At 37.8% G+C, this 115,343-nt stretch carries 103 protein-coding genes and 2 pseudogenes (2 of these 105 running past the window's edge); 66 read left to right on the top strand and 39 right to left on the bottom strand.

The features are described from left to right. The 3 genes in view from proP to NBG71_RS17905 are tightly spaced (at most 39 nt apart) and all read left to right on the top strand, a layout consistent with a single transcriptional unit that may run on beyond the window. Window positions 1–944: the 3' portion of a glycine betaine/L-proline transporter ProP gene (proP, locus tag NBG71_RS17915; RefSeq protein ID WP_075672982.1), read on the top strand. It extends 559 nt beyond the left edge of the window; the window shows 944 of its 1,503 coding nt (coding positions 560–1,503); the start codon falls outside the window, past its left edge; the stop codon is at window positions 942–944. 10 nt (window positions 945–954) lie between these two features. Continuing rightward, complete coding sequence (phrB, locus tag NBG71_RS17910) at window positions 955–2,385, top strand: deoxyribodipyrimidine photo-lyase (protein WP_159363714.1); 1,431 nt, start codon at window positions 955–957, stop codon at window positions 2,383–2,385. Window positions 2,386–2,424: 39 nt separating this feature from the next. After that, window positions 2,425–3,402, top strand: coding sequence for a glycosyltransferase (locus NBG71_RS17905; protein WP_099659462.1), 978 nt, complete (start codon window positions 2,425–2,427; stop codon window positions 3,400–3,402). Window positions 3,403–3,463: 61 nt separating this feature from the next. Here the strand turns inward: NBG71_RS17905 and ppc are convergent, their stop codons facing one another. The 3 genes from ppc to metB form a co-directional block, all read right to left on the bottom strand. Then, the gene (gene ppc, locus NBG71_RS17900) at window positions 3,464–6,100 is read right to left on the bottom strand and encodes a phosphoenolpyruvate carboxylase (RefSeq protein ID WP_075672985.1); all 2,637 of its coding nucleotides are present in this window, start codon (window positions 6,098–6,100) and stop codon (window positions 3,464–3,466) included. A 921-nt stretch (window positions 6,101–7,021) separates the two neighbouring features. Continuing rightward, entirely contained in the window at window positions 7,022–9,460 is a 2,439-nt protein-coding gene (locus tag NBG71_RS17895) for a bifunctional aspartate kinase/homoserine dehydrogenase II (protein ID WP_075672986.1), read from the bottom strand. A 9-nt stretch (window positions 9,461–9,469) separates the two neighbouring features. Beyond that, window positions 9,470–10,630: a cystathionine gamma-synthase gene (gene metB / locus NBG71_RS17890; RefSeq protein WP_075672987.1), complete on the bottom strand. Its 1,161-nt coding sequence runs from the start codon at window positions 10,628–10,630 to the stop codon at window positions 9,470–9,472. Between the two features lie 282 nt (window positions 10,631–10,912). On the opposite strand from metB, the gene metJ reads away from it, so the two are divergent. Continuing rightward, window positions 10,913–11,230, top strand: a complete 318-nt coding sequence (metJ, locus tag NBG71_RS17885) for a met regulon transcriptional regulator MetJ (protein WP_006534139.1) — start codon at window positions 10,913–10,915, stop codon at window positions 11,228–11,230. A gap of 134 nt (window positions 11,231–11,364) precedes the next feature. On the opposite strand, the gene rpmE is transcribed toward metJ, so the two are convergent. Further along, entirely contained in the window at window positions 11,365–11,577 is a 213-nt protein-coding gene (gene rpmE, locus NBG71_RS17880) for a 50S ribosomal protein L31 (protein WP_006534140.1), read from the bottom strand. 203 nt (window positions 11,578–11,780) lie between these two features. Here rpmE and priA point away from each other — a divergent pair, with 203 nt between their 5' ends. The 7 genes from priA (at window position 11,781) to rraA (ending at window position 19,802) form a co-directional block, all read left to right on the top strand. Further along, the gene (gene priA, locus NBG71_RS17875; RefSeq protein ID WP_075672988.1) at window positions 11,781–13,982 is read left to right on the top strand and encodes a primosomal protein N'; all 2,202 of its coding nucleotides are present in this window, start codon (window positions 11,781–11,783) and stop codon (window positions 13,980–13,982) included. 306 nt (window positions 13,983–14,288) lie between these two features. Beyond that, window positions 14,289–15,320 (top strand): DNA-binding transcriptional regulator CytR, encoded by a 1,032-nt coding sequence (gene cytR / locus NBG71_RS17870; protein WP_072064648.1) that lies wholly within the window; start codon window positions 14,289–14,291, stop codon window positions 15,318–15,320. Window positions 15,321–15,390: 70 nt separating this feature from the next. After that, window positions 15,391–16,182 (top strand): SPOR domain-containing protein, encoded by a 792-nt coding sequence (locus tag NBG71_RS17865; RefSeq protein WP_250917065.1) that lies wholly within the window; start codon window positions 15,391–15,393, stop codon window positions 16,180–16,182. 114 nt (window positions 16,183–16,296) lie between these two features. Then, the gene (gene hslV / locus NBG71_RS17860; protein ID WP_006534149.1) at window positions 16,297–16,827 is read left to right on the top strand and encodes an ATP-dependent protease subunit HslV; all 531 of its coding nucleotides are present in this window, start codon (window positions 16,297–16,299) and stop codon (window positions 16,825–16,827) included. Between the two features lie 12 nt (window positions 16,828–16,839). Then, window positions 16,840–18,174, top strand: coding sequence for an ATP-dependent protease ATPase subunit HslU (gene hslU / locus NBG71_RS17855; RefSeq protein WP_075672990.1), 1,335 nt, complete (start codon window positions 16,840–16,842; stop codon window positions 18,172–18,174). A 97-nt stretch (window positions 18,175–18,271) separates the two neighbouring features. Further along, entirely contained in the window at window positions 18,272–19,189 is a 918-nt protein-coding gene (locus tag NBG71_RS17850) for a 1,4-dihydroxy-2-naphthoate polyprenyltransferase (RefSeq protein ID WP_075672991.1), read from the top strand. Between the two features lie 109 nt (window positions 19,190–19,298). After that, the gene (gene rraA / locus NBG71_RS17845; RefSeq protein ID WP_075672992.1) at window positions 19,299–19,802 is read left to right on the top strand and encodes a ribonuclease E activity regulator RraA; all 504 of its coding nucleotides are present in this window, start codon (window positions 19,299–19,301) and stop codon (window positions 19,800–19,802) included. Between the two features lie 94 nt (window positions 19,803–19,896). Here rraA and zapB read toward each other — a convergent pair whose 3' ends face one another. After that, window positions 19,897–20,139 (bottom strand): cell division protein ZapB, encoded by a 243-nt coding sequence (zapB, locus tag NBG71_RS17840; protein ID WP_036933299.1) that lies wholly within the window; start codon window positions 20,137–20,139, stop codon window positions 19,897–19,899. A gap of 294 nt (window positions 20,140–20,433) precedes the next feature. Between zapB and NBG71_RS17835 the strand changes: the two genes are divergently transcribed. After that, window positions 20,434–21,249, top strand: a complete 816-nt coding sequence (locus tag NBG71_RS17835; protein WP_099659466.1) for an MIP/aquaporin family protein — start codon at window positions 20,434–20,436, stop codon at window positions 21,247–21,249. Between the two features lie 42 nt (window positions 21,250–21,291). Further along, window positions 21,292–22,824: a glycerol kinase GlpK gene (glpK, locus tag NBG71_RS17830; protein WP_075672994.1), complete on the top strand. Its 1,533-nt coding sequence runs from the start codon at window positions 21,292–21,294 to the stop codon at window positions 22,822–22,824. Window positions 22,825–22,925: 101 nt separating this feature from the next. On the opposite strand, the gene emrD is transcribed toward glpK, so the two are convergent. Beyond that, complete coding sequence (emrD, locus tag NBG71_RS17825) at window positions 22,926–24,110, bottom strand: multidrug efflux MFS transporter EmrD (RefSeq protein ID WP_075672995.1); 1,185 nt, start codon at window positions 24,108–24,110, stop codon at window positions 22,926–22,928. A gap of 338 nt (window positions 24,111–24,448) precedes the next feature. Between emrD and fpr the strand changes: the two genes are divergently transcribed. Further along, window positions 24,449–25,195 (top strand): ferredoxin--NADP(+) reductase, encoded by a 747-nt coding sequence (gene fpr, locus NBG71_RS17820; protein ID WP_099659468.1) that lies wholly within the window; start codon window positions 24,449–24,451, stop codon window positions 25,193–25,195. 65 nt (window positions 25,196–25,260) lie between these two features. On the opposite strand, the gene NBG71_RS17815 is transcribed toward fpr, so the two are convergent. Beyond that, window positions 25,261–25,692 carry a DUF805 domain-containing protein gene (locus NBG71_RS17815; RefSeq protein WP_159242285.1) on the bottom strand — a complete coding sequence of 144 codons (432 nt, stop codon included), beginning with the start codon at window positions 25,690–25,692 and terminating at the stop codon, window positions 25,261–25,263. A gap of 97 nt (window positions 25,693–25,789) precedes the next feature. Between NBG71_RS17815 and NBG71_RS17810 the strand changes: the two genes are divergently transcribed. Together NBG71_RS17810 and tpiA are read left to right on the top strand one after the other, a co-directional pair. After that, on the top strand, window positions 25,790–26,425 hold the full coding sequence (locus NBG71_RS17810; RefSeq protein ID WP_075672998.1) for a DUF1454 family protein: 636 nt from the start codon (window positions 25,790–25,792) through the stop codon (window positions 26,423–26,425). A 106-nt stretch (window positions 26,426–26,531) separates the two neighbouring features. Beyond that, window positions 26,532–27,302 (top strand): triose-phosphate isomerase, encoded by a 771-nt coding sequence (tpiA, locus tag NBG71_RS17805; RefSeq protein ID WP_069366847.1) that lies wholly within the window; start codon window positions 26,532–26,534, stop codon window positions 27,300–27,302. 105 nt (window positions 27,303–27,407) lie between these two features. On the opposite strand, the gene NBG71_RS17800 is transcribed toward tpiA, so the two are convergent. Both NBG71_RS17800 and pfkA read right to left on the bottom strand, forming a co-directional pair. Continuing rightward, window positions 27,408–28,409, bottom strand: a complete 1,002-nt coding sequence (locus NBG71_RS17800) for a sulfate ABC transporter substrate-binding protein (RefSeq protein ID WP_159242284.1) — start codon at window positions 28,407–28,409, stop codon at window positions 27,408–27,410. 263 nt (window positions 28,410–28,672) lie between these two features. Further along, the gene (gene pfkA / locus NBG71_RS17795) at window positions 28,673–29,650 is read right to left on the bottom strand and encodes a 6-phosphofructokinase (RefSeq protein ID WP_075673000.1); all 978 of its coding nucleotides are present in this window, start codon (window positions 29,648–29,650) and stop codon (window positions 28,673–28,675) included. Window positions 29,651–30,182: 532 nt separating this feature from the next. On the opposite strand from pfkA, the gene fabG reads away from it, so the two are divergent. Together fabG and NBG71_RS17785 are read left to right on the top strand one after the other, a co-directional pair. Further along, window positions 30,183–30,938: a 3-oxoacyl-ACP reductase FabG gene (gene fabG, locus NBG71_RS17790; protein WP_109419649.1), complete on the top strand. Its 756-nt coding sequence runs from the start codon at window positions 30,183–30,185 to the stop codon at window positions 30,936–30,938. A 126-nt stretch (window positions 30,939–31,064) separates the two neighbouring features. Continuing rightward, entirely contained in the window at window positions 31,065–32,216 is a 1,152-nt protein-coding gene (locus NBG71_RS17785; protein ID WP_164530258.1) for a glycosyltransferase, read from the top strand. Between the two features lie 48 nt (window positions 32,217–32,264). Here NBG71_RS17785 and NBG71_RS17780 read toward each other — a convergent pair whose 3' ends face one another. Together NBG71_RS17780 and cpxP are read right to left on the bottom strand one after the other, a co-directional pair. Continuing rightward, window positions 32,265–33,326 carry a glycosyltransferase gene (locus NBG71_RS17780; RefSeq protein WP_250917064.1) on the bottom strand — a complete coding sequence of 354 codons (1,062 nt, stop codon included), beginning with the start codon at window positions 33,324–33,326 and terminating at the stop codon, window positions 32,265–32,267. Window positions 33,327–33,560: 234 nt separating this feature from the next. After that, complete coding sequence (gene cpxP / locus NBG71_RS17775) at window positions 33,561–34,112, bottom strand: cell-envelope stress modulator CpxP (protein WP_075673003.1); 552 nt, start codon at window positions 34,110–34,112, stop codon at window positions 33,561–33,563. Between the two features lie 224 nt (window positions 34,113–34,336). Here cpxP and cpxR point away from each other — a divergent pair, with 224 nt between their 5' ends. The 15 genes from cpxR to trmL all read left to right on the top strand — a co-directional run bounded on the left by cpxR (window position 34,337) and on the right by trmL (window position 50,138). Then, window positions 34,337–35,035 carry an envelope stress response regulator transcription factor CpxR gene (gene cpxR, locus NBG71_RS17770; RefSeq protein ID WP_250917063.1) on the top strand — a complete coding sequence of 233 codons (699 nt, stop codon included), beginning with the start codon at window positions 34,337–34,339 and terminating at the stop codon, window positions 35,033–35,035. 12 nt (window positions 35,036–35,047) lie between these two features. Beyond that, window positions 35,048–36,424 (top strand): envelope stress sensor histidine kinase CpxA, encoded by a 1,377-nt coding sequence (gene cpxA, locus NBG71_RS17765; protein WP_164530256.1) that lies wholly within the window; start codon window positions 35,048–35,050, stop codon window positions 36,422–36,424. Window positions 36,425–36,801: 377 nt separating this feature from the next. Next, window positions 36,802–37,893 (top strand): DegT/DnrJ/EryC1/StrS family aminotransferase, encoded by a 1,092-nt coding sequence (locus tag NBG71_RS17760; protein WP_250917062.1) that lies wholly within the window; start codon window positions 36,802–36,804, stop codon window positions 37,891–37,893. 8 nt (window positions 37,894–37,901) lie between these two features. Further along, window positions 37,902–38,945: a glycosyltransferase gene (locus tag NBG71_RS17755; protein ID WP_250917061.1), complete on the top strand. Its 1,044-nt coding sequence runs from the start codon at window positions 37,902–37,904 to the stop codon at window positions 38,943–38,945. A gap of 7 nt (window positions 38,946–38,952) precedes the next feature. After that, a complete protein-coding gene (locus tag NBG71_RS17750; protein WP_164530253.1) occupies window positions 38,953–39,645 on the top strand; it encodes a WbqC family protein in 693 nt (230 codons plus the stop codon). A gap of 7 nt (window positions 39,646–39,652) precedes the next feature. After that, the gene (locus NBG71_RS17745; protein ID WP_164530252.1) at window positions 39,653–40,216 is read left to right on the top strand and encodes an acyltransferase; all 564 of its coding nucleotides are present in this window, start codon (window positions 39,653–39,655) and stop codon (window positions 40,214–40,216) included. Between the two features lie 693 nt (window positions 40,217–40,909). Beyond that, complete coding sequence (locus NBG71_RS17740; RefSeq protein WP_164530251.1) at window positions 40,910–42,061, top strand: hypothetical protein; 1,152 nt, start codon at window positions 40,910–40,912, stop codon at window positions 42,059–42,061. Further along, on the top strand, window positions 42,039–43,172 hold the full coding sequence (locus tag NBG71_RS17735; protein WP_250917060.1) for a glycosyltransferase: 1,134 nt from the start codon (window positions 42,039–42,041) through the stop codon (window positions 43,170–43,172). Before NBG71_RS17740 ends, NBG71_RS17735 begins: the two co-directional genes overlap by 23 nt. Next, window positions 43,165–44,484: an oligosaccharide flippase family protein gene (locus tag NBG71_RS17730; protein WP_164530249.1), complete on the top strand. Its 1,320-nt coding sequence runs from the start codon at window positions 43,165–43,167 to the stop codon at window positions 44,482–44,484. Before NBG71_RS17735 ends, NBG71_RS17730 begins: the two co-directional genes overlap by 8 nt. A gap of 9 nt (window positions 44,485–44,493) precedes the next feature. Beyond that, on the top strand, window positions 44,494–45,357 hold the full coding sequence (locus NBG71_RS17725; protein ID WP_164530248.1) for a hypothetical protein: 864 nt from the start codon (window positions 44,494–44,496) through the stop codon (window positions 45,355–45,357). Window positions 45,358–45,372: 15 nt separating this feature from the next. Next, the gene (locus tag NBG71_RS17720) at window positions 45,373–46,539 is read left to right on the top strand and encodes a nucleotide sugar dehydrogenase (RefSeq protein WP_250917059.1); all 1,167 of its coding nucleotides are present in this window, start codon (window positions 45,373–45,375) and stop codon (window positions 46,537–46,539) included. Further along, window positions 46,539–47,273, top strand: a complete 735-nt coding sequence (locus NBG71_RS17715) for a glycosyltransferase family 2 protein (protein ID WP_238795299.1) — start codon at window positions 46,539–46,541, stop codon at window positions 47,271–47,273. The genes NBG71_RS17720 and NBG71_RS17715 overlap by 1 nt, the downstream gene beginning before the upstream one ends. Window positions 47,274–47,275: 2 nt before the next feature. Further along, window positions 47,276–48,223 carry an NAD-dependent epimerase/dehydratase family protein gene (locus NBG71_RS17710; RefSeq protein ID WP_109406991.1) on the top strand — a complete coding sequence of 316 codons (948 nt, stop codon included), beginning with the start codon at window positions 47,276–47,278 and terminating at the stop codon, window positions 48,221–48,223. A gap of 233 nt (window positions 48,224–48,456) precedes the next feature. After that, window positions 48,457–49,623: a nucleotide sugar dehydrogenase gene (locus tag NBG71_RS17705; protein ID WP_223672804.1), complete on the top strand. Its 1,167-nt coding sequence runs from the start codon at window positions 48,457–48,459 to the stop codon at window positions 49,621–49,623. A gap of 11 nt (window positions 49,624–49,634) precedes the next feature. Beyond that, window positions 49,635–50,138, top strand: a complete 504-nt coding sequence (gene trmL / locus NBG71_RS17700; RefSeq protein ID WP_166539315.1) for a tRNA (uridine(34)/cytosine(34)/5-carboxymethylaminomethyluridine(34)-2'-O)-methyltransferase TrmL — start codon at window positions 49,635–49,637, stop codon at window positions 50,136–50,138. Between the two features lie 71 nt (window positions 50,139–50,209). Here the strand turns inward: trmL and NBG71_RS17695 are convergent, their stop codons facing one another. The 5 genes from NBG71_RS17695 to NBG71_RS17675 form a co-directional block, all read right to left on the bottom strand. Continuing rightward, window positions 50,210–50,767 (bottom strand): serine acetyltransferase, encoded by a 558-nt coding sequence (locus NBG71_RS17695; protein ID WP_099659485.1) that lies wholly within the window; start codon window positions 50,765–50,767, stop codon window positions 50,210–50,212. Continuing rightward, complete coding sequence (cysE, locus tag NBG71_RS17690; protein ID WP_075674083.1) at window positions 50,767–51,588, bottom strand: serine O-acetyltransferase; 822 nt, start codon at window positions 51,586–51,588, stop codon at window positions 50,767–50,769. Before cysE ends, NBG71_RS17695 begins: the two co-directional genes overlap by 1 nt. A 90-nt stretch (window positions 51,589–51,678) precedes the next feature. Beyond that, a complete protein-coding gene (gene gpsA / locus NBG71_RS17685; protein WP_088494106.1) occupies window positions 51,679–52,695 on the bottom strand; it encodes an NAD(P)H-dependent glycerol-3-phosphate dehydrogenase in 1,017 nt (338 codons plus the stop codon). Continuing rightward, complete coding sequence (gene secB / locus NBG71_RS17680) at window positions 52,695–53,165, bottom strand: protein-export chaperone SecB (protein ID WP_006534205.1); 471 nt, start codon at window positions 53,163–53,165, stop codon at window positions 52,695–52,697. Before secB ends, gpsA begins: the two co-directional genes overlap by 1 nt. 69 nt (window positions 53,166–53,234) lie before the next feature. Continuing rightward, window positions 53,235–53,672: a rhodanese-like domain-containing protein gene (locus NBG71_RS17675; RefSeq protein WP_023583406.1), complete on the bottom strand. Its 438-nt coding sequence runs from the start codon at window positions 53,670–53,672 to the stop codon at window positions 53,235–53,237. 357 nt (window positions 53,673–54,029) lie between these two features. Here NBG71_RS17675 and rimO point away from each other — a divergent pair, with 357 nt between their 5' ends. The 3 genes from rimO (at window position 54,030) to NBG71_RS17660 (ending at window position 57,834) form a co-directional block, all read left to right on the top strand. After that, window positions 54,030–55,358 carry a 30S ribosomal protein S12 methylthiotransferase RimO gene (gene rimO / locus NBG71_RS17670; protein ID WP_099659486.1) on the top strand — a complete coding sequence of 443 codons (1,329 nt, stop codon included), beginning with the start codon at window positions 54,030–54,032 and terminating at the stop codon, window positions 55,356–55,358. Between the two features lie 215 nt (window positions 55,359–55,573). Then, the gene (gene envC / locus NBG71_RS17665; RefSeq protein ID WP_099659487.1) at window positions 55,574–56,866 is read left to right on the top strand and encodes a murein hydrolase activator EnvC; all 1,293 of its coding nucleotides are present in this window, start codon (window positions 55,574–55,576) and stop codon (window positions 56,864–56,866) included. Window positions 56,867–56,919: 53 nt separating this feature from the next. Further along, on the top strand, window positions 56,920–57,834 hold the full coding sequence (locus NBG71_RS17660) for a divergent polysaccharide deacetylase family protein (protein ID WP_231039570.1): 915 nt from the start codon (window positions 56,920–56,922) through the stop codon (window positions 57,832–57,834). Window positions 57,835–57,884: 50 nt separating this feature from the next. Here the strand turns inward: NBG71_RS17660 and tdh are convergent, their stop codons facing one another. Together tdh and NBG71_RS17650 are read right to left on the bottom strand one after the other, a co-directional pair. Continuing rightward, window positions 57,885–58,910, bottom strand: a complete 1,026-nt coding sequence (tdh, locus tag NBG71_RS17655; RefSeq protein WP_075674078.1) for an L-threonine 3-dehydrogenase — start codon at window positions 58,908–58,910, stop codon at window positions 57,885–57,887. A 9-nt stretch (window positions 58,911–58,919) separates the two neighbouring features. Continuing rightward, window positions 58,920–60,119 carry a glycine C-acetyltransferase gene (locus NBG71_RS17650; protein WP_075674077.1) on the bottom strand — a complete coding sequence of 400 codons (1,200 nt, stop codon included), beginning with the start codon at window positions 60,117–60,119 and terminating at the stop codon, window positions 58,920–58,922. 270 nt (window positions 60,120–60,389) lie between these two features. Here NBG71_RS17650 and rfaD point away from each other — a divergent pair, with 270 nt between their 5' ends. From rfaD to rfaC, 3 genes are read left to right on the top strand one after another with little or no spacing between them, the layout of a single operon-like run. Further along, window positions 60,390–61,328 carry an ADP-glyceromanno-heptose 6-epimerase gene (gene rfaD / locus NBG71_RS17645; protein WP_099659491.1) on the top strand — a complete coding sequence of 313 codons (939 nt, stop codon included), beginning with the start codon at window positions 60,390–60,392 and terminating at the stop codon, window positions 61,326–61,328. A 9-nt stretch (window positions 61,329–61,337) separates the two neighbouring features. Beyond that, a complete protein-coding gene (rfaF, locus tag NBG71_RS17640; protein ID WP_250917058.1) occupies window positions 61,338–62,387 on the top strand; it encodes an ADP-heptose--LPS heptosyltransferase RfaF in 1,050 nt (349 codons plus the stop codon). Then, window positions 62,384–63,343: a lipopolysaccharide heptosyltransferase RfaC gene (rfaC, locus tag NBG71_RS17635; RefSeq protein WP_164530242.1), complete on the top strand. Its 960-nt coding sequence runs from the start codon at window positions 62,384–62,386 to the stop codon at window positions 63,341–63,343. The genes rfaF and rfaC overlap by 4 nt, the downstream gene beginning before the upstream one ends. Before the next feature lie 22 nt (window positions 63,344–63,365). Here the strand turns inward: rfaC and NBG71_RS17630 are convergent, their stop codons facing one another. Continuing rightward, window positions 63,366–64,439, bottom strand: coding sequence for a glycosyltransferase family 9 protein (locus tag NBG71_RS17630; RefSeq protein ID WP_164530241.1), 1,074 nt, complete (start codon window positions 64,437–64,439; stop codon window positions 63,366–63,368). Window position 64,440: 1 nt separating this feature from the next. Beyond that, a complete protein-coding gene (locus NBG71_RS17625) occupies window positions 64,441–65,403 on the bottom strand; it encodes a polysaccharide deacetylase family protein (RefSeq protein WP_164530240.1) in 963 nt (320 codons plus the stop codon). A 159-nt stretch (window positions 65,404–65,562) separates the two neighbouring features. On the opposite strand from NBG71_RS17625, the gene rfaQ reads away from it, so the two are divergent. From rfaQ to coaD, 6 genes are all read left to right on the top strand, one after another. Continuing rightward, the gene (gene rfaQ / locus NBG71_RS17620) at window positions 65,563–66,630 is read left to right on the top strand and encodes a putative lipopolysaccharide heptosyltransferase III (protein WP_159363666.1); all 1,068 of its coding nucleotides are present in this window, start codon (window positions 65,563–65,565) and stop codon (window positions 66,628–66,630) included. After that, the gene (locus NBG71_RS17615) at window positions 66,630–67,763 is read left to right on the top strand and encodes a glycosyltransferase family 4 protein (RefSeq protein ID WP_164530239.1); all 1,134 of its coding nucleotides are present in this window, start codon (window positions 66,630–66,632) and stop codon (window positions 67,761–67,763) included. Before rfaQ ends, NBG71_RS17615 begins: the two co-directional genes overlap by 1 nt. After that, window positions 67,760–68,863, top strand: a complete 1,104-nt coding sequence (locus NBG71_RS17610; RefSeq protein ID WP_164530238.1) for a glycosyltransferase — start codon at window positions 67,760–67,762, stop codon at window positions 68,861–68,863. Before NBG71_RS17615 ends, NBG71_RS17610 begins: the two co-directional genes overlap by 4 nt. An 81-nt stretch (window positions 68,864–68,944) precedes the next feature. After that, the gene (gene waaA / locus NBG71_RS17605; protein ID WP_164530237.1) at window positions 68,945–70,222 is read left to right on the top strand and encodes a lipid IV(A) 3-deoxy-D-manno-octulosonic acid transferase; all 1,278 of its coding nucleotides are present in this window, start codon (window positions 68,945–68,947) and stop codon (window positions 70,220–70,222) included. After that, complete coding sequence (locus NBG71_RS17600) at window positions 70,222–71,001, top strand: glycosyltransferase family 2 protein (protein ID WP_164530236.1); 780 nt, start codon at window positions 70,222–70,224, stop codon at window positions 70,999–71,001. Before waaA ends, NBG71_RS17600 begins: the two co-directional genes overlap by 1 nt. After that, window positions 70,991–71,476 (top strand): pantetheine-phosphate adenylyltransferase, encoded by a 486-nt coding sequence (gene coaD, locus NBG71_RS17595; protein ID WP_164530235.1) that lies wholly within the window; start codon window positions 70,991–70,993, stop codon window positions 71,474–71,476. The genes NBG71_RS17600 and coaD overlap by 11 nt, the downstream gene beginning before the upstream one ends. Here coaD and mutM read toward each other — a convergent pair. Next, window positions 71,473–72,297: a bifunctional DNA-formamidopyrimidine glycosylase/DNA-(apurinic or apyrimidinic site) lyase gene (gene mutM, locus NBG71_RS17590; protein ID WP_156732946.1), complete on the bottom strand. Its 825-nt coding sequence runs from the start codon at window positions 72,295–72,297 to the stop codon at window positions 71,473–71,475. The two genes, coaD and mutM, sit on opposite strands and share 4 nt — an antisense overlap. A gap of 99 nt (window positions 72,298–72,396) precedes the next feature. On the opposite strand from mutM, the gene rfaL reads away from it, so the two are divergent. Further along, the gene (gene rfaL / locus NBG71_RS17585; protein ID WP_250917057.1) at window positions 72,397–73,653 is read left to right on the top strand and encodes an O-antigen ligase RfaL; all 1,257 of its coding nucleotides are present in this window, start codon (window positions 72,397–72,399) and stop codon (window positions 73,651–73,653) included. Window position 73,654: 1 nt separating this feature from the next. Here the strand turns inward: rfaL and NBG71_RS17580 are convergent, their stop codons facing one another. The 7 genes from NBG71_RS17580 to radC form a co-directional block, all read right to left on the bottom strand. Next, a complete protein-coding gene (locus NBG71_RS17580) occupies window positions 73,655–74,824 on the bottom strand; it encodes a glycosyltransferase family 4 protein (RefSeq protein WP_250917068.1) in 1,170 nt (389 codons plus the stop codon). Next, window positions 74,824–75,927: a glycosyltransferase family 4 protein gene (locus tag NBG71_RS17575; protein ID WP_250917056.1), complete on the bottom strand. Its 1,104-nt coding sequence runs from the start codon at window positions 75,925–75,927 to the stop codon at window positions 74,824–74,826. The genes NBG71_RS17580 and NBG71_RS17575 overlap by 1 nt, the downstream gene beginning before the upstream one ends. Before the next feature lie 3 nt (window positions 75,928–75,930). Beyond that, window positions 75,931–76,932 carry a glycosyltransferase family 9 protein gene (locus NBG71_RS17570; RefSeq protein ID WP_250917055.1) on the bottom strand — a complete coding sequence of 334 codons (1,002 nt, stop codon included), beginning with the start codon at window positions 76,930–76,932 and terminating at the stop codon, window positions 75,931–75,933. A 138-nt stretch (window positions 76,933–77,070) separates the two neighbouring features. Further along, a complete protein-coding gene (locus NBG71_RS17565; protein ID WP_211838718.1) occupies window positions 77,071–78,198 on the bottom strand; it encodes a glycosyltransferase family 4 protein in 1,128 nt (375 codons plus the stop codon). A gap of 149 nt (window positions 78,199–78,347) precedes the next feature. Continuing rightward, entirely contained in the window at window positions 78,348–78,515 is a 168-nt protein-coding gene (gene rpmG / locus NBG71_RS17560) for a 50S ribosomal protein L33 (RefSeq protein WP_006534250.1), read from the bottom strand. 11 nt (window positions 78,516–78,526) lie between these two features. Continuing rightward, window positions 78,527–78,763 carry a 50S ribosomal protein L28 gene (gene rpmB, locus NBG71_RS17555; protein WP_036914542.1) on the bottom strand — a complete coding sequence of 79 codons (237 nt, stop codon included), beginning with the start codon at window positions 78,761–78,763 and terminating at the stop codon, window positions 78,527–78,529. A gap of 247 nt (window positions 78,764–79,010) precedes the next feature. Next, on the bottom strand, window positions 79,011–79,682 hold the full coding sequence (gene radC, locus NBG71_RS17550; protein ID WP_075673253.1) for a RadC family protein: 672 nt from the start codon (window positions 79,680–79,682) through the stop codon (window positions 79,011–79,013). A 302-nt stretch (window positions 79,683–79,984) separates the two neighbouring features. On the opposite strand from radC, the gene coaBC reads away from it, so the two are divergent. The 3 genes from coaBC (at window position 79,985) to slmA (ending at window position 82,354) form a co-directional block, all read left to right on the top strand. After that, window positions 79,985–81,196 (top strand): bifunctional phosphopantothenoylcysteine decarboxylase/phosphopantothenate--cysteine ligase CoaBC, encoded by a 1,212-nt coding sequence (gene coaBC / locus NBG71_RS17545; RefSeq protein WP_109394422.1) that lies wholly within the window; start codon window positions 79,985–79,987, stop codon window positions 81,194–81,196. Then, window positions 81,180–81,638, top strand: a complete 459-nt coding sequence (gene dut, locus NBG71_RS17540; RefSeq protein ID WP_006534255.1) for a dUTP diphosphatase — start codon at window positions 81,180–81,182, stop codon at window positions 81,636–81,638. The genes coaBC and dut overlap by 17 nt, the downstream gene beginning before the upstream one ends. A 113-nt stretch (window positions 81,639–81,751) precedes the next feature. Next, window positions 81,752–82,354 (top strand): nucleoid occlusion factor SlmA, encoded by a 603-nt coding sequence (slmA, locus tag NBG71_RS17535; protein ID WP_075673256.1) that lies wholly within the window; start codon window positions 81,752–81,754, stop codon window positions 82,352–82,354. 308 nt (window positions 82,355–82,662) lie between these two features. Here slmA and pyrE read toward each other — a convergent pair whose 3' ends face one another. Together pyrE and rph are read right to left on the bottom strand one after the other, a co-directional pair. Continuing rightward, window positions 82,663–83,307, bottom strand: coding sequence for an orotate phosphoribosyltransferase (gene pyrE, locus NBG71_RS17530; RefSeq protein ID WP_250917054.1), 645 nt, complete (start codon window positions 83,305–83,307; stop codon window positions 82,663–82,665). An 80-nt stretch (window positions 83,308–83,387) separates the two neighbouring features. After that, complete coding sequence (rph, locus tag NBG71_RS17525) at window positions 83,388–84,104, bottom strand: ribonuclease PH (protein ID WP_250917067.1); 717 nt, start codon at window positions 84,102–84,104, stop codon at window positions 83,388–83,390. A 125-nt stretch (window positions 84,105–84,229) separates the two neighbouring features. Here rph and NBG71_RS17520 point away from each other — a divergent pair, with 125 nt between their 5' ends. Next, window positions 84,230–85,093: a YicC/YloC family endoribonuclease gene (locus NBG71_RS17520; RefSeq protein WP_250917053.1), complete on the top strand. Its 864-nt coding sequence runs from the start codon at window positions 84,230–84,232 to the stop codon at window positions 85,091–85,093. A gap of 116 nt (window positions 85,094–85,209) precedes the next feature. Here the strand turns inward: NBG71_RS17520 and murQ are convergent, their stop codons facing one another. Then, window positions 85,210–86,109: an N-acetylmuramic acid 6-phosphate etherase gene (gene murQ / locus NBG71_RS17515; RefSeq protein ID WP_075673260.1), complete on the bottom strand. Its 900-nt coding sequence runs from the start codon at window positions 86,107–86,109 to the stop codon at window positions 85,210–85,212. A gap of 108 nt (window positions 86,110–86,217) precedes the next feature. On the opposite strand from murQ, the gene NBG71_RS17510 reads away from it, so the two are divergent. Further along, entirely contained in the window at window positions 86,218–86,955 is a 738-nt protein-coding gene (locus NBG71_RS17510) for a tetratricopeptide repeat protein (protein ID WP_075673261.1), read from the top strand. 90 nt (window positions 86,956–87,045) lie between these two features. Here the strand turns inward: NBG71_RS17510 and NBG71_RS17505 are convergent, their stop codons facing one another. Further along, complete coding sequence (locus NBG71_RS17505) at window positions 87,046–87,504, bottom strand: GNAT family N-acetyltransferase (RefSeq protein WP_250917052.1); 459 nt, start codon at window positions 87,502–87,504, stop codon at window positions 87,046–87,048. Window positions 87,505–87,631: 127 nt separating this feature from the next. Here NBG71_RS17505 and pdxR point away from each other — a divergent pair, with 127 nt between their 5' ends. Continuing rightward, window positions 87,632–89,119, top strand: a complete 1,488-nt coding sequence (gene pdxR, locus NBG71_RS17500; protein ID WP_191901690.1) for a MocR-like pyridoxine biosynthesis transcription factor PdxR — start codon at window positions 87,632–87,634, stop codon at window positions 89,117–89,119. Window positions 89,120–89,174: 55 nt separating this feature from the next. On the opposite strand, the gene NBG71_RS17495 is transcribed toward pdxR, so the two are convergent. Then, window positions 89,175–89,744, bottom strand: coding sequence for a class I SAM-dependent methyltransferase (locus tag NBG71_RS17495; protein ID WP_075673264.1), 570 nt, complete (start codon window positions 89,742–89,744; stop codon window positions 89,175–89,177). A 472-nt stretch (window positions 89,745–90,216) separates the two neighbouring features. On the opposite strand from NBG71_RS17495, the gene asd reads away from it, so the two are divergent. The 3 genes from asd to pepT all read left to right on the top strand — a co-directional run bounded on the left by asd (window position 90,217) and on the right by pepT (window position 94,608). Beyond that, window positions 90,217–91,323, top strand: coding sequence for an aspartate-semialdehyde dehydrogenase (gene asd, locus NBG71_RS17490; RefSeq protein ID WP_191901689.1), 1,107 nt, complete (start codon window positions 90,217–90,219; stop codon window positions 91,321–91,323). A 460-nt stretch (window positions 91,324–91,783) separates the two neighbouring features. Beyond that, complete coding sequence (locus NBG71_RS17485; RefSeq protein WP_075673266.1) at window positions 91,784–93,331, top strand: AbgT family transporter; 1,548 nt, start codon at window positions 91,784–91,786, stop codon at window positions 93,329–93,331. Window positions 93,332–93,372: 41 nt separating this feature from the next. Beyond that, on the top strand, window positions 93,373–94,608 hold the full coding sequence (gene pepT, locus NBG71_RS17480; protein WP_231040227.1) for a peptidase T: 1,236 nt from the start codon (window positions 93,373–93,375) through the stop codon (window positions 94,606–94,608). Between the two features lie 73 nt (window positions 94,609–94,681). Here pepT and gyrB read toward each other — a convergent pair whose 3' ends face one another. From gyrB to dnaA, 4 genes are read right to left on the bottom strand one after another with little or no spacing between them, the layout of a single operon-like run. Further along, window positions 94,682–97,096: a DNA topoisomerase (ATP-hydrolyzing) subunit B gene (gene gyrB, locus NBG71_RS17475; protein WP_250917051.1), complete on the bottom strand. Its 2,415-nt coding sequence runs from the start codon at window positions 97,094–97,096 to the stop codon at window positions 94,682–94,684. 20 nt (window positions 97,097–97,116) lie between these two features. Then, complete coding sequence (gene recF, locus NBG71_RS17470; protein WP_164530224.1) at window positions 97,117–98,205, bottom strand: DNA replication/repair protein RecF; 1,089 nt, start codon at window positions 98,203–98,205, stop codon at window positions 97,117–97,119. Window positions 98,206–98,216: 11 nt separating this feature from the next. Beyond that, complete coding sequence (gene dnaN / locus NBG71_RS17465) at window positions 98,217–99,320, bottom strand: DNA polymerase III subunit beta (protein ID WP_075673270.1); 1,104 nt, start codon at window positions 99,318–99,320, stop codon at window positions 98,217–98,219. A 4-nt stretch (window positions 99,321–99,324) separates the two neighbouring features. Then, window positions 99,325–100,725, bottom strand: a complete 1,401-nt coding sequence (gene dnaA / locus NBG71_RS17460) for a chromosomal replication initiator protein DnaA (RefSeq protein WP_075673271.1) — start codon at window positions 100,723–100,725, stop codon at window positions 99,325–99,327. 741 nt (window positions 100,726–101,466) lie between these two features. Here dnaA and rpmH point away from each other — a divergent pair. The 11 genes and pseudogenes from rpmH to NBG71_RS17405 all read left to right on the top strand — a co-directional run bounded on the left by rpmH (window position 101,467) and on the right by NBG71_RS17405 (window position 112,426). Beyond that, the gene (gene rpmH / locus NBG71_RS17455; RefSeq protein ID WP_004246509.1) at window positions 101,467–101,610 is read left to right on the top strand and encodes a 50S ribosomal protein L34; all 144 of its coding nucleotides are present in this window, start codon (window positions 101,467–101,469) and stop codon (window positions 101,608–101,610) included. Between the two features lie 17 nt (window positions 101,611–101,627). After that, the gene (gene rnpA / locus NBG71_RS17450) at window positions 101,628–101,987 is read left to right on the top strand and encodes a ribonuclease P protein component (protein WP_071788569.1); all 360 of its coding nucleotides are present in this window, start codon (window positions 101,628–101,630) and stop codon (window positions 101,985–101,987) included. Then, complete coding sequence (yidD, locus tag NBG71_RS17445) at window positions 101,951–102,211, top strand: membrane protein insertion efficiency factor YidD (protein ID WP_072064717.1); 261 nt, start codon at window positions 101,951–101,953, stop codon at window positions 102,209–102,211. Before rnpA ends, yidD begins: the two co-directional genes overlap by 37 nt. 2 nt (window positions 102,212–102,213) lie before the next feature. Beyond that, window positions 102,214–103,854: a membrane protein insertase YidC gene (gene yidC / locus NBG71_RS17440; protein ID WP_075673272.1), complete on the top strand. Its 1,641-nt coding sequence runs from the start codon at window positions 102,214–102,216 to the stop codon at window positions 103,852–103,854. 130 nt (window positions 103,855–103,984) lie between these two features. Beyond that, window positions 103,985–105,349, top strand: a complete 1,365-nt coding sequence (gene mnmE / locus NBG71_RS17435) for a tRNA uridine-5-carboxymethylaminomethyl(34) synthesis GTPase MnmE (protein ID WP_250917050.1) — start codon at window positions 103,985–103,987, stop codon at window positions 105,347–105,349. A gap of 133 nt (window positions 105,350–105,482) precedes the next feature. Further along, window positions 105,483–106,183, top strand: a pseudogene (locus NBG71_RS17430) (Arm DNA-binding domain-containing protein). A 349-nt stretch (window positions 106,184–106,532) separates the two neighbouring features. Next, a complete protein-coding gene (locus NBG71_RS17425; protein ID WP_250917049.1) occupies window positions 106,533–107,492 on the top strand; it encodes a retron St85 family effector protein in 960 nt (319 codons plus the stop codon). A 3-nt stretch (window positions 107,493–107,495) separates the two neighbouring features. Beyond that, complete coding sequence (locus NBG71_RS17420; protein ID WP_250917048.1) at window positions 107,496–108,431, top strand: retron St85 family RNA-directed DNA polymerase; 936 nt, start codon at window positions 107,496–107,498, stop codon at window positions 108,429–108,431. A gap of 951 nt (window positions 108,432–109,382) precedes the next feature. After that, window positions 109,383–109,640 carry a helix-turn-helix domain-containing protein gene (locus NBG71_RS17415; protein ID WP_072070485.1) on the top strand — a complete coding sequence of 86 codons (258 nt, stop codon included), beginning with the start codon at window positions 109,383–109,385 and terminating at the stop codon, window positions 109,638–109,640. Then, a pseudogene (locus NBG71_RS17410) lies at window positions 109,641–110,955 on the top strand (type II toxin-antitoxin system HipA family toxin). A 1,009-nt stretch (window positions 110,956–111,964) separates the two neighbouring features. Beyond that, window positions 111,965–112,426: a DUF1097 domain-containing protein gene (locus NBG71_RS17405; RefSeq protein ID WP_164530788.1), complete on the top strand. Its 462-nt coding sequence runs from the start codon at window positions 111,965–111,967 to the stop codon at window positions 112,424–112,426. Window positions 112,427–112,595: 169 nt separating this feature from the next. On the opposite strand, the gene NBG71_RS17400 is transcribed toward NBG71_RS17405, so the two are convergent. Further along, window positions 112,596–113,396: an energy transducer TonB gene (locus tag NBG71_RS17400; RefSeq protein WP_075673275.1), complete on the bottom strand. Its 801-nt coding sequence runs from the start codon at window positions 113,394–113,396 to the stop codon at window positions 112,596–112,598. Between the two features lie 27 nt (window positions 113,397–113,423). Further along, window positions 113,424–115,343: the 3' portion of a TonB-dependent receptor domain-containing protein gene (locus tag NBG71_RS17395; RefSeq protein WP_250917047.1), read on the bottom strand. 1,125 nt of this gene lie beyond the right edge of the window; only the last 1,920 of its 3,045 coding nucleotides appear in the window; the start codon falls outside the window, past its right edge — the gene reads right to left on this strand; it ends in the stop codon at window positions 113,424–113,426.

Raw genomic sequence — 115,343 nt, 5'->3', positions numbered from 1 at the left:
TTTCAACCATTATGGGAGAAACCGCATTTCATGAATGGGGATGGCGTATCCCGTTCTTCTTAGCATTACCATTAGGTCTTATCGGCTTATATTTACGTCATGCTTTAGAAGAAACTCCAGCATTCCAACAACACGTTGATGAAATGAATAGCGACGACCGTAAATCTATCCAAGATCCACCTCGTGTTTCATTACGTGAAATCGCATCGAAATATTGGAAAAGCTTAACCGTCTGTGTAGGTTTGGTGATTGCCACTAACGTGACCTACTATATGTTATTAACTTATATGCCGAGTTATTTATCTCATAACCTAAATTATTCGGCAGATCACGGTGTGCTGATCATCATCGCGATTATGATAGGTATGTTGTTTGTACAGCCGGTCATTGGGTTACTGAGTGATAAAGTTGGTCGTAAGCCATTTGTTATCGGCGGTAGCATAGGGTTATTTATCCTTGCCTACCCTGCATTTATGATGATTAACAGTGATGAAATCGGCTTAATTTTCTTAGGTCTATTAATTCTTGCCGTCCTACTCAACTGTTTTACTGGGGTTATGGCATCAATTTTGCCGGCTATTTTCCCAACCCATATTCGTTATAGTGCATTAGCGATTGCTTTTAATATTTCGGTACTAATTGCAGGGGCAACACCAACAGCGGCAGCTTGGTTAGTTGAAGCAACCGGTGATTTATATATGCCTGCTTATTACCTGATGATTGTCGCTGTTGTCGGCTTGATAACAGGTATCAAGATGATCGAAACCGCAAATAAACCTTTACGAGGTGCAACACCTGCGGCATCGGATAGATCAGAAGCTAAAGAAATTCTGTCTGAACATTATGATAATATCGAACAACGTGTTGAAGATATTGAAGCAGAAATAGAAGCATTACAGAAAAAACGCCAAGCCCTAATCGATCAACATCCTAAGTTAGATTAAGAGAGGTTACATGCACCCGTCTTCTGTTCATTTAGTCTGGTTTCGTAATGATTTAAGAGTGACGGATAACAAGGCACTCTTTAACGCCTGCCAAGATAAACAAGCACAGGTGCATGCTCTTTTCACCGTAACGCCTGAACAATGGAAAGTTCACAATATGGCTTTGTCATGTCAGGCGTTTATTCATGATGCTTTACTTGATCTTTCAATATCGCTGGCAAAACTTAATATTCCACTGACAGTAGTGATTAGCGATACTTATTCAAATGCAGCCGATAAAGTTGCTGAATATTGCCAACAACATCGAGTTACCGCGCTTTTTTTCAATCACCAATATGCCCTTAATGAACAACGCCGTGATAAAAAAGTTACTGAGTTACTAGAAAATAAAACAACCATTTATGCTTATCATGACAATGTGTTTATTCCACCGGGTAATGTAGTCACACAACAAGGGGAGATGTATAAGGTTTTTACTCCCTTTAGAAATGCATTTTTACGACTCTTTTTTTCACAAGATAACGCTTCGTTACCTATCCCAGAAATAAGAGCACATCAAGAAACAGTATCTCCTTTAAAAGCGCCGCTTTTTTCACTTGAAAATACAAACGCATCTTCTTTTGTCGCCACGGAAGAAGATGCACTTAAACGCTTAAAACAGTTCTGCTATGAAAGTGTTCCACATTATGCAAAATGGCGAGATATTCCGGCAGTTGATGGCACAAGCCGATTATCTCCCTACCTTTCTGTCGGTCTGTTATCTATTCGCCAATGTTTTAATCGCCTTTACCAAACTGAACCTGATTTCTTAGAAAACAGTACATCAGGTGCCTTTGTGTGGTTTAACGAGCTTATTTGGCGAGAATTTTACCAACACTTAATTGTCGCTAATCCTCATTTATGCAAACACATTGCTTTTCAGCTTTGGACAGAAAAAATTAATTGGCGTAATGAACAAGATGAATTTAACGCTTGGACTCAAGGCTTAACAGGCTTTCCGATTATTGATGCAGCAATGCGACAGCTTAACCAGACAGGTTGGATGCATAACCGCCTACGTATGCTCACGGCGAGCTTTCTTATCAAAGACTTGTTAATTGATTGGCGTTGGGGTGAGCGTTATTTTATGTCGCAACTTATTGATGGCGATTTCGCATCAAATAATGGGGGTTGGCAGTGGGCCGCATCAACAGGAACAGATGCCGTACCTTATTTTCGAATTTTTAATCCGACGACCCAAGGACGAAAATTCGATCCTGATGGTGAATTTATCCGCCATTGGCTTCCAGAACTCGCCAATGTGCCTAATCGATATATTCATACCCCTCACGAATGGTCAGCAAAAACTAATAATTCACTCGATTATCCATTACCCATAGTTGATCACGCAAAAGCACGAATAAGAGCGATTGAGTCTTATGAAGAAGCAAAAAAAGGGTAAGATAGTAAAACTTTATTTATCGATAACTGGCTCAATATTGTGAAAACACCCCAAATTTCTGTCATCGTTCCTATGTTTAATGAAGCGTCTCGTATTACGAGATTATTGGATAGTGTGATCACTCAAACTTTCACCGATATTGAAGTCATTATTATTAATGATGGTTCGACAGATAATAGTGCTGAAATCGCAACATCTTATTGCCAAAAAGATGCACGAGTGAAGCTTTATCATCAAACTAATCAAGGATTATCCAGCGCAAGAAATACGGGTTTAAAATATGCTCAAGGTGAATGGATAGTTTTTTTTGATAGTGATGATTTTATTAAGCCTGAATTACTCGCACATTGGTATCAATTAGCTGTTACCCAACACGTTGATGTTTTAATTGGCAATGGTGAACGATTCAATCCAAGTGATCTTAAAAAGCACCAAAGACCAATCCACCAACGACAGCCTTATCAACAAGTTATAAAAGGTAGTGAGTGGATCATCCATGCCGTTACTCAACATCAATGGCCACATTTCGTTTGGTTACAATTAACTCGGCATGACTTAATAAAAAAACATCAACTTCAATTTATTGAAGGTCTTTATCATGAAGATATTTTGTGGACAATGCAATTAGCGCTTGTTGCAGAGCGAATAGGTTTTGATAACCAACCTCTCTATTATTACTGTGCTAATCCTAACTCTATTACACGTAAACCCGACCAACAAAAAGAAGCCCAACGAACACAAAGTTATTTGCAGATAATCTTACAGCTATTAAAAGAAGCAGATAAACAATCTGATCAGTTATTAGCAAAAGCACTCCGCCAACAGGCAGTTCGTGAATTAGGCAGTTTTTTTATTCTTTTTCGTAAATGTTGTGATGCAAAAAATCAAAAAATAATCGCAAAACAATTTTCTACCTACTCTTTATTTTTCCCTCTCAATAAAGGCGTAAATAATTGGCATCAACGCTGGTTTATTTTTCGTGTTAACTGCATTTTATTTATCGCATCTTTGAAATAAATAAGCATAAAAAAACAGCGCTGTTATTAAGCGCTGTTTTTATTTCTAAATATTGGTGACTCTAGCCGGTATTACGCATACCTGCGGCAATACCCGCAATTGTTACCATTAGCGCTTGTTCAATACGTGGGTCAGACTCGCTATGTGTACGAGATCGCTGTAATAACTCAGCCTGAAGTACGTTTAATGGATCGGTATACACATTACGTAGTGCAATAGATTCAGCAACCCATGGTAAATCTGCCATTAAGTGCTCATCTTTTGAAATGGCTAAGACACTCTTAATATCATCGGAAAGCTGTTGACGTAATTTAGATCCTAATGGCCATAAACGCTCTTCAACTAAACGTTGATCGTAATATTCCGCCAACCATAAATCCGCTTTAGCGTACACCATTTCCAACATCGCAATACGTGTATTAAAGAACGGCCAGTTCTCACACATATCGTCTAATACCGCTTGTTTTCCACTATCAATTTCATGTTGTAATGCAGCGCCAGCACCCAACCAAGCAGGTAGCATTAAGCGGTTTTGAGTCCATGCGAAGATCCACGGAATAGCGCGCAAGGTTTCAACACCCCCGGTTGGGCGACGTTTTGCAGGACGTGAGCCTAATGGTAGTTTACCCAACTCGCCTTCTGGCGTTGCCGCTCTAAAGTAAGGAACAAAGTCTTCTTGTCCTCGTACATAGTCACGATACATTGCACAAGAAACGTCAGACAAGGAATCCATTACCTCAATCCAAGGCGCTTTTGGCTCCGGTGGTGGTAATAAATTCGCCTCTAAGATTGCGCCTGCATAGTGAGCAAGACTGCTGATGGTGACTTGCGGTAATCCGAACTTAAAGCGGATCATTTCGCCTTGTTCTGTCACACGCAGGCCACCTTTTAAACTTCCTGGTGGTTGAGAAAGTAATGCTGCATGTGCTGGCGCGCCACCACGACCAATCGTACCGCCACGTCCGTGGAATAGTGTTAATGTCACACCCGATTTTTCACAGAGCTTAATTAATGCATCTTGAGCGCGATATTGTGCCCATGATGCAGCCATCACACCCGCATCTTTTGCTGAGTCTGAGTAGCCAATCATCACCATTTGTTTGTCATCAATTAAATCGCGATACCAAGAAATATCAAACAAACGAGTCATTACGCTTTCAGCGTTATTCAAGTCCTCAAGTGTTTCAAATAAAGGAGCTACTGGTAATCGAATATTCGCACCAGCTTCTTTCAGTAATAGTTTTACAGCTAATACATCAGAAGGCACTTTTGCCATTGAAATCACATAAGAGGCGATAGAATCTTTAGGTGATTCAGCAATCACACGGCAAGTCTCAAATACTTCTTGAGTCGCTGCACTTGGTTGCCAATTAGTTGGGATCAGTGGGCGCTTAGAACTTAATTCTTCAAGTAAGAATGTTTGTTTCTGCTCTTCAGACCAACTCGCATAATCACCAAGCTCTAAATACTGTGTCAATTCAGAGAGTGCTTCTGTGTGATTGGTACTTTCTTGGCGAATATCGAGCTTAACTAGCTGTAAGCCAAAACAACGAATACGACGTAATGTATCTAACAGTTGCCCATTGGCGATAATACGCATACCACACTGAGTCAGTGATTGATAGCAAGCGTATAACGGCTCCCAAAGTTGGGCATTATCAATTAACAGCCCTTCAGGAGGTAGAGATTGCTGTCCTTTAATGCGTTGTTCTAAATAATCACGAGTGACTTGTAAGCGAGTACGTAATTGTTTAGCAATTTCACGATATGGCTCAGCAACTTCAGCACCACCTGCTAATTCGCGCAGCTCAGGTGTACTTTCTGTCATTGAAAGCTCAGAAACAAGAACTTGAATGTCATTTAAGAATAAATCAGCGGCTTTCCAACGGCTTAATAGTAAAGCATGGCGTGTGATCTCTGCCGTCACATTTGGGTTACCATCACGATCTCCCCCCATCCATGAGGTAAAACGAATAGGAGAAGCTTCTACAGGTAAGTTGTAATCAATGGATTCTTTAAGCTGCTCATTAAATTCACGTAAAAAAGCAGGAACACCTTCCCATAAGCTATTTTCAACAACCGCAAACCCCCATTTCGCTTCATCAATAGGTGTTGGGCGAATTTTTCTAATTTCATCAGTGTGCCATGATTGGGCAACTAACTGACGCAGACGGCGCATAATATTAGTACGCTCATAATCTGCTAGATCATCGTGGTCGAGTTGAGATAAACAAGTATTTACCTCAACCAGCTTATGAATAAGTGTACGACGTGCGATTTCGGTTGGGTGCGCCGTTAATACCAGCTCAATAGAGATTTGCTCTACCGCTTCTTTTAATTGCTCGTCGGTAAAATTCTTATCTTTTAGTCTGGTGATCAGTTTTGCCAATGCCACAGGATTACTCGCCGCTTCACCGTGAGGTGAAATGCTATGGTATTGTTCTGCCACATTCGTCAGGTTTAAGAATTGATTGAATGCTCTAGCAACAGGTAATAATTCATCATTAGAGAGATTCTGTAACGTCAGCAACAGTTTTTGTCGCTGAACTTCATTACCCGCTCGTGATGATTTAGATAATTTTCGAATAGATTCAACTTTATCTAAAATTTCTTCACCGAGTGCTTCTTTTATCGTATCTCCAAGTAGCTTGCCAAGCATACTGACATTGCTACGCATAGCAGAATATTGTTGATTCATAAGACTCCTGACCTTGTCTTTGTGGCGGTAACAACATGCTTCTTCCTATCAGAAAAGTCATGTCCTCCCAGTTGTGTAATTAACTTTCATTTCTGATGTGACTTTATTTTGATTTTTGTGATAAGCCACACTGCTTTTTTTACTTAGCTTACTATTCATATCAGAAAATAATCGTTTTGGGGGATTTTTCTGAAATTTAATTACGGCTTTAGTCTTATAAGAATGGCTAATATTCATGCTGTTCTAGCTCAATTTTAGCAAGAATAAGGACTTTTTTTCGTTTCTTATCTACTACGAAGAGTTTTTTACTAAAAAGGGGAAGATACGTGAAAATTTATCTGGTGAAAAATTTAGATGATTTTTTTTAATATTGATAAATTGTCTGGTCCGCTTTTTTGATTTTTAGCTAATTTCGCTGGTGGGGCTATAACTCGTGTTTCTATTTCATCGCTTATTTTTATTCTTTTTTACATTTTTACTAGATCACGATTTCCGATTAAGATTTTCATAAGATAAAAACGAATAAAGCGCTGAATATCAGCGCTTTAAATTAAGAATAACGAATTTTCTTTCAGTAAATTAAATTGTCTGTTGTAAATAATGTGGTTAATCGAATTGTACTCTTAATAACGTTCAAACACGTTGTAACCGTACTTCAACTTCCACTCAAGACGCTTAAATTTCACATCATGAGCTACTGACAAAAGTTCTCTTTAGCTTGATGGTTCACCTCCGTCATTTCATTTCTTAGTGGGACAATCTGTCTTACTACTTTTGACATCAATCGCTCCTTTGTGACTAGAGATAATTCAAGTATAGCTAAAGAATTTAAAAAAATTGGGTGATATGACACAAAAATGACAAAAGATTATCAGCAAAAAATAACCTGCTGATAATCTTTATAAAAGAGAAAAATTTGAATTACAGTAACTGAGAAAGGCGGTTTAAATCTGACTGAATTGCGCCTGCGGTCACGTCTCTGCCAGCTCCCGGCCCTCTGATCACAAGAGGGTTATCACGATACCAACGGCTTTCAATCGCAAATAAATTATCACCCGGTAATAGCGAGGCAAGAGGATGATCTTTTCTCACAGCTTCAACACCGACTTTTGCTTTACCATTAGCATCAAAACGGGCGATATAACGTAATACCATATCCATTTCATTTGCGGCAGCTAATCGTTGTGCCATTTGTTCATTGATCAATGCACTGTTATCAAAAAACTCTTCTAGCGATCCCGTTTCAGCTTGTACAGGTACTAAAGATTCAACTCGGACTTGTTCTGGCTCGATGTCATAACCAGCTTCGCGAGCAAGAATAACCAGTTTACGCATCACATCTTGCCCTGATAAATCGATTCGTGGATCAGGCTCGGTTAATCCTTGTTGCCAAGCCTGTTCCACCAGCTCACTAAAAGGCACTGTGCCATCAAATTGCAAGAATAACCAAGAGAGCGTGCCAGAGAAAATACCGCTAATTGATAAAATTGTGTCACCACTTTCACGCAAATCACGCACCGTATGATTAATTGGTAAACCCGCACCGACTGTTGCGTTATATAACCAATGGCGACCTGTTTTAGAAAAAGCATCTCGTGTGGCACGATAACGTAAACTTGAAGCCGAGCCAGCAATCTTATTTGCACTGATAACATGAAAACCGTAGCTAGCAAAATCTTCATAAGAGGCAGCAAGAGACTCATTAGCCGTAATATCAACAACCACTAAATCATCATAAGGGTGAGCTCTCATCCAAAGATACAGCGACTCTTCATTATGCTCTGTCGCTTCCTCATCAAAGAAAGCCAATGCACGGCTTGGGTTAATACCTTGATAATCAAGTAAACTACGACGGCTATCAACGACACCCGCAAGAATAAATTCAAAATCACTACGTGCTGACAAAGGCTCTTGTTCGCGAGCAAACAATTCTAACCAACGTGAACCAATATTTCCTTTACCAAACAGCACTAAGCCAATCTGTTTTTCAGCTCTAAATAGAGTTTGATGTAAACCTTGCAGTAGATGCTCGGTATAATTACGTAACACTGCAACTAAGCTGATGTTATCTTCAGCATGCCAAATAAATTCAACCGGTTGGTCTTTAAGTTGTTGATAGAAACGATGACAATGGAGTGGATTTTTACAAACACCTGCACCGACTAAAGCTACTAGTGAGAAGCCTTCTCGTAGATGTAATTTTCCCGGTAAAACCGCATCTTGTAATACATCTAATGCACTGTTAGCGACTTCACTGGTATAGCAAAGCTGTAAAAGTTGGCTGTCTTTATCAACACCCGTAGCTAAAGGACGGATTTGCGCACGTTTAAGTAATTCATCAACCTCTTTCGCCACTTGTTCAAAGTTTTGATGAGATGGAAGTTGGAGTTCAATCAAACAAACATCATCATGGCTAGTAACGATTTTAGCACCCGTACCTGATGCCAAAACACGTTCTATACGAGTTGAACCCTGTTCTGGTTGATAACTACAACGAAGTTGCAAATCAATATTACTGCCTGAAACGGGTTGAAGTGTACGTGTATGTAAAACCGGCGCGGCCAATCGAGCCAATTCGCTCGCTTCATCTAAACGCAACAATGGTAATAAACAAGCATCTTTTACTTTGCGAGGGTCTGCACTATAAACACCCGCAACATCACTCCAAATTGTTACTTTACCGACATCAGCTAAAGCACCTACTTGTGTTGCAGAGTAGTCGCTGCCGTTACGACCTAATAAGACCGTTTCACCTTGTTGGTTGCGACTAATAAAACCGGTTACGACAAAACGGCTTTCGGGATGTTTAGCTAATAGTGATTGTAATAATGGACGAGATAAAGTTTCGTTCACTTGAGGCTGAGCTGCTCTCTCAGCACATAAAAATTCACGCGCATCTAACCACACACTAGGTAAACCTTGCTCTGTAAGCAATTTCGCCATTAATCTTGCAGACCAAATTTCACCGTGACCGACAACTTCTGCATAAGTCGCGTCTGTAATCGGTTTATCCAACAAATAGCTTAAGCGTTCAAGATCAGCAATAAAGGCTTGAGAGAGTAATTCTGCATTCTCTTTTGAAAGTAACCCTTCAATTAAAGATAACTGGTAACGACGCAAAGTTTGCTGAACTTGATGGGCAGAAATACGATCACTTTGGCTAAGTTTCAGCCAGCTAATCAACTGATTCGTCGTCGAGCCCGCCGCAGAAACCACCATTAGGTCATTAGGTTGGCTATAGTTCGTCATGATATTCACGACACGTTGATAACATTTTATGTCCGCAAGACTGCTACCACCGAATTTATGTAACTGACGGCAAATCGGCTCCGCCTGTTGTTTAATCGCCACTACGCTCATGATCCATGGTTACCTTTTAGTTGCTGCATCAAACGCACTTTGCAAATCGTTGATTAAATCCTGACTATCTTCAATACCCACCGAGATACGAAGTAATGAGGGGCTGATCCCTGCTATTTTTTTCGCTTCTTCTGACATACCTGCATGTGTCATGGTGGCAGGGTGACAAATTAAGGTCTCTACCCCACCTAAAGATTCTGCCAGTGTAAAGAGTGTTAATTGAGATAAAAAGAGTTTAATCACATCCAATCCCCCTTTTAACTCAAAACTTAACATCGCACCGAAACCTTGTTGCTGTTTTTTTGCTATTTGATGACCAACATGATTTTTCAGTGCGGGGTAATACATTTTTTCGACTAAAGGCTGTGTTTGTAAAAACGCCACTAATGCCTGTGCATTTTCTTGTTGAAGTCGAATTCGAGGCACTAATGTTCTTATACCTCTTAATAATAAATAGCTATCAAATGCGCCAGAAGTGACGCCAATATTATTCGCCCACCAGCTTAGCTCCTCAAGCTGTTTCTGACACTGACAGATAACAACACCTGCGACAATATCTGAGTGTCCATTGAGATATTTTGTACATGAATGCACAACAATATCTGCTCCTAATGCTAATGGCTTTTGCAAAACAGGGCTCATAAAGGTGTTGTCAGCAACCACTAGAGCACCTTGCTGATGAGCAAGCTCACTTATTTTTTGAATATCCGTTATTCTTAAAAGAGGATTACTTGGTGTTTCAATAAAAACAATTTTGGGGTGATGCGCTAAAGCCTGCTTAAGTGCGACATCATCATTTTGATCAACAAAAATCACACGGTAGGCACCACGCGCTTGTTGACTGTTAAAAAGACGATAACTTCCCCCATAACAATCATGAGGTGCAACAATCACATCGCCAGGTTTTAGAAAAACAGTGCAAATTAAATGAATTGCTGACATTCCACTACTAGTGACAACTGCGCCTACGCCACCTTCTAGCTCTGCTAATGCCTTTTGCACCATATCGCGTGTTGGATTACCTCGACGAGAATAATCATGATCGCGAGGCTGATTAAATTCTAAAAAATTATAGGTACTAGAAAGATAGATAGGCGGTACGACACAACCAAACTGAGTGTCTTCGTTTAGCCCATTATGGATAGCAATTGTTGCTGTTTTCTTCGTCATACAGGCACCTTGTCACAGCGATAAGTGGAGAAGTCTGCAACAGCATATCCAATTAGACACCAAGACGTCAATACATCTAGCCATCTAAACTCCTTTACGGATAGATTAAGTAATGGAATAATACGTGCATTGAGAATATCGCCAGTGACTATTACTTTTTCTCTCACCTTCAGCTAGAAGGGTCGGTGGTTTTAGAAAAGTCATGATAAACTGGTATTGCCCATCAGAATGTGGGTTAACCCTATTCTGACTTCAACTAAATGATATTAATTAAGGTAATCCATGGCTGAATGGAACGGTGAATATATCAGCCCTTACGCTGAGCATGGCAAAAAGAGTGAGCAAGTTAAAAAAATTACAGTTTCAATTCCATTGAAAGTGTTGAAAATTTTGACTGATGAACGCACTCGCCGTCAGGTTAATAACCTAAAACATGCAACCAATAGTGAATTATTGTGTGAAGCATTTTTGCACGCATTTACCGGACAGCCTCTCCCAAATGATGAAGACTTACGTAAAGAACGTAACGATGAAATCCCTGAAGAGGCAAAAGAAATAATGCGCCAGCGCGGGGTTGATCCCGATACTTGGGAGTATTAATCAGCGTCAATTTTTGACTTATTGCTTGATTAACACGAACAAAAAAGCCCAAAGCAAAAACTTTGGGCTTTTTTTCAATTCCGAACTGTCTGCAAGATGCCAGGCTAGGCTGACATCTTGTGACAACAAATATCTTATTTGCTGCCTGGAATTTTGAAGCGTTTGTTGAACAGATCAACACGACCACCAGTTGCAACATCACGTTGTTTACCAGTATAGAATGGGTGGCATTTGTCACAAACGTCCAGATTCAGGTTATGACCTGCAGTGGAGTTAATTTTCATAACGTTACCGCAAGAGCAAGATGCAGTAATTTCTTCGTATTTAGGATGGATATCTTTTTGCATGGAAAACCTCTACTAAGGCCGTGTCGCCATTCAGCCCACAGCCGAACACCACACGTCGTGTTGATTGAAATTAAGTGTTTGGTAATTTATCTACCAAAGGGGGCGGATCATACAGAATATCCACTAAACGCGCAATGAAATCTGCACACTTTTTGTGATATTCTTAAGGTCACCTTTTCGCTAAAACTCTCGGAACCCCTGATATGACTATAGTTCAGGTAATTTTACCTGTACCACTGTTCTCCTCTTTTGATTATCTGTTACCAGAAGGGATCGACACGCCTGTTGTTGGCAGTCGAGTGATCGTGCCTTTTGGCAATAAACGTCGCTCTCTTGGTATTGTCAAAGGACTCAGTACACACAGTGAGTTTCCTATCGAAAAGCTAAAGCCTATTGATGAAGTCCTTGATAGCGAAACACTCTTTCCGGGGGTTCTATGGGATATGTTAAATTGGGCATCCGCTTACTATCACTATCCTTTGGGAGAAGTGTTATTTCACGCTATGCCAATTTTATTACGGCAAGGGAAACCCGCAGAATTCACCCCATTATGGCAATGGTATGCCACAGAAGAAGGGATTAATCTCGACCTCAATAGTTTAAAAGGGGCGAAAAAACAGCAACAAGCCTTAGCAGCCCTTCGCCGTACACCGTTATATCGCCATCAACTTGATGAATTTGAGATCACAACAGCAACACTCAATAACTTAAAAAAGAAAGAGTTTGCCGATCTCCGACCTATTCAACCGACGCCTATACACTGGCAAAACAGTCTTGCTGTTCAAGGTGAACGCTTTAAATTAAACACAGAACAAGCTATTGCCGTAGGAGCAATCACTGCCCAGGCCGATCAATTCTCACCTTGGTTATTATTAGGTATTACAGGATCAGGAAAAACGGAAGTTTATTTAAGTGTTTTAGAAAAAATTCTCGCACAAGGTAAGCAAGCCTTAGTTCTAGTGCCTGAGATTGGCTTAACACCTCAAACAATTCGCCGCTTTAAGGCTCGCTTTAATGCCCCAGTAGATGTGTTGCATTCTGGTTTAAATGATACGGAACGCTTAGCTGTTTGGTTACGTGCAAAGCGAGGTGACAATGCCATTATTATCGGTACGCGTTCGGCACTTCTAACCCCTTTTCAGCATCTTGGCATTATCATTATCGATGAAGAGCATGATGGCTCTTATAAACAACAAGATGGTTGGCGTTACCATGCACGTGATCTCGCCGTTTTTCGTGCAAAGCAAGAAAATATTCCTATCGTAATGGGAACCGCAACCCCATCAATTGAAACCAGTTTTAATGTTGAGCAAAAGAAATATCAACAACTCACACTAACTCAACGTGCAGGTAATGCAAAACCTGCAACAGAGCATTTAATTGATTTAAAGGGGCAACCTCTGACAACGGGATTGTCTCCAATTCTTATTAAAGCGATAAAAGAGCACCTTAATGCAGGTAACCAAGTGATGCTCTTTTTAAATCGCCGTGGATTTTCTCCTGCATTGTTATGTCATGAATGTGGCTGGATAGCAGAATGTCCTCGCTGTGATCACTATTACACTCTCCATCAAAAACATGGCATGTTACGTTGCCATCAATGTGATAGTCAGCGACGAATTCCAGCACAATGTCCACAATGTGGCTCAACGAATTTAATGCCGGTAGGATTAGGAACAGAACAACTTGAGCAAGGGATTGGTGAATTATTTCCTGATACGCCAGTGACGCGAATTGATAAAGATACAACAAGCCGCAAAGGCGCTTTAGAGCAACAGCTGGAAGATATTTATCAAGGTGGTTCACGTATTCTTATCGGTACACAGATGTTAGCCAAAGGGCATCACTTTCCCGATGTCACCTTAGTGGCTTTGCTTGATGTGGATGGCGCTCTGTTCTCCAGTGATTTTCGTGCAGCCGAACGCTTTGCTCAGCTTTATATACAAGTGTCAGGTCGTGCTGGCCGTGCAGGTAAACAAGGCGCGGTATATTTACAAACTCACCAGCCTGATCACCCTCTTTTGCTGACATTATTAGAAAAAGGCTATGAGGCTTTTACTAAAGAAGCTTTACAGGAGCGACAAGCAACTTTTTTACCTCCTTATTCGAGCCATATCATGATCCGCTCTGAAGATCACAATAATCAACGTGCGCCTCAGTTCTTGCGACAACTCAAACAGTTTTTTGAACAACATCCAATGCGAGACACTAATTTGTGGGTAATGGGGCCCGTTCCTGCAATTCAAGCTAAACGAGGTGGAAATTATCGTTGGCAATTATTGCTCCAGCATCCTTCTCGGGGTTATTTACAAAAATTAATGTCTGTCACTTATCCTCAAATTGTCGCCTTACCTGAGAGTAAAAAAGTGAAATGGAATATTGACGTCGACCCAACAGATTGTTAAGTGTCTTTTTCAACCTAAGTTGAATGTATTTTAGCCAGACGTATGTTGAGGGTATAGCTTCGCTCGAATACTCGTTACCACCCAAGACTATTTATCAATTTTGCGAACTACCTCATAAAAACGATTGGTATCACACTTTTTATGCAAACTAGGTAACAGAATCTATTTAAAAAGCGGGTAGAATAACAATTTAGAATATTTCTTGAATTAAAAACCGTCGATAAAATCCTTTTTTGAATATTGGCGGTTTTTTTGCAATAAAAAAGCAATCGTTTAACTAAACCATCCAAAAGGGAGGTATGGGGTTTGCAACAGAATAATAAAGATAATACGCAAGCAACAATGAAAGATGTTGCCCTTGCAGCCGGCGTGTCCACAGCAACTGTGTCACGTACTTTAATGAATCCGGAAAAAGTATCCTCACAAACCCGTCAGAAAGTTGAACAGGCTGTTCTTGATGTGGGCTATTACCCGCATAACCTGTCAAAGAACCTTAAGCGTAACGAGTCAAAAACGATCCTTGTGATCGTACCTAACATCAGCGATCCATTTTTTACTGATGTTGTGTGTGGCATCGAAGAAACCGCTGCACAACATGGCTATCTCGTGTTAATTGGTGATTGTAAGCATCAGCAAAAACATGAAAATGCCTTTATTAATCTTATTATTACCAAACAAATTGACGGTATGTTACTTCTTGGCTCACACATCCCTTTTGATGTTTCCAAAGAAGAACAGAAAAATTTACCACCGATGATCATGGCAAATGAGTTTGCACCTGAACTCGAATTACCTACCGTCCATATTGATAATCTCACTGCATCTTTTAGAGCAACACACTATTTACAGCAAATGGGTCATAAGCGTATTGCCTGTATTACAGGCCCTGAAGATATGCCTTTATGCCGTTATCGCTTGCAAGGCTATATTCAAGCTATGCGTAGAACGGGCGTACCTTTGCGCGAAGATTATATTATTCGTGGTGATTTTACCCATGAAAGCGGTGCAGAAAGTCTGAAAAAGCTGATTTCTTTACCTGAACCACCGACAGCTGTGTTCTGTCATAGTGATATTATGGCAATTGGCGTTATGTGGCAGGCGAAAAAATTAGGATTGGAACTTCCTAAAGATCTCTCTGTGATTGGTTTTGATAATCTTGATATTACACGTTATAGCGAGCCTGCTCTGACAACAATGGAACAACCTCGTTATCAGATTGGTCGTGAATCTATGTTGTTATTACTTGACCAATTACAAGGTAGGCCTGTCGCACCAGGCTCTCGCTTATTAGATTGTGAGCTAATTATAAGAGATAGTGTCTGTCGGCTTAAAAGCTAGGCAAAACACACTATGTTAAGTAACATATCGTTTGTGATACCTATTCCTTTAATTATCAGCGAATCGAACTGTGGCACAACGAGACTATGTGGGACGAGGGCAGACATCTGCTCGTCGTAAAAAGGCAACGAAAAGTAAAAGCAAAAAGGCTGCTAAAGGGCTGCCTTTAACAACGCTTATCGCGGCAATCGCTATTGTGGCGCTGTTTATCGGCGGCCTCTATTTTATTACACATAATAAAAAAGAAGCCGTAGAAACAACGCCGACTATCACTGGGCAACATCCAGCGAATAGCCTACCGCCCAAACCTCAAGAGCGTTGGCAATATATTAAAGAATTGGAAAATCGTCAGGTAGGTACGCCTTTACAACCTGAATACCCTTCATCGGGTAGCCAGATTAATCCGAAAGCAACACTTTCACCTGAGCAGTTGCGTTTTTTACAACAAATTGAAGCGGATAAGCGTCAACCTGCCGTTCAACTACCAGAAGTGCCTTACAATGGTGAAGTACCTCGCTCACAAGTGGTTGTAACACCACCTGCAATAACAACACCTTCTGTTACACAACAGCCTGTACAAACTCAACAACCGCAAGCACCTGCGATTGTTACACCGCCTAAACCTGCTGTCACTGAAGCAAACTTTTTAGTGCAATGTGGCTCATTTAGAAATACCGAACAAGCTGAATCAGTAAGAGCAACACTAGCTTTTTCTGGTGTTGAAAGCCGAGTAACAAAAGGCAATGATGGTTGGATCCGCGTTTTATCAGGCCCTTACAATAAAGGAAAAGCCAACTCAGTGAGTAAACAAGCAGCTGGAGCTGGCGTATCAGGTTGTATTCTTCGCTCTTCTGGGGGTTGAAAAATAAATTTTCTCCCCCACCTATAATTCTAATTCACACAACGGGCCGTGCTTTATCTTAAATAAAGGCACTTCCCGTCTCATTTTTTTATTGATTAAACCAGGGGCTGACTCATGACTACAATCGTAAGTGTTCGCCGTAAGGGCCAAGTTGTAATCGGTGGTGATGGACAGGCGACGATGGGTAATACCGTCATGAAAGGCAATGTTCGCAAAGTACGCCGTCTTTATAACGACAAAGTCATTGCGGGATTTGCTGGCGGCACTGCTGATGCTTTTACTCTTTTTGAACTGTTTGAGCGCAAATTAGAACTTCACCAAGGGCATTTAACGAAAGCTGCGGTAGAACTTGCTAAAGATTGGCGCACAGACAGAATGCTACGCAAATTAGAAGCGTTGCTTGCTGTTGCAGATGAAAATACATCTCTTATCATCACGGGTAATGGTGATGTGGTTCAACCAGAAAACGATTTAATTGCTATCGGTTCTGGTGGCCCTTATGCACAAGCAGCGGCTAGAGCTATGCTAGAAAATACTGAACTCTCTGCACGAGAAATTGCTGAAAAAGCACTTAGCATCGCTGGAGATATCTGTATTTACACTAACCATAATGTCAACTTTGAAGAACTCTCTTCAAAAGAGTAAGGATTAGAGAGCATGTCTGAAATGACTCCTCGCGAGATTGCCAGCGAACTTGATAGATTTATTATTGGTCAAGATAAAGCGAAACGTGCTGTGGCGATTGCCCTACGTAACCGCTGGCGTCGTATGCAGCTTGATGAAGCGCTGCGTCATGAAGTAACACCTAAAAATATTCTGATGATTGGACCTACTGGTGTAGGTAAAACTGAAATTGCACGCCGTTTAGCAAAATTGGCAAACGCACCTTTCATCAAAGTTGAAGCGACGAAATTCACCGAAGTGGGTTATGTGGGTAAAGAAGTCGATTCTATTATCCGTGATTTAACCGACTCTGCGGTTAAAATGGTACGTAGCCAAGCTATTGATAAAAATCGTTTCCGTGCTGAGGAAATGGCTGAAGAGCGTATCCTTGATGTACTGATCCCACCAGCAAAAAATAACTGGGGTGTAGCAGAGCAAGCATCAGAACCATCAGCTGCACGTCAATCTTTCCGTAAAAAATTACGTGAAGGCCAATTAGACGATAAAGAGATTGAAATTGAGTTATCTGCAACACCAATGGGTGTTGAAATTATGGCTCCTCCAGGAATGGAAGAGATGACTAACCAATTACAATCTATGTTCCAAAATTTAGCAGGTCAAAAACAAAAAGCGCGCAAGATGAAAATCAAAGATGCGTTTAAGCTTATTGTTGAAGAAGAAGCCGCTAAATTAGTTAACCCTGAAGAGCTTAAACAGCAAGCTATTGATGCGGTAGAACAACACGGTATCGTCTTTATTGATGAAGTAGACAAAATCTGTAAACGTGGCGGACAAAGTTCTGGCCCTGACGTTTCTCGTGAAGGTGTACAACGTGACCTCTTACCACTGGTTGAAGGTTGTACAGTTTCAACAAAACACGGTATGGTAAAAACAGACCATATTCTATTTATTGCATCAGGCGCTTTCCAAGTTTCAAGTCCTTCTGATTTAATTCCTGAATTACAAGGACGTCTGCCAATTCGCGTTGAACTTCAAGCGCTGACAGCAGAAGATTTTGAGCGTATTCTAACTGAACCTAATGCATCATTAACAAAACAGTATGAAGCATTAATGGCTACCGAGGGTGTGTCCATTAGCTTTACCGAAGACGGTATTCGCAAAATTGCTGAATCAGCATGGCGCGTAAACGAAACCACTGAAAATATCGGTGCTCGTCGTTTACATACTGTTTTAGAGCGTTTGATGGAAGAAATTTCCTATGATGCAAGTGAACGTCAAGGTCAATCAGTATTGATTGATGCAGAATATGTGAAACAGCATCTGGATGAGCTTGTAGCAGATGAAGATCTGAGTCGATTTATTTTATAATCAACTTGTGCGATCCTTATCAGCAATATTTACGTGGGAGGCTTGCCTCCCATTCTTATTTTTATAATAACAACGAACATGAGTATCGAATTTCAGCATGAGCTCTCTAAATTCCACTAGCCGGACTCAAGCCTGGCTTGAAAGTTTACGACCCAAAACACTCCCTTTAGGGTTAATTGCCATTGTGACAGGTTCAGCATTAGCGTATTGGATGGGTCATTTTGAGCTACCTATTGCACTGCTTGCTATATTAACAGCGGGAACGTTACAAATCCTATCGAACCTTGCTAATGACTATGGTGATGCCGTAAAAGGTACGGATACTGAAGAGCGTTTAGGGCCACTTCGTGGAATGCAAAAAGGCATGATAACAGCGGCTCAAATGAAAAAAGCGCTGATCCTAAATGTTATTATTTCCTGTATCTGTGGTATTGCACTGATTATTGTCGCCTGTAAAAAGCCTGAAGACGCTATTGGCTTCTTAGTGATGGGTTTACTCGCTATTGTTGCCGCTATTACTTATACCGTGGGTAAACGGCCTTATGGATATATGGGACTGGGTGATATTTCTGTTTTAATTTTCTTTGGCTGGTTAAGTGTCATCGGAACTTATTACTTGCAATCGAATACCTTTGATATTGTTACTCTACTTCCAGCCACAGCCTGTGGTTTACTTTCTGTCGCTGTTCTAAATATTAATAATATGCGCGATTTAGAAAGTGATATTCAGGCAGGTAAAAATACATTAGCTGTTCGTTTAGGCCCTGCTGGCTCACGTACTTACCATACGTGTGTTATTTTTCTCTCTATTGCTTGCTTAATTATCTTTACCCTACTTTATATGCACCGCTGGACAGCGTGGTTATTTTTACTCGCAACCCCAATGCTTTTATTGCATATCAAGCGTGTAAATGCCGATCACTCTGGTGAGGCGATGCGCCCTCTACTCGAACACATGGTAAAAGCAGCACTGCTAACTAACGTTCTTTTCTCTTTAGGTTTAGTTTTAGAATAATTTCACTCGATTGTTGATTTGACTCACTGAATTTTCAGTGAGTCTTTTGCCAACCGCCCCTGTTAAGGGATATACTGGGATTTCCTGTGGCAACCTGACGTAATCTCCTATGAAATATGATACTTCTGAACTCTGTGATATCTATCAAGAAGATATCAATGTCGTAGAACCGCTTTTCTCAAACTTTGGTGGTCAAAGTGCCTTTAACGGGCAAATCATCACCGTTAAATGTTTTGAAGATAATGGCCTGCTTTATGACTTACTCGAAGAAAATGGCAAAGGCCGTATTCTTTTGGTCGATGGCGGTGGCTCTGTACGTAAAGCCTTAGTTGATGCTGAACTAGCGCAACTCGCTGTTTCTAATGAATGGGAAGGCATTGTCGTTTATGGTGCAGTACGTCAAGTTGATGCATTATCAGAGCTTGATTTAGGTATTCAAGCGATGGCAGCTATCCCGGCAGGTTGTCCAAGTGAAGGCATTGGTGAAAGTGATATCCGTGTTAACTTCGGGGGCGTTACCTTCTTCTCTGGTGATTATCTTTATGCTGATAACACAGGGATCATCTTATCTGAAGAGCCATTAGGCTTAGATGAAGATTTGATTGAAGTGTAATTATTACTTTTTATCTGCGTTCTTACGATTTCAATACTCAAAAGCCACCAAAAGGTGGCTTTTGTTTTCTTAGGCTTTAAGCAAATAAAGACAATTATTGCACGTCTTCCATTTTGCCTAACAGTGCGCGTAAACGCTCTTGCCAGCTTGATTGCTCTTGTTTCAGCTCTTCATTTTCACGAACCAGAGCTTCGCGCGATCCTTTCGCTTCTTGAACTTCTTGGTTCAGCGCATCATTTTTTTCTTTTAGCTCTTCGATTTCCATCTGTAATAACGTGATGGTATCAATTGCTTGTTGTACTTTTGATTCTAACTTCTCGAAAACTTCAAATGACATACTGTAATCCCCCATATAATCGATACTTCCGATTGTAAGTAGCCTATCAACAACTGTCTAGCATCTTCCGAGGAATTACATTCTTTTTTCAATTTATCAAAAACACTGGTCAGATCACATTACAAATGTCGATCAAGTCACTAATTAAGAGCGTTTTCACTCATTTTCTTGATGAGACACACAAATTTCAATTTCGCTTATTCTCGTTTACGCTCATTAACGATAAATTCACAGTTATCTTTTCAATTCGAAAAGAATACTAACAATAAATAACCCTCTTTCAGGATAGAATATATGAGCCAGACGAAAACCTCTCTTATGGGTCAATGCATTTCTGAATTTATCGGAACTGCGTTGCTAGTCTTCTTTGGTCTTGGTTGTGTTGCTGCAGTACGTATTGCAGGTGCTCAACTGGGATTGTGGGAGATAAGTATTATCTGGGGGCTGGGTGTTGCCTTAGCCGTTTATCTTACCGCCGGCACCTCTGGTGCACACCTGAACCCTGCTGTTACCGTTGCGTTTTGGCTATTTGCTTGCTTTGAGCGCAGAAAAGTTGTTCCTTATATTATTGCACAAATGTTAGGTGGCTTCTTTGCCGCAGCCATTGTGTATTTTATGTACTACAACGTTTTTCTCGACTACGAGCAAGTTAATGGCATTGTTAGGGGCTCACAAGAAAGTCTCTTCACTGCCGGTGTATTCTCTACTTATCCCGCAGCTCAAATTTCCGTTGCACATGCCTTTGTTGTCGAAGTTATCATTGCCGTTATCCTTGTTGGCTTAATTTTAGCCTTAACTGATGATGGTAACGGTGTCCCTAAAGGCCCATTAGCACCTTTATTAATTGGTATCTTAATTGCCGTAATCGGTGGTGCATTTGGTCCACTAACTGGATTCGCCTTAAACCCAGCTCGTGACTTTGGTCCAAAACTGGTTGCGTACTTTGCTGGCTGGGGTGATATTGCGCTGACCGGTGGACGTGATATCCCTTATTTCTTAGTTCCAATGATTGCTCCATTTATCGGTGGTATCTTAGGTGCATTGGCTTATCGTAAATTAATTGGCCGCCACTTACCTTGCGATACCTGCAAAATCGAAGACGATAAATAAAACTAAGAGCAATATTGTTGATTATCAGAACAGGTTACTAACATGACAACAGAAACAAATACATCGAATACCGAGAAAAAATACATTGTTGCGCTGGATCAGGGCACAACCAGTTCACGCGCCGTAGTCATTGATCACGATGCAAATATCGTCAGTATCTCACAACGTGAATTCACCCAAATCTATCCTAAACCAGGCTGGGTTGAACACGATCCAATGGAAATTTGGGCAACACAAAGCGCTACCTTAGTTGAAGTATTAGCAAAAGCAGATATTCCATCCGACCACGTTGCTGGTATTGGTATCACAAACCAACGTGAAACCACTATTGTATGGGATAAAGAAACCGGTAAACCTGTTTATAATGCGATTGTATGGCAATGCCGTCGTACTGCGGATTTCTGTACTCGCTTAAAAGATAAAGAAGGTGTTGAAGAATATATTCGTCAAAATACGGGTTTGATGGTTGACCCTTATTTCTCTGGTACAAAATTAAAATGGATCCTCGACAACGTCGAAGGCGCTCGTGAAAAAGCCGAAAAAGGTGAATTGTTATTCGGTACTGTCGATACTTGGTTAGTTTGGAAAATGACACAAGGCCGCGTTCACGTTACTGACTTTACTAACGCCTCTCGTACCATGTTATTTAATATCCACTCTTTAGATTGGGATCAAAAAATCCTCGACCTGCTGGATATTCCTCGCAATATGCTACCAAAAGTGGTGGCATCTTCCGAAGTTTATGGCCAAACAAACATTGGTGGTAAAGGTGGTACACGTATTCCTATCGCAGGTATGGCGGGTGACCAACAAGCTGCACTCTATGGCCAACTTTGCGTACAAAGCGGTATGGCGAAAAATACCTATGGTACAGGTTGCTTCTTACTGATGAACACAGGTAAAGAAGCCGTTCGCTCTAATCATGGCTTGTTAACAACAATCTGTTGTGGTCCTCGTGGTGAAGTAAACTATGCTCTAGAAGGTGCAGTATTCGTTGGTGGTGCTTCTATTCAATGGCTACGTGATGAGCTAAAACTGATCGATGAAGCCACTGACTCTGAATACTTCGCAACAAAAGTTAACGATACAAATGGTGTCTATGTTGTTCCTGCATTTACAGGTTTAGGTGCACCATATTGGGATCCGTATGCGCGTGGTGCTATTTTTGGTTTAACCCGTGGTGCTAACCGTAATCACATTATTCGTGCAACTTTAGAATCTATTGCTTATCAAACACGCGATGTTCTTGATGCAATGCAAGCCGATTCAGGTGCGCGTTTACAATCACTGCGTGTGGATGGTGGCGCTGTTGCTAACAACTTCTTAATGCAGTTCCAATCCGATATTTTAGGTACTCGTGTAGAGCGCCCTGTTGTCCGCGAAAGTACCGCATTAGGTGCCGCATTCCTTGCGGGTCTTGCTATCGGTTTCTGGAGTGATTTAGAAGAAGTCAAAAACAAAGCGGCGATTGATAAAGAATTCCGCCCTGGTATTGAAACCACTGAGCGTAACTATCGCTATAACGGCTGGAAAAAAGCGGTTGCTCGCGCTCAAGAGTGGGAAGATCGCGGTTAATTGCAGTAAAACAGTTTGAGAGAGAAGTAGCCTAGGCTACAAAACTAAAATGCCGAGATTTTTATCTCGGCATTTTTTATTTAACTTACTGTATCAGTCAATTAAATAGTATGTTCTTCATGGCTAAAACGATGAGCCAAAGGAAGCCAACAAAGCATAATAGCCACTGACATAGCAAACATAATCAACCCTAAACTAAATTGGTTATGCTGTGGCAATAAAGCTGAAAACCATGTTGCTACACCTGAACCCACATTTTGTAAACCACCCACCAGCGCACCAGCTGAACCGGCCAAATAAGGGAATGGCTCCATCGCACCAGTTGTTGCTAATGGGAATAACATACCTGCACCAAAGAAAAACAGCGCCGCTGGCACCAGTAATGTCCAGATATTAATAATATTTAGCCAACCAGGGATCCACATTAAAATACCCGCAGATAAACAACAAAAAACAGAGTGCCACATCAGTTGTACAAAGGTTTTACCTTCACGACCAGCATACCAAGCCCCAAAAAATGCCGCCGGGATCGGTAAAATAAATAATATACTGATAGTAATACTATTTAATCCTAGCACTCCCCCCATTAATACACCGCTTGATGCCTCAAAAACGGCAATACCGGATAATGCGCAAATCAACATAATCAAAAATGCACTGAAGGTACTATTTGAAAGCAGCAAGTAAAATGATGATAGCATCTTACGTTTTTCAACTTGTACTGGGCGCGTTTCTGGCATCCAACGATACATACAGAAAAGAACGCTACTTCCCAATAATAATAGGAAGATATAACACGCATGCCAGCCAAAAAAGTGAGCAACAACACCACCAATCATCGGCGCTAATAATGGGCTAACTAAAACACCCATATTTAATAAGCTATTAGCGTAACGCAATGCAGTTCCTGTATATAAATCACGAGGTTGAGTACGTGTCATGACACCGGCAACACCTGTTCCCATCCCTTGTAAGGTACTTGCAATAACCAGTGTGGTTAAATTTTGCGAGAAAATTGCCACCAGCGTTGATAAACAAAAGATCGTCATTCCGACTAAAATAACAGGACGGCGCCCTACTTTGTCGGAAATAGGTCCATAAATTAGCTGTGAAAAACCATAAGAAAAAAGATAGGCACCCATGACTTGCTGTACCGCCCCAGTGGGTTCACCAAAGTAAACCGCCATATCAGCAATAACAGGAACATAAATAGTTTGAGTCATTTGACCCACAGCAACCAGTGCAATTATCAATAATAATAAATTTGCATGTTCTAACTTTCTCATTTCTTTTCTTTGCTCAAGAATTTCAGATAAATAAATTAACGGACAGGCGTACACCACAGAGAATTTATAAAAATAAACTCTGCGAAATGCACTTGTGCTAAATAATGAGACTAAGGTAACAAATCTAGCAAAATTTGCGAAGTGGTCAGCAATTTTTATCTTGCTAATAATGGCAGTGAAACACACTATAGTTGTCAATATAAATGTACATATTGTGTCATTTATTGACAGGATCTTAGATTAATCACATCACCACACCATCTTGATAAATAAAAAGCCGCTTCCTATTTAGAATAAATAAGCAACATAAGCATGTTTATCAAAAGGAGATAATCTCTATGGCAAATTGGGTGAATGGAAAAGTTACTCAAGTTCATCACTGGACCGATGCGTTAATGAGTCTCGTCGTCAATGCTCCTATTGATAAGTTTACAGCCGGGCAATTTGCAAAATTAGCGCTAGATATCGATGGCGAGCGAGTACAACGAGCCTACTCTTATGTAAACGCACCAGATGATCCCAATTTAGAGTTCTACCTAGTAACTGTTCCTGATGGAAAATTAAGCTCTAAACTAAGTGATCTAGAAGTCGGTGATGAAGTACTGATAACTGAGCAAGCCAGCGGTTTTTTTGTATTAGAAGAGGTTCCCACAGTAAATACGCTTTGGATGCTTTCGACGGGAACAGCCATTGGACCTTATTTATCTATTTTGCAATTAGGAGACGATCTTGAGCGATTTGAAAATATCGTTCTTGTTCATGCTGTTCGATATGCTAATGATTTAAGTTATTTATCTTTGATGGAAAAACTCGTTGAACGTTATCAAGGTAAATTACGCATTCAAACCGTTGTCAGCCGTGAAAATCATATTGGCTCATTGACAGGACGTATCCCTGCACTCATTGAAAGTGGTGCTTTAGAAAAAACGGTTGGCTTAACTATCAGCCCAGAAGAGAGCCATATTATGTTGTGTGGTAATCCTCAAATGGTCAGAGACACTCAACAATTATTAAAAGAACAACGGGAAATGCGTAAACACTTACGACGCAAACCCGGACATATCACCAGTGAGCAATATTGGTAATAATACAAAAAATAAGGGTGAGTCTATTTATCTCACCCTTATTCATTTGATTTTAATAATATGAATTAACGCCAACGACGATAGTTCACTTGTTCTGCCTGTTTACCGAAGTAGTTTTCACCGTCATTACCAACGAATACACCGCAATCAAGCAACATGATCATCCCAATAAAAGAAGGAAGAAAGCGTCCCATTGCCCATTGCCAAAATGGCTCTAAACTACTGGTATCGGCTAATCCTAACATCACGGCAAGTAGGAGTAATAAAAGCCATATCCCTCTTTTATTTCTATCATGAAGTCTTTTTGTAAAAATTGCACATAGCGGATAAAGAATAGAAAGGAATACTACCCATATTACAATGGTAGGTAATGGATAAATCACATCATTGATAATAAAGAGGCCTAAAAACAGCGCAAAGCAAGCACCCAAACCAGCCCAAAAGTCACGACGCCCAATTCGTCCTTTGAATGAAAATGCCCAATGTTGTAAGGTCATAAATTCTCAATAATTTACTTAATTTGTGAATTACACTGTCCATTTAGTATCAAATAATACAGACTAGCCAATAACAGCACAGACAAGCGGAGGACAGATGATAAAAGCAAACACACTTTCTACGTTATACCTGATAATCATAAGCATTGCTCTTTGTTTGCCAACTTCTGTTTTTGCAACAGAGATGTCTGTCGCACAAAAACAGCCTACAAAGGATGACATCGCCTATCTTAAACAAGATGCACCTGTTTTTGAGATAACTATTCCGGAACTAAGAGCAAAATTTAATCAACAAAATCCGTTGTTATCACTTAATGAATATAAGATTATCACCAATCACGATATTGCGATCCCTCTTGTCAGAGCAGCAACACGGATCACGCCTTATCTCTATTCATCTGCAATACTAGAGCGCGGTAGCGAAAAAATAAAAAGTTTACAACTAACGCTGCTCCACACCCCTGATTCACCTGAGCTAGAAAAGATAAATCGTGAGATCACGACACAATACATTATTACTTTAGTCACTCAATTTGACTCATCAATAACCTCAGAGCAAATTCAAGAGGCTCTCAATTTATTTGCATTTAAAAATCAAACTTCTGATTACATTAGCCATGATGTGGGTGCAATTCGCTATATTATTGTCCATGAAGATGACCAATTAACAACCTTCGCCATTGAACCGATTAAGCTTTCTTTAAACAGCAAGATCGTTTCAGCTATTCCGTGATAAAAAACAAAGCTATTCTATTCATTGTTCTCTATACTGTTGTGCATCAACAGAATTCGTGTTTATTAGCAAACTAAATTTAAACCACTCGGTTGGAGGAAAAGTTATGCGCCATCCATTAGTCATGGGTAACTGGAAACTCAACGGCAGCATTCATATGGTTCATGAATTAATTGCTGCATTACGTAAAGAAGTTAGCGGTGTTGCAGGTTGTGATGTTGCTATCGCACCACCAGCAGTTTACCTATGCCAAGCACGCCATGAAATTGGTGGAAGCCGTATTGCATTAGGTGCTCAAGATACAGGTGTTAACTTATCAGGAGCTTTCACTGGTGAAACTTCAGCAGAGATGCTGAAAAACGTTGATGTTAAATACGTTATCATTGGTCACTCTGAGCGTCGTACTTATCATAAAGAATCTGACGAGTTTATCGCTCAAAAATTCGGCGTGTTAAAAGAGTTAGGTTTAACACCAGTATTATGTATTGGTGAAACTGAAGCAGAAAATGAAGCTGGCAAAACTCAAGAAGTATGTGCTCGCCAAATCGATGCTGTGTTAAATGCACATGGTGCAGCAGCATTTAAAGATGCCGTTATCGCTTATGAACCAATCTGGGCTATCGGTACAGGTAAATCAGCAACTCCAGCACAAGCTCAAGCTGTTCATAAATTTATTCGTGATCATATCGCGAAGAAAGATGCCGCTATCGCTGAACAAGTTATCATTCAATACGGTGGCTCTGTTAACGATAAAAATGCAGCAGAACTGTTTGGTCAACCAGACATCGATGGTGCATTAGTAGGCGGCGCTTCACTGAAAGCTGACGCATTTGCCGTTATCGTTAAAGCAGCAGCACAAGCTAAAGCGAAAAAATAATTTTTATCTTTCTGGCTGATGCCATTAATTGATAAAAAATAGAGAAAATCACCTTACTGGATATAAAACAGAAGGTGATTTTTTTGTTTCTCTCACCTTTGATTATCAACGACGACTGATCTCATCAAATATGCCCCCTGTCGCAAAATGTATTTTCTGCGCAGATTGCCAATCACCAAAAACTTCATTAAGTGTAAATAGTTCTAGTTTTGGAAAACTGTCTTGGTATTTCTCTGCGATTACTTTATCTCTAGGACGATAATAATTTTTTGCCGCGATCTCTTGTCCTTCTGGTGAGTAAAGATAGTTTAAGTACGCTGTGGCAATTTCTCGTGTTCCTCGTTTATCAACAACTTTATCCACTACCGACACCGTAGGCTCTGCAAGAATAGATATTGATGGTGTGACTATCTCAAACTTATCTGTGCCTAATTCATTAATCGCTAATAACGCCTCGTTTTCCCATGCAATTAATACATCACCAATACCTCGCTCAACAAATGTATTTGTTGCTCCTCTCGCACCTGAATCTAATACTTCAACTTGCTGATAAAGTGCTTGAACAAAGGCTTTGGCTTTTTCACTATCTTGATGATTAGCTTTTAATCCATAGCCCCACGCTGCAAGGTAATTCCATCTTGCACCTCCTGAAGTTTTGGGGTTAGGCGTAATAATTGAAACACCCGGCTTAATTAATGAATCCCAATCGACTATTTGCTTAGGATTTCCTTTTCTCACCAGAAAAACAATTGTTGAAGTATAAGGTGCAGAGTTATCGGGTAATCGAGTGATCCATTGTTTATCGATACTTCCTCTTTGGGCGATCGCATCGATATCATAGGCAAGGGCTAGTGTGACAACATCTGCCTCAATACCATTGATAACTGATGTCGCCTGCTTTCCTGATCCACCATGTGATTGGCGGATAGTGACTTTATCTCCCGTTTTCTGTTCCCAATACTGACTAAATACTGGGTTATACTGCTGATAAAGTTCTCTTGTCGGATCGTAAGAGACATTCAATAATTGAATATCTTTAGCCCATAAAATATTAGAAAAAAGTAATGTCACTAAAGCTGCCGATAATAAACCCCATTGTTTAAACATATCTATCCATCCCCTATCGTTAAATATTTAACTAGGCTGACAGAAAGTTTTATAACGATGAAATAACAAAAAGCCGATGGATATACACAACAGGAATATGACTATCAATATAAGGAAGATAAGAAGAGATGCTGGAAGATAAAGATCACTAAGTGAAATATTTTCACTCGAGAAGCTACTCTGACACAAGGAAAATGTATCAGAGCAGTTCACGAATAAGGATAGAACTCAGAAAGGCTCTGGTATTGCGGAAAATCTATTAATTAGTACAGTTTTTTCGCGGTTTCATACCAGTCAGCTTTAAAGACACGTTTCATATTCATAACCGCATCAATAATATCATGGTGAACCAGTTTTTCGTTTTGAATACCAACACAACGACCGCCATAACCTTCTAATAGCAGTTGTACAGAGTAAGCACCCATACGAGAAGCAAGAATACGATCGTAAGCAACAGGAGAACCACCACGTTGAATATGACCTAATACTGTTGCACGTGTTTCATGTTTAGTTTCAGCTTCAATAAAACGTGCTAATTCATGCACATCACAAACGTGTTCGGTAATTGCGACGATAGCATGACGTTTGCCACGTTCGATACCTGCTTTGATTTCTGCCAGCAATTCATCACGATTAAATGGTAATTCAGATTCAGGCAGAACAACAAATTCACAGCCCCCAGCGATTGCCGCAGACAGTGTTAAGTCACCACAGTAGCGTCCCATCACTTCTACGATAGAGATACGTTTGTGAGACGTTGAGGTATCACGTAAGCGGTCAATGGCTTCAACGGCAGTTTCTAATGCAGTGAAATAACCGATGGTGTAGTCAGTACCAGCAACGTCATTATCAATTGTGCCCGGTAAGCCGATGCATGGAAAACCTGCTTCCGTTAATTTTTTTGCACCTAGATAAGAACCATCACCACCAATAACCACTAAGGCATCCAGCTCATTTTGTTTCATGTTTTCGATGGCAACAGCACGTACATTGTCTTCGCGGAATTCAGGGAAACGAGCAGAGCCAAGGAATGTACCACCACGGTTGATCATGTCTGACACGCTAAAACGGTCGAGTTTTTTCATGCGATTTTCGTATAGCCCCATATAGCCATCCATAATCCCATAAACCTCTAAACCTTCACTTAGTGCGGCACGAACAACACCACGGATCGCGGCATTCATACCTGGTGCATCACCACCACTTGTTAAAACCCCAATTCTTTTGATCCCATTGACCATGATTACCTCTGATTCTTATTCGATGTAATTATTGCAAAATTGTTGGAATAACTTTTTATCTCAATACCGGCTTGTCTGGTGTTATATGCCGATATTGCAAATGCTGAATTGATTCAACAATACCATTGTACGCATATTTTTTACCAGTTCATCATTATCGTACATTTTTTTTCATAAACTTGATGCGCATTAAACTAATCAGATAGCCTGTATAAAGATTATACTAGCCTATCTCAAATGTGTTTCACTAATAAGTTAACACTTTTTATACAGACACTTTACTGCCTTTTTGCATTCATCTCAAAAAACGCTATTTATGCTAAAAAATAGCATCGGCATATTCTGATAAATATTCAGTTTTTCTCTTAAACGATGTTTTATCTGCCGTTTACCTTCCTATTTTGATGAGTCATCCTTTTAAAGAAAAAAATCACTTAAGGTACATTTGTGACTTATGGCAAAGTTCTTTGGCTCATTCTTCTCTTTTTAGCCTAGACTGATACAGTAGAACTCTCACTTAATAGGAGGTTTTATGTTTGATTTAACGGGTAAAATCGCTTTAGTTTCAGGTGGTGCAAAAGGTATTGGCAAAGGTATCGTTATCGCACTAAAAAACAGTGGTGCGAAAGTGATTATTGCGGATATTGATGATGCTGCTGGTAATAAAACAAAAAATGAATTGGGTGTTGGTTTTATGCATCTTGATGTCACTCAGCAATCCGCCTGTGAAAAAGTCGTTGATGATGTCGTAAAAGAGTATGGCAAGCTCGATATTCTGTGTTCCAATACTGGTATTTTCCCTCAAGCAACAATTAAAGAGATGACAGAAGCTGACTGGGATAAAATGCATACCGTAAACCTAAAAGGCATGTTCTTTTTAGTAAAAGCCGCACTTCGTGTAATGGAGAAACAAAAACAAGGTCGAGTGATCATTACCTCTTCCATTACAGGTGCGATTACTGGCTATCCGGGCTGGAGCCATTATGGTGCAAGCAAAGCAGGACAATTAGGCTTTATGCGCAGTGCAGCTCTTGAATACGCACGCCATGGCATTACCATCAACGCCGTGATGCCAGGAAATATCCTCACCGAAGGCTTACAAGCTCAAGGCGAAGCGTATTTAAATCAAATGAAAGCATCAATCCCAACACATACTTTAGGTGAACCAGAAGATATCGGTTACGCTGCTGCATTCTTTGCGTCGAATGAAGCAAAATATATTACAGGCCAGACAATTATCGTCGATGGCGGACAGATTTTACCTGAATCTCCAGAAGCGTTGTTGTAATATATTTTAGGGTAGAATAATCTGCCCTAATTTTTCACTTATAATTAATATAAAATTTTTTGAATTATAACTAATTAATCGTGTTATTAGGTGATTTCAATAAAAGAATGGAACGGATTTAGCATCATGAAAATACTTCATTTGATTAATTTACAAGGGTTTGGTGGTGCTGAACGTTTGTTTATTGAATATTTAAAAAATAGTTCATTTCAGAATGAGATTTTGTGTACCAGTAACTCTTTAAATAAAAACCTACTCCCAGAGCTTAAGCATTTTAATATAAAACATGCCAATAAAATTGCTTCTACTAAAATAAAATATCCTTCTTTTTTAAGAAAATACGTCTTAACAAAAAAGATTGAAGCAAGTAAAGCTGATGTCACTTTAGTATGGGACTTTGTCCCAAGATTATCTAGAAAACCTAATAATACTAGTTTGGTCTATTATGATCATGGCTGTTCTTGGCGCTATCCTCTTACCAAAAAAACACTAGATTTTTTTGGTATGCTCAATGATGCTATAGCTATATCCACAGCATCCAAACGTGTCATGGAGTTGAGATTCAATACAACATATGAACCTAAAAAAGTTATTAACCGCTTACCATTAAAGCCTATTGAAATAGCAAAAACACTTCATGATGATAATCAAATTACTCTGGGTACAGCCTCTCGCTTAGTAGGATTAAAAGGAATAGGAATTAGTATTCTCTGCCTATCAGAATTAATAAAATTAAATATAAAAGCAAAATTAATTATTGCGGGTGATGGTGAACAAAGGAATGAGTTAGAGGAATTAGCGATACGCAATAATGTAAAAGACTATATCAGTTTCATTGGATATCAATCAAACATGGATACATTTTATTCAGATATCGACATTTATCTAAGCACTCCAGTAACAGAACCTTTTGGTTTATCTTGCATTGAAGCTTTAGCTCAAGGTATTCCAGTTATCTTCCCTAATATTGACGGCCAACCTGAAGCGATAAAAGATAAATATTGTGGTATAGGAATTACACCTACATTATCTATTGATGAATATCATAATTTAACAGGTTTAGATATAAACTTCCCTTATACAGTTTATGATCCCACTTCTGATACATTAACCTCACCCAAATTAATATCTCCCCAAAATTGTACTACGGCTGTAGTAGAAATAATTAATAATTATGTAACTTTTAGTCAAAATGCAATTAAATGCTCAGAAGAAGCCATAGATTATAATCTATTTATTAGAGAGTTTGAACATGCTATAAAAAATAGTCAATCATAACTTAAAACATAATCTATTGAATAAAGGATAATATTATCCTTTATTCAATCAGCTCAACTTTAATGCAGATAATAAACGATTTGCAAAGTTTGCATCATTAAATTTAGTAATAGTATTTTTTATTTCATTATGTGAAGGCAATAAACGTCCATTAACAATACTTTGTAAGTGATTCGCTAAACTAGTCATATCTCTTACTGGATACAGTAACCCATTGGATTCAGGTATTATAATATCTTCAGGACCAGTTGAACAATTAGAGCTAATACAAAAAACACCATGAGAAGATGCTTCACACAATACCATTGGAAAACCTTCATTTGTAGATGTTAAAACTAATGCTGAAGTATATTTAATATTTTCTTTAATATACTTCCATGCATTTTTTTTCCAACCATGCCAATTTATATTAGATATTATATTTAATTCTAATGCCAAATGTCTTAAATATTCAGCATCTTTTCCATCACCAATAATATCAAGGATCCAATTTCCTTTTAATTTAGAGAGTGCATAAAATAGTTCATTAATATTTTTGGGTTCATCAGAAATTAACCTTCCAACATATAAAAACCTTACATTTTTATCCCGTGTAATTGTAATATTACTTTCTCCAACTGGATTATAAATAGTAAATATTTTATCTTTTTCTATTCCGATATCAGTCATCTGCCGAGTAATGCCTGAACTAATTGATAAATGATAATCAGCCTTATGTAAGTAAATTGACTTATATAAATTATGCAATGAGAAATGTATCCATGAATAAATTATTACATTGCTTCGAGTAATTTTTCTGGCTAAATTAGCAATATAGCAACATACAGTATCATAAGAAATAATTATATCCGGCCTTTCTTTTCTGATAACTTTTGCTAATTGTACGGCATAACCTACTCTTCTTAATTTAGTGTTTTTTATCTTTGAAGATAATCGTCTATATCTGTGACCAGTTAACCATTCATCACTAACTTGATTGTTATTTTCATTAAAAAAGATAAATTCAGTACTAATACCATGAGAATTGAGTATACCTATGGATTTATTAAAAACAGTTTCCATACCACCAAATCCGCCTAAATTAAAACCAATAATTAATACTTTTTTCATTATAAAAAATAAACCAACTCAAAGAATATTTATTGATTATATTAGAACTTTACAACTATTACTATTTTAAACAGTGTTATACATTTCACAAAAAAAAAAACAAAAAAAAAGCCCCTCTCCAGAGGGGCTGCAAAAGACAGGGATGGTGTCTATGGCAAGGAAAAAACTTCGTTGTTGCTACTTACTCTCTAACTAGGTACATCTTTACTACACTCTTACTCAACTACTTACTAATTAGTTACGTGCGTCAAAATCTGACATTTGCTGTTGGTAATTTTTTTCCAACTGCGCTTTCTGTTCTGGGGTTAACAACTGATACATCTGATTATGGACTTTTGCCATTTCTACATGGCGTTCAATTGCTTGTTTGTCCATATCTTGCATTTGTGCTCTTACTGCTGCTTCATCAAATTGAGGTGCTGTCACTAATTTGTGCATATTCTCATGACGTTGACGGTAATTTCCGTTATATCTGTCTTGATGATGCTGGCGCATTAAATCGCGCATTTGAGTACGTTGTTGCTCAGTTAATGTGATACCATTGAACATACGTGATTCGGCATAGCCACGATCCATCATATGTCCACCGTTGTTCATCATATGACCGCGCTGTCCGCGGTGGCCTCTATAATCGCGATCACCATGCATTCCATAGCCATAACCGCAGTGATAATTACCATTATATTGTTGCTCAGTAGGCGGATTAGTGTTGGCTGTTTCGGCTAACACGACCGACGGAGCTGCTAAAAACATTGATGCTAGTGCAACTACTGCTACTTTACGCATTGCTTCACTCCTAATTCGGTAAATTAATACCGACTAAATTAATACGAACTCAATGTGCATAATTCATATATATAATTCATATGTGTAATTCATATGTGTAATTCTTTGCTATGTGGATTACTATACCGTTGCGGCTGCAAACTAGCGTCAGAGCGTGTAAAAGAACGTAAAGTCATAGATTCGCGCTATTTATTATCGTATTTTTCTCTTGGAGGAATTGACGAATGCATAAAATCTTATTAGTGGATGACGATCGCGAATTAACATCGCTATTGAAAGAACTGCTTGAAATGGAAGGCTTTAATGTTGTAATCGCCTCTGATGGCGAACAAGCACTTAAACTTTTGGATGCTTCTATCGACCTGTTATTACTGGATATTATGATGCCACGTAAAAACGGGATTGAGACACTCAAAGAGTTACGCCAAAATTTCCAGACACCTGTCATTATGTTAACGGCAAGAGGCAGCGATCTTGACCGAGTACTTGGCTTAGAGCTAGGTGCTGATGACTATTTACCAAAACCTTTTAATGATAGAGAACTGGTTGCTCGTATTAGGGCTATTTTGCGTCGTTCTAATTGGAGCGAACAAAAACAGACCGACATCAATACATCTCCAACATTACAGGTCGATAAATTACAACTTAATCCTGGTCGCCAAGAAGCAAGTTTTGATAATGAACCGCTAGAGTTAACAGGAACGGAGTTTACTTTACTTTATTTACTTGCTCAGCATTTAGGGCAAGTCGTATCACGCGAACATCTAAGCCAAGAAGTCCTTGGTAAACGCTTAACGCCGTTTGATAGAGCGATTGATATGCATATTTCTAATTTACGCCGTAAATTACCAGAAAGAACAGATGGACAACCTTGGTTTAAAACTTTACGTGGCCGTGGTTATCTGATGGTTTCAATAACTTGATAAATATTTTTTATGATAAATAGTCTGTCAGCGCGCATTTTTGCAATATTCTGGCTGACGCTAGCATTAGTTCTCGTGCTAGTTATGATGGTTCCAAAGCTGGACTCGCGCCAGCTTACCCCTCTTTTAGAGAGTGAATACCGTCAAGGCGTTATGCTAGAACAACATATCGAAGCTGAATTAGCTCAAGATCCCGCTAACGATCTCCTTTGGTGGCGTCGATTAATTCGTGCCATTGATAAATGGGCTCCCCCTGGTCAGCGCTTAATTATTGTTACGAGTGAAGGCCGTATCATTGGTGCTCAACGTAATGAGATGCAGGTTGTCAGAAACTTTATTGGTCAATCTGATAACGCAGATCACCCTAAAAAGAAAAAATACGGTCGTTCTGAGATGTTAGGGCCTTTCTCTGTCAGAGATGGTGAAGATCATTACCAACTTTACCTCGTACGTCCTTCAAGTAGCCCTCAATCTGACTTTATCAACTTATTATTTGATAAGCCGTTATTGCTACTGATATTCACCATGCTTATCAGCACCCCATTATTAGTATGGCTTTCTTGGAGCTTAGCGAAACCCGCAAGACAGCTTAAAAATGCAGCTGATGATGTCGCTAAAGGCAACCTACGCCCTCATCCTGAACTAGAGACTGGCCCGCAAGAGTTTTTAGCCGCAGGTACTAGCTTTAATCAGATGATAAGCGCTCTCGAACGTATGGTTGAAGCACAACAACGCTTAATTTCTGATATTTCTCACGAGTTACGAACACCATTAACACGCTTACAATTAGCAAGCGCACTGTTACGTCGTCGTAGTGGAGAAAGTAAAGAACTAGAACGCATTGAAACAGAAACTCAACGCCTTGATGGCATGATTAATGATTTGCTAGTTCTTTCACGCAACCAACATAAAAACGAGTTATTACGCGAAACGGTAAAAGCCAACGAGCTGTGGGATGACATTTTAGATAACGCTAAATTTGAGGCTGAACAGAGTAATAAAACGCTACAAGTGACAACGCCTCCAGGAGCATGGCCTATCTACTGCAATCCATATTCACTTGCTAGTGCATTTGAAAATATTGTTCGTAATGCCCTACGTTATTCACATTCTCGCATTGAGGTTGCATTTACTGAACAAAACCAAGGTATCACAATTATTGTTGATGATGATGGCCCAGGTGTTAGTCCTGAAGATAGAGAGCATATCTTCCGACCTTTCTATCGCACTGACGAAGCAAGAGATCGCGAATCAGGTGGTACTGGCTTGGGATTAGCTATTGTTGAGACAGCAGTAAGCCAACATAGAGGCCATGTTAAAGCCGATGACAGCCCATTAGGTGGATTGAGAGTTGAGATTTGGTTGCCGAGGGCTGGAAAACAGTCTTAATGACAATTAATTTTTATTAATAAATTACATAAGAAACCACTAGTCATTCAATCCTATGATTAGTGGTTCTACTTTCATGTTAATCATAAATATTGTTCTCAGTCTCATTTTAACTCAATAGTTTCTTACTGAAGAATATGATCAGATAGCTATCATTTCCAAATATATTACTTATTATACTTTTATAACTAAATCAACATACTATCTAATACTACTTCCTAATAATTATTAGCACGAGTAAAGTATTACCACATTTAATAAAGCTCGCTTTAAGACTAATATATTTACATTGTGTATAATAACAAAAATATACACCTCATGAACTCTGGGTACTTTCCCAGTGCGGTAGCTATACTTTTCCTTTAGAGAAAATGTTTATGAATACAATAACAGTCACAAGCCCACTGTTCCCGCCATTAGAAACTTTAGAACCTTACTTAAAAGATATATGGGATAAAAAATGGCTAACAAACAATGGGTATTACCATCAATGCCTTGAAAATGCGCTTTGTGAATACCTAGATGTTCCTTATATTAGTTTATATTCGAACGGAACATTAGCCTTAATAGCAGCAATCAATGTGTTAGAGCTTAAAGGAGAGGTTATAACGACACCATACAGTTTTGTTGCAACAAGTCATTCTCTATTACACAACAATATTTCCCCTGTCTTTGTAGATATAGAACCAGATACCTATAATATCGATCCAAGCAAAATAGAAGCCGCAATCACAGATAAAACAAGTGCAATTTTACCCGTTCATGTTTATGGTCGCCCATGTAATTATGAAGCAATACAAAAAATTGCAGATAAGTATAATATTCCTGTCATTTATGATGCAGCTCACGCTTTTGGCGTTAAAGAGAATAATCAATCAATATTAAACAAGGGTAATCTATCAGTTTTAAGTTTTCACGCAACTAAAACTTACTCCACCATCGAAGGGGGAGCAATTATTTGCCACACAAAAGAAATGAAAGAAAAACTCGATAGATATAAAAACTTTGGTTACACAAATGAAACTATAATTGATGAATTAGGCTTCAATGCAAAACTCAATGAAGTACAAGCAGCATTTGGCTTAGCTACATTAAATTATATCGATGAAGCAATAGATAAAAGAAAAAAAGTCTCTGAGTTTTATCACTCTCATTTAAGTAATATGTCTGGCATTACCCTACCCAATATACCAGAAAGCTTAATATGGAATTATTCTTACTATCCTATAATAATAGATAAAAATAAATATGGAAAAACAAGAGATGAACTTTATCTAAAATTAAAAGATAATAATATAATAAGCCGTCGATATTTTTATCCATTAATCACTGATTTTAATATTTACAAACAATATAAAGTAGGAACACCAATAGCAAAAAAAATATCTGAAAATGTTATTTGCCTACCAATTCATCATTTATTAATTGATGACGACTTAAATAGAATTATAAATATTATTAAAAGTTAAAAATGATAATGAATAAGTTAAAATCACCTCTCCTTGAAAAAGAGATAATCGATAAATGGAGCTCTGAAGAGGTTATCGTCAGTGTAATATGTTGCACATATAATCAAGAAAAGTATATAGAAGACACTATACTTGGCGTACTTTGCCAAGACACAACTTATAGATATGAATTTATTATACATGATGATTGTTCTACAGATTCAACATCAAATATAATAAAAAAATATACAGATAACTACCCTAATATCATCAAACATATCATTCCACCTAAAAATATTTATTCACAAGGAATACAACCAGGTGTTAATGCATTCTTATTTACAACAGGTAAATATATTGCTCTATGTGAAGGTGATGATTTTTGGATAGATAAACATAAAATAACAAAACAAGTTAAAATTTTAGAAAAAGAAAAAAGCATTAATTTATGTTTTAGTTCAGCTTATACACTACAGCCCAATGGAAAAATTGAGGTTACTGCAAACTATCACAATAAAATTTTTATTTCATCTCTTTCCACTGTTATTCGTCAGGGTGGCGCATATATGCCCACTGCTTCTATTATATTTAGAAGAGAAGTTTTCATATTATTTAAAGATAATTTTTCAAGAGCCTCCATTGGTGACTATTACTGCCAAATACTTGGTAGTATAGAAAAGGGGGCTATATATTTACCAGATATTACATGTGTTTATCGTATCAATTCCGTAGGCTCTTGGTCTGAAAATAGAAAAAATATTAATAAAGAGTTTTTAATTTCAGAAATAAATGAATACGAGAAACATTTATATAAGTTAATTAACTTAGGCGTAGATAAAAAAGATATAGATTTTGCACTAGCAGATCTTATAAGAATAAGTGCCAATCAGTTATTCCTTAAAAAAGAATGGAATGGTTCAAAATTATTAATTATAAAATCTTGGGATCTTTATAAGAATATAAATAGAAATCAAAAAAAACTATATTTATACAGAAACTTTTTGCCTATTTTATTTTTACGAGAAAAAATAAAAATGATTTTTAAAAATAAAATATTGAAAAAATTAGGATGAATACATAATGAAATTAGCTGTTATGCAACCCTATCTTTTCCCATACATAGGATACTATCAATTAGCTTACTGTAGCGATCTTTTTATATTTTATGATGATGTTAATTATATAAAAAAGGGATATATAAACAGGAACAATATAGCAACTAAAAATGGAGTTTTTTTATTTTCACTACCCATAAAAAACGCATCTCAAAATAAGTTAATAAATGAATTATATTTCACTGAAGAAACAAAAAAAATCTTATTAACAATAGAAATGTCATATTCTAAATCAAAATATTTTTATGAGATTTATCCATTAATTGAATCAATATTCAATAATAAAGATAGGAAAGTATCAAATATAACATCATTATCAATTATTAAAATATTCGAATATCTTTCATTAAATTTCAACTATGATTTTTCATCAACGATTGATTATGACCGAGAAAATGGCGCTCAAGAAAAAATATATGACTTATGTAAAATAAATAATTCCAAACAATACATAAATGCAATTGGAGGAATGGAACTCTACGATAAAAAAGAATTTCAAAAAAGAAATATAGAATTAGGATTTATCAAACCATCAATCACAAACTATCCACAAGTGAATTCATCTACTTTTATAGATAATTTATCAATGATTGATATTCTAATGAACTGTAGTAAAGATGAAATAATTAATCAACTCAATAATTTTAAAATTATATAGGCTAAATATGTCATTCTATACTCAAGAACAACTATTAGAAATCGGTTTTAAAAGTATTGGTGAAAATTGTAAAATAAGTACAAAAACATCCATATATAGACCTGAAGAAATTGAAATTGGAAATGACTGCCGTATCGATGATTTTGTTATTTTATCTGGAAAAATTCATTTAAAAAATAATATTCATATTGCCGCATTTTGTAACTTAAGTGCAGGTGAATGCAGTATTTTATTTGAAGACTTTTCTGGATTAGCATATGGTTGTCATGTATTTACTGGAACTGATGACTATAGTGGTAGAACAATGACAAACCCAACTGTACCGTTGAAATATAAGGGATTAAAGGAAAAAAATATTATAATTGGGAAACATGCAATTATAGGAACAAATTCTATTATTATGCCTGGTGTTAATATTGCGGAAGGGACAGCTGTTGGCGCGTTATCGATGGTTACAAAAAATACAAAACCATGGGGTATATATTTTGGCAATCCAGCCAAAAGAATCAAAGAAAGAAAAAAAGACTTATTAAGTTTAGAAAAAGAATATTTAGAAAGTAAAAAAGCATAATTCATTGATAAATATATCAAAATTTTCATTTACCAATATAAAAACAAATTATATATAATTGATTTAAATGATATTAATCCATATTGGTTCTAATTTAGTTCTCCATTTCTTATCAATATTACATCAATGATTAGCTAAAAAACCATTCCTTCTTAATCTACTATTTTTATTGGCACGCCATACATTTTTGTCTTTCTACCAGTGCCTTATGTTTAAACATATAGGATAAAATCATAGTAGGATCTATCATAGCTAACAAACACTAACATAAAACCATATAAATGTCATATAAAGTATAATGAGCGGCTAAAAATTCAGAGTAGCAAGTAAGAGACTGATATTCAAAATTAAGTAATTAAACTGTTGTATCAAAATATACTGCCACCTATTGATGAATAGGTGGCATATTCTTTTCATTAACGTTTGTTGATGTAATTCAGAATGATCTGGCTGAATCGATAGCTATTCCAGTATTTATATATCCTCAATCAATGCTAAAATACCCAGCTATTACTTGACCGTCTGGTTTGAAGAGTCTACTCTCAGTGCGGTTTTTAGCATATTGATAAAGTATGCTTATATAACAAAACTCTTATATTACAAAAAGATAAGGGTTTTTCGAGATAAATTTTGGCGCTCTGGGAGCCGTAAACCCAGTGCGGTAGCTTTGACAAATCAACTATGTAAATAAACATGATAAAAAAAAACACGTTAATAATAATTATAGTTTTCTTTTATAGTCTAAAAATTGCTAGTCCTTTTGGAATATTCATTTTGAGTTTTCTAATTCCAAACACTATTGTCTTATTACTATTAGGCAGTAAATTAAAAATAAAAAACTTATCTTTAAATATAATAATTGTTTTTTTAATTTCAATATCATATTTTCTAACTATTAATTGGGGTATTTTCCCATTAGATAAATATGCTCATTATTACTATCTAACAACTTTTATTAATATAATATTAATATCTTTATTATTTGAAAGTCAAAGGACTACCTTCGAGAGTAAATATTTCTGGGATAAAACAACAAAAGTATTAATTTCCATTAATCTCTTCTTTTTCTTTATACAAATATTCCTTTTTTATGGATTTAATTATATTCTTGACTTTGGTTTATTAACTCAAGGTAATGAAATAAGAGGCATTACTCAATTTAAAGGTATTGAAATTCTCAGAGCTAGTGGGTTATATGAAGAACCATCAATATATTCAGCCTACATGTTCTCATTTTTAGTTATCAGATATATATCAGTATATAACAATTTTAATAAACTAGATTTTTATTTGATTTTCGGTGTACTATCTTTATTCTTAACCACATCAATACTATCAGCTATTCTTGGTATTATATTTATATCGTTAGTATATATAAAATGGAATTTGAGGTCTATAATCGTTAGCTTAATTTCAATGTCTATATTGATATATATATCATGGGACTATATGATATATAGAATAACAAATACAATAAACGGTATAGATCCTAGTAATGCAACCAAAATGAATGTAATTAAAGACTTCATTGATAATGATAGTCTAATAAACATTGGATATGGAATAATAAAAAAACATCTTTTTTATGGATACGATGGCCTAGGCGATACTACTTTATATATTAGTTTAATTACTATTTTTGGAATATATATTGGTGGACTATTAACTTTTTTTATTATTTTTAACATATTAAAATTAAAATACAATATAAGTATTAAGCTATTAATTGCAGCTATATTTATAAAATTCTCTTGGCCAGGCTATACTTTTTTTTGGTTCTTATATCTTTTTATTATATTTTTGAATGCTGGAAACCATAATAATGAAAAACATACTATTATGTAATTTGAGCTACTATCCGGAAATAGGTGGAGTAGAAAACTCACTAAGACATCTTAGGAAAGAGTACTTGAATTTAGGTTTTAACGTATATTTAATTGTTGGAACAAAAAATAAAAGAAGTACTTTAAAAAATAATGATAACATCTATTATTTTGAAAGAAATAAATACCCTGGAATAATAGGAGTTATATTAAATAATTTTATAATGATATTTCAGCTTTTAATTCTAATGAAAAAAATAAGTAAAAAAAATATTGATTTCTGTATTAGTAGAAATCAGTTTGTAGGTGTTATTTCTTGTTTTTTCTTTAAAAGAAAAACTATTTATGTTGCTCCTGGTTTTGCACATCACCAACAAAATACTAAAAATCTCCATTCAAGTATAATTGTAAAAATAAAAAGAAAGATAAATACCATATTAGATAAATTAGTTTTAAAACTCTCAAATAAGGTTTTCGTATTTAGCGAAAACATGAAAATGCAAGCCAACGAAATATATCATAATCAAAATAAAATTAATATAATTAATCCTGGAGTGGATTATATTAGATTTCAACCTATCTTAGATGAAAAAAAAATTGAATCGATAAAAAAAACAATAAACTACAATCATCATGATAAATTAATTTTATGTGTTGGACGCTTAGTAAAAGCAAAAGGATTTAATTTTGCTATAGATGCAATGAAGTATTTACCTGAAAATTATAAATGTATTATCGTTGGTGATGGAGTTGAACGAAATAATCTTGAAGAAAAAATTAAACTATTGAATTTAAATAATCAGGTTTTTTTAATTGGTAGCCAGAATAATCCTGAAAATATATATCCCTTAGCAGATATATTTGCGATGACATCTACTTACGAACCTTTTGGTCAAACTATATTAGAAGCAATGAGTTGCAATTTACCTATTGTTGCCTTTAAAAATAGCAAAGATGTAATAACTGCTACAGAAAAAATTTGCATAGACCATGCCTACTATTCGTCATTAAATGCTAAAGAGCTAGCTACTTATTTTTATAAGATAAACAAATTCGATGGTAATAAAAATAGAGATTTTATAAAAGAAAACTATTCATGGGAAAAGTTAGCTATTGGATTAATTAATGAATAGCTTAGTAAAAATTAGAAATCTAAAAAATTATATAAATTCAGGACTGATACAAATACTATCTTTCTTAATATCTGGAATAATTCAAATATTAGTCTTGTATGTTATTGCCAAATACTTCCCTCCAAATGCAGTTGGATTAATAAGCATTATATCAATTATTAATATGTTTTGCCTAGGTCTTGCTGAGTCAGGTGTTCTAAATTATGTGTTATATAAAAAGAATATTGATAAATATATTTTTTCATCAGTACAGTTTCTGGTTTTAAGTATTTCATTTTTTTTATTTTTAACATTAACACTAATAACTTCATTCTTGAATATTGTTCTTATATATAAAATATCATTAATTATTAGTTATCTTTGTTTTCCATTATTATCTTTAGGTACTATTCAGTATTCCATACTAATTAGAGATTATAAGTTTAAAAAAATATTTTTAATAGAACTATTTTTTAGAGCTAGTCAACTTATTTCAATAATTTCTCTTATTTTAATAAAAATAGATTTCATGCTAATCTATTCTGTTTCTTTTTTTATATCCTATGTTGTAAGATTAATTAGCATAAAAACTTTTACCTTTAGAAATAACTACATTACAAGTAAGATAAAATATCTAAACATTAATATTATTAAAGAGTTTAAAAATTATTATTTCAGCCAATTCGGTAGTAATGCCATAAATACTATAAGTTCAAAAATAGATGAAATAATAGTTGGAGCTTATTTTAATCTAACATTATTGGGTAACTATTTTATAATAAAGCAATTTTCCATTCAGCTACTTTCCGCATTCTTTCAATTATGTAGAAGACTGTTAATGCCAATTTTAAGGAAACACACTGAAAGGCTAAAAAATATATTTATAAAACAATTAATGGGTATATTTATCATAATATTATTGATAAATATACTCACATTCTTCGTATATAATATCTTTGATTATTTAAATTACACTATATCCTTTATTAATATAAAATTATTCTCTGTTTTATTTTTAATCTTTTCAATAAAATCTCTTTCAGCTAATTATCAATGCGCATATTTTCAACTAATTGGAAAACCATTTAAAGAATTGAATTGGAACTTAATTCAAGTAACACTAACAACAATTTCTTTATTTTTTCTCTCGCACTATAGTTTAATCAATAATCTAAACCAGCTTATTACCTTCCTTTTTTTATTAAACTCTATACTATATTTGTATAGTAATTATTTTTTTAGAGTTGCAATTAATTTAAAATTTTTATTATTAAGTTTATTCTCTTATGCTATATTTTTATTTATCTTCATAAATTTAATCATCTTAATGTAACAGCTTATCATGAAAAAAATATTGAACTTTATTAAATTATCATTTTTATTTTATTATCATAAAGTAATTTACACCTTTAATAAAAAAAAAGGTATAAACGAAAACTCAGATTTTATTATAAGTTTAACATCATTCGATAAAAGAATAAAACACCTTCATTTAGTAGTTGAAAGCCTATTAAGACAAAATTACAAACCCAAGAAAATATACTTATGGCTTTCATCGATAGATATAAAAAACAAAAACAGTTTGAATAAATTAAGAAAGCTAGAATCAAGAGGATTATCTATTAAACTTGTTGATGAAAATATAAAATCTTACAAAAAACTTATTTATACATATGATGAAGTAATAAAAAAAGGGAAAAATATCAATTATATAATAACTGCTGATGATGATATTTTTTATCCTCCATATTGGAGTCAAAAATTAATAAATAAATCGAAAAAAGAACTATGTGTATCATGCTATAGAGGACACAACCTAAAGTATATTAATGATTCTTTTAATTATGAATATTCTATGAATAACAATACAAGTTTAAATAATCCATCATGGTCATTATTGCCTACAGGATGTTCGGGTGTGTGCTATCCAATTAATTCATTAAATGAATTTTTAATGGATTATAAATTTCTTGAGCTATCTCCAAATGGGGATGATATTTGGTTTAAAGCAGTTACTCTTAGTAGTGGATTTAAATCATGTCGTATCGAAGAAAGTAATATACACTTTCCTCCTCTCATAACAAGTTTCGGATCAGGTTTATATGAAGAAAATGTCAAACAAGGAATGAATAATTCTAAATTGAATAAAACATTTGAATACTTTATTTCTAATAAGAAAATAAAAAATTTGAGTTATTTTAAATGAAAGAGATATTTTAATATGAAAATCACCATCTCCGGTACCGGCTATGTCGGTCTATCTAACGGAATACTTCTTTCCCAACACAACAAAGTTGTTGCGTTAGATATCAATAAAGAAAAAGTTGAATTACTTAACAAAAAAATCTCGCCAATTACAGACAAAGAAATTGAAGAGTTTTTAGCAACCAAAACGCTCGACTTTACAGCAACATTAAATAAAGAATTCGCTTATAAAGATGCCGAATTCGTTATCATTGCTACACCAACCGATTATGATCCTAAAACGAACTATTTCAACACCTCTTCTGTAGAGTCTGTCATTCGTGATGTTTTAGAATATAATCCAAATACCACAATGATTATTAAATCAACTATTCCTGTTGGTTTTACTAAAGAGATGAGAGAGAAATATAATACGAACAATATTATTTTCTCCCCTGAGTTCTTACGTGAAGGTCGTGCGCTTTACGATAATTTATACCCTTCTCGTATTGTGATTGGCGAACAATCAGAAAGAGCACAAAAATTTGCTGATCTTTTACAACAAGGTGCATTAAAGAAAGATATTGATGTTCTTTTTACTGATTCCACAGAAGCCGAAGCGATTAAATTATTTGCTAATACTTATCTAGCACTGCGTGTTGCTTTCTTTAATGAGCTAGATAGCTATGCCGAATCTTATGGCCTAAATGCAAAACAAATTATTGAAGGTGTCTGCTTAGATCCACGTATTGGTAATCACTATAACAATCCATCATTCGGTTACGGCGGTTACTGCTTACCAAAAGATACTAAGCAACTCTTAGCAAACTACGACTCTGTACCTAATAATATTATTAGTGCAATCGTGGAAGCAAACCGCACTCGTAAAGATTTTATTGCAGACTCTATTATTGCAAAATCGCCAAAAATCGTCGGTGTTTATCGCTTAATTATGAAATCAGGTTCTGATAATTTCCGCTCATCATCAATCCAAGGCATTATGAAACGCATTAAAGCCAAAGGGATTGAAGTGGTGATTTATGAGCCAGAAATGAAAGAAGAAACCTTCTTTAACTCAAAATTAGTTCGTGATTTAAATGAGTTTAAAGCAATGTCTGATATCATTATTACCAATAGAATGTCATCAGCACTAAACGATGTTGAAGAAAAAGTTTATACTCGTGACCTCTTTGGTAATGATTAATGAATAATGAAATTTTTTCTATTATAATGCCTGCATATAATGCAGAAAAAACTATATTTTATAGTATTGAGTCTATACTGAACCAGACTTATTCAAATTTTAAAATTTATATTATAAATGATAATTCTTGCGATAAGACTGAAAATATAATTCTTTCTTTTTCAGATGAAAGAATTATATATATTAAAAATAAAAAGAACATGGGTGTTTCTTTATCTAGAAATATTGGAATAAAATTATCTAAAGGTAAGTTTATTGCATTTTTAGATAGTGATGATCTCTGGGTTCCTAATAAGTTAGAAGAGCAATATAAGAAACTAATTAATGGCTGGGATGTTGTTTGTTCCAATTACACAACCTTTGATGAAACAAATCAAATAAAGCATAGAGTCTCTCCTGAAATAATCAATTACTCTGATATGCTTTTATCTAACTTTATTGGCAATCTTACTGGAGCTTATAATAAGGATAACATAGGAAAAGTTTATCAAAAAAATAAAGGTCACGAAGATTATATCATGTGGCTAGATATTTTAAAGAAAAGTAAAAAAGCATACTGTATCCAAAAACCACTAGCTAAATATAGAATATCTGAAAAATCCTTATCAGGAAATAAATTAAAAGCAATGCAATGGCAATGGTCTATCTATCGAAATGAATTAAATTTATCTTTTATAAAATCATCTTATTATTTTATTAATTACATTTATAATGCTTTAAAGAAGAGAAAATAGCTATGCTAACAATCATCGGTGGTTCAGGTTTTATTGGCACACGCCTTTCAGATCAATTAACTAAAGAAAATATTGAATTTAAAATTGTAGATATTGCTAAAAGTGAAAAATATCCTGAAAAATGGGTATTTGGTGATGTAACAAAACCAGAGACATTACTTGAACCATTAAAGGGTTCTGATGTTATTATCAACTTAGCAGCACAACATAAAGATAATGTTCATCCTATTAGTTTATATTATGAAGTTAATGTAGATGGAGCTAAAAATGTTTGTGATGTTGCTGAACAGTTAAATATTAAACATATCGTATTTACTTCATCTGTTGCTGTATATGGATTTGTTGAAAAAGAAACGGGTGAAGATGGTGAGTTTCATCCATTTAACGATTATGGTAAATCTAAACTTGATGCAGAACATCAATATGAAGCATGGTATAAGAAAAACCCTTCAAATACTTTAGTAGTGATCAGACCAACGGTTGTTTTTGGTGAAGGAAATAGAGGCAACGTTTATAATTTATTCCGTCAAATAGCGTCGGGTAAATTTTTAATGGTGGGTTCAGGTAATAATAAAAAATCTATGGCTTATGTAGAAAACATCGCTGCTTTCTTAAAATTTGCTACTAAAATAGAATCTGGCCATCATATATTTAATTATATTGATAAACCTGATTTTACTATGAATGAATTGACAGATATCATTTATACAGCTTTAGATAAACGACATACCCACATTAAAGTTCCTTATGCTATTGGATTACTTGGTGGATATTGTTTTGATATTCTTTCTAAAGTTACAGGTAAAGAATTCCCTGTAAGCAGTATTCGAATCAAAAAATTCTGTGCTCGCACTCAATTTAAATCAAATAGTATTACTAATACTGATTTTAAAGCGCCAGTTACTCTTGAGCAAGGTATTGCTAACACAGTTAAAAATGAATTTTTATAATAGATTAATTTTAAATAGTCTTTATATTAACAAATAATTAAAATACACCCTACACTTCTCTACTTATTTTCTAATAAAAAATTAATTTTATATTAATTTAATAAGTATATGATCCTTATGATTGCTAAATATACTATACCTTTACTAAAGAGTGAGAATTAACACTAAAATATTTATTTTTATTCTAGTATAGTGAAATTATATAAATACATATACTTTAGATAAGAGAAACCATGAAAATCACCATCTCCGGTACCGGCTATGTCGGTCTATCTAACGGAATACTTCTTTCCCAACACAACAAAGTTGTTGCGTTAGATATCAATAAAGAAAAAGTTGAATTACTTAACAAAAAAATCTCTCCAATTACAGATAAAGAAATTGAAGAGTTTTTAGCAACCAAAACGCTCGACTTTACGGCAACACTAGATAAAGAGTTCGCTTATAAAGATGCGGATTTTGTTATCATTGCCACACCAACCGATTACGACCCTAAAACAAACTACTTTAATACCTCTTCAGTAGAGTCTGTTATTCGTGATGTTTTAGAATATAATCCAAACACGACAATGATTATAAAATCAACCATTCCTGTTGGTTTTACGAAAGAAATGAGAGAGAAATATAATACAGATAATATTATTTTCTCCCCTGAATTCTTACGTGAAGGTCGTGCACTTTACGATAATTTATATCCATCTCGTATTGTGATTGGTGAACAATCAGAAAGAGCACAAAAGTTTGCAGACCTTTTACAACAAGGCGCACTGAAAAAAGATATTGATGTTCTGTTCACTGACTCCACAGAAGCAGAAGCCATCAAATTATTTGCTAATACTTATTTAGCACTACGTGTTGCTTACTTTAATGAGCTTGATAGCTATGCAGAATCTTACGGTTTGAACTCAAAACAAATCATCGAGGGCGTCTGTTTAGATCCGCGTATTGGTAACCATTATAATAATCCATCGTTTGGTTATGGTGGTTACTGCTTACCAAAAGACACTAAACAACTATTAGCAAACTATGATTCTGTTCCTAATAATATTATTAGTGCAATCGTTGAAGCTAACCGCACACGTAAAGATTTTATTGCAGACTCAATTATCGCTAGATCACCAAAAGTCGTAGGTGTTTATCGTTTAATTATGAAGTCCGGTTCTGATAACTTCCGCTCTTCGTCTATCCAAGGCATTATGAAACGCATTAAAGCCAAAGGCATTGAAGTGGTGATTTATGAGCCTGAAATGAAAGAAGAAACCTTCTTTAACTCAAAGTTAGTTCGTGATTTAAATGAGTTCAAATCAATTTCTGATGTCATTATTACCAATAGAATGTCATCAGTGCTAAACGACGTTGAAGAAAAAGTTTATACTCGTGACCTCTTTGGTAACGACTAAATCTATTTCATATGCTCAATATCGTCTTATTTGAACCCGAAATTCCACCGAATACGGGTAATATTATTCGCCTGTGTGCTAACACAGGCTTTCATCTTCATCTAATCCAACCATTGGGTTTTACTTGGGATGATAAGCGTCTGCGTCGTGCAGGGCTTGATTATCGTGAGTTTGCTGATATTAAACAGCATCATGATTACTATACTTTTTTAGAAAGTGAAGGTTTAAACCCTGATAATGCACAATCACCAACAGGTGCACGTGTATTTGCGTTAACGACAAAAGGTACACCAGCACATAGTAATGTGAGCTATCAAGATGGAGATTATCTCCTTTTTGGACCTGAAACTCGTGGTTTACCGCCTTACGTGTTGGATAATATGCCGACTCAGCAGAAAATCAGAGTTCCAATGCTTGCTGATAGCCGTAGTATGAACCTATCAAATACTGTAGCGGTTGTGGTTTTTGAAGCATGGCGTCAACTTGGTTATCCTGGTGCATTACTAAGAGACTGAAATGCAAAAAGCGCTGATCATAAATAATGACTAGCGCTTTTTTAATTTCAAATGACTAAAAATCTAACTTATTACTCTGACAGTTGTCTGATCTCAGCAACAACTTTAGTAATATACCTACACCCTTCCCCCACATCCTTTAATACCAATGCGTGAGCACCAATCACTGCATTATCACCTATCTCTATCTCTCCGCCAATAATCGAAGAATTACAACCAATATAAACATGGTTACCAACTCGAATATCTGCTTTGCCATCTTTTTCTTTTACTCCAATGGTGACACCTTGCATTAACGTCACGTTCTCACCTAATTGGCAGTAATTGGTCAGTACGATCCCTATGGGATGTGGTAATGAAAGACCTTTACCTATGCGTGTTCTTAGTGAAATATCGTTGCAGTACTTGCGATTATTTTTAGCGCCAATACGAATGCCAAGTTTTTTGAGAAAACGACTTTTAGAGAAATAAAAGAATTGGGCGACACGCCACCAAAATAGATAACGTGAACGTTGGCAGAAAAAGACGCGATGAAATAGTCTCACCCAACTAAAAGGCTTGTTATCACCGATATATTCAGCATGTAAACAAGCCTTCAGCTCAGAGAGTGTAACTTCAGTTAATGCCATTAAATGCCATCACCACATTCAAAACCGGGCACCACACCATTAAAGTGTTGATCCATATCGAGTGAAGGCTTGTCACTCGTTGGCTTACCGACAATGCGGGCAGGAACTCCTGCAACAGTGGTATGAGCAGGAACTTCATGTAATACCACAGAGCCAGCACCAATTTTGGCACCACGGCCAATCTCAATATTGCCGAGTATTTTAGCACCCGCTCCAATCATTACACCTTCGCGTACTTTAGGGTGACGATCACCACAAGTTTTACCTGTACCCCCTAAAGTCACAGATTGTAAAATAGAAACATCGTTCTCAACAATCGCAGTTTCACCAATCACAATGCCCGTTGCGTGATCAAGCATAATACCGTGACCAATACGTGCAGCAGGGTGAATATCGACACCAAAGGTCACAGAAATTTGATTTTGCAGATAAACGGCAAGCGCTTTACGATCTTGGTTCCATAACCAATGGGCTATACGATAAGCTTGTAAGGCATGAAAACCTTTTAGATAAAGCAGAGGTGTAGAGTATTTATCAACAGCGGGATCGCGTAAACGAACGGCTGAAATATCATAAGCTGCTGATTCAATCATAGAGTTATCACTACGATAGGCTTCTTCAACAATCTCACGAACAGCAATCGCAGGCATAGTCTGAGTTGCCAGCTTGTTCGCCAGCATATAGCTTAAGGCACTGCCTAAGTTTTCATGCTTGAGTAATGTCGCATGGAAGAAACTCGCCAAAATCGGCTCGCAATCTGCCAAACATCTTGCTTCATCTTTAATATGATCCCAGACTCTTTTTAGTTCTTCTAGCGACATACTCACTCTCATTCTTTTTACATTGAAGCCTAAGTAAAAACTTAGGCTTCTTATGTTTAAAACAGAAATAAATAACTATCTAAAATAGACTTAGAAAAGATTGCTGTCTATCTCATCTTTCGTTGCACGGCCTAATAAAGATAATGCCGCTTCTTTGGCATCTTTATGCTGGTATAAAATTTGGTAGATCTGCTCTGTGATAGGCATTTCAACACCAACTTGTTCTGCTAATGCGCGAACTTCTTTAGTATTGCGATAACCTTCAACGACTTGCCCAATTTTTTCTTGAGCGGTATCGACATCAAAACCTTGGCCTAGCATCATACCAAATCGACGATTACGAGATTGGTTATCAGTACAGGTTAAAACTAAATCACCTAAACCCGCCATTCCCATAAACGTTGCCGCATCTGCACCTAATGCTTTACCTAAACGGCTCATTTCGGCAAGTCCACGGGTGATCAGCGCTGTACGCGCATTCGCACCAAAACCCATACCATCAGACATACCCGCACCAATCGCAATCACGTTTTTTACTGCACCACCTAATTGCACACCGATAAAATCAGGATTTTTATAAACACGGAAACTTTTGCCACAATGGAAAAGCTGTTGAAGCTCTTCAGAGAACGTATTATCCGTTGATGCCACAGAAATCGCAGTGGGTAAACCAGCGGCAAGCTCTTTAGCAAAAGTAGGGCCTGATAAAACTGCTAGCGGGATTTCATTACCTAATACTTCACGCGCTACATCTTGCAACAAGCGACCAGTATGAGCCTCAAGTCCTTTTGTCGCCCAAACAACACGTGCATCCTGACGTAAAAAGGGTTTGATCTGTTGTAATACATCACCAAAAACATGGCTTGGGATCACAACAAGAATATTACGGCTGGCTTCAATGGCTTTTTGCAAAGAAGCTTCCATGTATAAACTATCAGGAAAGGAAACATCGGGCAGAAATGCCTGATTACAGCGTGCTTGTTCTAACGCTGCAACATGCTCAGGATCATGACCCCAAAGTACGACGTCATGACCATTGCGCGCTAAGGTAATCGCTAAAGCGGTGCCGTATGAACCGGCACCGATAACTGTCATAGAAGCGTTCATTAAGCTTCTTCAGCCCCTTCATTAGCAGCATCAGTTTGTTGCTGTTGTAAATAGTTCATAAACAACGCATCAAAGTTAACAGGTGCTAAGTTCAGTTGTGGGAAAGTACCACGGCTAACTAAGTTAGTGATACATTCACGAGCGTAAGGGAACAGAACGTTAGGGCAATATGCACCTAAGCAATGTGCCAGTTGAGTGCCTTCGATACCTTCAACGGTAAAGATACCTGCTTGTTGAACTTCACACAGGAATGCAGTTTCGTTATCCATTGTTGCGGTTACAGTAACGCGCAGAATAACTTCATATACGTTTTCAGCTAAAGTATTAGAAGAAGTATCCAGATCTAATTTAACTTCTGGTTGCCACTCTTTTTGGAAAACTTGTGGGGCATTAGGCGCTTCAAAAGAGATATCTTTTGTATAGATACGTTGAATTTGAAAAGTCATCTCTTGGTTTTGCTGTTCTGACATAATAATCTTACCTTTTTATATCCTTATTAATTGAATAGCAGTAAGTATAGAACTCAATCTGCCCGCTCGTTACTTTTTACCTTTAGCCAGTGGTAAATTCTCACCACTCCAGCCTGAAAGACCATCTTTTAAGATAAAGACTTTTTCAAAACCGAGTTTAATTAGGCTTTCTGCAGGTTTTGCACCTTCAATACCTGATGGTGACACAACAATAACTGGCTGTGATTTATATTTCTCCAGCTCAGCAATATTATTATTTTTGATTTCAGAAGGCGTTAAATTGATAGAATCAATGATGTGTCCTTTACGGAATTCATCACGGCTACGGATATCAACACACACCGCATTCTCTTTGTTTATCAAAGAAATCGCTTCTGTACGGGAAATATTTTTCGTCTTAGAAAAAAGCCCTTTAAAGGTCAATACAATGACCGCCACCAGCAACGCTACCCAAACAAAGCTTAACAGGGTGTGCCGGTTGAAAAATTGCATTACTTCTTGCAGCATAGGATGCAATCACTCTCGTTGGTTAAAAATAGTATCAAAGAGCCAAAGTATACCTTTGTCATGGCTCAATTACAGCCTATTCCTGCTTTTCTCTTTCTATTTTTGCGGAAAGTTTCTCAACAATCATTTTTTTTATTGACGGATTTATGTACCATTAGTGTCGGTTCCGTGAAAAATGATGAATTGAAAAGGCCTTACCTTTTTACTCTACAGGATCCCTCTTAAGGCAAGCTATTAATAAATCAGCATCCCTAATTGGCTACTTACGTATAAAATCTCCCATATTACGTAAGATTTATACCTGTCTGAGATACAACAACTATCTGTTATTTATTTAAAAGTATTGAGAACACGAGCATGTCGCAAACAAATCAAGTGCCTAAAATTGGATTCGTTTCATTAGGTTGTCCTAAAAATTTAGTGGACTCTGAACGTATCCTAACCGAACTGCGTACAGAAGGTTATCAAGTTGTTCCTACCTATAATGATGCTGATTTAGTCATCGTCAACACCTGTGGGTTTATTGACAGCGCAGTACAAGAATCGCTAGAAGCGATTGGTGAAGCACTCGATGAAAATGGTAAAGTTATTGTTACTGGCTGTTTAGGTGCAAAAGAGAACCAAATTCGTGAAGTGCACCCTAAAGTACTTGAGATCACAGGGCCCCATAGTTATGAACAAGTTTTATCTCATATTCACCACTATGTGCCAAAACCTGATCACAACCCTTTTCTCAGCCTTGTTCCTGAACAGGGTGTAAAATTAACGCCTCGTCATTATGCGTATTTAAAAATCTCTGAAGGTTGTAATCACCGTTGTACTTTCTGCATCATCCCATCAATGCGAGGTGATTTAGACAGTCGTCCAATTGGTGAAGTCTTAGGTGAAGCTAAAAGATTAGTTAATGCAGGAGTAAAAGAGTTACTTGTTATCTCTCAAGATACTTCTGCTTATGGTGTTGATACTAAACATCAAACAGGTTTTTGGGATGGAATGCCTGTCAAAACCAGTATGGTCAGTTTATGTGAACAACTGGCAAAATTAGGTATTTGGGTTCGCTTACATTATGTTTATCCATATCCACATGTTGATGATGTCATTCCTTTAATGGCAGAAGGTAAAATTCTACCTTATTTGGATATTCCGCTTCAGCATGCCAGCCCTAAGATTTTAAAACTGATGAAACGCCCAGGTGCTGTTGAGCGTACATTAGAGCGAGTAAAACGCTGGCGTGAAATTTGCCCTGAATTAACCTTACGTTCTACCTTTATTGTTGGTTTCCCGGGTGAAACAGAAGAAGATTTCCAAATGCTATTGGATTTCCTCAGCGAAGCTCGCCTTGATCGCGTAGGTTGCTTTAAATACAGCCCTGTTGATGGTGCGAAAGCAAATGAATTAGCCGATCAAGTACCTGAAGAAGTGAAAGAAGAGCGTTATCATCGCTTTATGCAATTACAGCAGCAAATTTCGACTGAACGCCTGCAAGAGAAAATCGGCAAAGTGTTGCTTGTTATGATTGATGAAGTGGATGAGGAAGGTGCAATTGGTCGTAGTATGGCCGATGCACCTGAAATTGATGGTGCTGTTTACCTCAATGAGCAATTTGATGTAGAACCAGGACAAATCGTTCGTGTTCTTATTGAACATGCAGACGAATATGATCTTTGGGGCACTATCGTCGAATAATCTCTCTCGTGGACAGCGTGATATTCTATTGCGCTGTCACACAGGATCTCTCTTTTTTACTCTCTCCTATTATTATTGCTTTATAATCTCTTATTAATTGAATAGATTACCTGTTAGGTATTATCTGAAATTTCGGCTTTATTTCGTGTTAACTGGTCAGTTGTTTGGTGGCATGGAATAATCTTACAAACTGTTATGAAAGGTACGTTGGTCAGATGGCAAAGAAAATGGATCTTCAAAAAAAAACACATCCGTCTTATCGTGTATTTTCTTTACCGTTAATCACGTTGCTTATTAGCACCTCTCTTTTTTCTGCCCCTCCTGTTTTTGCTAACACAATAACGGATAACCGCAATCAGCTAAAAGATCTACAAACCACGATTGCAGAAAAAGAAAAACAGGTTCAAGAACAACAAAAACAACGCACGGCCCTTCTTAGTCAATTAAAAACACAAGAAACTCAAATTTCTAGTGCAGGTCGTGCTGTGCATGAAACCCAAAATCGCCTACAAACATTAGGTAAAGAGATAAAAACCATTACCGCAAATATTGCTCGCTTACAAAAACAGTATCAGTCACAACAAGAGTTATTAGCGCGTCAAATGGATGCTGCGTATCGTCAAGGTAAACACCAAGGTATTGAGCTCTTATTTCGTGGTGAAGAAGGCCAGCGTGAAGAGCGTATTTTAGCGTATTACAGCTATATTAATGATGCTCGCAAAGAAACAATGGCAGAGCTTGCTCAAACATCAAAAGAGCTTGAGGCAGAAAAAGCAGCGCAACAAGCAAAACAGAACGAGCAAAAGCAGGTTCTCACTAAACAACAGCAAGAAAAACAAAAGCTTGATAACGCATTAGCTGCTCGACAAAAAACGCTGACCCAACTTGAATCAACCTTAAAAGCAGATCAGAAAAACTTAGCCACCATGCGAGCTAATGAAGCTCAATTAAGAAATAAAATTGCTCAAGCTGAGCGAGAAGCCAAAGCACGAGCAGAGCGTGAAGCACGAGAAGCAGCACGCATTGCAGCCAAACAACGAGAAGCCCAACAGCGTGGTTCAACCTATAAACCAACAGCTGAAGAGCAGTCATTAATGTCACGTACTGGTGGTTTAGGTAAACCTGCGGGACAAGCTATTTGGCCTATTAGGGGCTCTTTATTACACCGTTTTGGTGAGTCTATTTCTGGCTCTGGCGAATTACGCTGGAAAGGAATTGTGATACCAGCAGCACAAGGTACGGAAGTAAAAGCCATTGCTGATGGCCGTGTATTATTAGCAGATTGGCTTCAAGGTTATGGCTTGGTCGTCGTGGTTGAACATGGTAAAGGTGATATGAGCCTTTATGGTTATAACCAAAGCGCTTTAGTGAATGTTGGTCAACAGGTTAAAGCAGGCCAATCTATCGCTTTAGTTGGTAACAGTGGTGGACAAGAGCGTTCAGCACTCTATTTTGAAATTAGACGTCAAGGAAAAGCAGTAAACCCTGTTCCTTGGCTTGGGAGGTAGGTTTGAAATTACTTGGCACATTACAACGCAAGCGCTCTTTTCTACTTAGTTTAATGTTGCTAAGTCTGGTTGTAAGTACACCTGCATTTGCAGCCAAATTAGCCATTGTGATTGATGATTTTGGTTATCGTAAAAAAGAAGATAACCAAATTTTACAGCTTCCTACTGCGGTTTCTATCGCTATTTTGCCTGATTCGCCTCATGGAAAAGAAGTGGCGACTAAAGCCCATGCACAAGGGCGTGAAATTCTGATCCATATGCCAATGGCGCCAATTAGTAAACAACCTCTAGAGCGCGATACCCTAAAACCGTCAATGGATCAGAACGAAATTAATCGTATTATTCAACATGCTATTAGTAATGTTCCTTACGCTGTCGGTATGAATAACCATATGGGCAGTGCGATGACATCGGATAGACAAGCAATGGATAGGGTTATTAAAGCGCTTAATCACTCTAATCTCTATTTTTTAGATAGCGTGACCATCGGTAATACACAAGCTGCTATTGCCGCTAAAGCCGCAGGAGTTCCTTCTTTGCGTCGCCATGTTTTTCTCGATAACGTACAAACTGAAGCAGAAACTCGCCAACAACTTGCCCGCGCTATTGCTTTAGCACGGAAAAATGGCTCTGCCATTGCTATCGGACATCCTCATCCCTCAACGGTTAGAGCATTACAGCAACAGTTACCTTTACTACCTGCTGATATTCAACTAGTCGCACCAAGTGCGCTACTAAAACCACAGATAGAAAAACCAATACAACCAGAGCCGCCAAAAGTTGTCCCGCCAACAGAGCAACCGAAAGAGCCAAAACCTGCATCTTGGTTAAAGCCAGCGCAAGAAGCGATTATTTCGATGAAAAAAAGTACGCTAATTAATACATTATCCAGTGGATTTAGCTCATCAGAAAAAAAGAAATTACCCGACATATCTGATCCTAATGGAATTGGTGAAGTTGAAAACTAATGCAATAAAAAAGAGCCTTAAAAGGCTCTTTTTTACTTAAAGATCACGCATTACTGCCAATCTAAAATAACTTTACCTGATTGACCTGAACGCATGATATCAAAACCTTTTTGGAATTCATCAATTGGAAATTGATGAGTAATAATTGGAGAGAGATCAAGGCCGGACTGAATAAGTGCAGCCATTTTATACCATGTTTCAAACATCTCACGTCCATAGATACCTTTAATAAACAAACCTTTAAAGATAACTTGTCCCCAATCAATTGCCATATCAGAAGGAGGAATACCCAACAGCGCAATACGACCGCCATGATTCATGGTATTAAGCATGGTACGAAACGCAGGTGGCGCGCCTGACATTTCTAATCCCACATCAAAACCTTCTGTCATCCCCAATTCTTTCATAACATCCATTAGGTTTTCTTTGCTGACATTCACGGCTCTGGTAACACCCATTTTTTTCGCGAGATCAAGACGATATTCATTAACATCGGTGATCACCACATGACGAGCCCCAACATGCTTACAAATTGCAGCAGCCATAATCCCAATAGGGCCAGCGCCTGAAACCAGAACATCTTCACCCACTAAATCAAAAGATAACGCGGTATGCACGGCATTACCAAAGGGATCAAAAATAGCCGCTAATTCATCAGGAATATTGTCTGGGATTTTAAACGCATTAAAGGCAGGGATAACCAAATATTCAGCAAAACAGCCTGGGCGATTTACACCTACACCAATGGTATTGCGACATAAATGAGTACGACCGCCACGACAATTACGGCAATGACCGCAAGTGATATGCCCTTCACCCGAGACACGATCACCAATATTAAAGCCTTTCACTTCTTGCCCTATCGCAACAATTTCGCCGATATACTCATGGCCTACAACCATAGGAACAGGAATTGTTTTTTGTGACCACTCATCCCAGTTATAAATATGAACATCAGTGCCACAAATTGCTGTTTTGCGAATTTTGATCATCACATCGTTATGACCAAGCTCAGGCACTGGAACATCGGTCATCCAGATACCTTCTTGTGCTTTTAATTTTGACAATGCTTTCATAGAGTAACCTTATGCAATCACATTAAGTTCTTTGCCAATTTTGATAAATGCCGCCACTGCACGCTCAATTTGTTCAGTAGTGTGTGCTGCTGACATTTGTGTACGAATACGTGCTTGCCCTTGAGGTACAACAGGATAGAAAAATCCTGTGACATAAATCCCTTCATCAAGTAAGCGTGTTGCAAATTCTTGGGCTAATTTAGCCTCTCCTAACATAACGGGGATAATGGCATGATCTGCGCCCGCCAATGTAAAACCCGCCGCACTCATTTTTTCACGGAAAAGTGAAGCGTTACGCCATAAACGAGCACGAATTTCATCACCTGATTTCAGCATATCTAAAACAGCAATAGAGGCCGAAACAATCGCAGGCGCTAACGAGTTAGAGAATAAATAAGGGCGAGAACGCTGACGCAACCACTCAACCACTTCTTTACGCGCTGCGGTATACCCACCAGAAGCACCACCTAACGCCTTACCTAAGGTACCTGTGATAATGTCGACTCTGCCCATCACATCACAATACTCATGAGTTCCGCGACCTTGTGCCCCCACAAAGCCTACAGCATGAGAATCATCGACCATAACAAGGGCACCAAATTCATCGGCTAAATCACAGATAGATTTTAGGTCTGCAATCACACCATCCATTGAAAATACACCATCTGTCGCGATCATAATGTGGCGAGCATTATCTGCTTTGGCTTTTTCAAGTTGAACGCGTAGCTCTGCCATATCGTTATTGGCATAGCGATAACGTTTAGCTTTACATAAACGCACACCATCAATAATAGAGGCATGATTTAAAGCATCAGAAATAATGGCATCTTCAGGGCCCATTAATGTTTCAAATAATCCACCATTCGCATCAAAGCAAGATGAATACAGAATGGCATCTTCCATTCCTAAAAATTCAGCAATTTTATTTTCTAATGTTTTATGTGAATCTTGAGTACCACAGATAAAACGTACAGAAGCCATACCAAATCCGTGGCTGTCCATACCTGCTTTTGCAGCTTCAATTAATTTTGGATGATTAGCGAGGCCTAAATAGTTATTAGCACAGAAGTTAATAACATGGCTTCCATCAGCAACTGCGATATCTGCGCTTTGTGAAGAAGTGATGATGCGCTCATTTTTAAAGAGGCCATCTTGACGAGTTTGTTCTAGTTGTTGATTAATTTGTTGGTAAAAAGTGGGAGTAGACATACTTTCTCCTAAGACAGCAATTCGAAAAGAGACAACTTAAATAGTTTGACTATAATATAGTCAGCATTGTTTCTTATTTTATGCCTTTGTTCTATTAAAAACGACAAATGTAAATAAATAATGTTATTTGTGTAATTAAGATCACTAATACGTTCTGCTTTTTTCGAGAATTTCAGTCTGTTGTTCCATGATGAATGCTACCGTTAAGGCTGTTCAGTGTTATTATAGACCTAGAGCTAATTTTTAGATTTTATATGAAGGGGTAGCCACATGATTATCGTCACTGGCGGTGCGGGTTTTATCGGCAGCAATATTGTTAAAGCATTAAATGATGAAGGTTATACTGATATCTTAGTTGTTGATAACCTTAAAGATGGTACCAAATTTGTGAATTTGGTTGATCTAAATATCACTGATTACATGGATAAAGAAGATTTTATTGCAAGCATTGTTGCTGGTGATGATTTCGGTGATATTGATGCGGTTTTCCATGAAGGTGCTTGCTCTTCCACGACTGAGTGGGATGGCAAATATATGATGGATAACAACTATCAATATTCTAAAGAGCTACTTCATTTTTGTCTTGAACGCCAAATTCCTTTCTTATATGCCTCTTCTGCTGCAACTTATGGTGGTCGTACAGATAACTTTATCGAAGATAGAAAATATGAAGCGCCTTTAAATGTCTACGGCTATTCAAAATTCTTATTCGATGAATATGTACGCCAGATTTTACCTGAAGCAGATTCAATGATTTGTGGCTTCCGTTATTTTAATGTTTATGGCCCCCGTGAAGGACATAAAGGTGGTATGGCGAGTGTTGCATTCCATTTAAATAACCAAGTCAATGCGGGTCAAAATCCAAAATTATTTGAAGGTAGCGAAACCTTCCAACGCGACTTTATTTACGTTGGAGATGTGGCTGCGGTTAATTTATGGTTCTGGCGCAATAATGTATCAGGTATTTTTAACTGTGGTACAGGTCGAGCTGAATCATTCCAAGCTGTTGCCGATGCTGTTATTGCTCATCATAAAGATAAAGATCTCTCTATCGAACATATTGAGTTCCCTGAGAAATTGAAAGGTCGTTACCAAGCCTTTACTCAAGCTGACCTGACAAATTTACGTAAAGCAGGTTATTCCGCACCTTTTAAAACAGTTGCTGAAGGCGTAGAGCTTTATATGCAATGGTTAAATCAAGGTAAGTAATCACTGTTTATGAAAATCTTTGTGGTAGGGCCTTCATGGGTCGGGGATATGATGATGTCCCAAAGTCTTTATCGTACATTGAAAGCATTACATCCTGCGGCAACGATTGATGTGATGGCACCTGCTTGGTGCCGTCCATTACTCGAAAAAATGCCAGAAGTTGATAATGCAATCCCGATGCCATTAGGTCATGGGGCTTTAGCCATTGGTGAACGTCGCCGTTTAGGAAAACAATTAAAAGAGAATGGTTACACACACGCTTACGTATTACCTAACTCGTTAAAATCTGCCTTAGTCCCTTTCTTTGCAGATATTCCTAAGCGCACTGGTTGGCGTGGAGAGATGCGTTATGGTCTATTAAATGATTTGCGACCTTTAAATAAAGATGCATTTCCTTTGATGGTTGAACGCTATGTTGCGCTCGCTTATGACAAGCAAAAAGTCCAAAAAGCGACTGATTTACCGCAACCTTTGTTATGGCCTAAGTTATCAGTTACCGAAAATGATATTGCTACCACATTAAGTCAATTTTCATTATCGACTCAACGCCCTGCTATTGGTTTTTGCCCTGGAGCTGAATTTGGCCCCGCAAAACGTTGGCCTCATTATCATTACGCCGCTTTAGCACAGAAACTGATTGAGCAAGGTTATCAGATCTTCTTGTTTGGCTCTAAAAAAGATAAAGAAGCAGGCGAAGAGATAAAACAAACCTTAACGCCAGAAGCACGTGAAGCCTGTTTTAATCTTGCTGGCGAAACCAGTCTTGAGCAGGCAGTTAATTTGATTGCATCTTGTAAAGCTGTGGTCAGTAATGACTCTGGTTTAATGCATGTTGCTGCCGCGTTAGAGCGTCCGTTAGTGGTGCTTTATGGCCCAAGTAGCCCTGACTTTACACCACCGTTATCACATAAAGCACGCGTGATCCGTTTAATTACGGGTTATCACAAAGTGCGTAAAGGGGATGCTGAACAAGGCTATCACCAAAGCTTAATCGATATTCAGCCAGAGAAGGTTTTTGCTGAATTAGCAAATTTACTGTCAACGGAGCCATCAGCGTGAAGCGGGTATTAATTGTTAAAACCTCTTCTATGGGCGATGTGTTACATACATTGCCAGCATTAACTGATGCAATAAATGTTTATCCTGATATTCGTTTTGATTGGGCCGTCGAAGAAGGTTTTGCACAGATCCCAAGCTGGCATCAAGCCGTTGATAGAGTTATTCCTGTAGCAATACGCCGTTGGCGAAAAAACTGGTTTAGTGCACCTATTCGTGCTGAGCGCGCACAATTTCGTCACGCTATTCAAAACCATCACTATGATGCCGTTATTGATGCACAAGGTTTACTAAAAAGTGCATTTTTGGTTACTCGATACGCCAAAGGCACTAAGCACGGTTATTCTCGTCAATGTTCCCGAGAGCCTTTAGCGAGTTTCTTTTACGATATTCGCCACAATGTCAGTAAAGAGATGCACGCCGTTGAGCGAATTCGTCAACTGTTTGCTTTAAGCTTAAATTATCCGACCCCACAATCTCAGGGTGATTATGGAATTGCACAGCATTTCCTCTCACTGCCATCCTTTGATAAACGCCCTTATTTAGTCTTTTTACACGCAACTACGCGTGATGAGAAACATTGGCCAGAATCCCATTGGCGAGAGTTAATTGCACTGCTTGCAGATTCCGGAGTACGCATTAAATTACCTTGGGGTGCAGAGCATGAGCATCAACGTGCAATACGTTTAGCAAGAGATTTTGACTATGTTGATGTGTTACCGAAGATGTCACTAGCCCAAGTGGCTCAGGTTATTGCTGGAGCTAAAAGCGTCGTTTCTGTGGATACGGGATTAAGCCATTTAACGGCTGCATTAGATAAACCCAATATCACTTTATTTGGCCCTACCGATCCCGGCTTAATTGGCGGTTACGGTAAAGCCCAAACGGCTGTAAAAGCAGAAGGTGGGGATATTGGGGAGATAAGCGCGCAAAAAATACTCAACATTCTCGATATTTAGCCTTATTAAACCCTAAAAGTTATTAGTCTTTTAGGGTTTGATTAACCGCACTAAAGACTTCATCAACCGAAATAAGATCCATTGATGCTTGTATTCCCTCATCTGGGTTAGGTCTCTTATTGATAATGGTATGCAAATGAAGATCTTGATAAGGCCCTGTCCATTTAGGGTTTGCTGTCGCAAATAAACTTACTGTCGGGCGTTGTAGTGTGATCGCTAAATGTAGAGGCCCTGTATCCCCTGTGACTAATACATCCATTATCTTTATTTGACTTAACAAATCAGGCAATGAAGTTTTACCCACTAGATTTTCAATATTGTTATGATATTTTTTTGGCAACAATACAAAAAACTCTTCTGGTAATTCTAATTCTCTGGGTGAACCAATTAACTTAATCTGTATTGATGGTTTACTCTCAATAAGCTTTTGCGCTAATTCAACAAAATATTTTACTGGCCATCTACGTTCTTGCGTTGATGCCCCCATCTGAAATCCAACAATATGATAGTGTCCTTTATCTAATTGTTCTATTTCACAAGGAATTTCCATTCTTGTATCAGAACTATCTATTCCTAAATAACGAATAATATTAAGTTTACTTTGGACAACATGACAATTAGGAGGTTGATACTCAGCAATAATCCATTTCTGAAACCATTTAGGAATAACATGAAAAGTATTACGCAATATATACTGACAACCTGCCACTACTGCAAACAGCACATCATAAGGAAGATGAGAATGGAGAATAACCGCTAATTCAGGTTTATATTTTTTAGCCTGTAAAGCAATAGGAAGTAGATTTTTTATCTTATTATCCCAATAAACTACGCTATCTATTTGGTCATAGTTTTCAACTAATAACCTATTCTTCTCACTTGAAACCAATGTAATATGTGCATCAGGATAGTGAGCTCGGATCGCTCTTATTGCTGGGGTATTAAACATAAAATCTCCCAGCGCGGTCGTAGAAAAAATAAGAATACTGTTAAATTGAATATCAGATGAAAATGTATCCGTTTTTTTCATCTTGCCAAAAAGTGGGTTATAAATATTTAGGAAGTTATGTACCCATTTTAATTTCTTCAACTTCATCTTATTTTGCCTGTACTTGATTTTGATAATACTCAGCTAACGTCATTCCATGCACTTTATCTGATAAGAAGCTAAATAAAGTTTCTAAGTCGTTATATAACCCTTCAATATCTTTTTCGGTACGAAAGGTTGGACTACCACCCGGCATAAATTCAGAGGAGTGCAACATAAATTCAATATGAGAGTGACCTTGAGCTAAAGATTTTTCAGCAACATCAATCATCTGTTGAGCATTGCCACCTTTAGGGCGGAGCCAATTCACTGAAGGCGCACGTTGCTTACCTCTCAATTTATCGTAGCCTTGCTTAATTTTATTCATAAAAGGTGAGTGCTTATATTGGATACTCATTGGCACTTCTAGCAACGAAGAATTACCTGGTTTAGTGATATCCTGCAAGTCCATAAAATAAGCATGACTTGGAAAATCGGTGTAATTTGTTCCACCGGATTGTGCGGGATCACCTTTAGTAAATCGCCAATCCACTTTAGGTGTCACAGAACAATCGACTTGGTAACCAAACTCAACCAAAAGTTGTGCATAAGTTTCGTTAAAAGCCCAACGACCCGCACGATGACTTAACATTTTGGTTTGCAGTTTATCTTCAAGTAACTGTGTCATTAATGCGATTTTCTCTCGCATTTGATCTTTGGGATATTCAATTAAATAAGGCTGATAATGTAAATCGTTGTCCGTTAAAGGTGTAATTGGTGGGCTATTCCAAGCATGTAAGTGCATACCAATTTCGCCCGTATTACGTGCAATAACATCACGAGCAAACTCAATATAGGCATCATCCATAACCATTTCATAGTTTGTTAACCAAACAGGTTTAAAATTAAAGCGCTCACAAAGTTGCTGAAAACGGGGAAGAAAGTGCGTATTTCGAGTGGTAATATCACGTTCATTTTCCCAAAGATTATCGCCTTCGGTATCTAATGTGATAATAAATGCTGGTTTAGTCATGCATTCCCCGCCAACTGATGGATTATAGGTTCATAATTGAATAAATTATTCTATGTTACGCAGTAGGAAACATCTATTCAATCAATATAAATACAGTATGGTAGATGCATTCCGTGGATTTGTTTACAATTAGAGTATCTCATTCAAGCTAAAGTAATTATGACAAATATAAATCAATCATTTAATAGAATACTGGTTATTAAACTCCAACATCATGGAGATATGTTATTAACGACACCCGTTATATGCTCATTAAAATCAGCTTATCCTAATGCGATGATTGATGTTTTATTATACAAAGAAACATTACCTATGCTTGAGCACAACCCATTAATCAATAATATTTTTTATCTTGATCGTAATTGGAAACATCAAGGTAAGTTGACTCGATTAAAAAAAGAGTGGGAACTTGGCCGAACATTACAAAAACAGCAGTACGACTTAGTGGTAAACTTAGCTGATCAATGGAAAGCAGCCATTTTTGCTTTACTTACCAAAGCAAAAACACGTTTAGGCTTTGAATTTGAAAAGCGTAAAGACAGCCAATTTTGGCAAACGTGCCATAACATCATTATTTCTACAGCAGATCATGGACAACTGCACACTGTTGAACAAAATCTGAGTATCCTGACACCACTTAATATTCCTATTATTTCGGATGTTATGATGGCTTATAGCGAAGCAGACAAACAGTGGTTAACTGAGACTATTGAAAAATATCATCTCCCTAAAAACTATATCGTTATACAACCAACATCTCGCTGGTTTTTCAAATGCTGGAATGAGGATAAAATGGCGACTTTGATTACACAACTTCAGCAAAGCCATTATTCTGTTGTTTTAACCTCAGGCCCAGAGAAAAAAGAATTGGAGATGATAGAAACTATTTTGGCACAATGTCCAAATAAAGAAGCTATAACGGTCTTAGCAGGCCAAACCTCTTTATCTCAATTAGCGGTATTAATTGATAATGCAGGGCTTTTTATTGGTGTTGATTCTGTTGCAATGCATATGGCTGCAGCATTAAAAACCCCTTTAGTTGCTCTTTTTGGTCCTTCTAAACTTGAGCATTGGCATCCTTGGCAAGCGATAGGCGAAACAATATGGGCTGGTGATTATGACGATATTCCACACCCAGATCATATAAAAACAGACACTCAACAACGCTATCTTTCCGCTATTCCTGTTGATGTAGTTTACAACACAGCTATAAGGCACTTATCTTAATGAATCACCCATTACGACTCGCCATTGTTCGACAAAAGTATCGTCCTGATGGTGGTGCTGAGCGCTTTATTGCCCGTGCATTAGATGCATTATCAAACGATGATCTTGAACTCAATGTGATCACTCGAGAATGGCAAGGTGATACCAATCCAGATTGGCATATTCACTTATGTAACCCACGAAAGTTAGGCAGAATTAGTCGAGAGTCAGGCTTCGCTAAGGCGGCAAGAGCGTGTTGGCAAGAAAATCATTTTGATATTGTTCAAAGTCATGAACGTATCGCAGGTTGTGATATTTTTCGGGCAGGTGATGGTGTGCACCGCCGATGGTTATTACAACGTCAACGAATATTGCCAAATTGGAAAGGTCGCTGGTTATTTTATGATAGATACCATCGCTATGTTATGAATGCAGAAAAGCAAATGTATGCTGATCCTGCATTAAAACAAGTTATTTGTAACTCACAGATGGTTAAAAATGAAATTATTGAGGATTTTGGCCTATCTGCCGATAAAATATCTGTTATTTATAACGCAATTGATCATAATGCTTTCGTACCTGCGACAAATTCTCAAAAATACGCATTAAAAACACAATATAATATTCCACAAGATGTGCCTTGCTTTATTTATGTAGGATCTGGCTTTGAACGTAAAGGATTAGCAGCTGCTATTTCAGCAATAGCAAAAACATCGGCTATATTGTTAGTTGTTGGAAGTGATAAAAATCAGCGAAGATACGAACAATTCGCGACACAATTAGGTTGTGAGCAACGTATTTTCTTTTTAGGTATGCAGAAAAAAACACTCGATTTTTATCAAATAGCGGATGCATTGTTGCTTCCTACTCTTTACGATCCTTTCCCTAATGTTATTCTTGAGGCATTATCGTGCGGTTTACCGGTGATCACCTCAACAACTTGTGGTGGCGCGGAATTTATTCAAAATGGTAAAAATGGATTTGTTTGTGATGCATTAGATATTTCAGCATTAACTGATGCAATTGTGCAGATCCCCCAAAATACAGCGTGGACTGAAATGTCACAGGTAGCGAGAGAGACTATCCTTCCCTATACGCCACAACGATTATCAGGCGAGCTTATTTCACTTTATAAACGGATATTAGCCTTGTGAGTCAACAACATATACTTTTTATTATTGATGGATTACCCGGTGGTGGCGCTGAAAATGTTACACTCAGGCTAGCCAACGGTTTTCATCAGGCTGGATACCAAGTCACATTGTTATCCTTACATAATAAATTAGCGTATGAACTACCTGATTTTATTGATTATATTGTTGATCATGATGACTATCGTGGTATCTTCAGAAAATTAACCGAAATACCTCGTAGAGCAAAATCACTTGATAATGTACTTATAAAGCTTTTTGCTAAGAAAGGACGTCCTGCGCTTGTTCTTTCTAATCTACACAAAACAGACCGTATTGTTTGCCGATCCAAACAACTAAAAAGCTGTAATGTTTGGTACTGTATTCATGGCATTTACTCTCAATCTTATCTTGGGAATAAATCTGGCTTTTCATATTGGTTGAAAAAAACCAAAATTCAGCGTGTTTATAAAGATAAAAATCTCGTTTGTGTATCTAACGCTGTTAAAGATGACTTAATAAATACAATTGACATTCGTGCTCACCAACTAAAGACCATCTATAACCCTTTTAATATTGAAGAAATACAGCAAAGAGCCACCCTTCCGAATGTATTTACTCAGCAAGAGTATATTTTACATGTTGGACGATTACATGAAGTTAAAAGGCAAGACAGATTAATTGAAGCCTTTGCGAAAGCGGATTTGCCTTGCCAATTAATCCTTTTAGGTGAAGGAACACCTGCCATTAAACAAAAATTAGAAGCACAAATAAAACAACTCAATCTAACACAGAAGGTTGTACTTGCTGGCTTTATCTCTAATCCGCTCCCTGCCATCAAAGATGCGAAGGTAGTCGCATTAAGTTCTGATAGCGAAGGACTTCCTACTGTATTAATTGAAGCTTTAATTTGTGGAACTCCTATCGTCAGTACTCAATGCCCAGGTGGAGTCAGCGAAATTATGACTGACGCGCTTTCTGATTATCTTTCTACAATGGATAGTGATTCTCTCGCTGAGAAACTTCGTTTCGCGTATTATTCACCACCTCAAATATTGCCATCATCCTATGCAAAATTTGAACTAAACCATATTTTAAAGCAGTATATCGCTTTAATTCCTTAATCCGCGCCTACTTGTTTTACACACTTTCTACCACACAGTGTGATACTATAAGCGTTCGTCCAGATAAGTGAATTTGATAGCATGTTGTTGCGTTTATATCAGGTACTTCTTTACCTTATTCAACCTCTGATTTGGTTACGCCTTTTATTACGTAGCCGTAAAGCACCCGCCTACCGTAAACGGTGGGGAGAGCGCTATGGCTTTTGCAAAGGCAAAGTTGTGCCTCAAGGGATATTATTACATTCCGTTTCTGTCGGTGAAACACTCGCCGCCGTGCCACTTGTTCGCGCCCTTCGCCATCACTATCCCGATTTGCCTATAACAGTCACAACCATGACACCAACAGGCTCAGAACGTGTACGTTCTGCATTTGGTGATGATGTTTACCATGTCTATCTTCCTTATGATTTACCGGGTTCAGTTAATCGTTTTCTTAAAGCGGTTGATCCGAAATTGGTGATCATTATGGAAACCGAACTATGGCCTAATCTGATTTCAAAACTGCATCAACGAAAAATCCCATTGATTATCGCCAATGCACGTTTATCAGAACGCTCTGCGGCGGGTTATCAGAAATTAGGTAGTTTCGTTAAAACAATGCTCCAAAAAATCACCTTAATTGCGGCTCAAAACCAAGAAGATGGTGAGCGTTTTATTGAATTAGGGCTTAAACGTTCACATTTACATGTAACAGGCAGTCTAAAATTTGATATTTCTGTCACCCCTGAGTTAGCAGCAAGAGCCGTTGCTTTGCGTCGCCAATGGGCTGCTCATCGCCCCGTTTGGATTGCAACCAGTACCCATGAAGGTGAAGAAACCATTATCTTAGAGACACATAAAAAGCTACTGACACAATTTCCACAGCTTTTGTTAATTTTAGTTCCTCGACACCCAGAGCGTTTCCCTAAAGCGGAGCAATTAACACGCGAAGCAGCGTTAAAGTATACCTTACGCAGTACTGATGCTGTTCCTGATGCACAGACCCAAGTCGTGATAGGTGATACCATGGGCGAATTGATGTTGCTCTATGGTATTGCTGATCTGGCTTTTGTAGGGGGAAGTTTAGTCGAACGTGGTGGTCATAATCCTTTAGAGGCCGCAGCTCATGCTATCCCGGTTATTATGGGGCCTCATACTTTTAATTTTAAAAATATCTGTGCCAAGCTCGATCAAGCTGAAGGGTTAATTACTGTTACAGACAGTGAATCGATGGCAACTGCTATTGCTTCATTGCTTAATGATGAAGATTATCGCCGTTACTATGGTCGTCATGCTGTTGAAGTGCTTCATGAAAACCAAGGTGCATTGTTGCGTTTACTCACCCTACTTTCACCTTACCTTCCCCCTCGGAGTCACTGATGAGCCAATGCAAGCGCCTTTCTGTCGTGATGATCAGTAAAAATGCTGCTGATGTCATTGGTGAATGTTTAGACTCCGTACAATGGGCTGATGAAATCATTGTATTAGATTCAGGTAGCCAAGATAACACCTGTCGTATTGCGGCAGAAAAAGGGGCAAAAGTCTTTGTAAATAGTGAATGGCCGGGATTTGGTAAACAACGCCAATTGGCACAGCAATATGCCACGGGTGATTATATTTTTATGATTGATAGTGATGAACGTATCACACCTGAACTCAAAACTAGTATCCTGGCGGTATTGCAACAACCTGAAGAAAATGTGGTCTATAACTGTGCTCGCCGTAACTTATTTATGGGGCGCTTTATGAAACACAGTGGTTGGTATCCCGATAAAGTGACCCGTTTATATGCTCGTGAACGTTATCAATATAACAATAATTTAGTTCATGAATCGTTAGAAACACAGGGCGCAACAGTCAAAACATTGCAAGGCGATCTCTTGCATCTTACCTGTCGTGATTTAATGGAATTTCAGCAAAAACAGCTAAAATATGCCACCGAATGGGCTAAAGAGCGCCATCAACAAGGTAAAAAAACCAGTTATGGCTCCATCTTAACTCATACGTTAGGTGCCTTTTTTAAGACTTGGTTGTTAAGAATGGGCTTTTTAGACGGGAAACAGGGATTAGTACTGGCATTTGTTAATGCACAGTATACCTTTAATAAATACGCTTCTTTATGGGAACTCAGCCAGAAGACGACCAATCATGAAAAATAAAGCTATCTACCCCGGAACCTTTGATCCTATCACTTATGGCCATATTGATATATTAACTCGTGCAGCAGGTATGTTTGATACCGTTTTATTAGCCATTGCTGATAGTGCCCGTAAAAATCCGATGTTTACCTTAGAAGAGAGAGTTAATTTAGCCAGAGAGGTGACGAGCCATTTACCGAATGTTGAAGTGGTGGGTTTTAGTGAGCTGATGGCAAATTTTGCCAAACAGCAACAAGCCACTATTTTAATTCGTGGCGTTCGTAGCGTTTCTGACTTTGAATATGAATGGCAACTTGCCAATATGAACCGTCACTTTGCACCTGATCTTGATAGTGTTTTTTTACTGCCTTCTCAAAATCTTTCCTTTGTTTCTTCATCTTTAATTAAAGATGTGGCGCGCCATGACGGTGATGTTTCTACATTTTTACCTGAAGTGGTAACCGCAGCAATGCTGAAAAAGTTAGGTAAAATTTAGCTCTCATTCTCACTATGTTGGCAATGTCGGCAGAAAAAGGTGCTACGTTGCCCTTGTTTAATACTTTCAATCAGTTGTCCGCAAATCAAACAAGGTTTATCTTTACGCCCATAAACAAAGAGTTCTTGAGCAAAATATCCCGGCTTGCCATCAGACTGTAAGAAGTCTTTTAGTGTTGTACCACCTTGCTCAATGGAGCGCATCAATACTCGTTTAATCGCAGTCACCAGTACCGTACACTCTTCTTGCGTTAAGCTATTGGCTTTTCTATCAGGCATAATGCCCGATGAAAATAGCGCCTCGTTAGCATAAATATTACCAACACCAACAACTAATTTATTATCCATTAACCACGGTTTAATGGCTGTTTTTTTATTTTTTGACTGCTGATATAGATATTCTGCGTTAAATTCATCAGAAAGTGGCTCTGGCCCTAAATGGGCTAATACAGAACTAGTTGCTAAATCTTCACACCACAGCCAAGCACCAAAGCGTCGTGGATCGGTATAACGCAATACTTTGCCATCACGAAAAATTAAATCGATATGATCATGTTTCTCTTCAGGTTGTTCTTCTAATAGAATACGAACACTCCCTGACATTCCTAAATGGATAATAATCCACCCTGTATTAAGTTCTATTAACAAGTACTTAGCGCGACGCTTTACACTTAAAATAGGCTCATCCAGTAAAGTCTTTATTTTCTCTGACACAGGCCAACGTAATTTACTATTGCGCACAATGGCATAGTGCAACACATTGCCCACAAGATGAGGTTCAATACCTCGGCGACTGGTTTCAACTTCTGGCAATTCAGGCACAGGTGGCTCCATTATTATCAGATAAGAGATACAGCGATAACATCATTTTTATTGTATGATCAGCATCCCCAAAAGTAGAAAGGACGATAGCAGATTATTATGATGTTGTTTAAAGACTATAGTAAAAAATCCCTTTGGAATTTATCCATTATTGGGCTTTACATTATATTGATCTACTTACCGGATATCACCCGTTATAAAAATATTGTGATGGGACTAATCGGTGCAACAGCACTGTGGTATCTGGTACGTGATTTTAAAACTATCTGTAAAATTTTTAAAAATAATCTGGCCTTCTCGCTACTGTTTTTATTACTGACTATTGGTTATTCCATACTAATCTCAGTTGATCCAAATATCAGCATCAAAGAGATTAATAAACCCATTTTAAATGGCTTACTGCTTTTTGCTATTACCTTTCCGATTGTATTATATAAAGAAAAACCAACTGATATTGCCAAAATGGTGATGGTAGCTTTTGTGATTGGGTTGTTGGTAATTATGGCTAAGGAACTGGTGCAGTATTATTTAGAATATTCAAAAGGGATCTCACCATTTACAACTACTAGTCAGAAAATACATCGAGAAATATCTTATTCTTTACTATTTTATTTCTCTATCATTTTAAGTTTATGGTCATTGAAAAGTACTCATATTACATTAAATTTATTTTTTACTTTTATTCTTATTTTATTCCTATTTCTAATACTTGGAACTTTGGCTAGAGGAGCATGGATCACATTTATTTTTATAACAGGAATAATATTAATAACAAATAAACAATGGTGTATTATAACACTAAGTCTTATCACCTGTATTTCAGGTTTTTTTATTATAACTAAAATAGAGCCAAACAAATTTATAGATAAAAAACTACAATATAAATTAACACAAACTAATAGCGGATTTCGTTTTGATAATGGCACCCAAGGCTCAGCGTTAGATCTTATTTTTGAACAACCGATAAAAGGCTATGGCTATGGTAATCAGCTTTACCATAATGTCTATAATGAGCGCGTTAAAGATTATCCAAAATGGAAATTTAAAAAATCCATTGGTCCCCATAACGTCTTTTTAGCTTTTTGGTTTGCTGGCGGTATTTTAGGGTTAATTGGTATTCTCTATTTTTGTTCCTCAATTATTGCGCAAGGCATTCAACTAATAAGAAAAAACTCAGGGATTATTCGCCAAGCGGCTTTAGTACTACTGATGTCATTTTTAGGGGTATATGTACTGCGAGGATTATTTGAAAATGCCTATATCAATCAAGTGGGTATTTTGGTGGGACTAATGTTGGCATTGCGCCACGCTTTACTCAATAATCAATCCGTCACACAATCAGGTAAACAACAATAGGTTACTTAATTAACGTCTGTATTGTTTTTAGAATAATCTCTGCCCGTTTATCCCAGTTGTAATAATTTTCAACCAGAGAACGGGCATGAGAGGTTTTTTCTTTAGCTCGTTGCGGGTTTTCTCTTAACTGTATTATTTGTTTTGCAAAACTCTGCGCATCGCCACTATCTGCAAAACTTACCGCTTTTTCATCTACAACATCACGGATTGAAGGAAAATCTGAAATTACCACAGGTTTTTCCATCGCCATATATTCAAATAACTTAAGTGGTGAAGTATAGCGGCTACCAATGCTGGTTAACGTAAGCGGAAGTACACAGATATCATGTTGACCAATTGCTTCAAAGCGTTTTTTGGGGTCAATAAACCCCAAGAAATTTACTTTATCTTTTACATCCATTTCTTGAGCTAATAAGGTTAACCCTTCAATCTGTTCAGGTGTACCACCCGCAATATTAAGCCTTGCATTATCAAGGTATTTCATTGCTCGCATCATGGTTGGGATACCTTTCCATTTATGCAAGCTCCCTAAATACAATACCTCAGTAAAGCTTTTCTCAGATATTGGTGATTTAACTTGGTAATCAGCCACTGCATGTAAATCCACACCATCAGGAACGACAGTTATTGGTGTAACAACTTGATACTGTGAAACAATATCATCTCTTAATAATGAAGTAAGAACAAAAATCCCAGTCGCTTGGCTATAAACTAATTTCTCCATTTTTAATAGCTTATGGTATTTTGCACGATTCTTTTTTTTCTCAAATGAATGAGACTCAGCAAAAGATTGAGCAAAAATTTCATGGCTTTCAAAAAAGAGGGGGATTTCTGGATAATTTTCACAAAGATAACACGCTAGCTTTAAGTTACGGGTAAACAACGCATCCACATCATTTTGCTTTATCCAACGAGCAATTTGTAATGAGAAAAGTTTTTGTGAATTAAATGGAAAATACCATTTACGTCGAATATCTCTTAAAGCAACTAAACTCGCATTAGTGTGAATTGAACGACCTAATATATCGCTATCTTGATATTGTCCTTTTGGTGTGACTAAAGTGACTTCTGCACCTGCTCGAGCAAATGCATCCACATTTTGCAAGATTTGCAAGGAAGCAACACGTAAGTCAGGCACCGGGTAAGGATCAAGATAGGCAATCTTCATTATTATGACGCCAATGCCTGTAATAAACGTTGCGCAGAATGTTGCCAAGTATAACGTGTTTCTATACGGATACGCGCCTGCTCTCCCATCGCTTTACCTCTATCTGGCAGCTCACGAAGACGATTAATTGCCATTACAATTTCATCTGCACTACCCGGTGCGACTAAAATTCCTGCGGTACCTTCATTACCGACAACTTCAGGAATACCGCCGACATGGCTCGCAATCACTGGTTTGGCGCATGCCATCGCTTCTGCAATCGTAATACCGAAGGCTTCATCTCCAGTACTCGGGAAAATACCCACATCACTTGCCGCATAAAATTCCGGTAATACATTATGCTCGACAGGCTGATGAAAAATGACTTGCTCTGCAACACCTTTAGAAATCGCTTTCTTTTTTAATCGTTCAAGATCATCACCTGCACCGATAATCAGAAGTTTAACATCTTCACCTTTTAACTGCTCTATGGCATCAATTGCGACACTCAAGCCTTTCCAACCCACTAACCGCCCAGCAAATGAGAGTAAAAAAGTAGACTCATTGATCCCTAATTGCTCACGCAACGAGGTAGTCATAGGTTTAAATTTTTCAATATCCACACCATTATAAATCACACTAGGGAATTGTTTAAAATGATGTTGGATTTGCCAAGCATTAAAGTGACTACATGCAACCCATGCCGAAATCTTTTTACCTAACCTACGATCGCCTTTGAAAAAACTGGTGCCCCCACTCATATAACAAAAACGCGTTGGGGATGATTTAGGCATCATAGATGGCCAAAAAAAGTCAAAAGGCTTCGTTAAAATAACCCAATCAAAATTTTGACTGATAACGTCTTTTTTAGCGTGTCGTGAAAAAGTGTAACGCTCAACAATACGACGAAAACGTCCACCAAGATCAATCACTTTATCTCTTGGTGTATAAGGGTAAGTGTGAATTTGTATTTGGCGTCCTGCCAGATTGTGTCGGATATCGCCATTGCCACCATAAAGATGAACTTCATGCCCAGCATCATGCAATTGCTTAGCCAGTTCCCAAACCGCTGTTTGGATCCCGCCATAAGACATGGTGATTGTGACATCAATTATACCGATCTTCATGGATTACTTTTTCACCTTCATTCCATTCATGATATTACTCACTGCATTCCACACATTCTCAACTGAGATTTCAGCCATATTATCTTCACGGCGTGCTTTTTCTAATGGTGTCGGATGTTGGATAACCTGACAACAAGAATGTTGTATAGGGGCTAAATAGCACCCGGGATGATAGCTATGATATAGCGCCACCATCGGGATATCTAAAGCACCGGCTAAATGTGTAGGGCCAGTATCAACACCAACATAAAGCGATAAATTTGCCATAATTGCCGCATTTTGACGCATAGAAACACGCCCCGCTAAGGCTAAACATCGCTCTTCACCTATTTTTTTAGCTAAATCAACAGATAATTGCGCACTTTCCTTACCACCTAATAGCAAAAAATACGTACTCGCGTCATGGGAAATAATCTGCTTTGCTAATTGCAGAAAGTTCTCCACTGGCCAATCTCGATAGGCTTTAGCGGGAAAGCTTTGTAACTGAAAACCAATAATATTCTTATTAATTAATGAATTATCTTTCAAAAACTGTTGTGCAAAAGTCACTTCTTCCTCACTGATAAAGTAACGTAATTGCCAACAACTCGGATAAATCCCTAATGCATTAATTAATAAGGCACGCTCTTTTTGTGCAACCATCGGCGACTTGGGGCGCGCAACCCAAGTCGTATTGCCTTGCTGCTCAGATATGTCAGCAAAAGCAACGGTATGATGAGATTGGCGACGAGCATAGTTCACTAATTCACGATCATTACCGTATACCAAAGCCAAATCATAAGGTTTGTTCGGTAACCAACCTGACCAAACAGCGCGCTTTTTAGAAAAATGTCTAACACTATTAATATCAGGATTATGCTCAAGAATGCATGCACTACGCTTATGTGCAAATACATCAATATGAGCATTGGGCCAACGCTGTTTTAAGGCATGAATAACGGGGGTGATAAGTAATGTATCACCAAAACGCGCTACCGCTATAACCAATATATTTTTTGGATCCATATGCTTTTTATTTGGCTTAAATGATACATTTACTTCTCAGACTATACACTAAAAAGTATTACAAATATTCATCAATAAGATGAATACACCAAGTTGATAATAGAGATAATCGTTTCAAAACTTTATTATCAGCATTAATCATACTGACTTATTTTTATCGTTGATTGCCTGAATAAAGATCCTTTCCATCTTATCTAACATATTATCCAAACCAAATCGTGAAACAGCGTGTTCAAGCGCTGCTTTTCCCATCTGTTCACGTAATTCATCTGAGCTCATTAATTTAGCTAAATGACTTGTTAATGTTTCTTGTACCTGTGGTACTAATGTAAATCCTGTTTTACCATCAATAACGGCTTCGCTAATCGCACCAACCGTGGTCGACACAACAGGTAAACCACAGGCCATTGCCTGCATAATACCTTGAGGTACACCTTCATTACCAAAAGAAGGTAATGCAAAGAGATCCATTGCATTTAAACAATCAGGCACATCATTACGATTACCAAGGAAGAAAATGCTTTGTTCTAATTCTGCCTCTTTAACCATCGGTTCTAAATTTTTACGTTGAGGCCCATCACCAACAAAAATTAATTGCCAATCAGGAAACCGCTGATGTAATGATTTCCATGCTTCTACTAAATATTTATGTCCTTTCCACACTCGCATAGTTGCAACAATACCTAATGTCGGTTTATTCGGTATTCCAATTTTTTCTCTAGCTTGTTGTTTGTTTTGTGGATAAAAACGTTGCAGATCAATTCCCGTAGGCACTGATGTCATTTTTTCTAATGGAAATTTATTATGCTGATGGAGAGTCTGGCGTAATTTTTCCCCCGTTGTCACAACATGGGCACTGGACGAAAGATAAAGCCATCGAGTTGGTAATGAACGTGAAACATCTGTAGAAACATGACGAGTTCGAACGACCACAGGAGAATGGCGTAATGTGGCACAAGAAGCAGCGACTAACCATGCATCAGTGGAACTATGAGTATTGATAACATCAAATTGGTGGCGATGTAATTTCAGCCATTGGCGAAGTGCTTTTAATGCTGAACCACGTTTTTTTTCAATGGGTAAAGTGAAAACCTCAATACCATAATCAGGCGCGGCCTTGGCAATTTTGGATGTAGGGCAACACACTAATGCAACTCGATGCCCTCTGCGGATCATACCTTGAGATTCCGTCAGTATACGGATTTCCTGACCACCCCATCCACAAGATGATTCTGTATGTAATATTGATAATACTGACTTACTCATCCGCAATCCATTTATCTGATGATTTAAAAAGAGCCATAGTATAACTAAAGAGTAAGCTAAGATCACAATAGCTTTACTTTGTTATACTTAGCAGGCTCCAGATAACAAAAAACCCGACACTAAGGTCGGGTTTTTTAAGAAAACTAAAATTATTTAATTTTAGCTTCTTTATAAAGCACATGTTGACGAACAACTGGATCGAATTTTTTCATTTCCAGTTTTTCTGGCATAGTGCGTTTGTTCTTCGTAGTGGTATAGAAGTGACCTGTACCAGCAGAAGAAACGAGTTTAATTTTCTCGCGAATACCTTTAGCCATTTTTCAGCTCCTTAGAACTTCTCACCACGGGCACGTAAATCTGCTAATACAGATTCGATGCCTTTCTTATCAATCACACGCATACCTTTAGCAGATACACGCAGAGTTACGAAACGTTTCTCAGACTCAACCCAGAAACGGTGAGAGTGCAGGTTTGGCAGAAAACGGCGTTTAGTCGCGTTTAATGCGTGAGAGCGGTTGTTTCCACTCACAGGACGCTTGCCGGTAACTTGGCAGACTCGGGACATGTCTATTCTCCAAAAATCTAATCAGCTCGAGCTTTAATATCAGGTTTGACCGCCTCGTCAGGCTTTGGAGCCCATCTCAGCAACTTTTAACGATTGAAAAACTGTGTAAACACCTCAGAAAAAACTTGCTGAGATAGGCTCTTCTCGCCAAACCCAAGATCCTCAAAGGTGGCGTAGTATACGCCCAATGGCCTCAACGCTCAAGACCCGTACAAATAAAGATTGACAATAATTACAAAAATATTTGCTACAACCAACCTCGTTCTGCGAAAGAAACACAATTATCATGCCCTATCACAAGGTGATCGAGTACATTTACACCCACTAATTGGCAAGCAGTAAAAATTTTTTCTGTTATTACTTTATCTGCGAGACTTGGTTCGCAAATACCAGAAGGGTGATTATGAGCAAGAATGATGGATGTTGCATTCTTTTTTATTGATTGGCGGACAATTTCTCTAGGATGAACCTCTACTCTGTTAATTGTTCCTTTAAACATCTCTTCAAATGCAATCAATTGATTTTGATTATCGAGAAACAGTACCACAAACACTTCTCTGTCTCGCCAATGCAATAATTTTTGTAAGTAATACTTTGTATCTTCTGAAGAAGATAATACATTTTTATACATAAATTGTGTTGTAGAAAAGCGCTGTGCCATTTCATTAATCGCTTGTAGCTGGGTAAACTTTCCCACACCAACACCTTTAAAACGCCCTAAGGTTTCATAATCAGCATTAATAACATGATAAAGAGAACCACACTCTTTCAGTAAAAACGCTGCCAGTTCTAATACAGATTTTTCATAAGTGCCTGTGCGTAAAAAGAGCGCCAATAACTCAATATCAGTGAGTGATTCAACGCCATAAAGTAATAATTTTTCTCTAGGTAAAAGTTCACTAACCGATTGATTTTCCATCCGTGGACTCCTTAATAAGTAAAGGCAGTGGTATTAATGATCTATTTTATCTATTTACATAAACATTAGGATTTAGGTGAAACATCACTCATCATTAAATGCCAATCGTAAAACAACTGTTGTTTTATACAGTTAATTTACTATAAACTACTAATCTTGTATAAAAAAGACACACATCAAATTTATGCGAGATGAATCGCAAAAATTTAATCTATAAAACATGAAGTTACATAGAATTCCGAATTCACGATGACCTTGTGGTAAAATTACGGGCAATTATTTATGTACTTAGGCATTTCATCATGACTACACTTCACGACAAAAAGATTATTCTTGGTATCAGTGGTGGTATTGCGGCCTATAAAGCACCTGAACTTGTACGCCGTTTACGTGAGAAAGGGGCAATTGTGCGAGTTGTAATGACACCCGCAGCTCATGCATTTGTAACACCTTTATCACTACAAGCTGTTTCTGGTTTTCCTGTTGCGGATGATTTACTTGATCCAGCTGCAGAAGCCGCTATGGGGCATATTGAATTAGGTAAATGGGCTGATTTAATTCTACTTGCACCTGCTACTGCCGATCTTATTGCGCGTTTACGAGTGGGTATGGCAAATGATTTACTTACCACACTCTGTTTAGCGAGTAGTGCACCTATCGCTATTGCGCCAGCAATGAATCAGCAAATGTACAGAGCCACGATTACACAAGAAAATTTATCCGCTTTAGAACAACGAGGCTGTTTAATTTGGGGGCCTGACTCAGGTAGCCAAGCTTGTGGTGATGTAGGACCGGGACGAATGTTAGATCCTTTAGCTCTTGTCGCATTAGCTGAAAAACAACTTGCTTTACAGCCACAAGATTTTGCAGGTAAAAAAATTACGATAACCGCAGGTCCAACTCGTGAAGCCTTAGATCCAGTGCGTTTTATCAGTAATCATAGCTCCGGGAAAATGGGATTTGCGATTGCACAAGCGGCCGCATTACGTGGAGCTGATGTCACACTTATCGCAGGACCTGTCACATTACCGACACCCGCTTGTGTTAAACGTATTGACGTTGAAAGCGCACAAGAAATGTATGAACAAGTGATGCTAATCGCACCTTCACAAGATATTTTTATTGGTTGTGCGGCGGTTGCAGATTACCGCGCTAAACTTATCGCGGCTGAAAAAATAAAAAAACAAGGTGATGAAGTCACCATCACTATGGTAAAAAACCCCGACATTGTCGCGAGTGTCGGAAAAATGGTTGAACACCGTCCTTTTGTTGTTGGATTTGCAGCCGAAACCCAGAATGTGGAAGAATATGCCCGCAAAAAACGAGAACAAAAGCAACTCGATTTAATCTGTGCCAATGATGTTTCAATAGAAAATCAAGGCTTTAACAGTGACAATAATGCATTACACCTTATTTGGGCTAATGGAGAAGTGCGCTTACCACACAGTAGTAAAGCACAACTTAGCCATCGCCTACTTGACGAGATAGCCAAACATTATGATGAAAAAAATTGATGTTAAAATCCTTGATGCACGTATTGGTCAAGAATATCCACTTCCTGCTTATGCCACGACAGGCTCTGCTGGTTTAGATTTACGCGCTTGCCTTGATGCACCATTAGTTCTTGAACCAGGGCAAACCGAATTATTACCTACAGGTCTTGCTGTACATATTGCCGATGAAGGATTAGCAGCAATGGTACTTCCTCGCTCAGGTTTAGGCCATAAACACGGTGTTGTATTAGGTAACTTAGTTGGGCTGATTGATTCCGATTACCAAGGTCAACTGATGGTATCTGTTTGGAATCGTGGTCAAACAGCATTTACCATCGAACCGGGTGAGCGTATTGCTCAAATGATTATCGTACCCGTCGTTCAAGCTGAATTTAATATTGTTGAAGATTTTACCGCAACGGAACGTGGTAGCGGTGGCTTTGGTCACTCCGGCCGCCAATAATAAATACGTCTTGCATTAATTATATCAATGACGATATCACTCCCTTTGCACTAAAAAACCTTAGTGCAAAGGTTTACTGATTTGTTTTGCTTTTAGCAGGGGCCTTATCAGTCATGGCAGAAGAAAAAGAAACCAAAAAGAAAAGAAATAGACGGGATGAAATCTTACAGTCACTTGCCCAAATGTTGGAATCAAGTGATGGTAGTCAGCGCATCACAACGGCAAAGCTTGCTGCCACTGTTGGTGTATCTGAAGCCGCGCTCTATCGACATTTTCCCAGTAAAACCAAAATGTTTGATAGCTTGATTGAGTTTATCGAAGATAGCTTAGTCTCCCGTATTAATTTGATTTTAAAAGACGAAAAAGAGGCTGTTGCAAGAATTCGCTTAATTCTTATCTTGATCCTCGGTTTTGCTGAGAAAAACCCAGGGCTATCTCGTATTTTGACTGGTCATGCATTGATGTTTGAACAAGACAGATTGCAAGGGCGAATAAACCAGCTTTATGAGCGTATTGAGGTTCAACTACGACAAGTCATTAAAGAGCGTAAAATTCGTGAAGGTAGTGCTTTCTTGCATGATGAAGCATTACTTGCTTCACAACTACTCGCTTTTTGTGAAGGTATGTTAGCGCGCTTTGTACGCACAGAATTTCGCTATCAACCCACTCAAGAATTTGAAGCTCGCTGGCCATTAATTTTGGCACAGTTACAATGAAATGATGGACTCGTGATTTAACTCAACAATTTGAAATTTACAGATATGCCGTTTTTTTCTTATTTGTGTTAACATGCGTCCTCTGGTACACAGTTACCTAAATGTTTTTATCAGGAATGGCACTCGTGCACTTCCTACATTGTGGCATTAGCGACTCGCTTTGCCCCTGCTGTAAAAGTCCTTTTTATATTTCAATATCTGTGATAATTGTCGCAGAAGATTCATTGTACTACTCACCCCGCCCATAATTGGGCGAGGGCTTTTTTTTATCTCTAATCGACCAATTCGTTTATCGCGTATTCACTTTATTAATTCACGCCATAGCGCTCTCGATAAGCTTTAACCGCAGGTAAATGCTCAGACAGTGTTTTATTCTCACTTAGATAACTAATTAAATCATTCAAGGTAATAATCGAATACACTTGGCATTGATAGTCACGTTTTAACTCTTGTATTGCAGAAAGTTCTTCTCGCCCTTTCTCTTGTCTATCCAAACTTAATAACACAGCAGAAAGCGTTGCATCATGCTGTTTTATGATTTCCATTGATTCCCGAATTGCAGTACCTGCTGTAATGACATCATCGACAATCACAACATTACCTTTCAATGGGCTTCCTACTAATGTTCCTCCTTCACCATGATCTTTAGCCTCTTTACGATTAAAACAGTAAGGGATATCGATATCATGATGTTCAACCAATGCGACTGCCGTTGTGGTTGCAATAGGTATCCCTTTATAAGCGGGCCCAAACAGCACATCACAAGACACATTATTATCTAATAATGTTTGCGCATAGAACTGCCCCAGTAAAGCCAAATCACGCCCTGTATTAAATAAACCGGCATTAAAAAAGTAAGGACTCACCCTTCCTGATTTCAGTGTAAACTCACCAAATTTCAGGACATTTTTTGCTAATGCTAGTTCGATAAAGCGGCGTTGGTAGGCTTTCATTTCTTTCTCCTCTCTACGTTACTTGATGACAAATTTTAGGCATAAAAAAGGCGACTTCTCAGTCGCCTTAAAAATATAATTTATTGCTTAAGCGCCTCTTTTTGCGCTTCAAATATTTTCTCTAATCCCCCCTTTGCAAGGGCGAGTAAAGCAAGTAATTCTTCATGGCTAAATGGTACGCCTTCTGCCGTACCTTGAACTTCAATCATACGACCATCATCAATCATCACCACATTCATATCTGTTTCTGCGGCAGAATCTTCAACATATTCGAGATCGCATAATGGTTCACCATCAACAATTCCCACAGATACAGCAGCGACCATTGATTTAAGAGGGCTCTTTTTCAGTTTACCTTCTTCAACCATTTTATTTAAAGCATCAACTAATGCGACGCAAGCACCAGAGATAGAGGCCGTACGTGTACCTCCATCAGCTTGAATAACATCACAATCAACAGTGATAGTGAATTCACCTAATGCTTTTAAATCAACAGCAGCACGTAATGAGCGTGCAATTAAGCGTTGAATTTCCATAGTACGGCCGGTTTGTTTACCACGAGCCGCTTCACGTGCATTACGACTATTTGTTGCGCGAGGAAGCATACCGTATTCTGCGGTTACCCAACCTTGCCCTTGCCCTTTAAGAAAACGTGGTACACCCTCTTCTACAGTGGCGTTACACAAGACTTTAGTATCACCAAATTCGACTAATACAGAACCCTCAGCGTGTTTTGTATAATGGCGAGTGATGGTAATAGGACGTACTTGGTCTGCTTGTCTGTCTGCTGGACGCATGGTGTTATCTCCGCTTTCTCTGACATATTGGGGGCGCATTATACGACCTAAAATGGCTTATGCCTATCCTGTATCGATGCCTAGGGTTATAATCGTATCATCTTTTACACTATTGAGACCTTATTATGATCCGTAGCATGACCGCTTTTGCTCGCCGAGACATCAAAAAAGACTGGGGTAGCGCTGCATGGGAACTACGTTCCGTCAACCAACGCTACCTTGAAACTTATATTCGTTTACCTGAGCAATTACGTAGTTTAGAACCTGTTATTCGTGAACGTCTACGTAATCGCTTAACGCGCGGTAAAATTGAATGTAACTTACGTTTTGATCTTAATACTCGCTTTCAAGGCGAACTTAATCTTGATGAAAATTTAGCAAAACAACTGATTGTTTCTGCCAACTGGGTAAAAAGCCACAGCCATGAAGGGACTATCAGCCCATTTGATATTTTACGTTGGCCGGGTGTTATTTCCGCACAAGAGCAAGATTTAGATGCCATTGGTACTGAGCTTTTAGCTGAATTAGATTTAGCGATCGACGCCTTCATCGCAAGCCGTGAAGCAGAAGGGCAATCACTGAAAGTACTTATCGAACAGCGTTTAGATGCTGTTTGCGAAGAAGTTGTTAAGGTGAGAGCACAGATGCCAGAAGTTTTACAATGGCAACGTGAACGCTTAACAAGCAAATTAGAAGAAGCTCAAGTTCAAATTGATAATAATCGTTTAGAGCAAGAGTTAGTGATGTTAGCGCAACGTTTAGATGTTGCTGAAGAGCTTGATAGATTAGAAGCTCACGTTAAAGAAACACGAAAAATTCTTATAAAAAAAGAAGCCGTAGGTCGCCGTCTTGATTTTATGATGCAAGAATTTAACCGTGAATCCAATACATTAGCATCGAAATCAATTAATACTGAAGTCACTAATTCAGCCATTGAATTAAAAGTTTTAATTGAACAAATGCGTGAGCAAATTCAAAATATTGAGTAAGATTTCTTAGCGGTTTACAGCCCATCATTAAGCCAGTAGATACCTTGTATTTGCTGGCTTTTTTATAATAAGTTTCTAATTTTTATTGGCTTCATTTTTATAAATTATACATTAAATCACTCACCCAACGCCTTTCTAATAAATCCTTTGTTTTGATTAAGCATCTGTGTGGCCTGCTGTGCATCTACATTTGCTAAGATCATAAGAATTGCCGTTTTACACTGACGATGACATTGTGATAACGCTTCTTCAGCGATAGCTCTTTCACACTCGGTTGCTTGCATTACAATGCGAATTTGGCGTTCAACCAATTTGGCATTAGTCGCTTCAACATCCACCATTAAATTACCAAAAACTTTGCCGATTTTTATCATCGCACCTGTTGTTATCATATTTAAGATAAGTTTTTGTGCTGTGCCGGCTTTCATACGTGATGAACCTGTTACCACTTCAGCACCCACAATCGGTGTAATGGCAATATCAGCAAGTTTGGCAATCGGGCTTTCTGGATTGCAACTTATCGCCCCTGTTGTTGCACCTAATGATTTTGCATACTGCAGAGCGCCTATCACATACGGTGTTCTACCACTTGCAGCAATACCCACTAAAATATCTTGCTCATTAAAATTAAGTTGGCGTAAATCTTGTTCGCCTAATTGAGTATTATCTTCTGCATTCTCGACCGCTTGTAAAATAGCCTTGTGTCCACCAGCAATTAATCCAATCACCATTTCATGAGGTGTACCATAAGTTGGAGGGCATTCACTGGCATCTAAAATCCCTAATCGCCCCGATGTACCAGCGCCACAATAAATAAGACGACCACCTTGAGAAAAAGCAATCGCAACTTTATCAACTAATTGAGTAATTTCAGGTAACGTTTTTTCGACTGCTAATGGCACTTTTTTATCTTCATTATTAATGACTTTTAGCATATCGAAGGTTGAAAGCGTGTCTATATTTTCACTGTTATGATTTCTACTTTCTGTGACAAGATTGCTAAGGTCAATCGCCATTATCGCACTCCCAATATTATTATTTGTTTGATTAAGTCGAAGAAATAAACTGCTTTTATACCATTATTATTGGTAAGATTTTCAAAATCATTACAAACGGTACCTTACATGACATTTATTAAATATATTTCGACCTTTATCAGCCTAATTACACTTTTTTTCTCGTTTTCTTTACATGCTAATTTTGAAGAGCAAGACAAAAGAAAATTTGAAGATACTCGCAAAGAAGCACTAAATCACAATGCACCAGCTCAATATCAATTAGCTGAAATGTATTTAATGGGAACCGGTGTCGAAAAAAATATTCTTAATGCCCAATTATGGGCAAATGAGGCAATAAAAAACGACTATGCCGATGCCTATGCATTACTTGCTGATCTCTATTTATTTAATGCGGATCCTTACTTTAAAAATTATTATGTTGAAGCGAGAAAATTAGCAACAATCGCAGCAAATAAAGGAAGCATAAGAGGAAAAATAAGTTTAGCAACGGCTCTTATGGCACCTTTATCTGGTGAAACAGATTACAAAAAAGCAATTATATTATTAGAAGAAGCCGCAGCAACTCATCAACCAGAGCTTGTTTACGCTCCGATTTGGCTAGGTGTTCTTTATAGCGGAGTGGGTAATGTACCTGTAGATACTGAAAAAGCGAATATGTGGTTTGCAAAAGCTAATGAAATGACTTTTGAAGGATTTGCTCAAGCAATGGCTTCTTTTATGTTCTCTGGTCAATATTATATTATCGAGCCAAACAAGCAAAAAGCAGATGAATTAATGCAACAAGCTTGTGAAGAAGCAAAAAAAGTTGGCAATGAGTTTTATTGCCAACAAGCGTTTAATTAACCCAAAATCTAATAAATAACCCTAACTCAGAAAAGAGATGGTAAATATCGCCATCTCTTTTATACCCTGTCTGTCCTACCTAACGTTCTTTTATAGCGCCATACGGTATTCAATCACACCCGGTTTTTCTGCTACCCAATTATATAAGCGCTGACCACGTAAATTGGTTTCCTGTGTATGCCAATATAAACGAGCACAATTACGCTGTTTTGCTTGTTGATTAACAAACTCAATAAGTTGCTTACCTACATGGCGACCACGTGTATCTGGTGAAACAAATAAATCTTCTAAATAACAAAAATCACTTTCAGCCCATGTTGAACGATGAAAAAGGTAATGTACAAAGCCTAATACTTTTTCACCTTCCATCGCTACAGCACAATAAACAGGTTCTTTTGCATCAAAAAAACGTGCCCATGCTTTTAATGTTGTCTCTTCTGATAACTCAACTTTATAAAATGCTTGATAACTTAACCAATGTGGCAACCATTGAACATAATGCTCTTGTTCAACAAACTGAATTGAAACAGTTATTGGTGTTGTGCTCATCTCTTCACTTCCTTCTACTTTCATAAATGCTATAAAAAGGTATCACCTGCCTTTAATCGTGGTCATGGTACGTTTAATTTTGGTTCTCAATAAGGTACACTTTTTGTGTTTTTATAGGGTCCACTTTATGAAACAGAAAAAAACAGCTTATTTCCCTAACCTTGTTTTAGAAGAAGGACCTATTGGTTCTCAGATTTATCACGCGATTAGAAAAGCGATTTTAGATGGACGCTTAACATCAGGTAGTCGTCTACCATCAAGCCGTACCTTAGCTGAAATGATGTCGATTTCCCGCAATTCTGTTATTGCAGGATTTGAACGTTTAATTGATGAAGGCTATTTATTTACTCGACGCGGTGCAGGTACTTTTGTTGCAAGCACAATCCCTGATGCCATTATTTCGGATAAGTGGATCAAAACAACCCACTCTATTTCATCACCATCAATCGAAAGTCCATTAGAAACGCTAAATCCCAATATGCAAAAAGCACAAGCGTTTTGGCAACAATCACAACCCAATATCAATAATAATCCGATTTTTCATGTCGGTGTTGGATGTGTTGATCTGTTTCCACATGAGCTTTGGGGAAGATTATTAGGGCGAGTTTGGCGACAATCGAAAAAAGCACTCGCAACATTTAATTCGCCAACAGGTTACACGCCTTTAAAAGAGATGATATGCCAATATATGCAATCAACTCGTGGGCTTTTTTGCCAACCTGAGCAAATCATTATTGTGAATGGAACACAACAAGCGATTAATCTCACCACCAGAGTATTATTAAAAGAAGGTGATGCAGTTTGGTTAGATGATCCTGGTTATGACAGTGCTCGGGGGATCTTCACATCTTATGGTATTCAGTCATACCCAATAAATTCAGATATTGACGGAATGGATATTTCTCAAGGAATAGAAAAGTGTCCTGAAGCAAAACTTGTTTTTACGACACCTTCACATCAATTCCCTTTGGGTAATACGCTCTCACTTTCACGTCGTATTGCGTTATTAGAGTGGGCATCATCTAATAATCTGTGGATCTTTGAAGATGACTACAATAGTGAGTTTCGCTATCACTCTAAACCCATTCAATCTCTCCAAGGATTAGATAAATACCAGCGCGTTATTTATGCCGGTACATTCTCAAAAATGATGTATCCCGGATTTCGTTTAGGCTTTTTAGTGGTCCCTTTACCTTTAGTTGATACTTTTAAAGCTGCTAAATACTATACCGATTCACATTCTGGCTTTTTAGAGCAAGCCACATTGGCGCTATTTATTTCTCAAGGGCATTATGCACGCCATGTTAGGCGAATACGAAAAGCCTGTTATGAACGTTATCAAGTGTTAACTAATGCCATAAAAACACATCTATCTCATGTTTTCTGTGTTGAACCGACAGATTCAGGTATCCATATTGTCTGCTGGTTACAGGTTGGCTATACAGAAGAATATATTGTGAAAAAATCACGAGAGATTGGCTTAGCGATACAGCCTTTATCACGTTACTGTATTCAAACCTATCCAAGACAAGGCGTATTATTAGGGTACGCAGCTCATGATCCTATTGAAATTGAAAAGAGTATTATTTTGCTTGCTCAAACATTATCTGAATAAATAACATTTATTCTTATTTGTTATTTGCAATATAAACGTCGAGCAAGTTTTGCATTTACCCTATTTTATTTTTTGGTGTGCAATAATAAACCCAAGCAGGAGGAACATTCAGCATTACCAATTTTTTTTCTAAATGAAAATAACGAGATAACGTTTTTTCATATCGAGTTGTATATTGAAATAATACAAAACAACCTTGTGTTTTTAATAACTCTTTATGCACCCGTTTTAAAACTCTTAAACCTGTTTTTTTAGGAATAGATAAAAAAGGTAGCCCTGAGATAATCATATTATAATGACTATTTAACTTCTCTGCTGATGCAGTATAAACCCTTAATCGTTTATCATTAATCTTATCTAACTCTGTCGCAAAACTGGGTTCTATTTCAAAAACATCTAATGATGAATTCAACGACATTCTTTTTAAGATCTGTTGAGTAATAACCCCTGTGCCAGCACCTAACTCAGCAACTTGAAGATCCTGTTGCCAATTGAGTTTATCTAACATTTCATAACATAACCAACGAGATGAAGGCGCGATAGTACCCATCGTAGTTGGTGAGATCACAAACCGTTTTACATATGAGTAGTATGTAGATAATGGAATGAATGTGGATATATCCATCTTCGCCTCCTAGTGCCTTTTAATTAAGGTAAAATAAAAACTAGATTAAATGAAGAACATTCATCATTATTTTTATTTATGAAAATACATCATCTATTAAATAATGACTTTCAGTATAAAGCTTGGAGTCATCTCTAAGTAAATACGTTTTTCTTATATATTACACTATTTTACATTTTTCTATTTTTACTCTATTTTCTTAAACAAGAATATATTTTTATTTATTCTAAAAAAGAAAATAAGATATAGCAGATTATTCTTACATTTTTATGGTTACTTCATTTTCTTTTTTAACAACTCATTGATATTTGTTCGTTCTGAGGCTTTCCTTTGTTAACTCTACGAAGACTATAAGAAACACTTCTAATTCTTTGGTAAATAATCAATAAATTAACTTGCACCTATCTCTATATTTTGTCAGGTTAGTGTGAGGTCTCTCACTATTCCTACAGATAAAGACAGGGTAATTACAATGAAAAATGTTGGTTTTGTGGGCTGGCGTGGTATGGTCGGCTCCGTTTTAATGCAAAGAATGGTTGAAGAACGTGATTTTGATGGGATAAACCCTGTTTTCTTCACCACATCTCAATTAGGTGAAGCAGCACCCGCTTATGGTAATCACCGTAGCACTCTGCAAGATGCTTATGATATTGATACCTTAGCATCACTCGATATTGTCATTAGTTGCCAAGGTGGTGACTACACCAATGAAATCTATCCAAAACTGCGTCAAGCAGGCTGGCAAGGTTACTGGATTGATGCAGCATCAGCACTTCGTATGAATGATGATGCCGTGATTATTCTCGATCCTGTTAATGGGCAGCATATTCAAGACAGCTTAAATAAAGGTATCAAAGCCTTTGTTGGCGGTAACTGCACCGTCAGTTTAATGCTGATGTCATTAGGTGGCCTATTTGCTAACAATTTAGTGGAATGGGCAAGTGTATCCACTTATCAAGCAGCTTCTGGGGCTGGTGCTCGCCATATGAGAGAGTTACTGTCACAGATGGGCTCTTTACATAATCAAGTGGTTAAAGAGCTAGAAAACCCAGCATCAGCAATCTTAGATATTGAACGCAAAGTCACTAACTTTACGCGCAGTGGTGCGATGCCTACTGAGCAATTTGGTGTTCCTCTAGCAGGTAGCTTGATCCCTTGGATTGATAAACAATTAGAAAATGGCCAAAGCCGCGAAGAGTGGAAAGGACAAGCAGAAACTAACAAGATCCTCAATACAGGTTCAAATATCATTCCCGTGGATGGTCTTTGCGTTCGTATTGGCGCATTACGTTGCCATAGCCAAGCATTTACCTTAAAACTGAAGAAAGACTTACCTGTTGCTGAGATTGAACAGTTACTCGCAAGCCATAATGATTGGGTAAAAGTCATTCCTAATGACCGTGAATTAACTATACGTGAATTAACACCTGCTACAGTTACAGGTACATTGAGCACACCAGTAGGCCGTATTCGTAAACTGAATATGGGCCCTGAATTTATTTCAGCCTTTACAGTCGGTGACCAACTGTTATGGGGTGCTGCAGAGCCTTTACGCCGTATGCTAAATATTCTGCGTTAATATTAATTATTTAGAATATCGGCCATTTTTAGAAAATAGAAATGGTTGATATTCTTATTCTCAATAACTATTAACTTCATTTCTTATTCCCCTCCTCTTTTTTCTCACAAAACTATTTTTTAAATTTTCATATTTTATTTATTTTTAAATTTATAACGCTTTATAAAATACGTTTCCTAAAATAGTTTCAAAAATAACTCTAAAGAATTCAGATGGGTTATTTAGCATAATCCACCTATTTTTATTCAAAATAGAGTGTAAAAATAAATAAAGCATTTTTTAACAACTGAAAAGTAATGATGAAGAAAATCTAAATATAACCATTTCTAATATATTAGCTCTCTTCTCTTCATTAAATAGAAATCGCGGTAACTACTTATTATTTAAAAATAAATTTACTTTGCATTGTCATTTATTTATGGTGATTTTTATTACTTTTATAAAAAGATGCATTATAAATATGACAACACAAACACAACCCAATAAAAAAGGTTTTTTAAACCGAGTAGAACGTATTGGTAATATCATGCCTGATGTTACGATGCTGTTCGTTTACGCCCTAGTGATCTGCTGGGTATTTTCATTTTTCCTCTCTTTTGTACATTTTGATTATTTCCATCCAGTGACTAAAGAGAAAATTGCCGTTATTAATATGTTTCAATATGAAGAAATCATATTATTTGTGACAAGTGCAGTGAAAAATTTCATTAGCTTTCCTCCACTCGGAATAACGATTGTTGCAACATTAGGGATTGGTATTGCAGAAAGCAGTGGTTTTATTAAAACAGCTTTAAAGAAGATGCTTTCGTTTATTTCCCCTAAAATGCTAACACCAACGGTTGTATTTGTTGGTATTGTTGCGCACTTAGCGTCTGACTCAGCTTACGTTATTCTTATGCCTGTCTCCGCGATGATGTTCTATGCCAGTGGTCGTCATCCTTTAGCCGGTATCGCAGCCTCATTTGCAGGTTTGGCAGGTGGATTTACAGCAAGTTATACACCGTCAATCATTGACCCAATAATGCAAAGCTTTACTCAAGAAGCGGCGCAAATTATGGCTCCGGGATATAGCGTTAACGTTTTATGTAACTACTTTTTTAGTGTAGGCGGTACATTTGGTGTTATTTTAACTTGTTGGTATATCACTGAAAAAATTGTAGAGCCTTGGTTAAACAAAAACTGCCCTGTCTCTTCGGGGATTGATACCAAGGATGCGGAGTTGGGTGAAATCACACCAATAGAAAAACGCGCGTTCCGCTTTGCTGGTTGGGCCGTTGTGTTGATGGGAATTGGTTTATTTGCCCTATTATTACCAGAAACTTCGCCATTACGTTCGCCAGAAGGTAGCTTAACCAGCCCTAAAGCACCAATTATGCAAATTGTGGTGCCTTTACTATTTATTTTCTTCTCTGTACCCGGCTTAATCTATGGCTATATGACCAAGTCTTTTGCTTCCACAAAAGATATCGTCAAAGCGATGGAAAATATCACTAAATCGCTGATCCCATTTATCGTTTTTGCCTTTTTTGCGGCTCAGTTCCTTTACTCTTTCCAACACTCGAATTTAGGAACTTTATTAGCGTTATCGGGTGCAGAGTTGCTGCGTACGCTTAATATGCCTTCAGGTATGACGGTATTAGGTGTGATTTTGCTGACTGCTATTTTAAATATCATGATCACCTCAGCAACATCAAAATGGGCTGTTATTGCACCGGTATTAGTGCCAATGTTAATGGCTGTCGGAATTTCACCTGAATTAACGCAAGCCGCGTTCCGTGTCAGTGATTCCGCAATGAATGTGAGTACACCGATGTTCCCATTCTACCCACTGATTTTGATGTATTGCCAAAAATACTATAAAGGGGCAGGCATCGGTACACTATGCTCAATGATGATCCCTTTTACTATTGGCTTGCTCATTGTATTAACGACGACACTGTTTGTCTTCTGGGGACTCGATATTCCTCTTGGCTTTGACAGTGGATATACATGGCAACCGGCATCATAACTCGTGCTTATAAAAACAACTGTATTAGGAACAACATTATAATGAACACCCTAGGTCAAAAGTTAGAACAGCGTTTCTTCCGTTATCTGGCAATTGAAAGCCAAAGTGATGCATCTGCTTCTGTGGTACCCAGCACACAAGGGCAACTTGAGTTAGCAAAGTTACTGGCTAAAGAGCTAGAAACTTATGGACTAAAAGATATCTATATCGATTCTCATGCCATTTTATATGCAATGAGACCGGGTACTAAACCCAATGCCCCTAAAGTTGGGTTTGTTGCCCATCTTGATACTGTTGATGTGGGTATTTCGCCTGATATTCACCCTCAAACACTGCGTTATGAAGGGAAAGATCTCTGCTTAAATAAAGAGAAGGATGTCTGGTTTAAAGCCCAAGAGCACCCTGAAGCAGAACCTTATATTGGTGAAGATATTATCTTCAGTGATGGTACAAGCGTATTAGGTGCTGATAACAAAGCAGCGATCACTGTGGTTATGGAGTTAATGGATAAACTTCAACATGCTGATTTTGATTGTGGCGATATCTATGTTGCGTTTGTACCTGATGAAGAGATTGGATTACGCGGTTCTAAACTGATGGATTTATCTCGCTTCAACGTTGATTTTGCTTACACCATAGATTGCTGCGCATTAGGTGAAGTGGTGTATGAAACCTTTAATGCGGCATCAATTAAAGTGTCTGTGAAAGGTATTACTGCGCACCCAATGTCAGCGAAAAACGTATTATTAAACCCAATTCGTGTTGCTCATGATTTTATTGGCTGTTTTGACCGCTTTGATACACCAGAGCACACCGAACATCGCGAAGGTTATTTCTACGTCACTGATTTAATCGCCAACCCTGATAATGCGGTGATTAAAATGGCTATTCGTGATTTCGATAAAAAAAGCTATGAAGCACGTAAACAATATATTGCCCAATCTGTTGAACTAATACGTGCTCGTCATCCTCGCGCACAGATAGACTATGAAATTGTTGATGTATATAGCAATATTAGTGATTCGATTGGGGAAGATCGCACTGCTATCGAACTTATTTTTGAGGCGCTAAAACAGTTAGAGATCCAGCCTAACGTGATCCCAATGCGAGGCGGTACAGATGGCTCAGCACTTTCTGCAAGAGGATTACTCACACCAAACTATTTTACTGGTGCACTGAATTTCCACTCTCGTTTTGAGTTTTTACCTGTTAGCTCATTTGAAAAGAGCTATTTAGTAACAGAAATGCTGTGTCGTTTAGCTGGGCAACGCGGATAAGTGTTATTGTTTTAGCCAACAAAAAAGCGGAACCATTTTCATGGCTCCGCTTTTTTATCTAACTTAATCTAAACTAGATATCGATATTTGCAGCTTTCAGCGCATTCTCTTCGATAAAGGCACGACGAGGTTCAACCGCATCACCCATTAAAGTGGTAAATAATTCATCGGTTGCAATCGCATCTTTCACGGTAACTTGCATCATACGGCGTGTATCTGGATTCATGGTGGTTTCCCATAATTGCTCTGGGTTCATTTCACCAAGACCTTTATAACGCTGTACAGCAAGGCCACGACGTGATTCTTTTGTTAACCATTCAAGTGCTTCTTCAAAGCTTGAAATTGGCTGACGACGCTCTCCACGCTCAATAAACGCACCCTCTTCAATTAGGTTACCGATAATATCACCTAAATGAGTAATACGTTGATATTCGCTACTGTGGATAAAGTCATAATCCAGTTTGTAGTTTGTATCCACACCATAAGTACGAATACGTAACACAGGCTCAAACAGACGATTTTCATCGTTTTGAACGATAGTGTAGCTATAAGTACTGCCTTGCTCTTCCGCTTCATTTAGACGGTTAACTAAGCCACTCATCCACTCTTCAACTTTAGCTTTATCGGATAACGCATCTTCTGTTAGCGTTGAGTGATATACCAAGCTGTTTAACATGCTAAGTGGATAGATACGCTCCATACGACGAATAATCTTGTGCGCTGCATGGTAATCAACAACCAGTTTTTCAAGTTGCTCACCGTGCATTGCTGGTGCGTGTTCACTCACATAAAGTGCTGCTCCATCAAGCGCGATCGACATCAGATATTCGTCCATTGCGTCGTCATCTTTGATGTATTGCTCTTGTTTACCTTTCTTCACTTTGTAAAGTGGTGGCTGAGCAATAAAGATATGACCACGTTCGATAATTTCTGGCATTTGACGATAGAAGAATGTCAGTAGCAGAGTACGAATGTGAGAACCATCGACGTCCGCATCCGTCATGATGATAATGCTGTGATAACGCAGTTTATCTGGGTTATATTCATCACGACCGATACCACAACCTAATGCTGTAATTAACGTTGCCACTTCTTGAGAAGCCAACATTTTATCAAAGCGCGCTTTCTCAACGTTTAGGATTTTACCTTTTAACGGAAGAATAGCCTGTGTCTTACGGTTCCGCCCTTGTTTTGCAGAGCCCCCCGCAGAGTCCCCTTCCACTAAATACAGTTCAGAGAAAGCAGGATCACGTTCAGAACAGTCCGCTAATTTACCCGGTAAACCACCTAAATCTAATGCGCCTTTACGACGTGTCATCTCACGTGCTTTACGCGCTGCTTCACGAGCACGAGCGGCGTCAATGATTTTACCAACAACAATTTTCGCGTCGTTTGGATTTTCTAACAGATATTCCACCAGCTTCTCATTCATCAGCGTTTCTACCGCTGTTTTCACTTCTGAAGAAACCAGTTTATCTTTTGTTTGTGATGAGAATTTAGGATCGGGTACTTTAACAGAAACAACCGCAATCAAGCCTTCACGAGCATCATCACCCGTTGCACTGATTTTCGATTTCTTATTATACCCTTCTTTATCCATATAGTTGTTTAATGTACGCGTCATTGCAGTACGGAAACCAACTAAGTGTGTACCACCATCACGTTGTGGAATATTGTTGGTAAAGCAATAAACATTTTCTTGGAAACCATCATTCCACAGCATTCCCACTTCAACACCAATACCATCTTTTTCAGTAGAGAAATAGAATACATTTTGGTGAATTGGCGTTTTATTACGGCTTAAGTATTCAACGAATGCTTTAATACCGCCTTCATAGTGGAAATGATCTTCACGGTTATCACGTTTATCAATTAAACGGATAGAAACGCCTGAGTTCAAGAATGACAACTCGCGAAGACGTTTTGCTAAAATGTCATACTGGAATTCTGTTTCACCTTTAAAGGTTTCAAGACTTGGCCAGAAGCGAACAAATGTCCCTGATTTTTCAGTATCGCCCATCACTTTTAAGCGATCATCAGGCACACCGTGACGATAAATTTGCTGATGGATTTTTCCATCACGATGGATTGTCAGTTCGAGTTTTTCAGACAACGCATTAACAACAGAAACCCCTACACCATGAAGTCCACCAGAGACTTTATAGGAGTTATCATCGAATTTACCCCCTGCATGCAGAACGGTCATAATAACCTCTGCCGCTGAGACCCCCTCTTCTGGGTGAATGCCGGTTGGAATTCCACGACCATCATCTCGAACAGAGACGGAGTTATCTGAATGGATAGTGACAATTATCTCATCACAGAAACCCGCGAGGGCTTCGTCGATTGCGTTGTCGACCACCTCGAAGACCATGTGATGCAGACCGGTTCCATCATCTGTATCCCCGATATACATCCCCGGGCGCTTACGCACCGCATCCAGCCCTTTTAATACTTTGATACTTGAGGAGTCATATGTATTCGACATCAACGTTTCTCGCTTTATTCCTATGGTTTAACCTCTATTTTGCCACGTTCTACGCTAAATAGCCTGCTATTTACATCTAGCATATCTTTCACTTGCCCTTGTGTTATCGCACTAACAAACACTTGAGCTTGCGTAGACTTTAGACGCTCGGCTAACAACTGACGCCGACTTGCATCTAATTCGGAAGCAAAATCATCGAGCAGATACAGGCATCTTTGCCCATTCTTACGAGTGAAATATTCACCTTGTGCCAGCCTCAAAGCACACATCAACAACTTGAGCTGGCCTCGTGATAACATATCTTCTACTGGCGTGCCGTTTGCTCTAATACGTAAATCTGCTTTATGAGCACCAAGTGAGGTATACGCTAGCATTTTATCACGTTCAAATTGACGTGCTAGCAACTCACCATAATCTGTTTCTTTATCCCATCCCCGTTGAAAACTCACTTTCAACGAAAACTCAGGCAAAAACAGACGACACGTTTCTTCAATATCTTTAGTGATATCTTCGGTATATTGAGCTCGCCATTCACTTATCTGTTCTGTTAATGAGATAAGTTCTTTATCCCAAGGTATCAGTTGTCGATAAGACGTTGCTTGCCTCAGTGCTGCATTACGTTGTTTTAATACACGTTTTAAATCTGACCATGCAACAAAAAATCGAGGTTCATTATGAAAACAACCCCAATCAATAAAAGCGCGACGATATTTAGGCCCACCATTCAGTAGTGTAAAGCCTTCAGGTGTTATTAATTGCATGGGTAACAATTTTGCTAACTCTGCAATTTTATGACCATCGCTGCCATCAATACGAACTGTACTATTGCCTTCGCGATCTTTACTTAATCCAATCGCATAGCCACGGCTCTCTTCATTCAGTCCACTTAAGCGGCCATGAAGAATAAATTCATTTTCATCATGCTGGATCACGCGATTAGCTTGAGAGCTACGAAATGCGCGTCCATGACCTAGAGTGTAAATCGCTTCAAGTATACTTGTTTTACCACTCCCGTTAGGCCCAACAAGAAAATTAAAGCCATCCGCTAATGGCAGATCCGCCTGTTCAATATTTCTAAAATGACGGATCAATAAACGGGATAAAATCATGTTAGTGACTATTATAAACGCATTGGCATAACAACATAAGCAGCCGCAGAACTTGCCACATTCTCCACCTGAACACTTGAAACAGCATCTGTTAGCAATAGCTTAACTTCTTCACATTTCAATGTATTAAGTACATCAAGGAGATAACTGACATTAAAGCCAATTTCCATTTCTTCACCTTGATATTGAACATCAACAATTTCTTCTGCTTCTTCTTGCTCAGGATTATTTGCTGTAATTTTCAATTGACCATTGGTGAGGTTTATACGCACACCTCGGAATTTTTCATTGGATAAAATTGCAGCACGGGAAAATGCCTGTTTAAGAATATCACAACCCGCAGTCACTGTTTTCGTTGGGTTTTTCGGTAATACACGACGATAGTCAGGGAAACGACCATCAACCAACTTCGAGGTGAAAATAAAATCACCTACATGGGCACGTATATTGTTACTACCGATTTGCAGTTGCAGTGAGCTTTCACCACCGCCATCAAGTAAACGCATCAATTCAATGACACCTTTACGAGGAACAATAACAGAATGTCCCGGTAAAGATTGTCCAATATCCATTGAACATACCGCTAAACGGTGTCCATCTGTTGCAACTGTGCGTAACTCTGTATTTTCAGTTTCAAACAACATACCATTGAGGTAATAACGCACATCTTGATGTGCCATTGAAAACTGAGTGGACTCAATCAAACGTTTTAATGTTGCTTGAGGCAAAGTAAATTCAACTTCACTTTGCCAGTCATCTAAATTAGGAAAATCAGACGCAGGTAATGTTGATAAAGAAAAACGGCTACGACCTGAACGCACTAAAAGGCGATCACCGTCGAGCTCAACACTGATTTCAGCACCTTCTGGTAGCCCACGCCAAATATCAAAAAACTTACGCGCAGGAACAGTTGTGGCACCAATTTCATGAGATTGGCTAAGATTAACTCTTGCCACCATTTCCATTTCAAGGTCGGTCCCCGTTAGCGATAAGGTGTTTTCCGTTACCTTAAGCAATAGGTTACCTAAAATAGGTAATGTTGGACGACCACCTAAAGGGCCACTTACTTGTTGTAGCGGCTTAAGAAGCTGTTCACGTTCAATGATAAATTTCATAGCGCTAGGATGATAATGTTCTGATTAAGTTGGAAAAATCTTCTTTGATGTCATGACTCTCTTCACGCAATTGCTCTATTTTTCGGCACGCATGAAGTACAGTTGTATGATCACGACCCCCAAAGGCATCCCCGATTTCAGGCAAGCTGTGGTTTGTTAATTCCTTCGCCAGCGCCATTGCCATTTGCCTCGGACGGGCAACCGATCGAGATCTCCGCTTTGACAGTAAATCAGCGACTTTAATTTTATAATATTCAGCAACCGTTTTTTGAATATTATCAATTGTGACTAATTTTTCCTGCAAGGCGAGCAGATCACGCAATGCTTCACGTACGAAGTCGATAGTAATCGCACGACCTGTAAAGTTTGCGTTAGCAATCACTCGGTTTAATGCACCTTCAAGCTCACGGACGTTAGAACGAAGTCTTTTGGCAATAAAAAAGGCCACTTCGTCAGGTAACTGAATTTGGTTTTCATCCGCTTTTTTCATCAAAATCGCCACTCGGGTTTCAAGTTCAGGCGGCTCAATGGCAACCGTTAATCCCCAACCAAAGCGTGATTTTAATCTATCTTCAACACCATTTATCTCTTTAGGATAACGGTCTGACGTTAAAATGATTTGCTGATTACCCTCTAACAATGCGTTAAAGGTATGAAAAAATTCTTCTTGTGAACGCTCTTTATTGGCAAAAAATTGAATATCATCAATTAATAGCGCATCCACTGAACGGTAATAGCGTTTAAAGTCTTCTATCGCATTATTTTGTAACGCTTTTACCATATCTTGTACGAAACGTTCAGAATGCATATAAACGACTTTTGCATTCGCTTTACGTTCCATAATGCTGTTACCTACCGCATGTAATAAGTGCGTTTTACCAAGCCCTGTTCCACCATATAAAAAGAGTGGGTTATAAGCACCACCAGGGTTATCAGCAACTTGTCTTGCTGCAGCTCTTGCTAACTGGTTTGATTTACCTTCAACGAAGTTATCAAATTTATGTTTAGGGTTAACGTTAGAACGATAATTAAGCTCAGGCAATTGAGAAGCGGGTTGATTATCCCAACTTGGCCGAATAGGCTGACTATGCGTTGGAGCCGTATTCACCGTTGGATGTACAACCGCTTTAGGAATACTTTCCGTAGTACGTGTTGATGCGGGTTTATTACCGACTTCAAAACGTAAAGAAGGGACTTCAGAGCCACAAAAATCCACTAATAATGCGTTGATATTATTAATGTATTTTTCTCTCACCCAATCTAAAACAAAACGATTAGGTGCATACAGCGCCAGCGTATTATCGCTTAGTTCTGCCTGCAAGGGACGTATCCACATACTAAATTCAGTGGCAGGTAACTCATCCTGCAATCGGGCAAGACAATGCTGCCAAAGCGAAAGTGACACGGCGGACTCCCCTAAAAAAACAAGACTAAAAAATAAACAGGAAAAATGCAGTTAAACACTGTGTGCCTAAATACAAAGTGCACAACACCGTTCCTCTTCAATTCTTAATAAGGAACAACTCTTGGTGACAACGATTTTTTTTACATCGTGACTCACGATCGCAGACTGGCTATTCTGATCGTGACGGGGGATCATATCGCAAAATGAAACGAAGATCCTCTTTCTTTTGCACAGTTTTTATGGTTTTTATCCACAGGCTTGCTGATTTACGATAATTCACCAAATGAAATATGCAAAGGCGTTCTAGTGTACTTGAGTCGTCCTATAAATAGCAATTGGGGATAACTTTCTCTTTGCATAAATCTCTCTTTCTTATAGTAAGTGATCAAATATCTCTCATTTGATCCACTAAAGATCCTTGCGCTTTCACCATGAGTCCGTATAATCTTGCACCCTGCGTGCTTGTACCAACAAAGTCACTTATTAAGACCTTTTTTAGGTCGCTAATAAGCGTACTCGTTGCGCATAAGTCAGGATTGATTATCGGGTTTGCTAAAAAAGACGACAAAAATCGGTACTTAAAGCGTCATCTTCATTGACGCATTTGAGTGATTTTATTACAATCCCGCATCTTTCCATCATTGATGCTGCGATTGAAGTACCGGTTTGTTTATTTATTGCACGCCTGTCTGTCAACGCATTTGCTGAATCAGTAATAATATTAAGTAGGTAGAAATCGCCATGAAACGCACTTTTCAACCGTCTGTACTGAAGCGCAACCGTAACCACGGCTTCCGCGCTCGTATGGCCACTAAAAATGGTCGTCAGGTTCTGGCTCGCCGTCGTGCGAAAGGCCGCGCTCGTCTGACCGTTTCTTCGAAATAATAAAAGCTAACCATTCCGTGGTTAAGCTCGCTTTTCCAAGGGAGTTACGTTTGTTAACTCCCAAGCATTTCAATTTTGTTTTCCAGCAACCACAACGTGCGAGTTCTCCAGAAGTTACTATTTTGGGTCGCCAGAATGAGCTGGGGCATCCCCGCATCGGTCTAACAATCGCAAAGAAAAACGTTAAACGTGCTCATGAGCGTAATCGCATTAAACGATTAGCCCGTGAATACTTTCGTTTACATCAGCATGAATTACCGCCGATGGATTTTGTGCTATTAGTAAGAAAAGGGGTTGCTGAACTTGATAACCATCAATTGACGGAAGTATTGGGTAAATTATGGCGTCGTCATTGTCGCTTGGCTCAAAAGTCCTGATCTTGCTGATTAGGGGCTATCAACTGGGGATTAGTCCTCTGTTGGGGCCTCGTTGTCGTTTTAATCCTACATGCTCTAATTACGGAATTGAGGCATTGCGCAGGTTTGGAATGATAAAAGGTAGTTGGTTAACAGTGAAACGCATATTAAAATGCCACCCTTTACACGAAGGTGGTGATGATCCTGTCCCACCTAGAAAAAACGACGATAACAGAGAAAATTAACGATGGATTCGCAACGCAATCTTCTATTCATCGCTTTGCTGTTCGTTTCTTTCCTGATCTGGCAGCAGTGGGAGGGTGATAAAGTTTCACAAAACACCACCACTACTGCTCAGGTCTCGCAACAAGCGGACGTGCCAAGCAGTGATAGTCTTGCTGTAACTGGTAACAGCAATGAGCAGGCAAAATTGATTACCGTAAAAACTGACGTACTTGATATTCGTATCAATACTCAGGGCGGTACTATCGATGAGGCTGATTTGTTAGCCTATCCCGCCGAGCTTAATTCACAGACACCTTTCCGTTTACTGGAAACTACACCACAATTCCTGTATCAGGCTCAAAGTGGCTTAATCGGCCCAGATGGCCCAGATCAGAAATCTCGCCCAGTTTATAATGCTGATAAAAACGAATTCGTACTTGGTGAAAACCAAGATGAATTACGTGTACCTATGACTTTCGTAAATGAAGAAGGTGTGAAATTCGTCAAAACCTTCATTCTGAAGAAAGGTCAGTACGATATCGGTATTGAGTACAAAATTGAGAATACAACAGATAAAACGCTGACCATGAACTTCTACGGCCAGTTAAAACAATCTGTTAAATTGCCAGAAAGCCGTGATACAGGTAGTAGCAACTTTGCACTACACACTTATCGTGGTGCGGCATACTCATCAGATGAAACCAACTATAAAAAATATAGTTTTGGTGATATCGAAGATAAAAACTTATCTCTAACCACGAATAATGGTTGGGTTGCAATGTTACAACAATACTTTGCAACAGCATGGATCCCTTCTAAAGATAGTCAGAACAATAGCTTCTACTCTATCACTTTAGAAAACAAATCTATTGCTCTGATTGGTTATAAATCAGCACCGGTGACAATTGCACCAAATAGCAGTGCTGATATCAGCTCAACATTATGGGTTGGCCCTGAAATTCAGTCAGAAATGTCAGCCATTGCGCCACATTTAGATCTGTCTGTTGACTACGGTTGGTTATGGTTTATCTCTCAACCACTGTTTAAACTGCTGAAATTCCTTCACAGCTTTATCGGTAACTGGGGCTTCTCCATCATCATGATCACCTTTATCGTTCGTGGTATCATGTACCCGCTGACTAAAGCACAGTACACCTCCATGGCGAAAATGCGTTTACTGCAACCAAAACTGGCTGCACTGCGTGAACGTATTGGGGATGACAAACAGCGTATGAGCCAAGAAATGATGGCGTTATACAAACAAGAGAAAGTAAATCCTCTGGGTGGTTGTTTACCATTACTTATCCAGATGCCAATCTTCCTTGCGTTGTATTACATGCTGATGGGCTCTGTTGAATTACGTCATGCACCGTTTATGTTATGGATCCAAGACTTATCTGCACAAGATCCGTACTACATCCTGCCATTATTAATGGGTGTGACAATGTTCATCATTCAGAAACTGTCTCCAACAGCAGTCACTGATCCGATGCAACAAAAAATCATGACCTTTATGCCGGTTGTGTTTACCGTATTCTTCCTGTGGTTCCCATCAGGTCTAGTTCTGTACTATATCGTCAGTAACTTAGTGACCATTATCCAGCAGCAGTTAATTTACCGTGGTCTGGAAAAACGTGGCTTACACAGCAGAGACAAAAAATAAGGTCACATGAGGAAAAGCCTCTTCCTTGGTTACATTCAAAGGAAAGTGACATAAAATAGCGAAGGCGGTCTGCAATGACCGCCTTCTGTTTTTTATATTGATATGATTATTCTGATTAAGCGAGTACACCATGCATAGCACTGATACTATCGTCGCTCAGGCCACACCTCCGGGAAGAGGCGGTGTTGGTATCCTACGCGTTTCTGGCCCTAAAGCTGCCCTTGTAGCACAAACCATTTTAGGCAAGTTGCCTAAACCTCGTTATGCCGATTATCTGCCATTTCGCAATGATGACAACTCAGTACTTGATCAGGGTATCGCCCTTTTCTTCCCTAATCCGAACTCATTTACGGGTGAAGATGTTCTAGAACTACAAGGCCATGGTGGCCCCGTTATTCTGGATTTATTACTAAAACGTATTTTACAAATCCCTGGTGTGCGTATTGCTAATCCTGGTGAGTTTTCTGAACGTGCGTTTTTAAATGACAAACTCGATTTAGCACAAGCAGAAGCGATTGCCGATTTAATTGATGCCAGCTCAGAACAAGCAGCTCGTTCAGCAATTAATTCACTACAAGGTGCATTTTCCTCTCATATTAACGAGATGGTAGAGTCATTAACGCACTTACGTATCTATGTTGAAGCAGCCATTGATTTCCCTGATGAAGAGATTGATTTTCTTTCTGACGGTATCATCGAAGGAAAACTTAACGCCGTTATTGCTGAATTAGATGATGTTCGTGCTCAAGCTCGCCAAGGTAGCTTGTTACGTGAAGGAATGAAAGTGGTTATCGCAGGTCGCCCTAATGCAGGTAAATCAAGCCTATTAAATGCATTAGCAGGCCGAGAAGCTGCCATTGTCACGGATATTGCGGGTACAACCCGTGATGTGTTGCGTGAACATATTCATATTGATGGTATGCCTTTGCATATTATCGACACCGCAGGCTTACGTGAAGCCAGTGATGAAGTTGAACGCATTGGTATTGAACGTGCTTGGAAAGAGATTGAGCAAGCAGACAGAGTGCTATTTATGGTTGATAGCACCACAACCGATGCCACAACACCTGAAGATATCTGGCCTGAATTTATGGCTCGTTTACCAAAAACCTTGCCTGTCACTGTTATTCGTAACAAATCGGATTTAACAGGGGAAAATGTCGAGATCACGGCACAAGGTAACTACCCGATGATCCGCTTATCTGCTCGTGATGGAATGGGTATCGAGTTACTACGCGATCACCTGAAAGAAGCGATGGGCTTTAATAGCAATACTGAAGGTGGTTTCTTGGCTCGCCGCCGCCATTTACAGGCATTAAATACCGCAGCGGAACATCTACAGCAAGGCCATGAACAATTGGTTTATGCAAAATCCGGTGAATTGTTGGCAGAAGAGTTAAGACTGGCTCAGCAAGCATTAAGTGAGATCACCGGTGAATTTACTTCAGATGACTTATTAGGCCGTATTTTCTCAAGTTTCTGCATCGGGAAGTAAGTTTTAGTCCATCTTCGTCCGTAAACGTTCACTAACCCGCATTAACTGTATGTTAATACGGGTTTTTACTTTCCATACTGGTCTATAGTCGTGCAGGTTTATCCGCGATTTTTGTACACTATAGAGGTGAAATATGGCACTTTCAGATACTAAACTACGTACACTTGCTTTCCCCCTGACAACCTGCCAATTATGACTGGCTGTTGATTGAAGTTCTTCCTACAGGACGAAAAATCTAGCGTTCCTGCTACCGCTTTGACAACAAATCGCATAAGATCACTCGGGGCTAATACCCAGTATTCTCACTTACAGAAGCACGGCTTTCGTGTGAAAATTGTCGCTCAATAGTGGTCCGTGGCATCAATCCGACGCAGAAAAAGCTGGAAGAAAAGCTTAAACAGAAAGACCCAACGACAGTTAAAATATTCACCAAACACTGTCTGACCGATATCGTTGAAAAAAGTAACCGCAATCCGAGCAACATCATTCACGTTATCGAGAAGGACATCATTCCCTCATCGGGAAGCTTAAACTCGAAGACTCACAACTACACATATTCAAGTCATGCTCGACCGTATCAAACAACGCTTAACTGCGTGGCGCGTACGCTGGATATACACGTCGAGGATTTTGTTATTCATGACTTCCAGCATACTACCAGCACATTGTGCTCCATGAGCAAAGCTACAACTCAGACTGGATGGAGAATGCCTGGCACATAAGATCAGTGGCGTTAGCGGTGTCTACAACCGTGCAGAGTACCTAAATCAGCACCGGGCTTGGGTGGACTTTGTTGAGGCGCAGATTGAGATTATAAGGAAGCTTATCATTTGACAATTCAGGAAGGGTTACAATATAACCAACTGAATAATATAAAAATAATAGTTTCTGATTAGAATATATTATCTAACCAGTTGAAAAAAATGCACTTCTCAACCATAATAACATCACTCTTTAGCGTTAGGCTTTAATTTATAGCCTTGTCGAGCGTTTCGCCAGACACTAACTTATTGAGTACTTTTAGGGTTGCGCTAGAAAGTTTTCTACCGATCCTAGAAGTCTCTAGGATCGGTAGAAAACTTTCTAGCGCCTCCTCTAGTAAAGAGTAAAAAACGAGCAAAGTAATATTGCTCGTTTTTTTCATCAGCGGAAGATAAATCAAAAATATATAACGTTTAAATCAATGTTTGAAGAAACTATTAAAAAACAATTTGAATTGTTAGATATAAGTAACTTCAATGTTGATATATCTCATCGCCTTCTTTTCGTGTGTGGTGGCAAAGTCGATATACGTGCACCAATTCCACCCAGTTTTAGGGATAGACTACTTACTTACACAGCAAAACATGTCCCTGAACTTCACGAGCATTTCATTCTAGCTGAAACATTCAAAGATTATTTTAAAGAGAATGCCTACCCAGACCTTCTAGTATTCGAAGATGATATAGCTAGTATTTCATCTCTTATTATCATATTCTTAGAAAGTCCTGGATCATTAGTTGAGTTAGGTATATTTTGCAACAAATCAGAACTATTTAAAAAAATACTGATTGTTGCTTCAGAGCAAGAAGTATCCGGTGAGGACTCATTCATTTATTTAGGCCCACTTGAGTACATTAAAAAGAAAGTTTCATCCTCTGTTGTAATCTACCCGTGGCCAGATCCTGAAGTCTTAAAATACGATGATGATTTTCTTGATGATTTATGTGTAAATATAAAAGAAAAACTTTCGTCAATCCCAAAAACAGAACAATTCAATAAGAATAATTCTGGGCATATAGCACTTCTGATTACTGAAATTATATCTCTTTGCTTCCCAATACAACTTAGTGAAATAGAATCAGCCCTAAATTCATTAGGGATTAATATTTCAACAAAAATCATTAATAGATCAATTTATTTACTTCAGAAAGTTGGTTTTATAGACGTTTTATCATATAGCTCAAACAAATATTACTTTCCATTAAAAGAGCGCAAATGGGTAAAATTTGGTAAAACTAAAGATAATAAACTCATAGATAATCAACAATTAACAATGAAGTTTAGACAATCTTTTGTAATATTAACCGATCCATTATCAAAACGAAGAATTACAGCGCTACGTCAAATAATAGCAAAAAAAGAAATGGCTGAGGAGATTTAATTAATGGATATATTACAGCATATTTCAGACTTACTGTTAACTAAGAAAAGTGAAATCATTTCTTTTTCATTGACGGCTCCTTATCGATATAAAATATATAGAATTGCAAAAAGGAACTCAGACAAGAAGAGAACTATTGCACATCCTTCGAAAGAGCTAAAATTTATACAACGAGCAATTACTGAGTATTTATCCGATAAATTACCCGTTCACGAATGCGCATTTGCATATAAAAAAGGTAGTAGCATTAAGACCAACGCTCAAATCCATCTTCATACAAAATACTTATTGAAGATGGATTTTGAAAATTTTTTCCCTAGCATAACACCACGTCTATTTTTCTCAAAGTTACGACTTGCAAATATCGATTTAACTGCAGATGATAAAGTAATACTTGAGAATATCTTATTCTTCAAATCCAAGAGGAATAGTAATTTGAGATTAAGCATTGGAGCACCAAGCTCGCCTTTAATATCAAATTTTGTGATGTACTTTTGGGATATTGAGGTTCAAAAGATATGCTCTAAGATAGGCGTTAACTATACTCGTTATGCTGATGATTTAACCTTTTCAACAAATAATAAAGATATTTTGTTTGATATACCTGACATGCTTGAAAACATACTACCAAAATATTCTTTAGGTAAGATTAGAATCAATCATGAAAAAACAGTATTTTCTTCAAAAGGACATAATCGTCACGTTACTGGTATAACTCTAACAAACGATAATAAATTATCTATAGGTAGAGAAAGGAAAAGAAAAATCTCTGCCATGATCCATCATTTTATAAATGAGAAATTACCTAATGACGAATGCAATAAATTAGTAGGGCTACTTGCATTTGCTAAAAATATTGAGCCTTCGTTTTATAAAAGTATGGTTGTTAAATATGGATCTGATAATATTTATAAATTACAAAAACAAAGAGACAAATAACTTCTGATGCACTTTTATAGACACCAGAGTTTTTATTGATTATGCCCAGAGCAAATTGGAATAAGTTTTTCTAACCGTATTACATTATAGCTTGACTTGGCTTAGCCATGGATATTCCAAAAGAATTAATTTTCAAATCCTAAAAACAGTTTCCCATAGCTTCTTCCTGTTCTAAGACAAACTGCGACCCGTAAGCAACTCCTTTGGAAGTCAATCCCTCGAGCTGAAACCGACCTCCTGTCCCAATACAGGTGACCACACCTTTTATCGCTACCCTGTTACAAACGTAGCGACAGACAGAATACTGTAGAGAAATCGGACAACATTGCCGAAGGCTTTGCTTTCGTACTTCCTAATGAATGTACAAAACACGGCGTCACTTTTAAGATCATAAGCAAGTGAAAGTGACGCCAGCGCGCAGATCAGTTTCAACCCAGCTATCGCCTGCAAATCCACTGCAACAAACAGTCTAAAACTCAAACAGATGTCAGAAATTCGCTTACTAGTATGAAGCGAAGATGTATGATAAAGATGGTTTATGGAATCAAGAATTATGAAAATTCAAATTAAACAAATGATTACTGAAAAACACTGTCTATCAGTAGGACATCAGAATGGGGTTAAAAAAGGGTATTACGTTGTGTGGTCAGCAAACTTTCAGCAGTAGCACCTAGCAAAGGTACTGATTATTCATTATATACTTTTGTGTCCTTGAATGTGCCCATAGCCATGTTTTGAAGGTAATGCATCGCTGATGTATTAACGAGTTAGCTCGATTTTCAAGCTTCTGTATTGGGAAGTAACCATTAAATCTTACCTGCTATACCGTGTAAACCTTAACTTAACGGTTATAGCAGGTAAAGTCGGATTTACACGCTATAACCACTAAATCTTGATCTACACGCTATAACCGGTATATTAGATATTAACGCCTATAACCGGTAGAAGATGATGATTATAATTAACGCCTATCAACTCAGTGTCCATCTAAAAGATGTCCGATTAACAAAAAAACTTTCTCAAGGTAAAGTCGCCCAAAAAGTGGGAATTCGACAAGACACCGTGTCCAATTTTGAACTTAATCCTAATTCCACCAAGCTAGAAACCTTTTTTAAACTGCTCTCCGCACTAAATTTAGAGATGGAAATTCATCCTAAAGATGCTAAAAATAATTTAGCACACAAAAGTGAATGGAAAGAGGAGTGGTAAATGGCGAGCCTTGATGTGTATATTAATGAATATTATGTGGGTATTTTTACTAAAAAAAGCTCAGGTGCGCATTCATTCCAATATGCTGAAGATTGGGTTAATCAACCAGGAAGTCGCCCTATATCTCTTTCTATGCCACTACAACTTCAAGAATATCAAGGAGATTGTGTCTATAATTTCTTTGATAATCTTTTACCTGATAATCCTGAAATTAGAAATCGTATTGTGAGTCGCTATAATGCAAACTCAAATCAACCATTTGATCTATTAACTGCCGTGGGTGCAGATACGGTTGGTGCATTACGGTTACTTCCTAGTAGTAGTACGCCAGCTAATATAAAAAAAATAGAATATAACAAACTTGATAACGCTGAACTTGAAAAAATACTATTAGGATATCAATCCAATACACCACTCGGTATGCTTGAAGAATATACTGATTTCAGAATTTCTATCGCTGGAGCGCAAGAAAAAACAGCATTACTTTTAAAAGATGATCATTGGTGTGTGCCACACAATAATACGCCGACTACACATATTATTAAGCTACCCATTGGTGTTATTGAAGGGCATTCCTATACAATGGATTTATCCGATAGTGTAGAAAATGAATATCTTTGTACCTTAATTGCCAAAGAATTTGATCTTCCTGTTCCTCACTGTTTTATTGTTAAAACAGAAAATATTAAAGCGCTTGCTGTAGAACGCTTTGATAGAAAATACTCATCAGATAAATCGTGGATAATCCGCTTACCCCAAGAAGATTTTTGCCAAATTCTAAATATACCTTCAGCTCTAAAATATGAAAATGAAGGGGGGCCTGGCATTATTGATATCAATGAATTATTTGCTTGGTTCATCAAATGCTGATCAAGACCGTTTTCATTTTATGAAGGCACAAGTACTATTTTGGCTTTTAGCTGCAACAGATGGGCATGCAAAGAATTTCTCTGTTTTTATCAATCAAGAAGGACGTTTTCACCTCACGCCTCTTTATGACATCATGTCTATCTATCCCAATTTTGGAGGACGAGGACTTAATCCACGAGATGCAAAACTCGCTATGGGATTACAGGCAAGCCGAGGCAAAAAATATGCCATAGAGCAAATTTTTCCTCGCCATTTTTACCAAACAGCTGAAGCAGCCAGTTTCGATCCTTCATTGATGACTGATATTCTTCGTTATTTTTATAAAGAAATGGACGATGCCATCAAGCGCGTAAAACAACAACTACCTGATGATTTTCCTTCTGAAATTAGCAGTAAAATATTGAATGGAATGAAAACACGCTCTGCAAGATTAGCCCATATTTAGCAGCTTACCTGCTATACCGTGTAAACCTTAACTTAACGGTTATAGCAGGTAAAGTTCGATTTACACGCTATAGTCGTTTTTTAATAATTAAGTGATAGCTTTACTCATCTTTGTAGTTTGTTTTTTAAACAATTAATCCTTATTTATACTAATCAACATTACTATATTTTCCAGAAAGAAAATCATAGGAGATATCAATGGCCACGACTTCTTTTAGTAAAAATTTTATTGTTAAGGACAAACAGTCTATTGAACTTATACAGAATGCTTTAAGTTATCCTCGACATATAAAAATAGTAAAACGGAATTACGAAACAGAAAATAGACAAGGAATTGCGTTATTAAAACAACGATTATCCAACTTGGAAAACTACTAAAAGAGTTTGGTAAAGAAACAACAATTAAGCTCTTAGGTAGTTTTTCTAATAATTTAAATAGTGACGTTGAGAAATTTTTAACTTCTTCTACTAAAGCAATAAGATTTGAGCAAACTAATAATGCACGAACCTATTTAATATTAAATGATAATGGTGAAATTCTTGCTTACTTCTCTTTATCCTTTAAAGTTAATCTTGAATGTTATGCCGTCTTATCAGAAGCAAAAACTCTTATTGGTGGTAGGATCATTATATTAGAATGCGAAAATAATAAAAATCTAATTCAACTTTATGAAAGACATGGTTTTACACTAATTGAAACCGAAAACAATTGTCCTTATTCTCTTCGAACTCTTTATATTCATATTATTGAAGAATAAAAATAAATTAAATATCAATAAATAATACGTAGTTAAATATTTATTTTTACATTTAATAAATAAAATTTATTACGCAATCGTTTACTTTTTATTTTTTCTATCTTGAATAAAGAACAATATATCTAACACGTATTAATACCATTATTAAATGTGCATTTTAATGATCTAAATATAGAAAATCAGTCAATGACAATGCTAAACTTCGTTTTTAGTTAACTGGGTAAATATCCCCCTTATATTTAAGAGTCTATCGTGAGAACGCTTTATTTTACTGCGCTGACAACAGGCATTCTTTCTGCCATTTGGGCATTTATTGCTAATCAATTTGATTTATTAAGCTGGGCTGGCTTTTTGGGTTGCACCGCCTATTTTGCTTATCCTAAAGAAGGTATTAAAGGATTAGCTGTCACTATGGCTACCATTATGAGTGGCGTGATTTGGGCATTGGCGATTATTTACGGTAGCCAAATCTTTAGTGATATTTCTATTTTTGGCTATGCTGTCACAGGTGTTATTGCCTTTGTGATGTGTATTCAAGCTAAAAGTGTACTACTTGCTTATATTCCCGGCACCTTTATTGGAGCATGCACTATATTTGCCGCTCAAGGGGATCTTTCTCAAACCATCCCTTCATTAATTGTCGGTGTTTTATTTGGTTATGCCATGAAAATGAGTGGACTTTGGGTGGCCAATAAATGGCCAAAAACAGCGTAATTTATTTATGCTAACTTAAATCTAAAAGCGGTATTTAGTCATGCTAAAGCCGCTTTTTTATTACTCCAAAATATAGTGTTCCAACAATAGGAACATAACCTGATAACGTTATGTAAACCTTAGGAAATAACGTAAAACAAAAATTCTGTTGAGTGCTTTCATTCGTTTATTAATTTAATTGAAAATCTAACGAGACAATTAAAGGGTTCAATAAGTTTTCGGGTTTAGGACCTATGGGTTTTACGCGTTTAACCGCAGCAATAGCCGCATTATCAAGGGAAGAAATCCCAGAAGTACTTTCTATCTCAACCCTTGAAATCACACCTTCTGATGTGAGTGAAAAACTGACCACCACCTGACCTTCATGTTGCATACGACGTGCTTGTGATGGATAACGTTTATGACGCTCTATTTCTCGACGCAGTGAACTAATATAGTGATTATCAGATTCGCCTTGCCCTATTCCTTTCTCGCTTAATGCATGACTTCTTCCTGCTAACGAACTTGCCGTATGTTGCGTTAAGTTTTCTGCCGAGGCTTCTGAAGTCGTTTGCACTATTTGGCTTTCTAAATCACGTTGTTTTGTCGGCTCTACTTTTTCTTGCACCACCTGTTTTTTTACGGGTGTAATTGGTTTTGGTTTTATAGGTGTGGGCTTTTCTTTTATTTTTTCAGGTATTTTCTTTGGTGCTTCAACAAACTCCCCTTTTTCGGCAATGGGTAAAACAATAGGCGTTTCTTGTGGCTCCGTTTCCACTAAAGGTTCCGGCACGACTGTTGATTGTTGAGGCGGTGAAAATACCACTTGGTAAACGGATAATGTATTTTCTTGTTGCTGATGAATATGGTGCGCACTTTCTGTCATAGAAAGTGAACGTAACACCCAACTTAATATGGCGATATAAACTAACGATATGCCAATCAGCCAATAATAAATATTAAGCGGTTGCCTGACAGAAAGTGCCAACATAAATAAAAGCTCCTTACTCTCTTTTAGTTAAAATTGTGCAGTCACACCTAATCGGAATGTTCTTCCGGGTGCAGGCATACCTGATCGCGTTAAAGGATCAATGTAGTATTCGTTTAATAAATTACTGCCTGTTATTTCAAAAGATAAATTAGGGCTATACTGATAGTTAATATAAGCATCAACGGTAAAGACTTTTGCCCAACGCATTGGGTTGTTATTTCTGCCATACATTTCTCGTGGTAATTTTTCTTTTAGCCATTTTTCATCTTTATTTTCCACTTCTGATGAATAAAGCCAACGACTTCCAACTTCTAATTTATTATCTAACCAACGAGTACCTAAATGTAAATTAACCGAATATTTAGGTTGGATAGAAGTACGTAAAAAACCACCGGGATAACCCCCCGTCATACATTGTTTAACACCTAATAACCCTGAAGGATCGTAGTTACTAAAGGCATTTTTATCACATACTTTATTTTTATGGCTATAAACTAAAGCCGTATCCATAAAAATAAAGCCATTATCAAAGCGAGCTTGAACCTCTAACCCCTCTAATATTTGCTTTTCAAATTGCCTAATTTGCCAATTCGCATCTCTATCAAACACATTTTCAATATTGGTACGAAAATAGTTAATTTTAATATCGGCATGGCGCTCCACATTTAGCCAATCTGTCAAATCAAACACAACACCTAACTCAGCACTTTTCGCACGCTCGGGTTTTAATTTAAAACCGTAATAACGCGCTTTTGACCCAGAAAAACCACTGGTATCTTCAAATAAACTGGGTAACCGTAGCTGCTCAGTATAACGTCCATAAAAACGCAATATATCGTTGGCATATACCGTCGCAGACACTAAGGGTGAAAATGCGCCATGATGATAGCTGGCCTCTGGTGCAAAACTATCTTTATCATCATCAAGATAAATAGGTATTGGATTAGAAACGCCCATTTCATATTTATTAACTAATTCACCTGTAATTGGATCAGGTACTTTTTCATTAATATTAATATAACCGTTTAACAAAATATTATTGCTTTTTAATAACTCTCCATCTTCATCAAGACCCCAATATAATAACTCTGTTTTCATTGGTCTCATAGTAGTAGAGTTGAAAACAACATTTCCATTCTCATCACGGAGATATGTTCTATTTTCAAAATGCATTTGTTTTGAGATTTTTATTTTACGATTAATTTCTTTTTTTATATTATCAGGTAGTTTTTCATACTCTGGATGAGTTAATTTATACGCTTGTACTATCCTTCTTTTTTCTCTAAGTTCAGGATCTCTTATTACTCTTTTATATTTTTCTGGTAACTGTTGTTCCGTAATTCCACATAGAGTGCCAACTAAATAACACTCTTCCTGTGTCAATGTTCTTTTATAACTTACTATATATCCTCTAATAGAGGGAGTTTTCTCATAACCTTTTACGTTATTCCTTCGCTTATTATTTAAAAAAGTATCTGTTAAATGATAATAATGGTATTTCCCACCCGCAGTAATGGCTAACCAAGAAAGTGGCTTCCAATCTGTGGAAAGGGCTAAGTTAATTTCATGACGTTGTCCTGCTCTCCCTGAGGTAACAAAATCAAAATTTTCAGGAATTTTAATTTCATCACTGTCTAATTTTTCAAATTGATAATTACTGGAAAATGAAATAGAAAATTGAGGCGATAATTTAAATATCGAAGATAAATCCACGCCATAGCGATTGTTCTCTTGATAAAGAGATGCTGTATCAATAAAACGGGTATCTACTTTTGCATCCCATTTAGATAAATACCTTTCGTCATAATCAATCTCCATTGAGACTCTGGGTTCACCACCACGAGTATTCGTATGCCCTGAAGTTAAATTACCCCATAAACGTAACAGAAAATCCGCTTGCTTATCTTCTGGTTTCCACTGATAAGTTAATATTCCCGCCTGTTGATT

Source organism: Proteus sp. FZP2095 (assembly GCF_023701425.1).
Taxonomy (GTDB): Bacteria; Pseudomonadota; Gammaproteobacteria; order Enterobacterales; family Enterobacteriaceae; genus Proteus; species Proteus cibarius.
The sequence above is the reverse complement of the archived record's forward strand: the minus strand, read 5'-3'. Positions and strand labels throughout refer to the sequence as shown.

Bases quoted from the DNA above. Each gene is read 5' to 3' on its own strand.
- NBG71_RS17630 (WP_164530241.1), bottom strand. From the start codon at position 64,439: ATGAAGTTGAAGAAATTAAAATGGGTACATAACTTCCTAAATATTTAT.
- NBG71_RS17400 (WP_075673275.1), bottom strand. From the start codon at position 113,396: ATGTTGGCACTTTCTGTCAGGCAACCGCTTAATATTTATTATTGGCTG.
- NBG71_RS17740 (WP_164530251.1), top strand. From the start codon at position 40,910: ATGATAAAAAAAAACACGTTAATAATAATTATAGTTTTCTTTTATAGT.
- recF (WP_164530224.1), bottom strand. From the start codon at position 98,205: ATGATTTTATCCCGTTTATTGATCCGTCATTTTAGAAATATTGAACAG.
- NBG71_RS17495 (WP_075673264.1), bottom strand. From the start codon at position 89,744: ATGGATATATCCACATTCATTCCATTATCTACATACTACTCATATGTA.
- NBG71_RS17755 (WP_250917061.1), top strand. From the start codon at position 37,902: ATGAATAAGTTAAAATCACCTCTCCTTGAAAAAGAGATAATCGATAAA.
- NBG71_RS17750 (WP_164530253.1), top strand. From the start codon at position 38,953: ATGAAATTAGCTGTTATGCAACCCTATCTTTTCCCATACATAGGATAC.
- NBG71_RS17505 (WP_250917052.1), bottom strand. From the start codon at position 87,504: ATGAGCACAACACCAATAACTGTTTCAATTCAGTTTGTTGAACAAGAG.
- NBG71_RS17815 (WP_159242285.1), bottom strand. From the start codon at position 25,692: ATGACCTTACAACATTGGGCATTTTCATTCAAAGGACGAATTGGGCGT.
- coaBC (WP_109394422.1), top strand. From the start codon at position 79,985: ATGACTACACTTCACGACAAAAAGATTATTCTTGGTATCAGTGGTGGT.
- ppc (WP_075672985.1), bottom strand. From the start codon at position 6,100: ATGAATCAACAATATTCTGCTATGCGTAGCAATGTCAGTATGCTTGGC.
- pepT (WP_231040227.1), top strand. From the start codon at position 93,373: ATGAACACCCTAGGTCAAAAGTTAGAACAGCGTTTCTTCCGTTATCTG.
- NBG71_RS17660 (WP_231039570.1), top strand. From the start codon at position 56,920: ATGTTGCTAAGTCTGGTTGTAAGTACACCTGCATTTGCAGCCAAATTA.
- fabG (WP_109419649.1), top strand. From the start codon at position 30,183: ATGTTTGATTTAACGGGTAAAATCGCTTTAGTTTCAGGTGGTGCAAAA.
- rfaF (WP_250917058.1), top strand. From the start codon at position 61,338: ATGAAAATCTTTGTGGTAGGGCCTTCATGGGTCGGGGATATGATGATG.
- NBG71_RS17715 (WP_238795299.1), top strand. From the start codon at position 46,539: ATGAATAATGAAATTTTTTCTATTATAATGCCTGCATATAATGCAGAA.
- NBG71_RS17570 (WP_250917055.1), bottom strand. From the start codon at position 76,932: ATGGATCCAAAAAATATATTGGTTATAGCGGTAGCGCGTTTTGGTGAT.
- NBG71_RS17485 (WP_075673266.1), top strand. From the start codon at position 91,784: ATGACAACACAAACACAACCCAATAAAAAAGGTTTTTTAAACCGAGTA.
- glpK (WP_075672994.1), top strand. From the start codon at position 21,292: ATGACAACAGAAACAAATACATCGAATACCGAGAAAAAATACATTGTT.
- gpsA (WP_088494106.1), bottom strand. From the start codon at position 52,695: ATGAACGCTTCTATGACAGTTATCGGTGCCGGTTCATACGGCACCGCT.
- envC (WP_099659487.1), top strand. From the start codon at position 55,574: ATGGCAAAGAAAATGGATCTTCAAAAAAAAACACATCCGTCTTATCGT.
- gyrB (WP_250917051.1), bottom strand. From the start codon at position 97,096: ATGTCGAATACATATGACTCCTCAAGTATCAAAGTATTAAAAGGGCTG.
- NBG71_RS17730 (WP_164530249.1), top strand. From the start codon at position 43,165: ATGAATAGCTTAGTAAAAATTAGAAATCTAAAAAATTATATAAATTCA.
- NBG71_RS17695 (WP_099659485.1), bottom strand. From the start codon at position 50,767: ATGGCATTAACTGAAGTTACACTCTCTGAGCTGAAGGCTTGTTTACAT.
- hslU (WP_075672990.1), top strand. From the start codon at position 16,840: ATGTCTGAAATGACTCCTCGCGAGATTGCCAGCGAACTTGATAGATTT.
- yidD (WP_072064717.1), top strand. From the start codon at position 101,951: ATGGCGTCGTCATTGTCGCTTGGCTCAAAAGTCCTGATCTTGCTGATT.
- NBG71_RS17615 (WP_164530239.1), top strand. From the start codon at position 66,630: ATGAATCACCCATTACGACTCGCCATTGTTCGACAAAAGTATCGTCCT.
- NBG71_RS17600 (WP_164530236.1), top strand. From the start codon at position 70,222: ATGAGCCAATGCAAGCGCCTTTCTGTCGTGATGATCAGTAAAAATGCT.
- dnaN (WP_075673270.1), bottom strand. From the start codon at position 99,320: ATGAAATTTATCATTGAACGTGAACAGCTTCTTAAGCCGCTACAACAA.
- rfaD (WP_099659491.1), top strand. From the start codon at position 60,390: ATGATTATCGTCACTGGCGGTGCGGGTTTTATCGGCAGCAATATTGTT.
- NBG71_RS17565 (WP_211838718.1), bottom strand. From the start codon at position 78,198: ATGAGTAAGTCAGTATTATCAATATTACATACAGAATCATCTTGTGGA.
- NBG71_RS17705 (WP_223672804.1), top strand. From the start codon at position 48,457: ATGAAAATCACCATCTCCGGTACCGGCTATGTCGGTCTATCTAACGGA.
- yidC (WP_075673272.1), top strand. From the start codon at position 102,214: ATGGATTCGCAACGCAATCTTCTATTCATCGCTTTGCTGTTCGTTTCT.
- NBG71_RS17675 (WP_023583406.1), bottom strand. From the start codon at position 53,672: ATGCTGCAAGAAGTAATGCAATTTTTCAACCGGCACACCCTGTTAAGC.
- emrD (WP_075672995.1), bottom strand. From the start codon at position 24,110: ATGAGAAAGTTAGAACATGCAAATTTATTATTATTGATAATTGCACTG.
- NBG71_RS17510 (WP_075673261.1), top strand. From the start codon at position 86,218: ATGACATTTATTAAATATATTTCGACCTTTATCAGCCTAATTACACTT.
- NBG71_RS17575 (WP_250917056.1), bottom strand. From the start codon at position 75,927: ATGAAGATCGGTATAATTGATGTCACAATCACCATGTCTTATGGCGGG.
- NBG71_RS17710 (WP_109406991.1), top strand. From the start codon at position 47,276: ATGCTAACAATCATCGGTGGTTCAGGTTTTATTGGCACACGCCTTTCA.
- rpmH (WP_004246509.1), top strand. From the start codon at position 101,467: ATGAAACGCACTTTTCAACCGTCTGTACTGAAGCGCAACCGTAACCAC.
- murQ (WP_075673260.1), bottom strand. From the start codon at position 86,109: ATGGCGATTGACCTTAGCAATCTTGTCACAGAAAGTAGAAATCATAAC.
- NBG71_RS17785 (WP_164530258.1), top strand. From the start codon at position 31,065: ATGAAAATACTTCATTTGATTAATTTACAAGGGTTTGGTGGTGCTGAA.
- cysE (WP_075674083.1), bottom strand. From the start codon at position 51,588: ATGTCGCTAGAAGAACTAAAAAGAGTCTGGGATCATATTAAAGATGAA.
- mnmE (WP_250917050.1), top strand. From the start codon at position 103,985: ATGCATAGCACTGATACTATCGTCGCTCAGGCCACACCTCCGGGAAGA.
- metJ (WP_006534139.1), top strand. From the start codon at position 10,913: ATGGCTGAATGGAACGGTGAATATATCAGCCCTTACGCTGAGCATGGC.
- NBG71_RS17780 (WP_250917064.1), bottom strand. From the start codon at position 33,326: ATGAAAAAAGTATTAATTATTGGTTTTAATTTAGGCGGATTTGGTGGT.
- NBG71_RS17625 (WP_164530240.1), bottom strand. From the start codon at position 65,403: ATGACTAAACCAGCATTTATTATCACATTAGATACCGAAGGCGATAAT.
- NBG71_RS17850 (WP_075672991.1), top strand. From the start codon at position 18,272: ATGAGCTCTCTAAATTCCACTAGCCGGACTCAAGCCTGGCTTGAAAGT.
- NBG71_RS17415 (WP_072070485.1), top strand. From the start codon at position 109,383: ATGATTATAATTAACGCCTATCAACTCAGTGTCCATCTAAAAGATGTC.
- NBG71_RS17725 (WP_164530248.1), top strand. From the start codon at position 44,494: ATGAAAAAAATATTGAACTTTATTAAATTATCATTTTTATTTTATTAT.
- rph (WP_250917067.1), bottom strand. From the start codon at position 84,104: ATGCGTCCAGCAGACAGACAAGCAGACCAAGTACGTCCTATTACCATC.
- NBG71_RS17745 (WP_164530252.1), top strand. From the start codon at position 39,653: ATGTCATTCTATACTCAAGAACAACTATTAGAAATCGGTTTTAAAAGT.
- NBG71_RS17720 (WP_250917059.1), top strand. From the start codon at position 45,373: ATGAAAATCACCATCTCCGGTACCGGCTATGTCGGTCTATCTAACGGA.
- priA (WP_075672988.1), top strand. From the start codon at position 11,781: ATGACTATAGTTCAGGTAATTTTACCTGTACCACTGTTCTCCTCTTTT.
- NBG71_RS17835 (WP_099659466.1), top strand. From the start codon at position 20,434: ATGAGCCAGACGAAAACCTCTCTTATGGGTCAATGCATTTCTGAATTT.
- rimO (WP_099659486.1), top strand. From the start codon at position 54,030: ATGTCGCAAACAAATCAAGTGCCTAAAATTGGATTCGTTTCATTAGGT.
- rraA (WP_075672992.1), top strand. From the start codon at position 19,299: ATGAAATATGATACTTCTGAACTCTGTGATATCTATCAAGAAGATATC.
- radC (WP_075673253.1), bottom strand. From the start codon at position 79,682: ATGGAAAATCAATCGGTTAGTGAACTTTTACCTAGAGAAAAATTATTA.
- zapB (WP_036933299.1), bottom strand. From the start codon at position 20,139: ATGTCATTTGAAGTTTTCGAGAAGTTAGAATCAAAAGTACAACAAGCA.
- tdh (WP_075674078.1), bottom strand. From the start codon at position 58,910: ATGAAAGCATTGTCAAAATTAAAAGCACAAGAAGGTATCTGGATGACC.
- fpr (WP_099659468.1), top strand. From the start codon at position 24,449: ATGGCAAATTGGGTGAATGGAAAAGTTACTCAAGTTCATCACTGGACC.
- cpxP (WP_075673003.1), bottom strand. From the start codon at position 34,112: ATGCGTAAAGTAGCAGTAGTTGCACTAGCATCAATGTTTTTAGCAGCT.
- tpiA (WP_069366847.1), top strand. From the start codon at position 26,532: ATGCGCCATCCATTAGTCATGGGTAACTGGAAACTCAACGGCAGCATT.
- cpxA (WP_164530256.1), top strand. From the start codon at position 35,048: ATGATAAATAGTCTGTCAGCGCGCATTTTTGCAATATTCTGGCTGACG.
- pyrE (WP_250917054.1), bottom strand. From the start codon at position 83,307: ATGAAAGCCTACCAACGCCGCTTTATCGAACTAGCATTAGCAAAAAAT.
- NBG71_RS17760 (WP_250917062.1), top strand. From the start codon at position 36,802: ATGAATACAATAACAGTCACAAGCCCACTGTTCCCGCCATTAGAAACT.
- NBG71_RS17425 (WP_250917049.1), top strand. From the start codon at position 106,533: ATGTTTGAAGAAACTATTAAAAAACAATTTGAATTGTTAGATATAAGT.
- NBG71_RS17420 (WP_250917048.1), top strand. From the start codon at position 107,496: ATGGATATATTACAGCATATTTCAGACTTACTGTTAACTAAGAAAAGT.
- NBG71_RS17650 (WP_075674077.1), bottom strand. From the start codon at position 60,119: ATGTCTACTCCCACTTTTTACCAACAAATTAATCAACAACTAGAACAA.
- hslV (WP_006534149.1), top strand. From the start codon at position 16,297: ATGACTACAATCGTAAGTGTTCGCCGTAAGGGCCAAGTTGTAATCGGT.
- secB (WP_006534205.1), bottom strand. From the start codon at position 53,165: ATGTCAGAACAGCAAAACCAAGAGATGACTTTTCAAATTCAACGTATC.
- rfaQ (WP_159363666.1), top strand. From the start codon at position 65,563: ATGACAAATATAAATCAATCATTTAATAGAATACTGGTTATTAAACTC.
- NBG71_RS17810 (WP_075672998.1), top strand. From the start codon at position 25,790: ATGATAAAAGCAAACACACTTTCTACGTTATACCTGATAATCATAAGC.
- slmA (WP_075673256.1), top strand. From the start codon at position 81,752: ATGGCAGAAGAAAAAGAAACCAAAAAGAAAAGAAATAGACGGGATGAA.
- rpmB (WP_036914542.1), bottom strand. From the start codon at position 78,763: ATGTCCCGAGTCTGCCAAGTTACCGGCAAGCGTCCTGTGAGTGGAAAC.
- rpmG (WP_006534250.1), bottom strand. From the start codon at position 78,515: ATGGCTAAAGGTATTCGCGAGAAAATTAAACTCGTTTCTTCTGCTGGT.
- NBG71_RS17735 (WP_250917060.1), top strand. From the start codon at position 42,039: ATGAAAAACATACTATTATGTAATTTGAGCTACTATCCGGAAATAGGT.
- NBG71_RS17800 (WP_159242284.1), bottom strand. From the start codon at position 28,409: ATGTTTAAACAATGGGGTTTATTATCGGCAGCTTTAGTGACATTACTT.
- coaD (WP_164530235.1), top strand. From the start codon at position 70,991: ATGAAAAATAAAGCTATCTACCCCGGAACCTTTGATCCTATCACTTAT.
- phrB (WP_159363714.1), top strand. From the start codon at position 955: ATGCACCCGTCTTCTGTTCATTTAGTCTGGTTTCGTAATGATTTAAGA.
- cpxR (WP_250917063.1), top strand. From the start codon at position 34,337: ATGCATAAAATCTTATTAGTGGATGACGATCGCGAATTAACATCGCTA.
- waaA (WP_164530237.1), top strand. From the start codon at position 68,945: ATGTTGTTGCGTTTATATCAGGTACTTCTTTACCTTATTCAACCTCTG.
- rfaL (WP_250917057.1), top strand. From the start codon at position 72,397: ATGATGTTGTTTAAAGACTATAGTAAAAAATCCCTTTGGAATTTATCC.
- trmL (WP_166539315.1), top strand. From the start codon at position 49,635: ATGCTCAATATCGTCTTATTTGAACCCGAAATTCCACCGAATACGGGT.
- NBG71_RS17895 (WP_075672986.1), bottom strand. From the start codon at position 9,460: ATGAGCGTAGTGGCGATTAAACAACAGGCGGAGCCGATTTGCCGTCAG.
- pdxR (WP_191901690.1), top strand. From the start codon at position 87,632: ATGAAACAGAAAAAAACAGCTTATTTCCCTAACCTTGTTTTAGAAGAA.
- dut (WP_006534255.1), top strand. From the start codon at position 81,180: ATGATGAAAAAAATTGATGTTAAAATCCTTGATGCACGTATTGGTCAA.
- NBG71_RS17520 (WP_250917053.1), top strand. From the start codon at position 84,230: ATGATCCGTAGCATGACCGCTTTTGCTCGCCGAGACATCAAAAAAGAC.
- rpmE (WP_006534140.1), bottom strand. From the start codon at position 11,577: ATGCAAAAAGATATCCATCCTAAATACGAAGAAATTACTGCATCTTGC.
- pfkA (WP_075673000.1), bottom strand. From the start codon at position 29,650: ATGGTCAATGGGATCAAAAGAATTGGGGTTTTAACAAGTGGTGGTGAT.
- metB (WP_075672987.1), bottom strand. From the start codon at position 10,630: ATGACGAAGAAAACAGCAACAATTGCTATCCATAATGGGCTAAACGAA.
- asd (WP_191901689.1), top strand. From the start codon at position 90,217: ATGAAAAATGTTGGTTTTGTGGGCTGGCGTGGTATGGTCGGCTCCGTT.